The sequence below is a fragment of the Qipengyuania sphaerica genome (assembly GCF_019711595.1).
Lineage (GTDB): Bacteria > Pseudomonadota > Alphaproteobacteria > Sphingomonadales > Sphingomonadaceae > Qipengyuania > Qipengyuania sphaerica.
The window spans coordinates 553,612-668,072 of sequence record NZ_JAIGNR010000001.1 but is presented as its reverse complement, the minus strand read 5'-3'; the positions used below and the strand labels follow the sequence as shown (position 1 = coordinate 668,072).

General features: G+C 64.0%; 102 protein-coding genes (2 of these 102 only partly in view). 44 read left to right on the top strand and 58 right to left on the bottom strand.

Annotated features, from left to right (window positions below):
* The 3 genes in view from K3178_RS03355 to K3178_RS03345 are tightly spaced (each overlapping or abutting the next) and all read left to right on the top strand, a layout consistent with a single transcriptional unit that may run on beyond the window.
* Window positions 1-829: the 3' end of a glycoside hydrolase family 97 protein gene (locus K3178_RS03355; RefSeq protein WP_221569958.1), read on the top strand. 1,205 nt of this gene lie to the left of the window's left edge; the window shows 829 of its 2,034 coding nt (coding positions 1,206-2,034); the start codon falls outside the window, past its left edge; its stop codon occupies window positions 827-829.
* On the top strand, window positions 826-1,743 hold the full coding sequence (locus K3178_RS03350) for an alpha/beta hydrolase (protein WP_221569957.1): 918 nt from the start codon (window positions 826-828) through the stop codon (window positions 1,741-1,743). Before K3178_RS03355 ends, K3178_RS03350 begins: the two co-directional genes overlap by 4 nt.
* Window positions 1,740-3,236, top strand: a complete 1,497-nt coding sequence (locus K3178_RS03345; RefSeq protein ID WP_221569956.1) for a tryptophan halogenase family protein — start codon at window positions 1,740-1,742, stop codon at window positions 3,234-3,236. The genes K3178_RS03350 and K3178_RS03345 overlap by 4 nt, the downstream gene beginning before the upstream one ends.
* 9 nt (window positions 3,237-3,245) lie before the next feature.
* Here K3178_RS03345 and K3178_RS03340 read toward each other — a convergent pair whose 3' ends face one another.
* From K3178_RS03340 to K3178_RS03225, 24 genes are all read right to left on the bottom strand, one after another.
* Window positions 3,246-4,232 carry a hypothetical protein gene (locus K3178_RS03340; RefSeq protein WP_221569955.1) on the bottom strand — a complete coding sequence of 329 codons (987 nt, stop codon included), beginning with the start codon at window positions 4,230-4,232 and terminating at the stop codon, window positions 3,246-3,248.
* A 172-nt stretch (window positions 4,233-4,404) separates the two neighbouring features.
* Entirely contained in the window at window positions 4,405-5,187 is a 783-nt protein-coding gene (locus tag K3178_RS03335; protein WP_221569954.1) for a Bax inhibitor-1/YccA family protein, read from the bottom strand.
* A 128-nt stretch (window positions 5,188-5,315) separates the two neighbouring features.
* The gene (locus K3178_RS03330) at window positions 5,316-5,819 is read right to left on the bottom strand and encodes a type III secretion system chaperone family protein (protein WP_221570767.1); all 504 of its coding nucleotides are present in this window, start codon (window positions 5,817-5,819) and stop codon (window positions 5,316-5,318) included.
* A gap of 150 nt (window positions 5,820-5,969) precedes the next feature.
* Window positions 5,970-7,814 carry an SPOR domain-containing protein gene (locus tag K3178_RS03325; RefSeq protein ID WP_221569953.1) on the bottom strand — a complete coding sequence of 615 codons (1,845 nt, stop codon included), beginning with the start codon at window positions 7,812-7,814 and terminating at the stop codon, window positions 5,970-5,972.
* Window positions 7,815-7,859: 45 nt separating this feature from the next.
* Window positions 7,860-9,692, bottom strand: coding sequence for a cell division protein FtsZ (gene ftsZ, locus K3178_RS03320; RefSeq protein ID WP_221569952.1), 1,833 nt, complete (start codon window positions 9,690-9,692; stop codon window positions 7,860-7,862).
* 139 nt (window positions 9,693-9,831) lie between these two features.
* Complete coding sequence (gene ftsA, locus K3178_RS03315) at window positions 9,832-11,130, bottom strand: cell division protein FtsA (RefSeq protein ID WP_221569951.1); 1,299 nt, start codon at window positions 11,128-11,130, stop codon at window positions 9,832-9,834.
* On the bottom strand, window positions 11,130-12,035 hold the full coding sequence (locus K3178_RS03310; protein WP_221569950.1) for a cell division protein FtsQ/DivIB: 906 nt from the start codon (window positions 12,033-12,035) through the stop codon (window positions 11,130-11,132). The genes ftsA and K3178_RS03310 overlap by 1 nt, the downstream gene beginning before the upstream one ends.
* The gene (locus tag K3178_RS03305) at window positions 12,028-13,008 is read right to left on the bottom strand and encodes a D-alanine--D-alanine ligase (RefSeq protein WP_221569949.1); all 981 of its coding nucleotides are present in this window, start codon (window positions 13,006-13,008) and stop codon (window positions 12,028-12,030) included. Before K3178_RS03305 ends, K3178_RS03310 begins: the two co-directional genes overlap by 8 nt.
* Window positions 13,009-13,017: 9 nt before the next feature.
* The gene (murB, locus tag K3178_RS03300; RefSeq protein WP_221570766.1) at window positions 13,018-13,947 is read right to left on the bottom strand and encodes a UDP-N-acetylmuramate dehydrogenase; all 930 of its coding nucleotides are present in this window, start codon (window positions 13,945-13,947) and stop codon (window positions 13,018-13,020) included.
* A 38-nt stretch (window positions 13,948-13,985) separates the two neighbouring features.
* Complete coding sequence (gene murC, locus K3178_RS03295; protein ID WP_221569948.1) at window positions 13,986-15,395, bottom strand: UDP-N-acetylmuramate--L-alanine ligase; 1,410 nt, start codon at window positions 15,393-15,395, stop codon at window positions 13,986-13,988.
* Entirely contained in the window at window positions 15,392-16,588 is a 1,197-nt protein-coding gene (murG, locus tag K3178_RS03290; protein WP_221569947.1) for an undecaprenyldiphospho-muramoylpentapeptide beta-N-acetylglucosaminyltransferase, read from the bottom strand. Before murG ends, murC begins: the two co-directional genes overlap by 4 nt.
* Window positions 16,585-17,844 carry an FtsW/RodA/SpoVE family cell cycle protein gene (locus K3178_RS03285; RefSeq protein WP_221570765.1) on the bottom strand — a complete coding sequence of 420 codons (1,260 nt, stop codon included), beginning with the start codon at window positions 17,842-17,844 and terminating at the stop codon, window positions 16,585-16,587. Before K3178_RS03285 ends, murG begins: the two co-directional genes overlap by 4 nt.
* Before the next feature lie 5 nt (window positions 17,845-17,849).
* The gene (gene murD, locus K3178_RS03280; RefSeq protein WP_221569946.1) at window positions 17,850-19,139 is read right to left on the bottom strand and encodes a UDP-N-acetylmuramoyl-L-alanine--D-glutamate ligase; all 1,290 of its coding nucleotides are present in this window, start codon (window positions 19,137-19,139) and stop codon (window positions 17,850-17,852) included.
* Window positions 19,136-20,206 (bottom strand): phospho-N-acetylmuramoyl-pentapeptide-transferase, encoded by a 1,071-nt coding sequence (gene mraY / locus K3178_RS03275; RefSeq protein WP_221569945.1) that lies wholly within the window; start codon window positions 20,204-20,206, stop codon window positions 19,136-19,138. Before mraY ends, murD begins: the two co-directional genes overlap by 4 nt.
* A gap of 16 nt (window positions 20,207-20,222) precedes the next feature.
* Window positions 20,223-21,695 carry a UDP-N-acetylmuramoyl-tripeptide--D-alanyl-D-alanine ligase gene (locus K3178_RS03270; protein WP_221569944.1) on the bottom strand — a complete coding sequence of 491 codons (1,473 nt, stop codon included), beginning with the start codon at window positions 21,693-21,695 and terminating at the stop codon, window positions 20,223-20,225.
* Entirely contained in the window at window positions 21,692-23,170 is a 1,479-nt protein-coding gene (locus tag K3178_RS03265) for a UDP-N-acetylmuramoyl-L-alanyl-D-glutamate--2,6-diaminopimelate ligase (protein ID WP_221569943.1), read from the bottom strand. Before K3178_RS03265 ends, K3178_RS03270 begins: the two co-directional genes overlap by 4 nt.
* Window positions 23,157-24,869, bottom strand: coding sequence for a peptidoglycan D,D-transpeptidase FtsI family protein (locus K3178_RS03260; protein ID WP_221570764.1), 1,713 nt, complete (start codon window positions 24,867-24,869; stop codon window positions 23,157-23,159). Before K3178_RS03260 ends, K3178_RS03265 begins: the two co-directional genes overlap by 14 nt.
* Window positions 24,870-24,910: 41 nt before the next feature.
* Complete coding sequence (locus K3178_RS03255; RefSeq protein WP_221569942.1) at window positions 24,911-25,429, bottom strand: hypothetical protein; 519 nt, start codon at window positions 25,427-25,429, stop codon at window positions 24,911-24,913.
* Complete coding sequence (gene rsmH / locus K3178_RS03250; RefSeq protein ID WP_221569941.1) at window positions 25,429-26,367, bottom strand: 16S rRNA (cytosine(1402)-N(4))-methyltransferase RsmH; 939 nt, start codon at window positions 26,365-26,367, stop codon at window positions 25,429-25,431. The genes K3178_RS03255 and rsmH overlap by 1 nt, the downstream gene beginning before the upstream one ends.
* A complete protein-coding gene (locus K3178_RS03245; protein WP_345719841.1) occupies window positions 26,364-26,789 on the bottom strand; it encodes a division/cell wall cluster transcriptional repressor MraZ in 426 nt (141 codons plus the stop codon). Before K3178_RS03245 ends, rsmH begins: the two co-directional genes overlap by 4 nt.
* A 432-nt stretch (window positions 26,790-27,221) precedes the next feature.
* Entirely contained in the window at window positions 27,222-27,998 is a 777-nt protein-coding gene (locus K3178_RS03240) for a GldG family protein (RefSeq protein ID WP_221569939.1), read from the bottom strand.
* Window positions 27,976-28,359: a hypothetical protein gene (locus K3178_RS03235; RefSeq protein WP_221569938.1), complete on the bottom strand. Its 384-nt coding sequence runs from the start codon at window positions 28,357-28,359 to the stop codon at window positions 27,976-27,978. Before K3178_RS03235 ends, K3178_RS03240 begins: the two co-directional genes overlap by 23 nt.
* Window positions 28,360-28,373: 14 nt before the next feature.
* A complete protein-coding gene (locus K3178_RS03230; RefSeq protein WP_221569937.1) occupies window positions 28,374-29,390 on the bottom strand; it encodes a cysteine synthase A in 1,017 nt (338 codons plus the stop codon).
* Window positions 29,391-29,432: 42 nt separating this feature from the next.
* Complete coding sequence (locus K3178_RS03225; protein WP_221569936.1) at window positions 29,433-29,750, bottom strand: 2Fe-2S iron-sulfur cluster-binding protein; 318 nt, start codon at window positions 29,748-29,750, stop codon at window positions 29,433-29,435.
* Window positions 29,751-29,837: 87 nt separating this feature from the next.
* Between K3178_RS03225 and K3178_RS03220 the strand changes: the two genes are divergently transcribed.
* Both K3178_RS03220 and K3178_RS03215 read left to right on the top strand, forming a co-directional pair.
* On the top strand, window positions 29,838-30,455 hold the full coding sequence (locus K3178_RS03220) for a DNA-3-methyladenine glycosylase family protein (RefSeq protein ID WP_221569935.1): 618 nt from the start codon (window positions 29,838-29,840) through the stop codon (window positions 30,453-30,455).
* A gap of 15 nt (window positions 30,456-30,470) precedes the next feature.
* Entirely contained in the window at window positions 30,471-31,274 is an 804-nt protein-coding gene (locus K3178_RS03215; RefSeq protein ID WP_221569934.1) for an SDR family oxidoreductase, read from the top strand.
* Window positions 31,275-31,276: 2 nt separating this feature from the next.
* Here K3178_RS03215 and K3178_RS03210 read toward each other — a convergent pair whose 3' ends face one another.
* A complete protein-coding gene (locus K3178_RS03210; RefSeq protein ID WP_221569933.1) occupies window positions 31,277-31,567 on the bottom strand; it encodes a 4a-hydroxytetrahydrobiopterin dehydratase in 291 nt (96 codons plus the stop codon).
* 56 nt (window positions 31,568-31,623) lie between these two features.
* On the opposite strand from K3178_RS03210, the gene ccmA reads away from it, so the two are divergent.
* From ccmA to K3178_RS03195, 3 genes are all read left to right on the top strand, one after another.
* Complete coding sequence (ccmA, locus tag K3178_RS03205; RefSeq protein ID WP_221569932.1) at window positions 31,624-32,205, top strand: heme ABC exporter ATP-binding protein CcmA; 582 nt, start codon at window positions 31,624-31,626, stop codon at window positions 32,203-32,205.
* On the top strand, window positions 32,202-32,858 hold the full coding sequence (locus K3178_RS03200) for a heme exporter protein CcmB (RefSeq protein ID WP_221569931.1): 657 nt from the start codon (window positions 32,202-32,204) through the stop codon (window positions 32,856-32,858). The genes ccmA and K3178_RS03200 overlap by 4 nt, the downstream gene beginning before the upstream one ends.
* 102 nt (window positions 32,859-32,960) lie before the next feature.
* A complete protein-coding gene (locus K3178_RS03195) occupies window positions 32,961-33,536 on the top strand; it encodes a J domain-containing protein (RefSeq protein WP_221569930.1) in 576 nt (191 codons plus the stop codon).
* Between the two features lie 4 nt (window positions 33,537-33,540).
* Here K3178_RS03195 and map read toward each other — a convergent pair whose 3' ends face one another.
* Together map and K3178_RS03185 are read right to left on the bottom strand one after the other, a co-directional pair.
* Window positions 33,541-34,368, bottom strand: coding sequence for a type I methionyl aminopeptidase (map, locus tag K3178_RS03190; RefSeq protein ID WP_221569929.1), 828 nt, complete (start codon window positions 34,366-34,368; stop codon window positions 33,541-33,543).
* Between the two features lie 41 nt (window positions 34,369-34,409).
* Window positions 34,410-35,243, bottom strand: a complete 834-nt coding sequence (locus K3178_RS03185; RefSeq protein ID WP_221569928.1) for a PdaC/SigV domain-containing protein — start codon at window positions 35,241-35,243, stop codon at window positions 34,410-34,412.
* A gap of 43 nt (window positions 35,244-35,286) precedes the next feature.
* Here K3178_RS03185 and K3178_RS03180 point away from each other — a divergent pair, with 43 nt between their 5' ends.
* The 9 genes from K3178_RS03180 (at window position 35,287) to K3178_RS03140 (ending at window position 43,582) form a co-directional block, all read left to right on the top strand.
* The gene (locus tag K3178_RS03180; protein WP_221569927.1) at window positions 35,287-36,675 is read left to right on the top strand and encodes a leucyl aminopeptidase family protein; all 1,389 of its coding nucleotides are present in this window, start codon (window positions 35,287-35,289) and stop codon (window positions 36,673-36,675) included.
* Between the two features lie 73 nt (window positions 36,676-36,748).
* Window positions 36,749-37,102, top strand: a complete 354-nt coding sequence (locus K3178_RS03175; protein WP_221569926.1) for an SH3 domain-containing protein — start codon at window positions 36,749-36,751, stop codon at window positions 37,100-37,102.
* Window positions 37,092-38,033, top strand: coding sequence for an N-acetyl-gamma-glutamyl-phosphate reductase (gene argC, locus K3178_RS03170; RefSeq protein WP_221569925.1), 942 nt, complete (start codon window positions 37,092-37,094; stop codon window positions 38,031-38,033). The genes K3178_RS03175 and argC overlap by 11 nt, the downstream gene beginning before the upstream one ends.
* 175 nt (window positions 38,034-38,208) lie before the next feature.
* Entirely contained in the window at window positions 38,209-38,547 is a 339-nt protein-coding gene (locus tag K3178_RS03165) for a P-II family nitrogen regulator (RefSeq protein ID WP_221569924.1), read from the top strand.
* Between the two features lie 61 nt (window positions 38,548-38,608).
* Window positions 38,609-40,018 carry a type I glutamate--ammonia ligase gene (gene glnA / locus K3178_RS03160; protein ID WP_221569923.1) on the top strand — a complete coding sequence of 470 codons (1,410 nt, stop codon included), beginning with the start codon at window positions 38,609-38,611 and terminating at the stop codon, window positions 40,016-40,018.
* A 166-nt stretch (window positions 40,019-40,184) separates the two neighbouring features.
* The gene (locus tag K3178_RS03155; RefSeq protein WP_221569922.1) at window positions 40,185-41,192 is read left to right on the top strand and encodes a PilZ domain-containing protein; all 1,008 of its coding nucleotides are present in this window, start codon (window positions 40,185-40,187) and stop codon (window positions 41,190-41,192) included.
* A gap of 68 nt (window positions 41,193-41,260) precedes the next feature.
* Window positions 41,261-41,872, top strand: coding sequence for a lysozyme (locus K3178_RS03150; protein WP_221569921.1), 612 nt, complete (start codon window positions 41,261-41,263; stop codon window positions 41,870-41,872).
* A gap of 70 nt (window positions 41,873-41,942) precedes the next feature.
* Window positions 41,943-42,983, top strand: a complete 1,041-nt coding sequence (locus K3178_RS03145; RefSeq protein WP_221569920.1) for a hypothetical protein — start codon at window positions 41,943-41,945, stop codon at window positions 42,981-42,983.
* A gap of 14 nt (window positions 42,984-42,997) precedes the next feature.
* Window positions 42,998-43,582 carry a fasciclin domain-containing protein gene (locus tag K3178_RS03140; RefSeq protein WP_221569919.1) on the top strand — a complete coding sequence of 195 codons (585 nt, stop codon included), beginning with the start codon at window positions 42,998-43,000 and terminating at the stop codon, window positions 43,580-43,582.
* A gap of 9 nt (window positions 43,583-43,591) precedes the next feature.
* On the opposite strand, the gene K3178_RS03135 is transcribed toward K3178_RS03140, so the two are convergent.
* The 4 genes from K3178_RS03135 to K3178_RS03120 form a co-directional block, all read right to left on the bottom strand.
* Window positions 43,592-47,791, bottom strand: coding sequence for a translocation/assembly module TamB domain-containing protein (locus K3178_RS03135; RefSeq protein WP_221569918.1), 4,200 nt, complete (start codon window positions 47,789-47,791; stop codon window positions 43,592-43,594).
* Window positions 47,791-49,869 carry an autotransporter assembly complex protein TamA gene (locus tag K3178_RS03130; protein ID WP_345719868.1) on the bottom strand — a complete coding sequence of 693 codons (2,079 nt, stop codon included), beginning with the start codon at window positions 49,867-49,869 and terminating at the stop codon, window positions 47,791-47,793. The genes K3178_RS03135 and K3178_RS03130 overlap by 1 nt, the downstream gene beginning before the upstream one ends.
* Window positions 49,870-49,921: 52 nt before the next feature.
* Complete coding sequence (locus tag K3178_RS03125) at window positions 49,922-50,764, bottom strand: arginyltransferase (protein ID WP_221569916.1); 843 nt, start codon at window positions 50,762-50,764, stop codon at window positions 49,922-49,924.
* 181 nt (window positions 50,765-50,945) lie between these two features.
* Complete coding sequence (locus K3178_RS03120) at window positions 50,946-52,199, bottom strand: threonine ammonia-lyase (protein ID WP_221569915.1); 1,254 nt, start codon at window positions 52,197-52,199, stop codon at window positions 50,946-50,948.
* 108 nt (window positions 52,200-52,307) lie between these two features.
* Between K3178_RS03120 and K3178_RS03115 the strand changes: the two genes are divergently transcribed.
* A complete protein-coding gene (locus K3178_RS03115; protein ID WP_221569914.1) occupies window positions 52,308-53,957 on the top strand; it encodes an amidohydrolase in 1,650 nt (549 codons plus the stop codon).
* Here K3178_RS03115 and tatC read toward each other — a convergent pair.
* The 9 genes from tatC to K3178_RS03075 form a co-directional block, all read right to left on the bottom strand.
* Window positions 53,942-54,751 (bottom strand): twin-arginine translocase subunit TatC, encoded by an 810-nt coding sequence (tatC, locus tag K3178_RS03110; RefSeq protein WP_221569913.1) that lies wholly within the window; start codon window positions 54,749-54,751, stop codon window positions 53,942-53,944. The genes K3178_RS03115 and tatC overlap by 16 nt on opposite strands.
* Before the next feature lies 1 nt (window position 54,752).
* Window positions 54,753-55,214 (bottom strand): Sec-independent protein translocase protein TatB, encoded by a 462-nt coding sequence (gene tatB / locus K3178_RS03105; protein ID WP_221569912.1) that lies wholly within the window; start codon window positions 55,212-55,214, stop codon window positions 54,753-54,755.
* A 23-nt stretch (window positions 55,215-55,237) separates the two neighbouring features.
* Window positions 55,238-55,468 (bottom strand): twin-arginine translocase TatA/TatE family subunit, encoded by a 231-nt coding sequence (gene tatA, locus K3178_RS03100; protein WP_221569911.1) that lies wholly within the window; start codon window positions 55,466-55,468, stop codon window positions 55,238-55,240.
* Window positions 55,469-55,531: 63 nt separating this feature from the next.
* Window positions 55,532-56,134 carry an SMC-Scp complex subunit ScpB gene (gene scpB / locus K3178_RS03095; RefSeq protein WP_345719840.1) on the bottom strand — a complete coding sequence of 201 codons (603 nt, stop codon included), beginning with the start codon at window positions 56,132-56,134 and terminating at the stop codon, window positions 55,532-55,534.
* A complete protein-coding gene (locus tag K3178_RS14135; RefSeq protein WP_247713494.1) occupies window positions 56,131-56,934 on the bottom strand; it encodes a segregation and condensation protein A in 804 nt (267 codons plus the stop codon). Before K3178_RS14135 ends, scpB begins: the two co-directional genes overlap by 4 nt.
* Complete coding sequence (gene nagZ, locus K3178_RS03090) at window positions 56,931-57,950, bottom strand: beta-N-acetylhexosaminidase (RefSeq protein ID WP_221569909.1); 1,020 nt, start codon at window positions 57,948-57,950, stop codon at window positions 56,931-56,933. The genes K3178_RS14135 and nagZ overlap by 4 nt, the downstream gene beginning before the upstream one ends.
* Window positions 57,951-58,041: 91 nt before the next feature.
* Window positions 58,042-58,743, bottom strand: a complete 702-nt coding sequence (locus K3178_RS03085) for an SPOR domain-containing protein (protein WP_221569908.1) — start codon at window positions 58,741-58,743, stop codon at window positions 58,042-58,044.
* A 4-nt stretch (window positions 58,744-58,747) separates the two neighbouring features.
* Window positions 58,748-60,487: an arginine--tRNA ligase gene (gene argS / locus K3178_RS03080; protein WP_221569907.1), complete on the bottom strand. Its 1,740-nt coding sequence runs from the start codon at window positions 60,485-60,487 to the stop codon at window positions 58,748-58,750.
* A gap of 171 nt (window positions 60,488-60,658) precedes the next feature.
* Entirely contained in the window at window positions 60,659-61,312 is a 654-nt protein-coding gene (locus K3178_RS03075; protein ID WP_221570763.1) for a hypothetical protein, read from the bottom strand.
* A gap of 93 nt (window positions 61,313-61,405) precedes the next feature.
* Between K3178_RS03075 and ispH the strand changes: the two genes are divergently transcribed.
* The 3 genes from ispH to rnhA are packed head-to-tail and all read left to right on the top strand — an operon-like array spanning window position 61,406 to window position 63,827.
* A complete protein-coding gene (gene ispH / locus K3178_RS03070) occupies window positions 61,406-62,392 on the top strand; it encodes a 4-hydroxy-3-methylbut-2-enyl diphosphate reductase (RefSeq protein WP_221569906.1) in 987 nt (328 codons plus the stop codon).
* A complete protein-coding gene (thrB, locus tag K3178_RS03065) occupies window positions 62,393-63,349 on the top strand; it encodes a homoserine kinase (RefSeq protein WP_221569905.1) in 957 nt (318 codons plus the stop codon).
* Between the two features lie 28 nt (window positions 63,350-63,377).
* The gene (gene rnhA / locus K3178_RS03060; protein WP_221570762.1) at window positions 63,378-63,827 is read left to right on the top strand and encodes a ribonuclease HI; all 450 of its coding nucleotides are present in this window, start codon (window positions 63,378-63,380) and stop codon (window positions 63,825-63,827) included.
* Between the two features lie 3 nt (window positions 63,828-63,830).
* Here rnhA and K3178_RS03055 read toward each other — a convergent pair whose 3' ends face one another.
* From K3178_RS03055 to K3178_RS03045, 3 genes are read right to left on the bottom strand one after another with little or no spacing between them, the layout of a single operon-like run.
* Window positions 63,831-64,007, bottom strand: a complete 177-nt coding sequence (locus tag K3178_RS03055) for a YegP family protein (protein ID WP_221569904.1) — start codon at window positions 64,005-64,007, stop codon at window positions 63,831-63,833.
* A 60-nt stretch (window positions 64,008-64,067) separates the two neighbouring features.
* On the bottom strand, window positions 64,068-65,165 hold the full coding sequence (locus tag K3178_RS03050) for an NAD(P)/FAD-dependent oxidoreductase (protein ID WP_221569903.1): 1,098 nt from the start codon (window positions 65,163-65,165) through the stop codon (window positions 64,068-64,070).
* Complete coding sequence (locus K3178_RS03045; protein WP_221569902.1) at window positions 65,162-66,163, bottom strand: alpha/beta fold hydrolase; 1,002 nt, start codon at window positions 66,161-66,163, stop codon at window positions 65,162-65,164. The genes K3178_RS03050 and K3178_RS03045 overlap by 4 nt, the downstream gene beginning before the upstream one ends.
* 68 nt (window positions 66,164-66,231) lie before the next feature.
* Here K3178_RS03045 and K3178_RS03040 point away from each other — a divergent pair, with 68 nt between their 5' ends.
* The 7 genes from K3178_RS03040 to K3178_RS03010 all read left to right on the top strand — a co-directional run bounded on the left by K3178_RS03040 (window position 66,232) and on the right by K3178_RS03010 (window position 73,716).
* A complete protein-coding gene (locus tag K3178_RS03040) occupies window positions 66,232-66,945 on the top strand; it encodes an A24 family peptidase (protein ID WP_221569901.1) in 714 nt (237 codons plus the stop codon).
* 90 nt (window positions 66,946-67,035) lie between these two features.
* On the top strand, window positions 67,036-68,106 hold the full coding sequence (gene cpaB, locus K3178_RS03035) for a Flp pilus assembly protein CpaB (RefSeq protein ID WP_221569900.1): 1,071 nt from the start codon (window positions 67,036-67,038) through the stop codon (window positions 68,104-68,106).
* A 38-nt stretch (window positions 68,107-68,144) separates the two neighbouring features.
* Window positions 68,145-69,722: a type II and III secretion system protein family protein gene (locus K3178_RS03030; RefSeq protein WP_221569899.1), complete on the top strand. Its 1,578-nt coding sequence runs from the start codon at window positions 68,145-68,147 to the stop codon at window positions 69,720-69,722.
* Between the two features lie 14 nt (window positions 69,723-69,736).
* Complete coding sequence (locus K3178_RS03025) at window positions 69,737-70,390, top strand: CpaD family pilus assembly protein (RefSeq protein WP_221569898.1); 654 nt, start codon at window positions 69,737-69,739, stop codon at window positions 70,388-70,390.
* Between the two features lie 9 nt (window positions 70,391-70,399).
* Entirely contained in the window at window positions 70,400-71,644 is a 1,245-nt protein-coding gene (locus tag K3178_RS03020) for a pilus assembly protein CpaE (protein ID WP_221570761.1), read from the top strand.
* A gap of 88 nt (window positions 71,645-71,732) precedes the next feature.
* The gene (locus K3178_RS03015; RefSeq protein WP_221569897.1) at window positions 71,733-72,704 is read left to right on the top strand and encodes a type II secretion system F family protein; all 972 of its coding nucleotides are present in this window, start codon (window positions 71,733-71,735) and stop codon (window positions 72,702-72,704) included.
* A gap of 19 nt (window positions 72,705-72,723) precedes the next feature.
* A complete protein-coding gene (locus tag K3178_RS03010) occupies window positions 72,724-73,716 on the top strand; it encodes a type II secretion system F family protein (RefSeq protein ID WP_221569896.1) in 993 nt (330 codons plus the stop codon).
* A 51-nt stretch (window positions 73,717-73,767) separates the two neighbouring features.
* Here K3178_RS03010 and K3178_RS03005 read toward each other — a convergent pair whose 3' ends face one another.
* The 3 genes from K3178_RS03005 to ftrA form a co-directional block, all read right to left on the bottom strand.
* Complete coding sequence (locus K3178_RS03005) at window positions 73,768-74,238, bottom strand: MarR family winged helix-turn-helix transcriptional regulator (RefSeq protein ID WP_221569895.1); 471 nt, start codon at window positions 74,236-74,238, stop codon at window positions 73,768-73,770.
* A gap of 64 nt (window positions 74,239-74,302) precedes the next feature.
* A complete protein-coding gene (locus K3178_RS03000; protein ID WP_221569894.1) occupies window positions 74,303-75,175 on the bottom strand; it encodes a crotonase/enoyl-CoA hydratase family protein in 873 nt (290 codons plus the stop codon).
* Between the two features lie 139 nt (window positions 75,176-75,314).
* The gene (gene ftrA, locus K3178_RS02995) at window positions 75,315-76,280 is read right to left on the bottom strand and encodes a transcriptional regulator FtrA (protein ID WP_221569893.1); all 966 of its coding nucleotides are present in this window, start codon (window positions 76,278-76,280) and stop codon (window positions 75,315-75,317) included.
* A 90-nt stretch (window positions 76,281-76,370) separates the two neighbouring features.
* Between ftrA and K3178_RS02990 the strand changes: the two genes are divergently transcribed.
* The 6 genes from K3178_RS02990 (at window position 76,371) to K3178_RS02965 (ending at window position 81,980) form a co-directional block, all read left to right on the top strand.
* A complete protein-coding gene (locus K3178_RS02990; protein ID WP_221569892.1) occupies window positions 76,371-76,784 on the top strand; it encodes a rhodanese-like domain-containing protein in 414 nt (137 codons plus the stop codon).
* Window positions 76,781-77,428, top strand: coding sequence for a hypothetical protein (locus K3178_RS14130; protein WP_247713493.1), 648 nt, complete (start codon window positions 76,781-76,783; stop codon window positions 77,426-77,428). Before K3178_RS02990 ends, K3178_RS14130 begins: the two co-directional genes overlap by 4 nt.
* A gap of 1 nt (window position 77,429) precedes the next feature.
* Complete coding sequence (locus tag K3178_RS02980) at window positions 77,430-77,882, top strand: GNAT family N-acetyltransferase (protein ID WP_221569891.1); 453 nt, start codon at window positions 77,430-77,432, stop codon at window positions 77,880-77,882.
* 63 nt (window positions 77,883-77,945) lie between these two features.
* Complete coding sequence (locus K3178_RS02975; protein ID WP_221569890.1) at window positions 77,946-79,145, top strand: pyrophosphate--fructose-6-phosphate 1-phosphotransferase; 1,200 nt, start codon at window positions 77,946-77,948, stop codon at window positions 79,143-79,145.
* Window positions 79,146-79,218: 73 nt separating this feature from the next.
* Window positions 79,219-81,012, top strand: coding sequence for a copper resistance system multicopper oxidase (locus tag K3178_RS02970; protein ID WP_221569889.1), 1,794 nt, complete (start codon window positions 79,219-79,221; stop codon window positions 81,010-81,012).
* Entirely contained in the window at window positions 81,009-81,980 is a 972-nt protein-coding gene (locus K3178_RS02965) for a copper resistance protein B (RefSeq protein WP_221569888.1), read from the top strand. Before K3178_RS02970 ends, K3178_RS02965 begins: the two co-directional genes overlap by 4 nt.
* Window positions 81,981-82,008: 28 nt before the next feature.
* On the opposite strand, the gene K3178_RS02960 is transcribed toward K3178_RS02965, so the two are convergent.
* Both K3178_RS02960 and K3178_RS02955 read right to left on the bottom strand, forming a co-directional pair.
* The gene (locus tag K3178_RS02960) at window positions 82,009-82,794 is read right to left on the bottom strand and encodes an SDR family NAD(P)-dependent oxidoreductase (RefSeq protein WP_221569887.1); all 786 of its coding nucleotides are present in this window, start codon (window positions 82,792-82,794) and stop codon (window positions 82,009-82,011) included.
* Between the two features lie 62 nt (window positions 82,795-82,856).
* Window positions 82,857-84,029: an acetyl-CoA C-acetyltransferase gene (locus K3178_RS02955; RefSeq protein ID WP_221569886.1), complete on the bottom strand. Its 1,173-nt coding sequence runs from the start codon at window positions 84,027-84,029 to the stop codon at window positions 82,857-82,859.
* A gap of 412 nt (window positions 84,030-84,441) precedes the next feature.
* Between K3178_RS02955 and K3178_RS02950 the strand changes: the two genes are divergently transcribed.
* From K3178_RS02950 to K3178_RS02940, 3 genes are all read left to right on the top strand, one after another.
* Window positions 84,442-87,570: a TonB-dependent receptor domain-containing protein gene (locus K3178_RS02950; RefSeq protein ID WP_221569885.1), complete on the top strand. Its 3,129-nt coding sequence runs from the start codon at window positions 84,442-84,444 to the stop codon at window positions 87,568-87,570.
* A 90-nt stretch (window positions 87,571-87,660) separates the two neighbouring features.
* Window positions 87,661-89,190 (top strand): 2OG-Fe(II) oxygenase family protein, encoded by a 1,530-nt coding sequence (locus tag K3178_RS02945; RefSeq protein WP_221569884.1) that lies wholly within the window; start codon window positions 87,661-87,663, stop codon window positions 89,188-89,190.
* 2 nt (window positions 89,191-89,192) lie between these two features.
* A complete protein-coding gene (locus tag K3178_RS02940) occupies window positions 89,193-91,070 on the top strand; it encodes a tetratricopeptide repeat-containing sulfotransferase family protein (RefSeq protein ID WP_221569883.1) in 1,878 nt (625 codons plus the stop codon).
* Between the two features lie 51 nt (window positions 91,071-91,121).
* Here the strand turns inward: K3178_RS02940 and K3178_RS02935 are convergent, their stop codons facing one another.
* On the bottom strand, window positions 91,122-91,427 hold the full coding sequence (locus K3178_RS02935) for a hypothetical protein (RefSeq protein WP_221569882.1): 306 nt from the start codon (window positions 91,425-91,427) through the stop codon (window positions 91,122-91,124).
* A 159-nt stretch (window positions 91,428-91,586) separates the two neighbouring features.
* On the opposite strand from K3178_RS02935, the gene K3178_RS02930 reads away from it, so the two are divergent.
* Together K3178_RS02930 and K3178_RS02925 are read left to right on the top strand one after the other, a co-directional pair.
* Window positions 91,587-92,162: a hypothetical protein gene (locus K3178_RS02930; RefSeq protein ID WP_221569881.1), complete on the top strand. Its 576-nt coding sequence runs from the start codon at window positions 91,587-91,589 to the stop codon at window positions 92,160-92,162.
* Window positions 92,163-92,419: 257 nt separating this feature from the next.
* Window positions 92,420-95,515, top strand: a complete 3,096-nt coding sequence (locus K3178_RS02925) for a TonB-dependent receptor domain-containing protein (RefSeq protein ID WP_247713492.1) — start codon at window positions 92,420-92,422, stop codon at window positions 95,513-95,515.
* Window positions 95,516-95,626: 111 nt separating this feature from the next.
* On the opposite strand, the gene clpB is transcribed toward K3178_RS02925, so the two are convergent.
* The 3 genes from clpB to K3178_RS02910 all read right to left on the bottom strand — a co-directional run bounded on the left by clpB (window position 95,627) and on the right by K3178_RS02910 (window position 101,510).
* On the bottom strand, window positions 95,627-98,203 hold the full coding sequence (gene clpB / locus K3178_RS02920; RefSeq protein ID WP_221569880.1) for an ATP-dependent chaperone ClpB: 2,577 nt from the start codon (window positions 98,201-98,203) through the stop codon (window positions 95,627-95,629).
* Window positions 98,204-98,380: 177 nt separating this feature from the next.
* Window positions 98,381-99,943 carry a leucyl aminopeptidase family protein gene (locus K3178_RS02915; RefSeq protein WP_221569879.1) on the bottom strand — a complete coding sequence of 521 codons (1,563 nt, stop codon included), beginning with the start codon at window positions 99,941-99,943 and terminating at the stop codon, window positions 98,381-98,383.
* A gap of 118 nt (window positions 99,944-100,061) precedes the next feature.
* Window positions 100,062-101,510, bottom strand: a complete 1,449-nt coding sequence (locus tag K3178_RS02910) for an ATP-binding protein (protein ID WP_221570759.1) — start codon at window positions 101,508-101,510, stop codon at window positions 100,062-100,064.
* A 119-nt stretch (window positions 101,511-101,629) separates the two neighbouring features.
* Between K3178_RS02910 and K3178_RS02905 the strand changes: the two genes are divergently transcribed.
* The 5 genes from K3178_RS02905 (at window position 101,630) to K3178_RS02885 (ending at window position 108,836) form a co-directional block, all read left to right on the top strand.
* Window positions 101,630-103,849: an acylase gene (locus tag K3178_RS02905; RefSeq protein ID WP_221569878.1), complete on the top strand. Its 2,220-nt coding sequence runs from the start codon at window positions 101,630-101,632 to the stop codon at window positions 103,847-103,849.
* A gap of 57 nt (window positions 103,850-103,906) precedes the next feature.
* The gene (locus K3178_RS02900; RefSeq protein WP_221569877.1) at window positions 103,907-106,759 is read left to right on the top strand and encodes a M16 family metallopeptidase; all 2,853 of its coding nucleotides are present in this window, start codon (window positions 103,907-103,909) and stop codon (window positions 106,757-106,759) included.
* Window positions 106,760-106,823: 64 nt separating this feature from the next.
* On the top strand, window positions 106,824-107,126 hold the full coding sequence (locus tag K3178_RS02895) for a hypothetical protein (protein ID WP_221569876.1): 303 nt from the start codon (window positions 106,824-106,826) through the stop codon (window positions 107,124-107,126).
* A 151-nt stretch (window positions 107,127-107,277) separates the two neighbouring features.
* Complete coding sequence (locus K3178_RS02890) at window positions 107,278-108,045, top strand: hypothetical protein (protein ID WP_221569875.1); 768 nt, start codon at window positions 107,278-107,280, stop codon at window positions 108,043-108,045.
* 80 nt (window positions 108,046-108,125) lie between these two features.
* Entirely contained in the window at window positions 108,126-108,836 is a 711-nt protein-coding gene (locus K3178_RS02885; protein ID WP_247713491.1) for a hypothetical protein, read from the top strand.
* A gap of 6 nt (window positions 108,837-108,842) precedes the next feature.
* On the opposite strand, the gene K3178_RS02880 is transcribed toward K3178_RS02885, so the two are convergent.
* From K3178_RS02880 to gatA, 6 genes are all read right to left on the bottom strand, one after another.
* Window positions 108,843-109,442 (bottom strand): hypothetical protein, encoded by a 600-nt coding sequence (locus tag K3178_RS02880; RefSeq protein WP_221569874.1) that lies wholly within the window; start codon window positions 109,440-109,442, stop codon window positions 108,843-108,845.
* The gene (locus K3178_RS02875; RefSeq protein ID WP_221569873.1) at window positions 109,439-110,671 is read right to left on the bottom strand and encodes a M48 family metallopeptidase; all 1,233 of its coding nucleotides are present in this window, start codon (window positions 110,669-110,671) and stop codon (window positions 109,439-109,441) included. Before K3178_RS02875 ends, K3178_RS02880 begins: the two co-directional genes overlap by 4 nt.
* Window positions 110,668-111,519 carry a hypothetical protein gene (locus K3178_RS02870; protein ID WP_221569872.1) on the bottom strand — a complete coding sequence of 284 codons (852 nt, stop codon included), beginning with the start codon at window positions 111,517-111,519 and terminating at the stop codon, window positions 110,668-110,670. The genes K3178_RS02875 and K3178_RS02870 overlap by 4 nt, the downstream gene beginning before the upstream one ends.
* A 118-nt stretch (window positions 111,520-111,637) precedes the next feature.
* Window positions 111,638-113,137: an Asp-tRNA(Asn)/Glu-tRNA(Gln) amidotransferase subunit GatB gene (gatB, locus tag K3178_RS02865; protein ID WP_221569871.1), complete on the bottom strand. Its 1,500-nt coding sequence runs from the start codon at window positions 113,135-113,137 to the stop codon at window positions 111,638-111,640.
* On the bottom strand, window positions 113,134-113,907 hold the full coding sequence (locus tag K3178_RS02860; protein ID WP_221569870.1) for an FkbM family methyltransferase: 774 nt from the start codon (window positions 113,905-113,907) through the stop codon (window positions 113,134-113,136). The genes gatB and K3178_RS02860 overlap by 4 nt, the downstream gene beginning before the upstream one ends.
* Window positions 113,907-114,461 carry the 3' portion of an Asp-tRNA(Asn)/Glu-tRNA(Gln) amidotransferase subunit GatA gene (gene gatA / locus K3178_RS02855; protein WP_221569869.1) on the bottom strand. Its footprint extends 927 nt past the window's final position, so only the last 555 of its 1,482 coding nucleotides appear in the window; the start codon falls outside the window, past its right edge; it ends in the stop codon at window positions 113,907-113,909. The genes K3178_RS02860 and gatA overlap by 1 nt, the downstream gene beginning before the upstream one ends.

The following is a 114,461-nucleotide window of genomic DNA, read 5'->3' as shown; positions in this document are numbered from 1 at the left end:
TGCAGTCAAGAGCGGCTATGTCGCCGATGCGGGCGGCATCATTGCGCCCGCTGGCGAAGGCGGCATGGGCGAGACCTTCGTGTGGCACGACGGGCAGGAGATGGTCCGCCACCACCTCAAGGTGGTCAAGGAAGCGGCCGAGCACGGTATCGCAGTGAACCCTCACGAACCCATCAAGGACACCGGCCTTCGCCGCACCTATCCCAACTGGGTCAGCCGCGAAGGTGCACGCGGGGCGGAATATGATGCATGGGCCGTGCCGAAGAACGATCCCGGCCATGTACCTGAACTGATCTTCACTCGCATGCTGTCTGGCCCGATGGACTACACTCCGGGCGTGTTCTCGCTCGAGGGTCGCGGCGCGACCGCGCCCGACCTTCCCAGCACGCTCGCGCGGCAGCTGGCGTTCTACGTGACCATCTATTCGCCCATCCAGATGGTCGCCGACCTGCCCGAAAACCTCGTCAAATATCCGCGCGCGCTCGATTTCGTGAAACGCGTTCCGGCAGACTGGGCCGAAAGCATGCTCATCGACGGCAAGGTCGGTGAATATGCCGTGATCGCCCGCCGTGACCGGAACTCGCTCAATTTCTACGTCGGCGCAGTGACCGACGAGCAGGAGCGCAATGTCAGCGTGCCGCTGTATTTCCTCGACCCGGGCAAGACCTATTCGGCCACGATCTGGCGCGACGGGGCGAGCGCCAATGGCCTTGGCGCAGACCGCCATGCGATGGAAGTCGAGAAAAAGACGGTTACTGCCGACCAGACGCTGGACCTGCGCATTGCGCCTGCCGGCGGCTTCGCGATCGAATTCGTACCGCAAGGGTGATCCGCTCCCTCGCCTCTGCCGCACTCCTGCTGGGGGTGATCGGTTGCACCCTGCCCACGCCTGCGGAAAGCGGGCGGACGGTGGAAATCGAGGCGATCGAGGTGGACGGCCTGCCTACGCAGCGCGTGACGATCTGGCTGCCGCCCGAATATGATGCGCAATCCGATCGCCGTTTCCCCGTGCTCTACATGTGGGACGGGCAGAACCTGCTCGACCCCTCGCAAACGCAGTACAACAAGGCGTGGATGGTGCAGGACGTGCTCAAGGGCATGGTCGCACGCGGAGAGGCCGAGCCGCATATCGTGGTCGGCATCTGGTCTCCTTCGGGCAAGGATCGCTACCGCAGCTACGTCCCGCAATTTGCCGAGAATGCGAAGGGCATGGTGGCCAGGAGCGTGTCCGACATGGCGGGCGGCCCCATCGCATCCGAGCGCCAGCTGGGCTGGGTTGCTGACACGCTGATCCCGCAGATGGAGCGCGATTACCGCGCCCGAACGGGTGCGGAGAACCGCACCATCGTCGGCGCGAGCATGGGCGGGGTGATGTCCTGCTATTCGATCATCGAGCGACCCGAGGTATTCGGCCGCGCCGGATGCGTCAGCGCGCATCTCGCCATGGCAGACCCGCAGATGGCACCGCAGCACGACGAACAGATCGCCTGGCTGTGGGACACCTATCTTGATGGGCATCTCGGCAATCCGAACGGCAGGCGGATCTGGATGGACCACGGGGCCGAGCTGCTCGACAGCTATTACGGCCCCTGGCAGATCATGCTGGCCGAAGACTTCGCGCAGCGCGGCTGGCGCGAGGGCGAGGACTTCACCGCCCGCGTCTATGACGGTGCGGAGCATGACGAGAATTTCTGGCGTGAGCGCATGCCCGAAATGCTCACGTGGCTCTGGCGCGAGAAATGAGCGAGGCTGCCCCGCCCCATGTAGTCGTCCTGGGCGGCGGCAGCGCCGGCTGGATGACCGCCTGCCTTTTCCACCAGCGGTGGGGTGATCTCGGCGGCAAGGTGACGGTGGTGGAGAGCCCCGCCATCGGCATCATCGGCGTGGGCGAAGGCTCCACCCCGCAGCTGAAAGCCTTCTTCGACCAGCTCGGCATCGACGAGGCCGAATGGATGGCGGCCTGCGATGCCACCTACAAGCTCGGCATCCGCTTTACCGGATGGAGCAAGGTTGCTGGCTTCGAAAGCTATTTCCACCCCTTCCCCGGTCCCGTCGACCTACATACCGAGCCCGGATTCGCGCATAATTGTGCGCTGCGGCGGCGCGGGGGCGATGTTCCGGCACACCCCGACGACTGGTTCCTGGCGGCGACCCTCGCCCGGGCCGGCAAATCGCCCCATGCGGGCGAGAATTTCCCGTTCGCTCCCAGCTACGGCTATCATTTCGACGCGCACAAGCTGGGCGGCTTCCTGCGCGAGTGGGCGGTTGCGCGCGGCGTCGAACATTTGCCGCTCAAGATCCTCCATGCGGAGCTGACCGACGAGGGCGATATCGCCGCCTTGCTGGGCGAAGACGGGGTGCGGATCGAGGGCGACCTGTTTGTCGACTGTTCGGGCTTCGCTTCCATCCTTGCGCAACAGAAAATGGGTGCCAAGTTCCTCCCCTTCGGCGACAATCTGTTCAACGACCGGGCGGTCGTGATGCCGACGCCCCACAGACAAACGCCGCGCCCGCAGACCGATGCAATCGCCATGCGTGCCGGCTGGCGCTGGTCGATCCCGCTCACGACGCGGGTTGGCAATGGCTATGTCTATTCCTCGCGCCACATCTCCGACGAGGAGGCCGAGCGGGAACTACGCTCGGCCATCGGCATGGAGGGCGAGGAGACACAGGCCCGGTTTCTGTCGATGAAAGTCGGCCGGATCGAAAACAGCTGGAACCGAAATTGCCTGGCGACGGGCCTGTCGCAGGGTTTCATCGAGCCGCTCGAGGCGACCGCGCTCCATATCGTCATTCATACGGCGACGGATTTCGCGGAAGCCTTCGAGGCGGGCGGGTTCACCGGGCAGCACCGCGATACCTTCAACCGCCGGATTGCCGAGCGGTATGACGGGATCCGCGATTACATCGTGGGCCATTACCGGCTCAACCAGCGCGGCGACACCGACTACTGGCGCGAGAATGCAGCCAACCAGTCACTTCCTGCTGGCTTGAAGGACATGATGACCGCCTGGTTCACCCACCGCGACCTGGCGGAAGCGAACCGCGCGATCAACGGCACGCACCCCGCCTATCCGGCCATGAGTTGGCATTGCCTTTTCGCAGGCTATGGCAGCTTTCCGGGGCCGGAAAAGCTCCAGCCGCTGCCGCAAGGCATCAGGGCTGCGGACCGCGATGCGACGCGCGCAATGCTCGATGCCTGCGCGCTCAACTTTCCCGATTACAAGCCGGCCTGAGGCAGGGCCTCAGGGGACCGGTGTGTCGTCTTCCGGTTCGGTGGTAATGTCCCCGCCGACCGGCGTTTCGCCCTGTACGACCTCGCCCGACTGGAAAATCGGGCCTTCGGTAGGCAGAGTTACCACCGGTTCGCCATTGGCGTCGGTCTGGTCGGTAGCGATCACCACAGGGGTCTGTCCGGTGGCCGGCGGTATGTCGACGGGTGCCGAGACTTCACCCGCTACGGTGACCGGAGCCGTGGCGGGCATGGAATTCACCAGCGTCTCGCCGGGCGCGACATCGACCGAAGGATCGAGCGGATTGGTATAACCCTGCACCGTGGTGGTGACGGTGGGCGGGCCATATTGCGAGTCCCAGGCTCGCAAATCGACGCGATATTGCTCGTAGGCGCGGAAGAAGTCTTCGAAAACGCTCTCGATGCGCGGCAATGCGACGGCAGCGAAAGTGTCGAGATCGCTCGGCGCGATCTGGTTTACTTCCTGGCTGATCGCGAAGGACACATCGCAGAATTCGGTCTTCGCGGGCGGGAGCGCGAAGTAGTTGTAGACCTGAGTCATGTAGCTGTCCTGCACGTCGCGAAAGGTCGCGCCGTAACGCTGGCGAAACTCGCTCTGCAGCGCGCGGTTGGTGGCCGAAAGCTCCTTGGCGTTGCGCTTCAGGAAGGCGCCGTAATTATCGACCAGCCCGGTGTACTTCATGTCGAGGCAGTTGAGCGCGGCGACGTTCAGTGCAGAACGCAGGTTCCAGGTCGTCTGCGCAGGCGTGAGATTGGCGTTGACCGTCTGGCGCACGCCGGTTGCAGCGACCATCGGGATGGTCATGCTGGTCGTCGCGCCCATCGGCGGCGTGGGCCGGGGCGGGATTACGACCGGCGGCGGAGGGGGCGGCGGTGGAGGTGGAGGCGGAGGCGGCGGAGCGGTAGTGCAGGCGGCAGCGGCCACGAGACCGGCAGTGACTGCGAAAATGCGAATGGCTTGTTTCGTTGTGCGGCTCACGATGCGCCGACCCTCCTCAATTCTTGGCTCTCATTGTCGCGCGCCGTTCATTGACGGGACATGAAGCGGAGCCAGTCCTAGCGCGTTGACCGGACAAAGAAAATGCCCGGGGCGAGAGTTTCGCCCCGGGCACGTTTAACTGACCTGCAAATGCGGTCGGCAGGGGCGAGGCTTACTCGCGGTTGCCGAGGAACTGCAGGAGGAACATGAAGAGGTTGATGAAGTCGAGATAGAGGCTGAATGCGCCCATCACGACTGCTTTGCCCGCATATTCCGTACCGCGCACGAACGAGTATTCGTTCTTGAGGCGCTGCGTGTCGTAAGCCGTGAAACCTGCGAAGATCAGCACGCCGAGGATGTTGATCACGAGGCCCATGGCGCCCGACTGGAAGAAGAATGCGTTGAGCAGCATCGCAACGATGATCCCCACGAGGCCCATGACGAGGAAGCTTCCCCAGCCCGAAAGGTTCTTCTTGGTCGTGTAGCCGAAGAGGCTCAGCCCTGCGAAGGCCGCGGCCGATGCGAAGAAGGCCGAGGCAATGGATTCGCCGGTGTAGGTCATGAAGATGGTCGACATCGACAGGCCGAACAGCACCGCGAAGGACCAGAACATCACCTGCAGCGTCGTTTTCGAGAAGCGCTGCACGCCCCCGAAGCTCAGCACGAGGATAAAGGCCAGCGGCGAAAGCGAGATGATCCAGCCCAGCATGCTCGGCTGCACGGCGTTGCCATACGGCGTCTGGACGACGTTATAGGCGGCTTCGAACAGCGGCGTACCGACGAACAGCAGCGCAACGATGCCGGTGAGCAGCACGCCCGATGCCATCATGTTGTAGATCGACAGCATGTGCTTGCGCAGGCCTGCGTCGAACGTGGTCCCGCGGGTAGCCGCGTCACCAGCGCGCGGCACAGACGTCATGTCCACACGGCGGTCGGTTTCGTTGAAATCGGCCATGGTAGTCAATTCTCCATTGTGCGAGGGCGAACCCGGGCCTTCGCTTCTGTGGTCAATATCGGGTGATTAGCGGCTTATTTCAAGCGAAACCGGAAGGGTTATGGCTAACGCGAAATCAAGGATTTGCGTCAGGCTTCCCCGGCGGCATCGACCATCGCGGCCTTAAGCGCATCGCGCGGGGCCTTGTCGCCCCACAGCACGAACTGGAAGGCAGGATAAAAGCGGTCGCATTCCTCGACCGCGATCTCGACCAGCGATTGCGCCTGGTCGAGGCTGATGAGCCCCTCGCTGCCGAGCAGGGTGCCGTTGCGATAAAGCAGCACGCCGCCGTTCGACCAGATGTCGAAATGGCCGAGCCACATCTGCTCGTTGGCCAGCGCGACGAGTTCGTACGCTGCGCCCATCTTCTCGCTCCCGATACGGACGTCCGGCAGGCAAAGGATCTGCAGGACGCGGTCCTCGGGGCGCCAGATCCCGCGCAGCTGGTATTTCGCCCAACTGCCCTGGATTTCGCCGCATATCTCGTCGGCAGAGGTTTCGCACGGCCAGCCGCGAGCTTCGAAGAGGGCCAGCAGCATGTCGAGCGGCGCTGCGTCCTCCTCGACCTCGTATCGCTGTTCTCCGGCGCGCATCATGGGTTTCCCGTCCAAGCCATGCGTCCCATGTGCAGAAGGCCCACGGCACTTGGCAATCGGGCCGGGCGACGGTGCTGGGGAGAAACGAAAGCGCTTGTGCAAACCCTGTGAACAAGCTGCCCGATACGGATAGCGGGGGCGGCGCGCTCAATCGAGCTTGTCGATCGCTTCGCCGTCTTCGCTGGTGAAGGTGAAGCTGTCGATCCCCATAGCTTTCAGCCTGTTGACCGCCTCGCGCGCAGCCTGCGCCGAATCATAGGGACCGGCGAGGAGGCGGTTGGCCGCCCCCCATTTCACCACGAAGGGACCCTTGCCGGTGAGTTCGCCCTCGGCACCGCGCGATATGCGCCGCCAGTCGAAACCGAGCGCCTTGCGGTCCTGTCCGGTCGCGACCTGCACCCAGTGGCGCGAGGGATGCGCGGGTGGCGGTGGCGGACCTTTGGGCGCAGTCGGCGCGCCTGCCAGGGCGAAGATCTCCTCGCCCGCTGCGCTCGAGAAGGGAAAGCTGTCGACGCCGATCGCCTTGAGACGGTTCACGACCTCGCGCGCGTCACCCGCGCTCTCGTAAGGCCCTGCAAGAAGGCGGTTTGCTTCGCCCCAGGGAGCGGTGAAGGCGTCCTTGCCAGCAAGCTCTCCGCCCGCGCCGCGCGTTATGCGGCGCCAGTCGAAGCCGAGGGCGGAGATATCCTTGCCGGTGGCCAGCTGGACCCAGTGGCGCGGCGGATGGACCGGAGCGGCCGGCTCCTCGCGTTCGCGCGGGACATTGATGGCAGTGATGTCGACCGCTCCTGCTCGTGGTGCTGTCGAGCCGGAATTGGCGAGATTGAAACCGGCAAAGGCCTCTTCGAGGTCGGGCCGCGGAGGTGGTGGTGGTGGCGGGGGCGGAGGCGGTGGCGGTGAGGTCACCGCGACGGGCCGCGATGGTTGCGCGCCCATGTCGACGGGTTGCGTGGCCGGCTCCCGGCTGACGGGCGGAAGCTCGGCACTGCGACTGACAGCTGGCAGTTCGGCAGAAGCCTGACGGGTCGGCGCAGGCGCATTCCGGGTCGCCTGCTGCGCTTCCTGGCGCCGCTCGCGGCGGGCCTGGCGATTGTCCCGGCTCCGCGTATCCGCGCGGCTTTCCCGCTGCGAGCCAAGCTGGGGACCGGTCGGCGTCAGTGAGGCGTCTACCGAAGCAGCCCTGCCGCTGTTCGAAGGCGAATAGGCGGCAATCTGCGCATCGTCCTGCCCGATGGCAGCGGTACGCGGGAAAACGCCGAGCGCGCCAGCCGCAGCCTGTTGGGCCGGGGTCAGCTGCGTCATGTAGCGTAGATAGGGCTCGATCTGCGCGGCGGCAGGGCCGGGCATCATGTCGCGCGCGATCTTTACCGCGGCCTCGGTCTCGCCAAGGATCGCCAGTCCGAATGCGCGGGTGCGGAAGGCGGCGTTATCGCCCTGCTGCAGCAGCGGCAGGAGCGCGGCTTCGAACCCTGACTTGTCGCCCGAAATCGCGTGGCTCAACGCCAGATTGCGGCGGACGGTCGGATTATCTCCAGCCGAAAGCGCGAGGCGGTAAAGCTCCTGTGCGCTCTTGGAATCGCCGACGAGATCGAAGGCGAGCGCCCGTTCGGCAGCCATGGTCCGCAGCGGAATACCGCCTCGTTCCGCCTCCGCGAAAAGCCTAAGCGCCTCTACCGGACGGCGCGAGAGCGTATAGGCGCGCCCCAGCCCCAGCGAAATACGCGGATTGCTGGGAGTAATCGCCTGCGCCCGGCCGAAAAAGCCGATGGCAGCCGGGACGTCGCCCAGCTTCAGCGCCGCGTCGCCTGCATCGAGCAAAGCCGAGACATTATTGCCATCATAGGCGAGCCGCTGGAGCGCTGCGCTCAGCTCAGCAGAACCGGGGGGCGGCAGGGCCTGGACGACTTCCTGTGCGCGCAGGCCGCCCGCTCCAACCGCCAATGCGGCTAGTGCGGCCGAGGTTGCCCAGCGTCTGGCGTTTCGTATTGCCATCTCACCCGACCAACGCGCGGGAAGGCGCGATGGTCCTGCCTTGGTTTACTGGTTGTTCTGGCGGCCGAGGAAACGCGGGATGTTGAGGCCGCCGCTGCCGCCTTCATCATCATCCTCGTCTTCGTCCTCATCGTCGACTGCGCTGCTCGAGCCGCGCGACAAGTTCGCCATGCGCTCGAACAGGGTGCTGCCCTGAGGCGATCCGCCACCGGCCGGGGCACCGCCCCCACCGCCGGCACTACCGCCGCCTGCTCCGGCTCCGCCAGCACTCGCGCCGCCGGCACCCGCACCATCGGTGCCGGCGCCACCCATGGCGGGCCCGCGCTGCGGCTTTTGCGACAGCGGATTGTAATTCGGGTCGACCGGCTCGTCGAATTCCTCGGAGAGGTCGAGCGGTGCGGCGCCGCCATCCGCATCGTCGACGAAGCCGTCGCCTTCTGCAGCACCTACTTCGAAACCGCTGTCGTCCGCAGGCGGAGGAACCGCACCGTGATCGTCGGCGAAATCGGCATCATCCGCTTCGGCGCGGCGCAGGCCGGCGAGCGGATCGACGATGCCGTCGACGTCGTCGTAATCTTCCTCTTCCTCGTCACCGTAGTCGTTGCCGCCGGTGGACGGCGAGAGGCCTGCCGGGTTCATCAGCGGGCCTTCTTCATCCTCGCTGTCGTCATAGGCAGGCTCGGCGACCTCGGGCTCGTAAACCGGCTCGGGCTCGGGCTCCGGCTCGTAGGCGGGCTGTTCTTCGTAGACCGGCTCGGGCTCGGGTTGCGGTTCCGGCTCGGCCGAGAGGCCTTCGCTGAGTTCGAACGGTTCTTCCTCGGGCTCGCTTTCCTGCAGGTCGAGCACGGGGCGCTGCGGGGCGCGCTGCGGGGCCATGGAGAAATTGCGCGGCTGCGCGGGCATGGCACTGCCGTCATGCTCGATACCGGTGGCGACCACCGACACGCGGATCTTGCCGTCGAGATCGGGATTGAAGGCGCTGCCCCAGATGATGTTCGCATCTTCGTCGACCAGCTCGCGGATGTGGTTCGCAGCCTCGTCGACTTCGAGCAGCTTCATGTCCTCGCCGCCGATGATCGAGATGATCACGCCCTTCGCGCCCGCCATGCTGACACCGTCGAGCAGCGGGTTTGCGATTGCGCGTTCGGCAGCTTCGAGAGCGCGGTTGTCGCCTTCTGCCGTACCCGTACCCATCATCGCCTTGCCCATTTCGCTCATCACGCTGCGCACGTCGGCGAAGTCGAGGTTGATGAGGCCCGGCATGACCATCAGGTCGGTAATCGAGCGCACGCCCTGCTGGAGCACTTCGTCGGCGAGCTCGAAAGCTTCCTTGAAGGTAGTGTCCGCCTTGGCGACCAGGAACAGGTTCTGGTTGGGAATGACGATCAGCGTGTCGACATGCTTCTGCAATTCCTCGATGCCCGCTTCGGCGCTGCGCATGCGGCGCGTGCCTTCGAACAGGAACGGCTTGGTTACCACGCCTACGGTGAGCACGCCCTTCTTGCGCGCGGCCTCGGCGATAACCGGCGCAGCGCCCGTACCCGTGCCGCCGCCCATGCCGGCAGCGATGAAGCACATGTTCACGCCGTCGAGCGCGTCCTCGATATCCTCGACCGTCTCCTCGGCCGCTGCCTTGCCTACTTCGGGCCGTGCACCTGCACCAAGGCCGCCGGTGATATCGGGCCCGAGCTGGATGCGCTTTTCGGCCGGGGAACTCGCCAGCGCCTGCGCATCGGTATTGGCGACGATGAAATCGACGCCCTCGATCTCGGCGTCCATCATGTTGGCAATCGCGTTGCCGCCCGCCCCGCCGACGCCGACCACCATGATCTTGGGGCGCATGTCGTCGCTGGAGGCGGGTCCGATATTGATGCTCATTGGGCGTTCCCTTGGGACTGAAATTTGGCCGCGGCCGTGTTGCACACGCTTTTGGCACAAGACGATTCGCGCATGCAAAGGTTAAATGGCGTTATCCACCGCGCTTTACAGTGATTTCGCGCTAGTTTCGGGCGGTGTATCAGAAATACTCGCGCACCGCCTGTACAACGCGATTGACGAGGCCGAGCCCCGAATAGCGCTTGGTCGGCTGGTAGGAGGGGCCGATGGTGCGGATATCGACCGGGTCTTCGCTGGCATACAGGCACAGGCCTGCAAGCGTCGCAAAGCCCGGCGTGGCGTGCGCTTCGGGCAGGCCGCGCAGCGCGGGCGGCTTGCCCCGGCGGACCGGGAGGCCGAGCGCGCCCTGCATGAATTCGGCGATACCGTGCAATTCCGCCCCGCCTCCGGTGAGGACGACCTGCCCGCCGTTTCCACCGGAAAAGCCCATGGCTTTCAGGCCCTTGCTGATCTCGGTCGTCATCGTGCCAAGCCGGTCGGTGACCACCGATACGAGCTCCGCACGAGGAATGCGGTTCTGCTCGTCCGCCCCTCGCGCAAGGCGTCCGCTGGCTTCCTCGCCCGGTGCATTGACGGGGATCATCTCGCGGTGATCGCTGGGCGTTGCGATGGCCGACCCGGCGACGCATTTGAGCCGCTCCGCCTGCCCGCGCCTGATGCCGAGCGAGCTGGCGATGGCGTCGGTAATATCGTTCGAGCCTACCGGGATCGAGCGCAGGCCCAGCAGCATTCCGCCAGCGTGGACCGAAACATTGGTCACCTGCGCGCCGATTTCGACCAACGCCACACCCAGATCGCGCTCTTCGTGCGAGAGGCAGGCGTAGGCAGCGGCCAGCGGGCTTGCGACTACGCCCTCGACATCGAGATGCGCGCTCTGCACCGCTTCGATGAGGTTGCGCACCGGCGCACCCTCGGCGAGCGTCACATGGATATCGACTCCCAGCGCCTCGGCATGGAGGCCGATGGGGTTCGCCACGCCATGCGCCCCATCGAGTGTGTAGTGGGCGGGCTGTGCGTGCAGGACCATGCGCCCGTCAGGCTGGATATGATCGCGCGCGGCGAAGAGCAGGTGTTCGACGTCGTCCTCGTCGATACGCCGCCCGCCGATGGCGATTTCGACGCTGGCAATCTTGCTGGAGAGGCCCGCGCCCGCACAGCCGATCCAGACGCTGGAGACGCTGGTGTTCGCCGAGGCCTCGGCTTTCTCGACCACCGTGCGAATGGCATGGGTGGCTGCGGCCATATCGGTGACATAGCCGCGCTTGATGCCCTCTGCCTTGCGGTGCGAGGAGCCGAGCACGATCATCTCGCCGTCTTCGCTCTGGCCCATGATCATGGCCGAAACGCGGAAACTCCCGATGTTCACCGCCGCATGGACGCGGGCGATTCGGGGCATGGGCGTGTGGGGCGAACTGGCCATTATTCCGCGCTCCCCGCCTGCATGCTTCGCGGGCAAGGCCCGTCCTTGCAGCGGAGATAGGCGCGGTCGGGCACGCGCATGTCGATGGCGATTGCCTTGCCGCCGATCAGCCGGTTGCGACCGTCCATCTCGGCGAATTTCACCAGCGCGGCAGGCCCCTGGTCACCTTCGGGCAGCGCGAGCATCTGGCCGGTCTTGAAAGTGAGGTTCCAGCGGCGGTTGCCGATCCATTCGGCAGCGGCGATCTGCGGCTTCAAGGCAGGTGCGGCATCGAGCAGGCGGCCGAGTTCACCCACCTGTTTCTGCGCGCCGGGGCCGGTAATCAGCAGCATGTCCTTGGCCGCAGTGGCCGAGATCGGCTCGAGCTCGTGCCCCTCGGCATCGACGAGGATCAGCCGGTCGGCCTTTTGCACCACGGCATGCGGTTCGCGCTCGACGATATCGATGCGCAGCAAATCGGGCAGTTGGCGCGAGACACGCGCATCCTTCACCCACGAGAGTTCGAGCAGCCGCTCGCGGATTTCGCCGACCTCGACCAGCGGCATCGGGCGGTCCTGCTCGCCGAGCACGCGCTCGTAGACAACCTGTTCGTTCATCCGCTCGACACCGGTAACGCGCACGCGCTCGACCTCGAAACCGGCGCGACCGGCCGACTTCGCCAATTCGGCCTGCGCCAGTTCGGGAACGCCGGCATATTTTGCCACGCTCCACACGATGACCATGCCGATCGCCAGGATGCTGACGAGGAAGAACTTGTGCCACTGGTCCTCGGTAAAGGGCAGCGCCGCCATTGCGCGGTCGAGCAGGCCCGAAGTGTGCTTCTTCGCCGCGCGCGCCTTCTGGCTGCGGCTGCGCGCCGCGGCAGACCGGCGCACGCCGGTGGGCTTGCGGGTGACCTTAGCCATCGCGCCTCTTGTCCTCATGGTAACGCAGCGCGGCAGCGATCACGGTTTCGACCAGCTCGCCATATTCGATGCCTGCGTGCTTCGCCTGCTCTGGCACGAGGCTGAGCGGCGTCATGCCCGGCTGGGTGTTGGTTTCGAGCACGAAAAGGCCGTCCTCGCCCTGCTCCTCGTCCCAGCGGAAGTCGGTCCGGCTGGTGCCGCGACAGCCGAGCACCTTGTGCGCCTTGAGCGCAATCTCGAGACACATGTCGCGGATATGCTCGGGAATGTCGGCGGGGCAGACGTGGTCGGTCATGCCGTCGGTATATTTGGCGTCGAAATCGTAGAAACCGCTCTTGGGCTTCAGTTCGGTTACCGCCAGCGCGCGCGAACCTTCGGGGAAGTCGACCACGGCAGACGTCATCTCGCGGCCCTTGATATAGGGTTCGGCGAGCAATTCCTTGAAATCCTGCCACGGGCCCTTGGCATCGCGGCTGATCGGATTGCCGTAATTCCCCTCGTCAGTGACGATGGCGACGCCCACCGAGCTGCCTTCGTTGACGGGTTTGAGCACATAGGGGCGCGGCAGCGGGTCGCGCTCGAAAATATCGACGCTTTTCACGATCCGGCCGCCGGGCATCGGAATGCCGTGCGGGACGAGCGCCTGCTTGGTCAGCTGCTTGTCGATCGCGATGACTGAAGTAGCGAGGCCCGAATGCGTATAGGGCACGCCCATCAGGTCGAGCATGCCCTGTACGCTGCCATCCTCGCCGGGAACGCCGTGGAGCGCGTTGAACACGACATCAGGCTTCGCCTCGGCGATGCGCGCGGCGACGTTGCGGTCCATGTCGATGCGCGTGACCTTGTGGCCGCGCTCTTCCAGCGCCTTGGCGACGCCTTCGCCCGACATCAGGCTGACGGGGCGTTCGTTGGCCCAGCCGCCCATCAGGACGGCGATGTGGATGTCATCGGGGAGTTTGGGGAGATCGGTCATTATCGGTCCTTAAGGTCGCCCCACACGTTGTATTTCCCATTCGAGCTCGACGCCCGAATTCTCGTAGACGCGGCGTTTCACTTCCTCTCCCAGCCCTTCGATATCGGCGCTGGTGGCATCGCCCGTATTGAGGAGGAAGTTGGTGTGCTTCTCGCTCACCTGTGCGCCGCCCATTTTCAGGCCGCGACACCCGGCGGCATCGACCAGTTCCCACGCCTTCTTCCCCGGAGGGTTCTTGAAGGTCGAACCACCCGTCTTGGTGCGCAAAGGCTGCGAGTTCTCGCGCGCCTCGGCGATTTGATCCATCTTCGCGCCGATGGCTTCAGGATCGCCCGGCTCTCCCTGGAAACGGGCGGAGACGACCACTGCACCTTCCGGGAGGGCAGAGTGGCGATAGCTGTATTGCAGGTCCGATGCGGGCAGCATGATCAGCTGGCCGCCGGGCATGACGACCTCGCAATCGATCAGCACGTCGCTCACCTCGCGCCCATAGGCACCGCCGTTCATGCGTACGAAGCCGCCGACGGTGCCGGGGATGCCGCGCATGAATTCGAGGCCGGCCACGCCGCAATCGCGCGCCGCGCTTGCAACGAGGATACCATGCGCACCGCCCCCGCATTCGACCACGCAGCTTTCGTCGTCGATAGAGACATCGGCAAAGGTCTTGCCCAGCTTGATCACCACGCCGGGCACGCCGCCATCGCGCACGATCATGTTCGATCCGAGGCCCAGCGCCATCACCGGCAAATCGCCGTCGAGGCGGCGCAGGAATTCCTTGAGGTCTTCCATGTCGGCAGGCTCGAACAGCCAGTCGGCATTGCCGCCACTCTTGAACCAGACCAGCTTGGCGAGCGGCGCATCGGGCGTAAGCTTGCCCTTGAGGCCATGGGTATCGATCGGCGCTTCGATGCTGCCTTCGACCGAACAATCGGGAGCCATTCCGCTATCCCAGTTCCAGACGTCGTTTTCCTGCGGACTCACGCGGCGCGCTCCTGCTCGATGGCATCGGCAAGGCCAGCGGCCCACTTGGTGATGTCACCTGCGCCGAGGCAGACGATGAGGTCGCCTTCCTCGATGTCTCCGGCGAGGGACTTCGCGAGATCGTCCCGATCATTCACGGTCGCCGCATTGCGGTGGCCGCGCGATTTGAGGCCCTCGACCAGAGTGTCAGAGTTCACGCCCTCGATCGGGTCCTCGCCTGCTGCGTAAACGGGCGTGACATAGACCTGGTCTGCCTCGTTGAAGCTGCTCTGGAAATCCTCGAACAGATCGCGCAGGCGGGTATAGCGGTGCGGCTGCATGACGGCGATGACGCGGTTGCGCGCCGCCTCGCGCGCCGCGGAGAGCACGGCGCGGATTTCGACCGGGTGGTGGCCATAATCGTCGATCACGGTGGCGCCTGCCACACTGCCGACATTGGTGAAGCGACGGCGCACGCCGCCGAAGCTGGAGAAGCCGTTGCAGATCACCTCGTCGGGGCAACCCATTTCGATGGCGACGGCGATCGCGGCAAGCGCGTTCTGGACGTTGTGGCGGCCCGGCATGGGCAGGCAGACGTTCTCGATCCGCCGGTCTTCCTCGCCGCGCTGGCGCACGATCACGTCGAAGCGGTTGCCGCCTTCGTGCGGCTGGACGTTCACGCCGCAGATATCGGCCTGGAGGTTGAAGCCATAGGTCACCACGCGGCGGTCGCGGACCTTGCCGATCACCGCCTGCACTTCGGGATGGTCGATGCAAAGCACTGCCGCGCCGTAAAAGGGCACGTTGTGGATGAACTCGACGAAGGCGTCCTTCACACCGTCGAAATCGCCGTAATGGTCGAGATGTTCGGGATCGATATTGGTGACGACCGCAATCGTGCCGTCCAGCCGCAGGAAGCTGCCGTCGCTCTCGTCGGCCTCGACGACCATCCAGTCGCTATCGCCCAGCCGCGCGTTCGAGCCGTATTGCTCGATGATGCCGCCGTTGATGACGGTGGGGTCGACATCGCCGCAGTCGAGCAGGCTGGCGATCATGCTGGTGGTGGTCGTCTTGCCGTGCGTGCCGGCCACCGCGATGGTGGATTTGAGGCGCATGAGCTCGGCGAGCATTTCGGCGCGGCGCACCACGGGAATGCGGTTTTCAAGTGCGTGGGCGACTTCGGGATTGGTGCGCTTGACTGCGGTCGACGTCACGACGACCGCGGCACCTTCGACGTTTTCCTTCTCGTGCCCGATATGGACCGAGATGCCCTGCTTGCGCAGGCGCTCCACGGTGGGGCTTTCGTTGATGTCCGAACCCTGCACCGTGTAGCCAAGGTTGTTCATCACCTCGGCAATGCCCGACATGCCGATACCGCCGATGCCGACGAAGTGGATCACACCGATATCGGTGGGTACGCCCTTCATTCTGCGCTCTCCCGTTTCGCGCCCTGGCCCGCTGGTACGCCCTGAGTGGCGCCGCGAGCATTATTTCCGCCCACGCGGATAACATCCATCATGTCCGCCCCGCCGAAGCTTTCGACGAGGTCGGCAAGGTCCTCTACGGCCTTGGGGCGGCCGCAGTTCCATGCGGCATGGGCAGCATTGGCGAGCGCCTGCGGATCGTCGGCGAGCACGCGGATCTGCTTGGCGAGTTCCTTGGACTCAAACTTTTCCTGCCGGATCATCCGCGCCCCGCCCGCCTTGGCCATTTCGCGTGCATTGAAGGCCTGGTGATCGTCGGTCGCGATGGGCAGCGGGATGAGGATTGCAGGCCGGCCCACCGCGGTCAGTTCGGCAATCGTCGAGGCGCCGGCGCGGCCGATGAAGAGGTGCGCATCGGCAAGGCGGCTCTGCATGTCCTCGAAATAGGTCGCCAGTTCTGCCGGAATGCCATGCGTGCGGTAGCGCTCGCGCACCGCGTCGAGGTCTTCGGGGCGGCACTGCTGGGTGACCTGCAGGCGCTGGCGAATGGCGGGCGGGAGCATGGCAAGGCCATCGGGCACGACCTCGGACAGGACCCGCGCGCCCTGGCTGCCACCCGTCACCAGCACGCGCAGGAGCCCGTCCTCGCCATAAGGCGGGAAAGGCTCGTCGCGCAGCGCCAGCACATTCGCGCGCACCGGATTGCCGACAAGATAGGTCTTGCCCTTATGCGCAGGCTTGAGGCGCTGCACGTCGGGATAGGCCGTCGCGATCGCGTTCACACGCCCCGCAAACAACCGGTTCACGCGGCCCAGCACGGCGTTCTGCTCGTGCACGATGGTCGGGATGTTTGCCGATGTGCTCGCGAGGATAGAAGGCAGCGAGGGATAGCCGCCGAAGCCGACAACCGCGCTCGGCTGGAAACTGTCGAACAGGCGCCTGGCCATGCTGCGTCCTTCCCACACGGCCTTGGCGCCCTTCAGCCATTGCAGCGGGTTCTTGCCGAAGCGGCCTGCGGGCAGGATATGCGCGGGCATGAAGTCGGGCTTGCCCGGTATCTGCGCGCCGCGTTCGTCGGTGATCAGCGCGACATGGTGACCGCGCCTCTCGAGCTCGGCAGCCAGCGCGAAGGCGGGCAGGATGTGGCCACCGGTCCCTCCGGCAGCCAGCACGTAGTGGCGGCTCGACCCGGTCACTGGTGAATCTCGCGCGTCACGCGCGCCTCAGGCGTCTTCATCGCGCCCCCCTGCCCGATGCCCAGCAGGTCGCCAAGTCCCCTCGTGGTGGTTTTGAGATAGGGATTGCGCCGTGTGATGGCGATCAGCAGCCCCACGGTCAGCGCGATGGCCATGGTCGACGAACCACCATAGCTTATCAGCGGCAGCGTCATCCCCTTCGAGGGGAATAGCTGGAGGTTGACGAGGATGTTGATGAAGGCCTGTCCACCCAGGAGCGCGACCAGCCCGGTGCCCGCCAGCAGCGCGAACAGATCCTCCTCGTCCACCAGCCGCATCAGCACGCGCAATATGATGGTGAGGTAGAGCAGGACCACGAAACCGCAGACGATCAGGCCGAATTCCTCGCCGATGACGCTGAAGATATAGTCGGTATGCGCTTCGGGCAGGCTCATCTTGCGAAGGCCGAGGCCATAACCCGCGCCCGTCCAGCCCCCGGCGAGCAGCGTGCGGCTGGCAAGGTCGACCTGGTCGTAAGCCGTGCCGCCGCCAAGGAAGCCGTCGATACGGTGGCGGGCATTGTCATATAGGAAGTATGTGGCTGTCAGCAGAAACAGCCCGCCGCCCATAACGATGCCGAGCCGCTTCAAGGGTATTCCTGCCAGCAGGATCATTACGCCCCACACGCCCGCGAACAGCATCGCTTCACCGAAATTCGGCTGCATCATCAGCAGCGCGCCGATGAGGCCGGTGAGCCCGGTCACGATCCACAGGACCGGCAAGTTGGGATCGCGCATGCGCCAGGACAGGACCCAGGCGACCACGATCACGAAGGCGGGCTTCAAAAACTCGGACGGCTGGAACTGCATGCCGATCACGATCCAGCGCCGCGCGCCGTTGATCTCCACCCCGATAAAGGGGACGAGGAACAGGAGACCGAGCATCGCGGCGGCGATCACGACGCCAAGCCGCCGCGCATTCTCGCGGCTGAGTATCGAGACACTGAACAGGATGCACAGCGCCACTGCCTGCCAGCCGAGGTGGCGGTAGAAAAAGTAGAGCGGGTCGAGCGTTTCGGACGAGGTCGAGAGCCGGTCCGCACTGGCCGGGCTCGCGGCCGCAACCGCGATTGCGCCGCCCGCCATTAGGAACAGCACGAGTCCAAGGAGCGCGCGATCGATCTCGCGCCACCAGATTTTCAGCTGGCTCCAGCGCGATAGCTTGCCGCCCGGGATGTGCGCAGGCTTACGCTTGGCGCCGGGGACGAAGGGCTGCATGGCAGTCACTGCGCTTTTTCCCTTTGGGCCTCCACGAGTTCACGGAAATGCTCGCCGCGCTTTTCGAAGTCGATGTACTGGTCGAAGCTGGCGCAGGCGGGCGAGAGGAGGACGGTGTCGCCTGCCTCAGCCTTTGCGGCTGCGGAGGTCACTGCGCGGTCGAGCGTTTCGCATTGCTCCACTGGCACGCGGCCCTCCAGCAGAGCGGCGAAGTCCGGCCCGGCCTTGCCGATGGTGTAGGCGGCTTTGACGTGGCCGAGTTCGGCCTCGCATTCACCCAGCCCCGGCTCTTTGGCGAGCCCCCCGAGTATCCAGTGGATGTTGTCGAACGCCGCCAGCGCGGGGGCAGAGGCGGCGGTGTTCGTGCCCTTGCTGTCGTTGACGTAAGCGACGCCGAAAATTTCGGAGACACGCTCCATACGATGCGGGAGGCCCGTATACGAGGATAGCCCGTGCTCAATGTCCGCATCTGAAACGCCCAACGCTTCGCAAGCATGCGCCGCCGCGCTGGCGTTTTGTGCATTATGGGGTCCAGACAGGGCTGGCGATCCCGTTGCGCGCGGGTAGGCGAAGATTGGCTCCTCCGCTTCATCGCGGAGCGTGTCGGCGATCGCATCGCTGTAGATGTCATTGCCGGCGAATATCTTGGTGTGTTCTTCGGATTGCAGGTCGAACAGCCGCGCCTTGGCCTCGGCGTAAGCGTTCATGTCACCATCATACCGATCCAGATGGTCCGGCGTGATGTTCAGCAGCACCGCCACATCGCAATCGAGCGAAAAGGTCAGGTCGATCTGGTAGCTCGAGAGCTCCAGCACATATACCCCGCCTTCGGGCAGCGGCTCCTGCTCTAGGATCGGCAGGCCGATATTGCCGCCCATGGTGGTCGGCACGGCTGCGGTCTTGAGGATGTGGTGGACCAGCGCGGTGGTGGTCGACTTGCCATTGGTGCCGGTGATGCCGACGACCTTGTGCGGAGGCAGGTTCTCGCGCGCCTGTGCGAACAGCTCGATGTCGCCGATCACAGGCACGCCGAAGCTGTCGGCATGCGGCTTGATCGGGTGGGTGTTGAGCGGGACGCCGGGGCTGACGACCACGCCTGCAAAGCCCGCCAAGTCCGCCTCCAGCGGATCGCCGATGGCGCAGCGACCGTTGTATGGCTCGCGCGCTTCCTCGCGGTCGTCCCACACCAGCACGTCCGCGCCCGCGGCAAGAAGCGCCTCGACCGTCGCCCGGCCGGACCGCGCGAGGCCGAGCACCGCGTATTTCTTGTCCTTCCAGGCGGGCGAGGTGATCATCTGAGCTTGAGCGTTGCCAGCCCCAGGAGTGCGAGCACGATGGCGACGATCCAGAAGCGGATCACGACCTTGCTCTCGGACCAGCCGAGCTGCTCGAAATGGTGGTGGATGGGCGCCATGCGGAAGACCCGCCGGCCCGTGCGCTTGAACCAAAAGACCTGGATGATGACCGAAAGCGCCTCGAACACGAACAGCCCGCCGACGATCGCCAGCACGATCTCGTGATGCGTCGCCACGGCAATCGCGCCCAGAGCGCCACCCAGTGCCAGCGAGCCGGTATCGCCCATGAAGACGGCGGCAGGCGGCGCGTTGAACCACAGGAAGGCGAGCCCCGCGCCCATGATAGCCGCGCAGAAAATCGCCAGCTCGCCCGCGCCTTCGACATAGGGAATGCCGAGATATTCCGAATAGTCCACGCGGCCCACGAGATAGGCGATCACCGCGAAGGTACCCGCAGCGATAATCACCGGCATTGTCGCAAGTCCGTCGAGCCCGTCGGTGAGGTTCACCGCATTGCCCGATCCCACGATCACGGTCGCGGCGAAGACGTAGTAGAGCGGCCCCAGTTCGATGCCGAAATTGTTGACGAAGGGGACGTAGACGAAGGTGTTGATCTGGCTGACGATCAGCCAGCTCGCCACGCCGGCAACGGCGAATTCCAGCAGCAGGCGGACCCTGCCCGACACACCCTTGTGGCTGGCCTTGGAGACCTTGTCGTAATCGTCGAGGAAACCGATCAGACCGAAGCCGCCGGTCACTGCAAGACAGGCCCAGATGAAGGGATTGCGCAAGTCCATCCACAGCATCAGCGAAAGGAAGAGGCTGATGAGGATCATCAACCCGCCCATCGTCGGCGTACCGACCTTGGCAAGGTGGGTCTGCGGCCCGTCTTCGCGGATCGGCTGGCCCTTGCCCTGGCGCACACGCAGCATGTCGATGAAGCGCGGACCGATGAACAGGCCGATGATCAGCGCCGTCAGCAGCGTCGCCCCCGCGCGCGCCGTCTGGTAGCGCACGAGGTTGAACAGCCCTTCGAAATTGAAATACTCGGCGAGGAGATAGAGCATTGGGCCGCTGTGGCTCCTAGGTAAAGTGTTCGACGAGCTTGCCGAGCCCGACCGAGTTCGATCCCTTCACCAGCACGGCGTCTCCGGCGATCAGCCCGAATTCCTCGAGCCTGGCGATGGCTTCCTCGGCATTCGAGCAATGCTCCCACTCTAGCGGCTTGCCAAGCGAGTTGAAGGCGGGTTTCCCCAGTTCGCGGGCAAGAGCGCGCATCTCGTCGCCAACCAGCAACGCATAGTCGACATCGGCGTTGATCAGCGGCTGCGAGAGCTGGCCGTGGAACTTGTCGGCAAAGTCGCCCAGTTCCTTCATCGAACCCAGCACGGCTATGCGGCGGCTCGACGGCGTCTGGCCCAGCTGCGCCAGCGTGGCGCGCATGCTGGCGGGATTGGCGTTGTAGCTCTCATCGATCAGCAGCGCCTTGCCGCCCGGCGCATCGATACCGTGGCGCGCACCGCGACCCTTCAAACCGCCCATCTCGGCCAGCGCGAGACCGGCCGCGGCCATATCACCACCGGCTGCACGGACTGCCGCCATCACGGCAAGCGAATTGATGACCCAGTGATCGCCCGGCTCGGCAACGGTGTAGCACAGGCGCCCCCCGTCGACGCCCGGCACGCCGAATTCGCAGGTCACGAGGCTGCCGCCATTGGCGCTCGGGATCGCATCGAGCAGGCGCACATCGGAATGCGGCGCGCGGCCGAAGCTGACGATTTTCGCGCCGAGTTTGTCTGCGGCGTCCTTGAGCCTGTCGAAATATTCGCTGTCGGCGGGGATGACCGCGATCCCGCCCGGCCCCAGCCCGGAGAAGATTTCCGCCTTGGCGTCGGCAATGGCCTCCATCGAGCCGAGATTCTCGATATGCGCGGGCGCGATCGTGGTGATGACGGCGACATGCGGGCGTACCTGGGTGGTCAGCCCCTCGATTTCGCCGGCATTGTTCATGCCCATCTCGAAGATGCCGAAGCGGCTGCGCGCGGGCATGCGCGCAAGGCTCAGCGGCACGCCGACGTGATTGTTGTAGCTGCGCGTAGAACGGTGCGCAGCGCCGCGGCTGGCGCGTTCGAGACTGGCGAAGATGGCTTCCTTCACCCCTGTCTTGCCGACCGAACCGGTGACGCCGATGATCCTTGCCTCGGTCCGGCTGCGGGCAGCCTTGGCCAGCGCCTTCAGGGCCTCGGTGGTGTCGGCAACCAGGATATGCGGATAGTCGACCGGACGATCCACGATCGCCGCCGCCGCGCCGTTTTCGAAGGCCTTGTCGAGGAAGCGGTGGCCGTCCATCGCCTCGCCCTTCAGCGCAATGAAGAGGTCGCCATTGACGACATCGCGGCTGTCCATCTCGACGCCTGCCACCTGGAAGTCGCAGCTCGCTTCCCCGCCGACCGCCTCGGCAATGCTCTGTGCGTCCCAAAGGGTTAGAGGCAGGCGGTCGCGCGGGTCGGCGGGCCATTCGAGATAGGCCGGATGGCGCAGGATGGCGGCGCTCATGCGTCACCTCTGGAGATGGCCGCCGCGCATTCGCGTGCGACCTCGACGTCGTTGAAGGGATGGACCCGCATGTTTTCTCCCGATCCGATGATCTGACCCGTTTCGTGGCCCTTGCCCGCGACGAGGACGATGTCGTCCCGTCCCGCTTCGGCAATGGCCGCATGGATGGCTTCGCGACGACCCGCCACTTCGCGTGCTTGCGGCGCGCCTTCAAGCACCGCGCGGCGGATTTCCGCAGGATCTTCGCCGCGCGGATTGTCGTCGGTGACGATGACGAGGTCGCTCGCCTTGGCGGCCGCTTCACCCATGGGCGCGCGCTTGCCATGATCGCGGTCGCCGCCCGCGCCGAAGACGGTGATGAGCCGGCCCGTCACATGCGGACGCAGCGCAGCGATGGCGGCCTCGATCGCGTCGGGCGTGTGGGCATAGTCGATATAAACCGGGGCACCCGAAGGCGCGATGACTGCGCGTTCGAGGCGACCGCGAACCGGCTGGAGGCGCGCGACGGCATCCCACACGCGGCTGGCATCGATCCCAGTGGCAAGCGCAAGGCCTGCCGAGACCAGTGCGTTCGAAACCTGGTAGGCACCGATAAGCGGCAGGTTGATGGTGCGCTCGGTCCCTTCGTGCTCAACGGTTAGCGACTGGCCGAGCTGCGTCGGTTCGCGGCGGGTCAGGCGGATATGCTCGCCCTGTTCGCCAACGGTCATGACATTGAGACCACGCTTGCTCGCGTGCTCGACAACGCGCTTGTTCCAGCCGCTGTCGCCCGTTCCCATCCAGATAACCGCCGTCGCCCCGTCCGACACGACCTCGTCGAAGAGGCGCATCTTGGCGGCGAAATAGTCTTCCATGTCCGCGTGGTAATCGAGGTGATCGCGGCTGAAGTTTGTGAAGCCTGCCGCCATTACCGGCAGCCCCTCGTTGCGATATTGCGAAAGGCCGTGGCTCGATGCCTCATAGGCGACATGCGTGACGCCCTCGCGCGCCAGCCCGCTCATGTTGGAGAGGAAGGTGACGATATCGGGCGTGGTGAGGCCGGTCGACACGCTCTCATCGGGTGTGGTGACCCCCAGCGTGCCGATGCTCGCCGCGCGTTCGCCCGACATGCGCCAGATCTGGCGGGTCATCTCGACGCAGCTGGTTTTGCCGTTGGTACCGGTCACCGCGACGATGTGCTCGGGCACGGGAGTGAAGAACTGCGCGGCCATCTCAGCGAAGCATTTGCGCGGAGTGTCGGTGGCGATGTGGGTCGCGCCGTCGACCTTGACTTCCTTGCGCGCCACTACAGCGATTGCGCCAGCCTCGATCGCGGCGGGAATGAAATCTTCGCCGTTGACCTGCGTGCCCTGGAATGCGCCGAACACGGTGCCGGGCGCGACCTTGCGGTTGTCGATGGCGAAACCGGTGACATTGGTGTCGCCGCCCTCGGGGCAATCGACGCCCGCGCCTGCGCAAATCTTACTCAGCTTCATTTTGCGCCTCGGGAATGAGCGGGGTAATGGCGGAAATGTCGATGTCGCGCTTGTCGTCGGGGCGCACGCCGATCAGCGGGCCGATGCGCGGGACGAGGCGGCCCACGATGGGCGCAGCGTTCCAGGCGGCGGTGCGCTGGTAGGAACTGGCAAGCGTACCCTTGGGCTCGTCGAGCATGGCAATCACGACATAGCGCGGGCGGTCCATCGGGAAGGCCGCAGCAAAAGTGGAAACCAGCGCGGTGCGGCGATAGCCGCCCTTGCCGCCCGGCTTTTCGGCAGAGCCCGTCTTGCCGCCGACGCGGTAGCCAGGAGCGTTGGCATTACGGCCGGTGCCGTAGATCGAAATCGCGCGCATCATCTGGCGCATGCGGCTCGAGGTCGAGGCCTTGAACACGCGGCGGCCCTTGGGCGCCGCGCCGGGGCCCAGTTTCTTGAGCGTTGCCGGGCGATAGACCCCGCCGTTGACCATCGCCGCATAGGCACTGGCGAGATGCAGCGGCGTGACCGCGATACCGTGGCCGAAACCGACCGTCATATTGGTGAGCCGCGCCCATTTCTCGCCCGGCCAGAGCGGGAAACCCTTGGCGGGAAGCTCTATTTCCGGGCGACCGTTCATGCCGAGATCCATCATGTACTGGCGCATCCGCTCCGGTCCCACTTCGTCGGCGATACGAGCGGTGGTGGTGTTCGATGAATGGATCAGCGTCTCCACCGCGTTCAGCGTCGCACCCATTTCGTGACTGTCACGAATGGTGAAACGCCCAACCTTGACCGGGGTTGCATCGAACTGGCGGCCAAGATCGCGGATCGTACCGCTGTCGATGGCAGCGGCGACGGTGAGCGGCTTGAAGGTCGAACCCAGTTCGTAGACCTGGTTGGTCACGCGGTTGAACATCAGCTTCTGGCCCTCGGCGTCGATCTTGTTCGGATCGAATTCGGGCAAGGACGCAAGCGCGAGCACTTCGCCGGTATCGACATCGAGCACTATCCCCGCCGCGCCCTGCGCCTGGGTGAGTTTCATGCCGCGGCGCAGTTCGTCTTCGAGTGCGCCCTGCACGCGCACGTCGATGCTGAGCGCCACCGGCGTGCCGCGCGTCAGCGGGCTGGTAAGATGCTCGTCGAAGACCTGCTCCATGCCCACGCGGCCCGAACCGTCAGCGGCGACATAGCCGAGCACATGCGCGGCCATCTGGCCTTGCGGATAATGCCGGTCGTTCTCCATCGGCATTTCAAGCGCGAGTTCGCCAATGTCCTGCACGCGATTGGCTTCCTCGGGCAGCAGACGGCGGCGGATATAGGCGCCCTTGCCGCTCGCCAACTGGGCGGCGACTTTCTTTTCGTCCATTTCGGGGAAGATCGCCTTGAGCTTGGCCGCGACCTCCACCGGCTTGGCGATCAGCGGCTGCTCCCCCTCACCCAAGGCATCGGGATTGAACCACAGGGCATAGGCAGGGAATGCGCGCGCGAGGGGCACGCCGTTACGGTCGACGATCTCGCCCCGATCGGGCAGCAGCGCAGCTTCGAGCGAGGTCGCGCGCGCACCCTCGCCGCCGGCACCGAGATAAGCGATGCGCATCAGGGCGGCGGCCGCGACCAGCGCGAAGATCAGGGCAATCCACAAGACGCGCCAGCGCGCCAGGTCGAGCGATTTCTGGCGAATGCTGACGAGTTGCACCCGCCCGCTCGCCATCGCCATGCTAACCGCTCCCGGTCCACCGTGGAGAGCGGAGAATGCGTTCACCGGCCGACCTCTGCCATTGCGACGGAGGTGTTGGCGGGCCGGGCGAGCCGCTGCGCGAGGCTGGTCGCGAGCTGGCGCGTGGGCTGCTCGACCCTGGCCACGGCAACCGTGGCGCGCTCGGGCGTATCCTCCTCGAGCCAGTCGCCGAAGAGACCATCCTCCTCGACCGGGCCGGTGTCGGCCTTGGCCACGCGGATCATTTCAGGCGCATCCATGCCGCGGGGAGTGCCGAGTACGGCCAGCTGGCGTTCGTGCTCGACATACTGGTCGGCGCGCGGCGCGTCATAGCCGAACTCGACCTGGTTCCACGCAGCCAGCTGGGCCTGGCTGGCGCGGGTCTGGAATTCGGTTTCGAGCATCTGCTTCGACTTTTTCGCCGCGATGATCTGGCGCTCGAGCAGGCGCACCTCGCTCTTCACCGCGTTCACGCGGAAAGTGAGCGCGAGGAACATGGCCACGCAGATACCGAGCAACATGAGCCAGCCCACCTGACGGATGCGTGAGACCTTGGCCATTATGCTGCCTCCCTTGCCGGCGTGCTGGTGCGGATCGCGTGACGCAGGACGGAAGAACGCGCGCGCGGGTTGCGATCGATTTCGGCTGCGCCGGGCTTGATCGCCTTCGAAACTCTGGAGAAGACCGGATCGACCTGCGCCGCCATGGGGACGTGACGCGAGCCGCTCGGGGTTGAGGATGCCTCGCGCAGGAAGCGCTTGACGATCCGGTCTTCGAGGCTGTGGAAGGAAACCACGGCAAGGCGGCCCCCTTCGCGCAGCAGGTGCTCGGCGGCTCGCAACCCTTGGGACAGTTCGTCGAGTTCGCCGTTCACGTGAATCCTGATGGCCTGGAATGTGCGGGTGGCCGGGTCTTTCTTGTCATGCGGCTTGTGGCCCAGCGCCTTGCGCACGACATTCGCGAGTTCGCCGGTCGTCTCCAGCGGGCGCGCAGCGACGATCGCCCGCGCGACGCGGCGCGACTGGCGCTCCTCGCCATACTGGTAGATCACGTCCGCGATGGTGCTTTCCTCGGCAGTGTTGAGGAAATCGGCCGCGCTTTCGCCGTCCTGGCTCATGCGCATGTCGAGCGGGCCGTCGCTGGAGAAGGCAAAGCCGCGCTCGGCCTGGTCGAGCTGCATCGAGGACACGCCGATATCCATGACGACCCCGTCGACGCGTTCGACACCGGCGGCGCGCATCACGTCGAGCATTTCGGAAAAGCGATGCGGGTGAAGGATGAGGCGGGGCGGAGTACTCTCCGTCTCCCGCCAGGTGCGACCCGAAGCAATGGCGTCGGGGTCCCTGTCGAATGCATGCACGGTGGCGCCGCGCTCCAGCAGCGCGCGCGTATAACCGCCCGCGCCGAAAGTCGCGTCGATCAGCACGTCGCCCGGCTGCGGGTCGAGAGCTTCGATCACCTCGTCGAGGAGGACGGGGATGTGCGGTGCGGCGCTCATTTGCCCTTCGCCTTCGCTTCGGCGACCAGGCTGTCGCAGGCGGCCTTGGCGCTGGCCCATTCATCGCCCATTTCGGCGAGCTGTTCGGGGTTCCACAAGGTGAAGAAGCGTCCGCCGCCCTGGAAATAAAGGCCGTCCTCGATCTTGCCGAGGCTGCGCAGGTGTTCGGGCATGACGAAACGCCCGCTGTCGTCGAAGGGCATTTCGACGAAGCCGAAGAGCTGGCTGGCGCGGGTATCGCGGTCGAAATCGCGGTTTAGGGCGGTTGCGCGGTCTTCCTCGCGGTCGAGCTGGGCTTCGAGCTCTTCCTTGCGCGACAGGCCGAAGCCGACGAGGCAATTCCATGTGGGATGCTTCATGAGGCACAGCACGCGGCCGTCGGAGCTTTCCTTCACGGCCTTGCGGAACAGGGGCGGAAGCACAAAGCGGCCCTTATCGCCTGCAGGCGAATAGGCTTGTCCGCTGTACCCTCCGAATTGCACTCCCCAGTCCCCGCAGCTTGGCCCAGTTGGCGTTTTCACCTCTTCCGCCGAACACACCTCCCCCGTCCGCAAAAGCATGCGCTTTCACGGCTCGCATCGCTTTCGGCGACGCGCGCAAAGACACTGGCATGTCCGATGTCTGAGTTAATTATCGCGGGAGGCGCGGGGATGGAAGGGAAAATTGCGGGATTTTACGGGATTAATCTGTAATACATTGATTTGATTGCATTCTTATCCGCAAAAGCCTGTGCATATCGTTAACAGATCCTTAACTTAGCCTACGGAAAAACCAAGGGAATCGGCGGCTGTCCCGCATGACCTCCAGCCGAGTCCCGCAAATTCCCGCGCCGAGTCCCGCAATTTCCCGTGAGGCTAGTTTTGAGGTTCAGGGAGCAGCGGATCGAGCAGCCGCCAGAGTGCCTGCTTGCGCTTCGCCGGGACCGGATCACCCCATTCCCAGTCGAGGAGAGCGGCGTCTGCGAACAGATAGGCCTCGCCTTCGCCATTTACGCATTGGGCGATCAGGCCGTCCTCGAGCGCGTGGCATCGACGCGATGGTTCCCCGGTGTCCTTGGCCACGAACTGGCCGGCCAGGTTTACCGGGAAGTCGACATTCGACTGCCGAAGTACCCGCTCGCCTTCCTCTTGGTCCTCGTCGAACCTCAATTCGATACCCAGCCGATCGAATATGGGCGAGAGCAGCACCACATCCTGCGGCCTGCGCTTGTCACCTATGCGGTAACCCGAATGACGGGTCAGCATGGGGTCCGCCATGATTACCGCCCTGCCTCCTCCGGCAAGGAATGCATCGAAAGCCACATTCTCTGACGGGGCAAGTGGCCTTGGCTGGGCAAGCAGAACCCGGTCGAGACCCTCCAGCGCATCGGCTTCGAGTGTATCGAGCGGAACGAGTTCAAACCTGCTCTCCAGCTCTGTTCGCACCCAGTCCGGCTTGCTCGTGCCATCGAGAATGGCGCCGAAATCCCCCTCCCCCCAATAGATCGGGAGAGTGGTGAAAAGGCCCAGCTTCGGCTTGGTCTCGCTCACCTCGCTCCGGGCGGCCTGGTCTTCGGCAGCACTGCCCCCGCAAGCGGAAAGCAGGACCAGCGCTATGGCCGCAAGGATATTACGGCTCGCGCTGAAGATCATCGGGCACGCCCTGTTCCGGAACGACCGCGGGCGATTGCGCCGTGGTCGGAGTTGGCTGTGCGGGCAGGTCGGGCACCACACCGGCATCGACCAGCGGATCCTGCTGCGTGGGTGCTGCGGTCGGCTCGGTCGTTGCTGCCGCCGCCGGAACCGACGCGGCATCGACCTCGCGTGTGCGGTCCTGGATCAAGCTGGCAAGCCCGACCAGCAGCACCATCAGCACCACGCCGCCGATACCGATCTGCAGGCGCTGCATCGATTGCGCGCGCGACCCGGCGAGTGGAACATCGGTAAGCTCAGGTGCGCCCGGCGCGCTGCGGGTCAGGTCGAAAGTTCGCGGCATGCCGGGAATCTTGGGCATTCAGGCCGCCCGCGTCAATCGCTTGTGGCGAGCCAGTCGAAGACCGGCAGGTCTTTAGAGCGCAGCCAGTCGGCATCGTAAAGCGTCGAGAGGTAGCGAAATCCGGTATCGCACAGGATCGTCGCCACACGCGGGTTTTCGCGCCCTTCAGCGACCAGCTTCTTGCCCAGTTCGATCGCGCCAGCGACATTGATGCCGCTGGACAGGCCAAGACACAGGCCTTCCTCGCGCAGCAGGCGGGAAACCCATTTGAGGCCTTCCTCGTCCGATATGCGGAACTGGGTGTCGATCGGCGCGCCTTCGAGATTGCCGGTGATGCGGCCCTGGCCGATGCCCTCGGCGACCGAGGAGCCTTCGCCCTTCAATTCGCCATTAGCGAAGTAGTTATAGAGCGCTGCGCCGTGCGGGTCGGTCAGCGCAATCACGACATTCTCGTCGAATTCCTTGAGGCCCATGCCCACGCCGGCAATCGTGCCGCCCGTGCCAGCCGCGCAGGTGAATCCGTCGATCCTGCCATCGAGTTGTTCCCACAGTTCCTTCGCCGTGCCTTCGATATGCGCCTTGCGGTTGGCGGTATTGTCGAACTGCCCCGCCCAGATGGCGTTTTCGGTTTCCTCCGCCATGCGCCGCGAGACGTGCTGGAAGTGGTTGCAGTCGGCATATTTGGTCGGAGGGACGGTGACCAGCTCCGCGCCCAAAGCACGGATGGTCTGCATCTTTTCCTTCGACTGGTTGTCGGGCATCACGATGATCGTCTTGTAGCCAAGCGCATTGGCCACCAGCGCGATGCCGATACCGGTGTTGCCGGCGGTGCCCTCGACCACGGTACCACCCGGTTTCAGCACCCCGCGTTTTTCCGCATCGCGGATGATGTAGAGCGCGGCGCGGTCCTTCACCGAAGCGCCGGGATTGGCGAATTCGCATTTGCCATAAATATCGCAGCCGGCTTCCTCGCTCGGCCCTTCGAGGCGGACAAGCGGGGTGTTGCCGATGAGGTCGAGCGTCTGCTCGCGTACGGGAATTTGTGTCATGATGGCCGAGTTAGGCGCGCACGCCTTAACCCGCAAACAACATCAATCTTCAGGCGCGATAGTAACCTTGAGGCCGTCGAGATCCGCGCTGAATGGGATCTGGCACGAAAGGCGCGAGGTCTCGACGCGGTGGTCGCTGCTCTCGAGCAGGTCGTCCTCGTCCTCGCTCATCGCGGGCAGCTTGCCGGTAAATTCGGGGTCGACATGCACATGGCAGGTCGCGCACGAACAGCAGCCGCCGCACAGCGCCAGCAGCTCGTCGAAGCCATTGTCGCGGATGGCCTCCATCACGGTCAGGCCGTCTTCGACCTCGATTTCGGAAGTATCGCCTTCGCGGGTGGTGACGATCAGCTTGGGCATCGATGGATTCCTGTGTTGCATCGCCCGCCGCGCGGGCCGTATGCGTGGGGCTGCTATTCAAACCGGCGCGGGAAGGCAAGCCACACAATGGGTCTCACAAGGGCGCAGATACGCGATCACCTCGATGCGGTGGCGGCAGAAGACAAGACTGTGGCAGGCGCGATAGAGCGCGTCGGGTATCCCGAAGAGCGTATACGCGAGACCGGATACCGCACGCTGCTGCGCACCATCGTCGGCCAGCAAGTAAGCGTCGCGGCCGCGTCTTCGGTTTGGAACAAGCTGGAAGCCGAGCTGGGCGAGGAGATGCACGCGCACGAATTGCTCGCCCGCGATTTCGACACTTTGCGCGGCTGCGGTTTGTCGCGCCAGAAACAGGGCTATGCGCGATCCCTGTGCGAACTGGTGGCGAGTGGCGAGCTCGATCTGGAGAACCTGCCGGAGGATGACGAGGAGGCCATTGTAGAACTCACGCGCATCAAGGGCATCGGGCGCTGGTCGGCGGAAATCTACCTGCTGTTTGCCGAGGGAAGGCAGGACATCTGGCCCGCAGGCGACCTCGCGGTGCAGGCGGCACTCGGCAAGATGCTCGACTTGCCCGAACGCCCAAGCGAGAAGCAGACGCGCGAGCTGGCCGAAAAGTGGAAGCCCTATCGCGGTGCCATGGCCATCTTCACCTGGCATGCCTATGCCGACCCTGCATTGTAATTCACGAGAGGTTTCATGAGCACGCGCAAGGCTATCTTCGTCACCGGAGGCGCATCGGGCATCGGCCGCGCCATCGCCCTCTATTTCGCCGAGCGTGACTGGTTCGTCGGCGTGGGCGATGTCGACGAGGCGGGCATGCGCGAGACCCTCGGAATGATGAAGCACGGCTTCAGCTACCGGCACACTTTCGATGTGCGCAAACTCGATCAGTGGGAGGAAGCGCTCGACGCTTTCGCCACGGCTGCGGGCGGGCGAATTGACGTCGTGGTCAACAACGCAGGCATCGCACCCGGCGGACCGATCGATACGCTGAGCGCAGAAGAAATCTCGGCGTGTATCGACATCAACGTAACAGGGGTGATCTTCGGCGCCAAGGCCGCTCACCCGCATCTCGCCAGAACTGCTCCCGGGTCGTGCCTGCTCAACACTGCAAGCATTGCCGGGCTTTACGGCTTGGCCGATATCAGCGTCTATTGCGCCAGCAAGGCAGCAGTTCGGAGCCTGACTGAGGCCTTCGATGCGGAATGGTCGGAAGAAGGCATTAAGGTGGCCTCGCTCTGCCCGATATTCGTCGATACCCCGTTGCTCGACAAGACGCCCAACCGATCGTCGAACGACATCATCCGCGACAATGTGACCGAACAGAAGGGCGAAGTCCTTCCGGTCGCCGACGTGGCCGCTGCGGCATGGCGCGCGGTCCATTCCGACGAATTACATCACCTCCTGGGAAAGACTACGAAGAAGCTCGCCTTCGCCCGGCGGTGGATGCCCGGAAGGTTGCGGCGCATGGTTCGCCGCGGCGAAAGCGCCTGGAAATAAGCCTAGACCAGCTTGTCGATCTTCTTGGCCATGTTGACGTCGCGCAGCGAAAGTCCGCCCGCATCATGCGTGGTCAGGGTGATCTCGACCCTGTTGTAGACGTTGAACCATTCGGGATGGTGGTCGGCCTTGTCGGCCTTGATCGCGATGCGGGTCATGAAAGCGAAGGCTTCGGCGAAGTCTCCGAATTCGAACTTGCGCTCGATCGCCTTGCCTTCCCGGGTGAGCGACCATTCGGGCAATGCGCGCAGCCAGGTCTCGCGTTCTTCGGGGGTCAGCTCTTCGACGGGCATCTTCGCGAATCTCCTGTGCTTGTCGCGAGGGAGCCTTTTGCCTATCGCTGCGCCCCATGCAAGCGCAGCTGATCGCGACCGACATCGCCTGCCGCAGGGGCGATAGGCTGCTCTTCAAGGGGCTGTCGCTGGCGTGCGCGCCCGGCGATGCGGTGCAGGTGACCGGTTCCAACGGCGTTGGAAAATCCAGCCTTATCCGCATCCTTGCAGGCCTTTTGCGTCCCTTTGCCGGCGAGGTTTCTTCGGTTGGCGGGATAGGACTGGTCGACGAGCGCCTCTCCCTCGATCCCAACTTGCCGCTGGGCCGTGCCCTCGAATTCTGGGAGCGTCTGGACGGCTGCCGCGACCCGGGCCGCGCGCTTGAAGTCCTGCAGCTCGAACCGCTGCTCGACGTTCCGGTGCGCTACCTCTCGACCGGCCAGAAGAAGCGCGCTGCGCTGGCGCGATTGCTCAACCGCAATTGCCCGATCTGGCTGCTCGACGAACCGCTGAACGGCCTCGACACGCAGGCACGCAAGAGCGTGGAGGCGCTGGTTGCCCTCCACTGCAACGGCGGCGGGATCACCGTCGTCGCCTCGCACCAGCCCTTCGCCCTGCCCCAAGGCAAGACCCTCGCAATCGAGGATTACGCCGCATGAGCGCGGCGCTGACCCTGCTGCGCCGCGACCTCGCCCGCCTGATGCCGGGCGGCAGCGGAGGCGGTGTGCTGCCGCTGTTGTTCTTCCTTGCGGTGGCGATGCTTTATCCTTTTGCTGTCGGTCCCGATGCGCAACTGCTGGCGCGGACCGGTGGCGGGGTAATCTGGGTAGCGGCGCTCCTTGCCGCGATCCTGCCGCTCGAAAAGCTCGTCACCGACGATCTCGATGCGGGGGTGTTCGACCAGCTCTATCTGAGAGATGTATCGGAGGAACTGGCAATGGCGGTGCGCCTTCTCGCCCACTGGCTCGCCTTTGCCCCGCTGCTGCTGCTCGCCACCCTTCCCGCTGCCGCTTTGCTGGGCCTGGACGGCGAGACAACGCGTACGGTCCTTCTCGGCCTCCTTGCCGGGACGCCCGGCCTTGCCGCCGTGGGCCTTGCAGTCGCCGCACTCACCGCCAGCATGCGTGGAGGCGCCGCGCTGGCCGGACTGATGGTCATTCCGCTCGCCGTGCCGATCCTGATCTTCGGCGCAGGCGCCCTCGCCCGCCCCGACCCCTCGGCACTGTTGTTCACCGCCGCAATCAGTCTCGTCCTCGTCGCGCTCGCTCCGTTCGCATCGGCTGCGGCGATCCGCGCGAGCCGGGAAAGTTGACCTTTTCCTTCACTTAAAAGACAACGGTACAAGACCGGATGACAGCCCTGCCGTCCGGCGCTAATCGGGAGCGGTCGCATCGAGACGGACGGAAAGCCGGAAATGGAAGACGACGAGGATTTCGTGGACCTCTATGCGCTGTTCGAGATCGAACACGCTGCCACGCGCTCGGAAATCGACAAGGCCTACAGGCGGCTCGCGCAGCTCTACCATCCCGATCACGCGGACACCGCGGATGTCGAGAAATTCCAGGACATCACCCGCGCCTACAAGATCCTGAAAAGTGCGAGCAAGCGCGACAAATACGATCGCCTCTATGCCGAGGTGAATGGCGTGGATGCCCAGCCCGCGCAGCCGCGAGACGATATCGTGATCGACGGTGCCACTGCCGTTCAGGATGCGGAATTGCACGAGGAGCTCTTGCTCGCGCTTTACAAGAAACGCCGCGAAAATGCGCGCGAGCCCGGCGTCATGCCTTATTACCTCCAGAGGGAGCTAGGCTGTTCGGACGAAAGCTTCGAATTCCACACCTGGTACCTGAAATCGAAGGGCCTGATCGAGATTTCGCAGTCCAGCGAATATATGATCACCATCGAGGGGGTCGATCACGTCATCACGCAGAGCCGCGCCGCGAAGGAGCGGCTGCTGCTCGAGCAGACCAGGCACAGCGGTAGTTAGTGCCTCAGTAAGGCGGTTTGTGAAGGCCCTTGGGGCTTTCGGTGAAGATCTCCACCCCGTTCTCGGTAATTCCGATCGAGTGCTCGAATTGCGCCGAGAGCGACTTGTCGCGGGTCACGGCGGTCCAACCGTCGCTAAGCATCTTGGCGTGCGGGCGGCCGAGGTTGATCATCGGTTCGATGGTGAAGAACATGCCGGGCTTGAGCAGCGGGCCGGTGCCCATGCGGCCGGTGTGGATTACTTCGGGCGCATCGTGGAACAGGCGACCGAGGCCGTGACCGCAGAATTCCTGCACGACGCCATAGCGATGCTGGCGCGCATGCGCCTCGATCACTGCACCGATATCGCCCAGCCGCGCGCCGGGCCGGCTCGCCGCCTCGATACCGAGCATGAGGCATTCATAGGTCACCTCGACCAGCTTCTTGGCCTTGAGCGGCGGTTCGCCGGCGAAGAACATGCGGCTGGTATCGCCGTGCCAGCCGTCAAGAAGCGGCGTTACGTCGATGTTGACGATGTCGCCTTCCTTCAGCGCCTTGTCCGAAGGGATGCCGTGACAGATCACATGGTTGATCGAGGTGCAGCAACTATGGGAATAGCCGCGATAGCCCATGGTCGCGGGCACAGCACCGGCATCGAGCGTCATTTCGCGCACCTTGTCGTCGATCTGGCCGGTGGTCACCCCGGGTTCGACCATGCCGGTCAGCTCGTCGAGGATTTCGGCGGCAAGGCGCCCGGCCTTGCGCATGCCTTCGAAGCCTTCGGGGCCGTGCAGCTTGATGGTGCCGTCGCGGTAGACGGTCTGTTCGCTATCGATCACCTGATATTCGGTCATGCGCGTCCATGTAGCGACCCTGCGGCCGAATTGCGAGCGCCCTAGCGTTTCACGCTGAAAGCATTGGCATATTGCGGCTTTACCGCATCGATGATCGAGGCGGTGACGGGGAAATTGAGTTCGTAGGCACCTTCCGCATAGGAGCCCGCAACATAGGGCCCGAAGTAGATACCGATGCGGTCGAAAGTCTCGCCGTTCGAAGAGCCGACAAGCACAGCACTTTCATCGATACCCGGGCAGTCATCGAACATGTCGCCGCTTGTCGGGTCGATTTTCATCCCCCTGCGCTTCTCTCGCGCAACATTGAGCGCGTCGCACAGGCGGACCCCCAGCGCCGTTTCCAGAGCAACGGGCGATTTGAACAGCTCGACGCCCTTCACGCCGACTTCTCCGCGGCGATCCCACACCAGCGATGTCTTGCCACTCATGCCGTGCGCGCCGCCGGTATAAAGGTATAGGTCTGCCGACAGGCTGAGCCATTGCGGCAGGTCGGCTACAACCTTCCACTCCTTGTCGAACCCGCGCCCGATGCAGGACACGCAGCCATCCGGAAAATCCACGAGCGATTTTTCCCAATCGGCCTTTTGCGCTTCAAGCTCGCGCACGCGCTCTGCATCGAGCTGCGCCGCCAGTTTCGGTTCGCGCGCCGCGGCTGCGGGCCAGCTGTAAGCGAATTCGCGGGTCCCTCCATTCCGGCTGGCATCGTCCTCGAATTCGAAAGCCTTCGCTTCCACACCTGCATCGGATTTCGTAACCGCTGTCGCGCTGGCAGCGGGCGACAGCGCGCTTTCTTCAGATGCGGGCGCTTCATCCGCCGATTGCGAGCAGGCTGCGCTCGACAGGGCGAGGGAAATCAGGAACAGGGACTTTCGCATCGAATTACCTTGGCACGCAGCAGATTAATCCGAGGGGAATATCATGGCCGACAAAGCCGACCTAATCCAGGCAGACCGGGGACAGGAGGCTATCCCCATCCATCTGGTGAACAAGGACGGATTTGCCGATTGGGCGAAGTCATTGTCGGCAGGCCAGCGCGCCGCACTCGAGGCACAGAAATTCGAGGGCGGTGGCTACCAGGTCGGGATTGTTCCCGATGGCGATGGCTGGTTCGCAGTGGGCGGCGTTGCCGATCCCGACAAGCTGTCGAGCTGGTGCATGGCGAAGCTGGCCGAAGCGCTGCCGGAAGGCACCTATCGCCGCGCCAAGGGCGAGCCGGGACCTGCACTGCATGGGTGGCAGACTGCGCAATATCACTTCGAGCGGTACAAGAAGCCCGACAAGCCGGTGGGTCCACGTATCCTTTTGACCAAGGAAGCCAAAAAGATCGATGCTGCGGTGGCAGAGGCAAAGGCGGTGTGTCTCGTGCGCGACCTCGTCAATACGCCCGCAGAGGACATGGGCCCTGCTGCGCTGGAAGATCAGTGCGAGAAGCTGGCCAAGGCGCACGGCGGGAAACTCTCGGTCACGCGCGGCGACCAGCTCGAGCAGGAATACCCGATGGTCCACGCCGTGGGCCGCGCGGCGACGCGCCACCATGCCCCGCGCATCATGCACCTGACTTGGGGCAAGGATAGCGATCCGGTAATCGCCGTGGTCGGCAAGGGCGTCTGCTTCGACAGCGGCGGTCTCGACGTGAAGAGCTCTTCGGGCATGCTGTTGATGAAGAAGGACATGGGCGGCGCGGCGCACGCGATCGCGCTGGCCGGTCTGATCATGGGCGCGAAACTTCCCGTGAGGCTGCACCTGCTGGTCCCGGCGGTCGAGAACGCGATTTCCGGCAACAGTTTCCGCCCCGGCGACGTACTCAAATCGCGAAAAGGACTGACGGTCGAAATCGGCAATACCGATGCCGAAGGGCGGCTGATCCTCGGCGATGCCCTGACCCGCGCGAGCGAGGAGAAGCCCGAGCTGATCCTCGATTTCGCCACCCTCACCGGCGCGGCGCGCGTGGCCCTCGGACCCGACTTCCCCGCCCTGATGGCCCGCAAAGACGAGACCGCCGACGCTCTGATCGAAGCGGGCAAGGCGCATGACGATCATCCCTGGCGCCTGCCGCTGCCCGAAGCCTATGCCGAATGGCTCTCCTCCGACATTGCCGACACCAACAACGCCCACGGCAACGCCTTTGCGGGCGCCAGCGTGGCGGGGCTTTTCCTCGACAAGTTCGTCGGCGACGGCATCGACTGGGCGCATTTCGACACCTTTGCATGGCGCCCTTCCGCCAAGCCCGGGCGTCCCAAGGGCGGCGATGCCTACGGCCTGCGCGCCGCCTGGCACATGCTGCAAAAGCGTTTCAAATCGGCATAGTTTGCCCGCCGCGCTTGCCCTGCAGGGGGAGCGCGGTTAAGCGCCACGCGATTGCAACAGGGAAATGACCTTAGTGAGTGCTGCGGCCGATTATAGCCTGCCCGAAGGAATCGTCGGACTGAAGGGTCCCGTCAAGAAGCCTGCTCCGGGCACGATGCCCGTGCGCGGCGACCTCGCCCATATTGCGCTCGCCGGCCGTTTCCTCGCCGCGCATTACGTGATCCCGCACGATCGCAAGATCGGGTCCGAGGATGTCACCCTGAAGCTGGCCTCGCGCGACGACGCGGCTGACGGAGCGACGCTCGCTGCAGGCTCGGCCGTCGAACTGCTCGACTGCGAAGGCGACTGGGTGTGGATTACCGCAGGGCCGGAAGGGCCGAGCGGATATGCGCACAGGTCCGCGCTCGCGCCCGACAGTGACGCATAAGGTCTTCATCGACGGCGCGGCCGGCACGACCGGCCTCGAAATCGCAGAGCGGCTGGCGGGCCGCGACGAGTTTTCGCTCATCACACTGGACGATGCGCAGCGCAAGGACAGGGCCGCAAGGCGCGAGGCGCTGAACGAAGCGGATGTCGCCATCCTCTGCCTGCCCGACGAGGCTGCGCGCGAGGCTGTGAGCCTGATCGACCCGACAAGCGGAACGCGGGTCATCGATGCCTCATCCGCTCACCGTACGGCCGAAGGCTGGTGCTACGGCTTTCCCGAACTGGTCGGGCGCGAGCGTGTCGCCGATGCCCGCAGGGTAAGCAATCCGGGCTGCTATCCGACCGGATTCCTCGCCCTCGTCGCCCCGCTGGTCCGCGAAGGGCTGTTGCCAGCCGACTGGCCCTATACGGTCAATGCGGTGAGCGGCTATTCGGGCGGCGGCAAGGCGCTGATCGAGCGCTATGAAATCCTCACTCCGCCCCCTGCCTTCCGCGGCTATGGCTACGATCTGGCGCACAAGCACCTGCCCGAAATGCAGGCGCATGCAGGGCTGGAGCATCCGGTCATCTTCGCCCCCGCCGTGGTCCCGGCATTCCGGGGGATGCTGGTCGAAGTGCCGCTACATCTCGGCGCCATGGAAGGCGAGCCGCATGCAGACGCCCTGCGCGAGGGATTGGCTCGGCATTACGCGGATTCGAAAGTGGTTTCCGTATACACGGGCGACACTCCCGCCGAGCTCCTGCTCGATGCCGACGCGGCTCCGGGCGACGGGATGGAGCTGTTCGTATTCGGCAATGAAGGCGGCTGGCACGCCCGCCTCGTCGCGCGGCTCGACAACCTCGGCAAGGGTGCCAGCGGGGCGGCCGTACAGAACCTCAACCTCTTGTGCGGCCTCGATGAAACCTCCGGCCTCAAACTTCCATCTGCCTAATTTTTAGGCAGACATCGTCCAGCCTTTGGGCAACTGCCCACCACTCCCTCAGCCGCACCCGCGCATTTCCGCCAATTGCCTGTTTGGCACGCTTCTTGGAACGACGCGCGCAAGAACACATTAGGTCTGTGTGCGGACACTCCCTGCACGGGCCAGAGACGGGACCGGTGGACACGTGAAAAAGATCGAAGCGATCATCAAGCCCTTCAAGCTCGACGAGGTGAAGGAGGCGCTGCACGAAATCGGCGTCTCGGGCATCACCGTTACCGAGGCCAAGGGCTTCGGCCGCCAGAAGGGCCATACCGAACTCTATCGCGGCGCCGAATACGTCGTCGATTTCTTGCCCAAGGTGAAGCTCGAGGTGATCGTCCCGACCGACATCGCCGAGCGCACCGTCGAAGCCATTGCCGCAGCCGCTCAGACCGGCCGCATAGGCGACGGCAAGATCTTCGTCAGCTCCATCGAAAGCGCCCTGCGCATCCGCACGGGCGAAAAGGACGAAGACGCTATCTGATTATCCCTGCCCGCACCGATCGCGGGCGCAATACGAACTACCCCAACGGAGGCAAATTACCATGGCAAGTGCAAGCGACGTCCTGAAGCGCATCAAGGACGAGGAGATCGAATGGGTCGACCTCCGTTTCACCGACCCCAAGGGCAAGTGGCAGCACCTGACCATGGTCGCGGCAACGCTCGATGAGGACCAGCTCGAAGACGGCCTGATGTTCGACGGTTCGTCGATCGCCGGCTGGAAGGTCATCAACGAGAGCGACATGATCCTGAAGCCCGACCTCGAGCGTGTCTATGTCGACCCGTTCAGCGCCGAACCGATGCTGATCATGTTCTGCGACATCGTCGAGCCTTCGACCGGCGAATGGTATGCCCGCGACCCGCGGACCACCGCAAAGCGCGCCGAAGCATTCCTCAAGTCGACCGGTCTGGGCGACACGATCTATGTCGGCCCCGAAGCCGAATTCTTCATGTTCGACGATGTCCGCTTCGAAGACGGTTATGCCGGTTCGGGCTATGCCATCGACGATATCGAACTGCCGACCAACAGCGGCAAGGAATACGAGAGCGGCAACCTTGCCCACCGTCCGCGCGCCAAGGGCGGCTATTTCCCCGTCGCACCGGTCGACAGCGCTGTCGACATCCGCGGCGAAATGGTCTCGACCATGATCGAAATGGGTCTCAACTGCGACAAGCACCACCACGAAGTGGCCGCCGCGCAGCACGAACTGGGCCTGACCTTCGGCACGCTGGTCGAAACCGCCGACAACATGCAGATCTACAAATACGTCGTGCACCAGGTCGCGCATATTTACGGCAAGACTGCGACCTTCATGCCCAAGCCGATCAAGGACGATAACGGTTCGGGCATGCACACTCACATGTCGATCTGGGACGATGGCAAGCCGACCTTCGCGGGCAACCAGTATGGCGGCCTCAGCGAAAACTGCCTCTACTACATCGGCGGCGTCATCAAGCATGCGAAGGCTCTCAATGCCTTCACCAACCCGACCACCAACAGCTACAAGCGCCTGGTGCCGGGCTTCGAGGCGCCCGTGCTGCTCGCCTATTCGGCACGCAACCGTTCGGCATCCTGCCGCATCCCCTATGGTGCAGGCGACAAGGCGAAGCGCGTGGAATTCCGCTTCCCCGACGCGATGGCCAACCCCTACCTCGCCTACGCCGCGCTGCTGATGGCCGGCCTCGACGGGATCCAGAACAAGATCCATCCGGGCGAAGCAATGGACAAGAACCTCTACGACCTGCCCCCGGCAGAGCTCGCCGACGTTCCGACCGTCTGCGGCAGCTTGCGCGAGGCGCTCGAGGCGCTGGAAGCGGATCACGAGTTCCTTTTGAAGGGCGACGTCTTCACCAAGGACCAGCTCGACGCCTATGCCGAGTTGAAGTGGGAAGAAGTCATGCGCGTCGAAACCACGCCCTGCCCCGCCGAATTCGACATGTACTACAGCGCGTAATTTCGGAGCTATACCGCCCTCAAGCCGCGCCAGGCGCGACAGGGCTACAAGAACGGGCGTCCGGATTGATCCGGGCGCCCTTTTTTCGTTCCAGAACGCCTATACGCTTTCTTAGGGCATGATCCTTACCATACCCGTCGCAAGCCTCCGGAGGGACGGGACGGATATGAATTTCTGGCGCAAGGACATCACGGCAGACGTCGCGGAATCGCGCGCGGGCGTGATCATCCAGAAGAAGAAACGCAAGCAGGATCCGAAGGCCTCGGGTCTCGGAGCGGTCGCCATTCCGCGCAATGGACCGCGCGCCGTCCACCAGCGCAACGAGGATCGCCATGTCCTTCGCGGCAAGACCGCGCGCGCAGATGTCGGAGGGAATATCCACGATGTCCAGCTGCTCAACCTTTCGTCCAACGGGGTCATGATCGGCTGCGACCTGAATCTGGCGATCGGCGAGGAAGTCTATCTCTCGATCGAGGAATGCGCCCCGATCACCACCGCGGTGCGCTGGGTGCGCAACGGCCGTATCGGCCTCGAATTCATTGCCGAGACGGTGATTATCGCCGAAGCGGGCGTGCAGGATTTCATCGTGAAGACAATCCGGCGCGAAGTCGAAGCGTCGGGCTATTCGAACGGTTTGACGGTCGGCACGGAACGCCGCGATGCTTCGAAGCGCCATCCTCTCGTATTCGTCGGCAAGATGCGCTGGAACGAGCGGCAGGCCACCGCGCGTCTGCGCAATATTTCGCGGACCGGCGCGATGATAGCGGTTGCAGACGCGACCACCCTGCGCGACGGGGACGAAGTGACCCTTTCGCTGACCGGCGCAGGTGACATCAAAGCGTGGATACGCTGGTCGGCGGACCGCCAGTATGGACTTCAATTCACGGAAGAATTCGACGTGTCGATGCTGGTCAATGAATCCTGCGCCGAACTTGCCCCGCCGGATGATGCCGGAGGTCTGGCATCGCCCTCCTCCAATTCGGGTGAGGAGGACTTCGACAGCCTCCGGGTCCGCCTCGGCAGGGTCGATAATCCGCACCGGGCGCCAGACATGGAGTATGGCCGCCTGACTCTGGATGAGATCTACGCCACGCTGTATCCAGAAGGCCGGCCGGCGAAGATGCCGCAGCAGGAGCAGGAGCAGGCAGAAGATACTCCTCCAGCGGCCGAATAGGGTTTTCCTACTAAGCATTCTTCTGCCTAATCCTTGCGCCTCTCAAAATGACGAAAGGCGCACTTCCCATGACCCGCAGATCTATTTTCGATACCGTCAGGCGCATGCTCGGGCGGGGATTTTCGCAAAGCGAGGTCGATGTGCTCGACCGCGCGCTCGACGAGGCTGGCCAGGATTTCGCCCAGGACCGCGTTCAATCCGTTCCATCCTGCGGTGTTTCCCCTGCGGGTATCCAACTCATCAAGAGCTTCGAGGGATGCGCCCGCCTGCGCTCCGACGGCCTCTACGAAGCCTACCCCGATCCCGGCACCGGCGGCACTCCGTGGACCATAGGCTGGGGCGCGACCGGCCCCGATATCGGCCCCGGTACGCTCTGGCCTAAGGCGAAATGCGACGAACGGCTGGAAACGGATATCGCACGCCATGCACGGGACGTCGCGCGCGAAATAGGCGGTGCGCCCACTTCGCAAGCCCAGTTCGATGCGCTTGTCAGCTTCCATTACAACACCGGGGCGATCCACCGCGCTTCGCTCACCCGCTTTCACAAGCAAGGCGAATATGCCCTCGCTGCCGAGGAGTTCGGACGCTGGAAGTATGCCGGGGGACAGGTGCTCAAGGGCCTCGTCCGCAGACGCCGCGAAGAGGCGAAACTCTACCGTTCCTGCGGGTTAGACGGCTGAAACCTTACTCGAGCGTTAACCGGAACCGACTCGATATCCGCTCCGTTGGGGCACCAAAGGAGTTATAATTATGCGTATTCTCATGGCAGGAGTGGCCGCCCTCGCGCTGGCCTCCAGCGGTGCCTACGCCCAAGGAAACGGCAACGGCAACGGTAAAGGCGACAAACAATCCTCGGCCCAGAACAAGGGTAACAAGGGCGGCGGCAAGCATGCCGACCGCGGACCGCAGCGCACGGCGCAAGCCGACCGTCGCGGAAACCAGGGCAACCAGGGCAATAACGGCAATGGCAAGGCAAAGGCTGATCGCGGCCCCGATCGCAGCTATGCCCAGAACAACCAGGGCAATCGCGGCAATGACAAGCGCCAGGCGACGCGTTACGACGACCGTAGATACGACCGCGACGATCGCCGCTATGATCGCGACGACCGCCGCGAAGTCCGTGTTCGTTATGATGACCGAGATGACCGCCGTTTCCGCAGCGGAGACCGCGATTACCGTTGGCTCGCCAGCGACCGGAATCGCGGTCTAATCGACGGGTGTCCCCCGGGCCTCGCCAAAAAGCGCAACGGCTGTAATCCTCCGGGCCAGCTGAAGGATCGCGGCGAGCGCAGCATCTATGGCTACAACTATCGCCCGAGCTTGTTCGGCCTGAGCAATTACGATCGTCGCGGCGATTATTATTACCGCGACGGCTATCTGGTCCGCTACGGTGACCGTGGCGGCATTTCGAGCTGGCTCCCGCTGCTCGGCGGTGCGCTCGGGATCGGCAACGTCTGGCCGAGCTCGTACCAGAGCTACCGCGTGCCGGACTACTATGTCGATTACTACGATCTCGGCGGATACGACCGCTATCGCTACGCCGATAACGTGATTTATCGCGTCAATCCGGAAGATGCCGCTATCACCTCGATCGCTGCGCTGATCACCGGAGACGAGTTCCAGATCGGACAGCCGATGCCGCGTGGCTACGATGTCTACAACGTGCCCTACGCCTATCGTGACCGGTACTATGACACCCCGCAGTACATGTATCGCTATTCGGATGGCTACGTTTACCAAGTGGACCCCGAGACCCGCCTCGTCGCGGCTGCGATCGACCTTCTGATCTAATCGGAGAAAACGAGATGAAGACCAACTTCACGAAACCCTTTGTGCTGGCCGGTGCAATTGCCGGCCTGGCACTCCTCCCCGCCTGTTCGAGCGACGCCGATGTCGACGAGAGCGATCCGAGTGTTACCAACGAGGAAGCTACAAGGACGCTTGCTGCCTCGCTCGGCGACCTGCCCGAGTTGGCCAGCCTCAATGGTGCGATTTCGGAGGCCGAGCTCGGCTCGATCTTCGATGGTCCGGGCAGCTATACGCTGCTCGCGCCGAACGACGCCGCGTTCGAGGCGCTGGGTGAAGAAGGCAAGGCGCTCATGACGGAGGAACAGCGCCCTGTGCTGGTCGGCCTCCTTCGCGAGCATATACTGCCCGGCCACCTGACGCCCGAGAACATTGCCAAGGCAATCGACGACAAGGGCGGCGATGTCACCATGACCACCTTGGGCGGCGGCGATGTGACGTTCTCCAAGGATGGCGACACGATCAGCGTTTCGAACGGCATAGGGTCGACCGCCAAGATCGCCAGCAGCGCGACCGCCGCCACCAACGGCGTGATCATCCCGCTCGACACCGTCCTGGTGCCCGAACAACCGCCCGAAGGCTGATCGCAAATATCAATAGTCGCGGCTGATTTCCGCGACCACACTTTCGCGACCGATGGTCGATATGCTCGCCAGCAGCGATAGCCAGCTGGTGATGCGGAATTCGACCTCGGTCGCACTGTATCCGCGCCCATCGGTAATGATTTCGACGTAGAACTTGCGGCCGAGGTTCTTGCCCAGCGCCACGCCCGTCTCGCGGCCGAGAGCCGGATCGGCCGACACGATCCGCAGGCGGTCGAGACCGATGGCGGTGCGCAGTTGGTTGATCGGGTCGAGCCCGCCCCCGCCGCGCAGGCTGGCAACCGCAGCGCCGAGCTGGAGCGCGTCGGTTGCCGACAACTCGGTGATCGAACCTCCGAAGAGCAGGCGGGCGAGAAGCTCTTCCTCGGGCAGGGCGGGATCGGAGGTGAAGGCAATCTCTGTCTGGTCGACTGTCCCGGTGACGGTCACGATAACGTCCACACCGTCACGCTCGGTCTCTGCGCGAATGTCGAGCGACGGATTGATGGGGACATTCTCGTCGAAATCGATCTCGCCGCGGGTCAGTTCGAAGCGGGTCCCGGCGAAGGTGTAATCGCCGCGCACCACGGTTGCATTGCCGCCGATGCGTGGATCGTCGGTCGTGCCGCGCAGGATGATGTCGGCGCCCCACTCGCTGTCGAGGCCCATGCCGTCGACATCGATCCGGCTGCTGCCGCGCGCATCGATGAGGTAGCGCCATGGACGACCCGCCGAGACCTGCGGTGCGCGGTCGGCAGGCGCGTTGATTTCGCGGGTGGCGATACGCGGCAAACGCAGGTCCTCGGCCGCATTGGCAAGCCGCCAGCTCGCCCGGTTGATACGAACCCGTCCGGCGATCGTGCCGCCGAGACCGTTGGACACGATGCGCAAGGGACCGCTGATCGTCGCGCTCAGGCCGTTGGCCTCCAGCAGCTGGGCGTTTTTGGCGGATGCACGCAGGTCGAGCGTCGGTCCGCGAACCTCGGTGAACCGGCCTTCCACTCGCTCGCCCAGCCCCTCGAGATCGACGATGCCGCTACCGGTCACTGTCCCGCCGTTCTCGGTCGAGCCTGCGAAGCTGGTCAGGTTGAGCCGCGATCCTGCAAAAGTCCCTCGTACGCTTACGTTCCGTATATCGGTTCCTGAAAGAGAACTGCGGACGCGCACATCGTCGCTCGACACGCGTCCCCGCACGCGCGGGTTGGCCAGCGTACCTGTGGCATCGGCAGAAATCGCGACGGGACCCGTCAGGTCGAACGCATCTATCGCTGCGAGACGCCAGAGACTCTCCGCTGCTCCCTCGTACCGCAATTGCGCATCGAGACGACCGGCGCGCAGCCGCTGGGTCAGGTCCCCGGTCGCAGGAAGCTGCGTGATGAGAGCCTGCACCCGGCCACGCTTGATGTCCTCGTTTGCGAGCACTGCCCGTGCCTCGAGGCTATTCTCCTGTAATCGGAGAAGAAGCGAAAGATCGACCGGCTTGGAAGAAAGCACGAGGCCCGAGCGGGTAAGATCGTCAACCTTCACGCGCGCCGTGCCGGTCGGCAGGCCGCCCTTGGGCGCGCGGAAATCGACCACGCCCGAAATCGTCCCGCCCATGCCGAGATCAGCCACCGCCACGTCGACCAGAGAGAGCGGCATGCGTGCAAGCTTGAGCTCCAGCGCCGTCTCGTCTGTGCCGAAAATGCCCGAAGCGATAGCCCCGCCGTCGGCATAGTTGACCTGCGTCGGAGCGAGCCTCCAGCCTCCGCCCTCGAGCGCGGTCAGCGCAGCCCGGCGTGGCATTGAAATATCGCGTCCGGCGAATTGCCCATCGGCAGCGACTGCAATCCGGTCGGGCCCGAAACGTGCATTTACATCGAGCGCGAAACGGTTGCCGCGCCGACCGGAGATTGCCGCATCGAGTTCGCCGACACCATTGACGACTTCGCCCCTCGCGGCCATCCGGCCGACAAACAGCGTGCCATATTGCAAGCCCTGGGCATCGGCCGTACCCGAAAACGAGTAAGAGCCGCCTCCAATGACCCCGCTCGCGTCGATCTGGGCACGGGCGATCGTCAGCTGTGGCTCTCCGCCGAAGCGCGCATTGCGGGCGGCGAGATCGAGATCGACACCCTGTCCGCCATCGCGCGGGGCGAGTGCGACCGTACCGTCCAGTCCGCCCCCGGAGAGCGCGAGATCTCCGCGGGCGCCTCCCTCGACCAAGGTAAGCGCGCCGGTGACCCGCGTCTCCGAAACCGTCATCTGGTCGATCGCTATGCGGGTCGGTCCGCCTTCGGGTGCGTATAGTCCGAGCACGCCGGCAAACGGCCCGAGTACGGAACCACCCTCGGTGTCGATCGAGAACCCTTCCTCGGTCGGTGCGATGGCAAGGCGTACGTCGGTGAGGCCGGTTACCGGCCTCGCGAACACTAGCTCCGCAGTGGGCGCGCCGTCTTCGATACGCCCTTCCACGGTGAAAGGGCCATAATCGGCGTGTTCGCCTGTACCCGCGAGGCTCGTCGTCGAACCGTCGATCGAGCCATCCATCGCCAAGGTAAGTTTGTCGGAATTGACCCGCAGCCGGCGAAAATCGATGGCCGCTCCGCTGCTGGTTGCGATGCCGCCCCGAACGCGGATTGCATCCCCTGCGAGATTGGCGAGCGTGTCGTTGCTGACCGGCGCTATACGCGCATCGAGATCGGCTCCGAGCCGCCAACCGGACGGGACGAGGTCGAAATCGATTACCGCGGTCCCGCCCGCCAGTCCCACATTGTCGAGCGCCAGTTTGTCGGCGCGTACCGGTCCGCGAATTTGGTAGCGGCCCGCATCGAGGTCACCGCGCAGGGCGAGATTGGCGGCCAGTCCGCGGAAGGCGATGCGAAGATCGTCACCGCTGAGCTCGTTTTCCCTCAGCACCAATTGCCCGCGCGCCGAGCCATTCACCAAGCGCGGATCGACGAGTGCATTGCCGGTCTCGACCCGCCCGACCGAAAGAGCGATAGGCATCGTCCAGCGGGTTCCGTCGAAACGTGCGGTGCCCTGCTGTCTCAGCTGGGAAAGCCGCGTCGTGCCCGAAACGAGCCGTCCGACACTGAGATCATGGACCACCGTAAGATCGGTGAACGCCCCGTCGAGCGTCGCGCTGGCTTTCGTGTCCTCGAGCCGCAAGTCACTGCCCAGTGCCAGCCGGTCGCGCCAAACGGCATCGAGCTCGAAATTGCCGAAGCGGTTTTCGGCGAGGTCGACCAGCCCTTCACCCTCCAGCCGCATGGCGCGTCCGATGAGGACGTGCCGCCCGTCGAAGGCGCGGTTGTCGATGGTGACGCGCGAGGCAAGGGCGACATCCTCGCCCAGAGCATCGGCAACGGCGCCGGTGACGAAATCGCTCGGGTCGACCTTGCCGATCAATCCGAACGTGCCGGCATTGTTCGTGATCCTCAGCGCGGCGACTCGGTCGCCCGCAGAGCGGACCAGAAGCCCGCCCTTCCACTGGTTCCACGTCCCGTCGCCGCGCAATTTTGCGCTATAGGCGTTGGGCAATGCGAACATGCCTGCAATCGGCCCGCCCTCTGCTGCTTCGAGATCGGCAAACAGGTCGAAATCGTCGCCGTCGGGCTCGGCATGGACGCGCAGGGCGAGACTGTCTTGTTCGCCCAGCCTGGCGGTCCCCTCGACGAACAGGAGGCGGTCCTCCACTTGGACTTCTGCGGTCAGATCGACCCGCTGCGCATACTCACCTGCGATACCGGGGGCGAGCATGAGGTTGTCGATTTCGAGTGCGTCGATGGAAATATCAAAGCCGGGAAGGATCGGACCATCATCTTCGCTCGGCAGAAATTCGGGCAGGCGCGCCAACGAGGCGCGGCGCGCTGCGAAACTGTCGATATCGAGACGGTTGGCAAGCCATGCCCGCGGGTTCCAGTCGACCTCGGCGCGCGGGATGGTCATGAAGACGCCCTGCGGATCGGACAGGGTCACATCGTGGAGTATCGCCTCGCCGTAGATATTCCCTTCGATCCGGCCGATACGGATGACGAGGCCGTTGGGAAAAGTCTGCTTGGCAATCTGGCTCGCAAGGAAACGCTCGCCCAGCGGCGTATTCAGGACAACCAGGGCGGCAACGAGAAGCAGAATCGGCGCACCGACCAACAGCAATGTCCATTTGCCCACCCGGCGCGCGCGGCTGCGCTTGCGAGGAGGCGGCGTATCCTGGACGTCCACCTCCGCCATCAGAATGCCTGCCCCAGCGAAACATAGACCGCGACGGGCGCATCGTCCTCGTCCGGCGTCAGGGGAACGCCGACATCGATACGGATCGGGCCAAAGCCGGTGTGGTACCGCAGGCCTACGCCTGCGCCGAGCTTGATCTCTTCGAAATTCGGAGTGGGGTCAGGCCCGACCGAGCCGGCATCGACGAATGGTACGACCGATACGGCACCGTCGAAAAAGCCGGTCCGGATGCGGGCCTCGACAGCCAGTTCGACGAGGCTGCGCCCACCAGTTGGCTCGCCCAGCTCGTCGGCAGGCCCGATCTTGCGATAGCCATAACCACGCACCGATCCGCCGCCACCGGCGTAGAACCGGCGTGATGGCGCGATGTCGAGCAGTCCGGCACCGGGGATCGAGCCGAAAGTTGCACGTCCTGCCAGGACCAGCTTGTCGCTCACCGACTGGTAGTAACTGCCGTCGATCTGACTGCGCAGATAGAAGCTCTCTACCCCGTTGGTGGTCGAAGCCTCCGGCGAAAGTCGGCCACCAAGGCGAAAGCCCCGCGTCGGATCGAGCAAGTCATCGGTCTCGTCGAGCAATATGGTGCCCGGAAGCGCGGCGACGAAATAGGTCTGGCGCGGCTGGGCGACGCCGTCGATGTCGGGCGGGCGCTCCTGCGTCGCGACCAGTTCGAGACCGCCCGACCAGCTGATGAGCTTCTGGAAGAGCAGCGTCGATTTGCGCTCGTAAATCCCGGTCAGCGCGACTGTGCGCGCCTCGAAGGCGGGGCTGTCGATCGTGTTCGCGTAGGCATCGACCGTCAGCACGCGATCGCGCCCGCCGAAATTGTTCTTCCGGAAGGTGATCCCGGCGAGCTGTTCCTGCGTACCCGCGATGCCGCGCAGGCGCAGCGATCCTTCGGGCGGGAAGAGGTTGCGATGCTCCCAGCTGGCCTGAACGCGGAAGCCTTCTTCCGATCCGTAACCGATGGCGCCTGCAATGGTGCGCAGCTTGGCGCGCTGGATATCGACATCCATCGCCACGACGCCCGGCTGGTCTCCGCTCGGGGGGGATATCTCGCGCGGAGTGACCGACACGGATGACACCAGGCCCGTCGCCGTGACCGCACGCCGCAGATCGAGCGAGAGGCTGCGCTTGTACGTCTCGCCCGGCTCGAAGCGCGCAATGGTGCCGAGGTGGCGTCCCGAGAGGAAGGCAGGGTCGCTGCTGGTGACCTCGCCGAAAACGTATTTTCCGTTCGGTTCGATCGCCAGCGTAAGGTCGCCTTCGACCCGCTCGTGATCGATCAGCAGCTGCGGCTCGTCGATGGCGGCGAAGGGGTAGCCGTTCTCGCCCAGCGCGCGGTCGAGATCGAACTGCTCCTGCACGATGGAGTCGCTTTGCAGGTAGTCGCCCGGATTGATTTCGAATGTACTGCGCAAGAGCTCGGCGTCAGGCGCAGCAGAGAGATTGCCCAGATCGACGCTGCCTACCCGGTAGCGTTCCCCGGGAATGATGTCGAAGCGCACCGAGGGCGACTGCTCGGCCGCATCCTCGCCTGCTTGCACCGCCCCGATCGAGCGTATCACCTGCCCGTCGTAATAGCCGTAGACGCGCAGGAGGTTTCCGAGCAGCTCTTCATCCTCGCGGGCACGGGCGGCGAGCTGCGCGACATTGGCGTCCTCGTCTTCCAGTTCCTCGATTGTGGAAAGAGCCTCGAACCGCTCAACGAAATCTCCGCGCTCGGAGAACGGAGGTTCGGTCTGAGGGAAACCGAGCACGAGATTGCTGGCAAGCCGTTCGGTTTCTGCCTCTTCGAAAGCGACTTCGGCCTGACCAAGGTCCAGCTCGGCGAATTCAATCTCTTCTTCGGGTTCGAGCGGCTCGAATGTCTCGATTGCAATGTCGTCCGGCCACGGCAGGTCGAGGCCGGGCGTAGTATCGATCGGCGTTTCGGGCTCAGGAGCGGAGAGGTCGGGATCCTCTGCGGCACCCTCGGAGCCCTGCGCGGCCCATGCATCTGGGTTGTCGACCGCTGAATCCGGGATGAGGTCTTCGAGATTGGCCGGTGCGTCGCGATCTTGCGCGGCCAACGGCACTCCCGCCAGCGCGAGGACCGCGACGCAAACCTTCAAGCTGTGGCGAAAATGCTCAGTCGGCGAGCTTGTATTCGAGCTGGCTGCCGTCCTTGGAAGGCAGCGGTTCCCCGCCCCGCTCTGCGCGAGGGGCAGTGGCAGCGGCAATGAGGCGCTTCTGCTCGGCATCTGGCATGCGTTCCCAGCCGTTGCGGCTGAGCCGTTCGAGCGGGCGGTAGCGGACCTTGTATTGCATCCGGTCCGATCCCTCGACCCAGTAGCCGAGGTAGACATAGGGCAGTCCGCTGTTCGCAGCCCGCCTGATATGGTCGAGAATGATGTAGTTCCCAAGCCCGGCCCGATCCTCAATCTCAGGGTCGTAGAAGCTGTAGATCATCGACAGCCCGTCGCCCTGCACGTCCGTTAGGCAGGCACCAACCAGACGGCCCGGTTCGTTGCCCACTCCCGGCTCTCTATATTCAACGACATAGCTGGATACGGGCGTGTGTTCCACCATATCCGCAAAATCGCTCTCGTCCATCTCCGCCATGCCGCCACCGGGGTGGCGCGCGGCGAGATATTTGCGCAGCAATTCGTATTGCTCGTCGGTCGCCCAGGGGCGGCATTCGGTGGCGATCAGGTCGTCATTGGCCCTGAGCGTGCGCTTCTGGCTGGAGGAGGCCTTGAATTCGCCTGCAACGACGCGAACCGATACGCAGGCCTGGCAATCGAGGCAGGAGGGACGATACGCTACGGTCTGGCTGCGACGGAAGCCGATGCGGCCAAGCGCTTCGTTCAACTCGTCAGCCGATTCGCCGCGCAATTCGGTGAAGACCTTCCGCTCGCTGCGGCCCGGCAGGTACGGACACGGCGCAGGGCTGGTCACGAAAAACCGGGGGAAGCGAATGGGTGCCGTCACGGCTTGCGGGTCCTCTCTGAATGCGACGTTCTATTCGTTAACAACTCCTTTATGCATCACGAGCGCCCTCGTTAAAAGACTCTTAACCATGAAAAATCGCTCCATCCCGCGAGTCGCTCATCGCGGATGGTTAATTTGCGCCGAGCCGAGGCCTGTGCGCGGTGGCGATTTGTCGCGTTAACTAAGCGAGTTCTGCCAGCTCGACGCTGTAGCCCTTGGCTTCCAGCGCCTTCACCAGCCGGTCGATCTGCGCGCCGTCGCGTGCTTCGCACTCGATCTCGGTAATCAGCCCTTTGGCGGGCAGCGTCGTGAAGATGCGCTGGTGGTAGATCTCGATGATGTTGACGTTATGCTCGTTGAATTCGCGCATAACCTTGTACAGCGCGCCGGGGCGGTCCTGCAGGGTGATACGCAGGCGCGCGAGACGGCCCGACCGTGCAAGGTCGCGCACGAGCACATTGGCGAGCAGGCGGGTATCGATATTGCCGCCGCACAATACGAGGCCGACGGTCTTGCCGGCGAATTTCTCGGGATAGGAAAGGACGGCCGCAAGCCCGGCCGCACCTGCGCCCTCGACTACGGTCTTTTCAATCTGCAGCAGCAGCGAGACCGCGCGTTCGAGCCGCGGTTCGGCCACCAGCAGGATTTCGTCGACCAACTGCGAGATGATCTGGCGGGTAAAGGCGCCCGGCTCCTTGACTGCGATGCCCTCGGCCAGCGTATCGCCGCCGCAGGGCCGTTCCTCGCCGGTCACTGCCGAGAACATCGACGGATAAAGCTCGGCCTGCACGCCGACCATCTGGATATCGGGCTTCAGCGCCTTGGCGACGGTCGCCATACCGCTCATCAACCCGCCACCACCGATGGGGACCACGAGGCAGTCGAAATCGTCCTTCTGCTCGAGCATCTCGAGCGCCACCGTACCCTGCCCCGCTGCGACCTGCGGATCGTCGAAGGGGTGGACGAAGGTCAGGCCTCGCTCGACTTCCAGTTCACGGGCGTGGGCGTAGGCTTCGTCGAAGGTCTCTCCAAAAAGGACCACGTTGCCGCCGACGCTCTCGGTCTGCATCACCTTCACGCTGGGCGTGGTGGACGGCATGACGATGGTTACAGGCACGCCGAGCCGGCGACCGTGATAGGAGAGCCCCTGCGAGTGGTTGCCGGCCGAGGCGGCGATCACACCCTTGGCCTTCTGCTCGTCCGTCAGCTGGAGCAGCGCATTCAGCGCTCCGCGTTCCTTGTAAGCGGCTGTAAACTGGAGGTTTTCGAACTTGAGCCAAACATCCGCGCCGGTGATTTCGGACAGCGTGATCGAGTGCATCATCGGGGTCCGGACAACCGAACCTTCGATGCGCTGCGCTGCGGCGCGCACATCGTCGAGGGTCAGGAGATCGGTCGCGCTGGTGTCGGCGCGAAGAGATGATGCTTCGTTCATGATGTCTCGCCCTAGGACGCGCGGCCATCACGCGCAATCTTCGAAAGGGTTTGCGCGCGCCAAGCTATGCCTTATCGCCTCCACAATTGATTCAACCGGGGTTGCCTGATGAAATTGAAGTTTCTTGCCGCACTGCTCTCCACTGCCATTGCTGTTCCGGCCCATGCCGATGTGCTGATCGACAATGTGAATGGCATCACGCTGGACGAGGATGGCAAGGTCAAGCGCTTCGAGGCTCTGGTTATCGATGATGACGGGCGCATCGCGCAGGTCATCGGTCGGGGCGAGGAACGTCCGCGGACCGATTATCGCGAGGACGGGCGTGACCGGGTCATGATTCCCGGCATCATCGATGCGCATGGGCATGTGATGGGCGTCGGGTTTGGTGCGCTGACGCTTGATTTGTCGGACACCAATTCGCTCGAGGAAGCGCTCCAGAAGATCCGCACCTTTGCTGCGGAGAACGAGGCGCGGCCGTGGATTCTCGGGCGCGGGTGGAACCAGGAGAAATGGGGCCTTGGAAGATTCCCGACCGCTGCCGAACTCGACAGTGCGGTGAGCGACCGTCCGGTCTATCTCGCGCGGGTCGACGGGCACGCCGGCTGGGCCAACAGCCTCGCGATGCAGGCGGCCGGTATTACCGCCTCGACCAAGTCGCCAAGCGGCGGGCGGATCGAGAAGCTGGCAGACGGCAAGACCCCTTCGGGCGTGTTCGTGGATGCGGCGGAAGAGCTGATGAACGCCGCCATCCCCGCCCCGCGGCCCAACGAGCGCGACCTTGCCCTTGCCGAGGCGCAGAAGGTGCTGCACCGCTATGGCATCACCGCGATTGCCGACATGGGCACCACGATCGAGGACTGGCAGGCTTTCCGCCGCGCGGGCGACAATGGATCGCTGACCCTGCGCATCATGTCCTATGGTGCGGGCATCGAGCAGACGATCCTGATCGGCGGCAGCAACCCTTCGCCCTGGCTCTATGACGACAAGCTGCGCCTCAACGGGGTGAAAATCTATCTCGACGGCGCTCTGGGCAGCAGGGGCGCATGGCTCAAGGCACCCTATGCCGACGACGCGGGCAATCGCGGCCTCCCGCTGATGGCTCCGGCGCAATTCCGCAACACGCTGGTGCGCGCGGCGCAGGGCGGCTTCCAGCCCGCGGTCCACGCCATCGGCGATGCCGCCAATGCCGAGGCACTCAACGCCATCACCGAGATCGCCGAAAGCTTCCCGCAAGACCTGCGCTGGCGCGTCGAGCATGCGCAGATCGTCGATCCGGCAGACCTGCCCAAGTTCGCGCAGAACGGCATCATCGCCAGCATGCAGCCGGTCCACCAGACCAGCGACATGTTCATGGCCGAAGCGCGCATGGGGCCTGACCGGTTGGGCGGCGCCTATGCGTGGAGCAGTATCCTTGGCCTTGGCGGACGGCTGGCGTTCGGATCGGATGCGCCGGTCGAATCGCCCGATCCCTTTGCGGGCCTCGCAGTCGCCATCACGCGCAGCAATGCGGCGGGCGAGCCGTTCGGCGGCTGGCGCGCGAGCGAGCGCGTGAACCGCGAACAGGCACTGGCGGGCTTTACCTCCGAAGCAGCCTATGCGGGCTTTGCCGAAGGCCGGTTCGGTCGCCTGCTACCGGGCGAGCGTGCGGACTTCGTGCTGGTCGACACCGACCCGCTGATGGCCACGCCTGAGGAAATCCGCGCGACCCATGTGTTCGAAACCTGGGTCGGCGGGCGCAAGGTCTACGACGCGGACTGATCCGCTTCGGGCCTATCGTCCGGCTCCGCCTTCGCCTTGGCATCGCGCTTGTCGAAGATCCGCATCAGGATCAGCGAGCCCTCGAACAGCAACAGCAGCGGCACGGCCAGCAGCAATTGCGAGCCGGGGTCGGGCGGCGTGATGATCGCCGCCAACGCTACCACCAGCACGATGACGTAGCGCCGAGCGCCGACCAGTTGCTGGCGCGTGACGATACCTGCGCGGTGCAGCAGCAGGAGCAGGACCGGCAGCAGGAAGCTCATCCCGAAAGCGAGGATGAACTGCATGACCAGCCCGAGATATTCATTCGCGGTCGGCAGCGCCTGGATTTCCAGCCCGCCCGCGCTGCCCTCGAAGCCGAGGAACCACTCGAAGGCGGTCGGCATCACCACGTAATAGGCGAGCGATGCCCCTGCGAGGAACAGGAAGGGCGTGGCCACGAGGAAGGGCAGGAATGCCTTCTTTTCCTTCGCGTAGAGCCCCGGCGCGACGAAGGCCCAGAGCTGGTTGGCGATATAGGGAAAGGAAATGCAGAAGCCCGCAAACAGCGCTACCTTCAGCTCGACGAAGAAGACCTCGTAGAGCTTGGTGAAAATGAGCTGCCCCTGCCCGTCGGGAAAGGCCTTCTTCAGCGGCTGGATCAGGAAACCGAGGATCTGGTCGGCGAAATAAAGGCACACGCCGAAGGCCACCACCAGCGCCGCCACACAGCGCACCAGCCGCGTGCGCAGCTCGATAAGGTGGTCGAGCAGCGGGGCTTGCGTATCGTCGATGTCCTTGACCTCGAACGCCATGTCAGCGGCCCTTCCCGGTATTTTGGCCGGCATCGCCAAACGGCAGGCCGGGCTCGTCGGTCGAAGCCTTGCCGCCATGCTCGGGCGCCTTCTTCGGGGCGGCGCGCTTTATCGCGGCCTCGGCGGCGGCGTCCGCATCGGGCACTTCATCTGCCGCAGCGAGCGGCTCCATGCCCTCGCCCGGCGGCAAGATGTTTTCAGGCGCCCCGCCCGCCGGCTCGTCGCCGGTCGGATATTTCGCCATGATTTCCTTGTTACGCTGCGACCACTTTTCTTCCATCTCCTCGATTTCGGCCTGACGGACCATCTCGTCGATGCCGGAACGGAAATGGGCGGACATGCGGCGCAGCTTGCCGATCCAGCGGCCCGCGTGGCGCATCGCCTTGGGCATGTCCTTGGGGCCGATGACGAGGATCGCCACGATGACGACCACAAGCAGTTCGGCCGCGCCGATATCGAACATGGCTTACCCGCGCCTTCGCGAGGTTACTTGGGGTCGGAGGTCGTCTTGACCTGCTCTTCCTTGAGGCCCTGGTCGGCGGGCTTGGCCTCGTGCGAAATCTGCTTCGCCGGCTGTTCGTCTTCCTCGTTCATGCCCTTCTTGAAGCTTTTGATGCCCTTGCCGAAATCGCCCATCATTTCCGAGATGCGGCCGCGCCCAAACAGGACGAGGATGACGATGGCGATGATGATGAGCTGCCAGGGGCCGAGCGACATTATGAGTACCTTCTAAACGCAAGTGTTGGAGGCAATATAGGCGCGCGCGCACGGTAAAGCCAGTCAGGCTGCGTCGCTCGCCTCTTCATCGGTTTCGCTCGCTTCCTCGCCCTCGCCCATCAGATCGTCGAAGGCATCGTCGACGGGGTCGAGCAGGCCGGTCGCCTTGAGTTCGGCGATACCCGGCAAATCGCGGCGGCTGGAAAGGCCGAAATGGTCGAGGAATTCGGGCGTGGTGGCGTAGATCGTCGGGCGACCGGGCACCTCGCGTCGGCCCGCGATCTTCACCCAGCCCGCCTCCATCAGCACGTCGAGCGTACCGCCACTGGTCTGCACACCGCGGATCGATTCGATTTCGGCGCGACTGACGGGTTCGTGATAGGCGATGATGGCGAGCACTTCGGTGGCCGCGCGGCTGAGGCGGCGGACCTGTTCGCGTTCCTTGCGAAGGAGATGGGCGAGGTCGGGCGCGGTCTCGAAATGCCAGCGCTTGCCGCGTTCGACGAGGTGGACGCCTCGCTTCTCGTAGGTTTCGGTAAGAGCTTTCAGTGCCTCGCGGACCTCGCCCTTCTCCGCATCGCCGAGGAAACGGGCCAGCGCATCGACGCTCATCGGTTCTTCGGCTGCAAACAGCGCAGCTTCGATGGCGCGTTCGAGCTGGTTCACGCGACGCGCCTCAGTTTCATCGGGCCGAAGACCTCTTCCTGCGCAATCTCCGCCTTGCCGAGGCGGGCGAGTTCGAGCGCCGCGACGAAGCTGGAGGCGAGCGCCGAGCGGCGCAGGCGCGGTTCGGCATGAGGGGGCAGGAAGTCTCGCAGTTCGACCCATTCGAGCGTCACGCCGAGCATGTTCGACACGCGCTCCAGCGCCGAATCGAGCGTCATCACCGGACGGTCGCGCACGATGTGGACGGCAGGGGCAGTGCGCGCCTTCACGCGGCCATAGGCCTCGATCAGCGCATACTGGTCGCATTGCCAGTTGGTCTTGCGCACGATGTCGAGCCCTTCGGGGCTTCCGCGCAGGAAAACGTCGCGCCCGATCCGGTCGCCGCCCATCAGGCGGCCAGCCGCCTCGCGCATTGCGCCGAGGCGCTGGAGGCGCAGCTGCAGCTTGAGCGCCAGTTCTTCCGGCGACGGGTCTTCCTGCTCTTCCTTGGGCAGGAGCATGGCCGATTTTAGATAGGCGAGCCACGCCGCCATCACGAGGTAATCGGCGGCCAGTTCGAGCTTCAGCGCCTCGGCCTGCTCGATATAGACGAGGTATTGTTCGACCAGCGCGAGGATCGAGATTTCGCGCAAGTCCACCTTCTGCCGCCGCGCAAGGTCGAGCAGGAGGTCGAGCGGGCCTTCCCAGCCGTCGAGTTCCAGATAGAGCGCGTCGTTATCGGCCGTGGCTTCGGCGGCGATGCCGTCCCAGTCCTCGGCCTCTTCCTGCGCGGGATCGGTGAAGAGCAACCCGTCGCTCATGCTGCCGCCTCCGCGATGGCGAGCAGCGCGTCGCGCTTGGCGAGAAGTTCGGCCGTGTCGACGCCTTGGGGCGCGTCGCCCATAGCAGCGTGGACCCGGTCGAGCCGTGCTCTGGTGGCTTCGGGCAGATCGGGGAAGCGGTTTGCGATCGCCTGCTGGTCGTCCATCTTCGCCCAGCAGTTGAGGATGATGTCGCAGCCCGCCGCCAGCGCCGCCGCGCCGCGCTCGGGGATCGTGCCTTCGAGCGCCTGCATGTCGATGTCGTCCGACAGCAGCAGCCCGTCGAAGCCGATCTTGCCGCGAATGACCTCGTCGATCACCTTTTTCGATAGCGTGGCAGGGTGATCCGCGTCCCACGCCTCGAACACGATATGCGCGCTCATGCCGAGCGGGTGCGAGGACAGCGTGCGGAAGGGCTCGATGTCGGTTTCCAGCTCCTCGTCGCTGGCGGTGACGACGGGCAGTTCCTTGTGGCTGTCGGCGGTGGCGCGGCCATGGCCGGGCATGTGCTTGAGGCAGCCGACCACGCCTGCGCGCTCCATCCCGTCGAGCACGGCGCGGCCCAAGGCTGCCACCTGCATCGGTTCGCTGCCCAGCGCGCGGTCGCCGATCACATCGTCGGTTTCGGGGCGGCGCACGTCGAAGGGGGCGTGATAGTCGACGCTGACCCCGACCAGCGCCAGTTCGCGCGCCATGGCCTCGGCATTGACCCGCGCGGCCTCGATGGCCGAGGCGGGGGCGATCTCGTAAAGCTTCGCGAAGGCTTCGCCCGCCGGGTATTTCGGCCACTCGGGCGGCTTCATCCGCGCCACGCGGCCGCCTTCCTGGTCGATCGAGACGATCAAGCGATCCCGCCCGTGCAGGCTACGCAAATCATCGGTGAGCGCGCGCATCTGCTCGCGGGTTTCGCAATTGCGCGCGAACAATATGTAGCCCGCCGGATCGGCCTCCTTGAAGAAGGCGCGTTCATCGGCCGTGAGTTCGAGGCCGGAAATGCCGAAAATGGCGGGTGTCATAGGTAGGAAACTGCGGCGAAACCCGTCCAAAGCCAAGCTGGGCGGAGTCGGCAGGTGTGGAAATTAAGCCAAAGCGAGCCGGAATCGGCGCTTATTTGACGAAACAGGCCAGTCCGTCGCCCTTGAGGCGGTCGCACAGCGAGCGTGCGGCGGAGGTCCCACCGGTTACGGCCTGCAGGCGATAGACCGTGCCAATATCGACTTTCGCCTCGACCACGCGGTGGCTGACACCGTTGAGCGCTTCGGTCTGGCGCATCAGGCGGGCCCAGGCCTCCTGCGCGTCGGTGCGCGTGGGATAGGCGCCGACCTGCACCAGCGTGCCCTTGGGCGGTTCGGGCGAGCGCGGGCCTTCGTTGAGCGTGGTCGCCAGCGAGGGGCCGGCAATTTCCGGCTCGGGCGTCGGAGTGGGCGTGGCGGGCTTGTCCGCCAGCTTGCCTTCGCGGGTCTGGCCTTCGCCGACCGCGAAGCTGGTATCGCCCGTGCCTGGGTGGACCTTGCCGCCGGGGTTTTCGGGCTTGGTCTTGTAGGGACCTTCGGGTGCGGCAATCAGGCTGCCGTCGGGCTCGGGCTCGTCGCTCACTGCACCCATGGCGAACCATGCGATCGCCACCAGCAGGCCGACGATAACCAGCGACAAGACGCCCATGAGGACGAGCTTGCCGGTGTCGATCGGGCGTGCGCCCTGCTCGAATTCCTCATCGGCATCGAGCCAGGGCAGGCGCTCGTCGCCCTCGATCAGTTCGAGGTCGGCAGCTTCCCAGTCTTCGTCATGCTCGAACGGGCTACGCGCCATCGGCTCACATCTCCTCCACTGCCTCGACACCCAATATGCCGAGGCCGTTGCGGATCACCTGCCCGACCTGCGCCGCCACGAACAGCCGGGCGGCGGTCAGCTCGGCGTCATCTTCCTGGATGATCCGCTTTGCCGGGTCATCGTTACCCGCATTCCAGAAGCTGTGGAAGGCCGCGGCGAGGTCGCCTAGGAAGAAGGCGATGCGGTGCGGCTCGCGCGCCTTGGCGGCGGCTTCGACCACGCGCGGGAATTGCGCCGCTTCGCGCACCAGAGCGAGTTCGTCCGCGCCGAGACGGTCGAGGTTCGCCGCCGAGGGTTCGACACCTGCCTTGCGCAAGGTCGAGCGGATGCGCGCATGGGCATACTGGAGATAGAAGACCGGGTTGTCCTTGCTCGCTTCCACCACCTTGGCGAAGTCGAATTCCATCTGCGCTTCGGGCTTGCGGGTGAGCATGGTGAACCGCACCACGTCCTTGCCCACTTCCTTCACCACGTCTGCCAGCGTGACGAAGGTGCCCGACCGCTTGGACATTTTCACCGGCTCGCCATTGCGGACGAGGTTGACCATCTGCACCAGCTTGACGTCGAAGGGCACGTCGCGTCCCGCACCCTTGGTCAGCGCGGCGACGGCGGCCTTGATGCGCTTGACCGTACCGGCATGGTCAGCACCCCAGATGTCGATCAGCGCATCGGCGCTTTCCGCTTTCTGGAAGTGATAGGCGAGATCGGCACCGAAATAGGTCCATGCGCCGTTCGACTTCTTGATCGGGCGGTCCTGGTCGTCGCCGAATTCGGTCGAGCGGAACAGCGGAAGTTCGACCGGCTCCCAGTCCTCGGGCGGGGCCTTGCCCTTGGGCGCTTCGAGGACGCCGTCATAGACGAAACCGTGTTCGCGCAGCCACGCCTCGGCCTCTTCGGGCTTTCCCGCAGCCTGCAGCCTCGCCTCGGAGGAGAAGAGGTCGTGATGGATGCCGAGCAGCGACAAATCCTCGCGGATCATGTCCATCATCGCGGCGACCGCGCGCTCGCGGAACAGCCCGAGCCATTCGCTCTCCGGCGCTTGCCTGTAGGCATCGCCGAACTCCTGCGCGAGCCGCTCGCCGACGGGGATCAGGTAATCGCCCGGGTAAAGGCCTTCGGGGATCGCGCCCACATCCTCGCCCAGCGCCTCGCGGTAGCGCAGGTGCGCCGAGCGGGCGAGCACATCGACCTGCCCGCCTGCATCGTTGACGTAATATTCGCGCGTGACCTTGTGGCCCGAGAATTCGAGCAGTCCGGCCAGCGCATCACCCACCACCGCGCCGCGGCAATGGCCCATGTGCATCGGACCGGTCGGGTTGGCCGAGACATATTCGACATTGACCACCTGCCCGCCACCGACCTGCGAACGGCCATAGTTCTCGCCCAGCGAGGCAATCGCTTCGAGCTCGCGCAGCCATGCAGCGTCCGACAGGCGCAAATTGATGAAGCCGGGGCCGGCAATGCTCGCCTCGGTGATGTCGGGCTCGCGCCCCAGATGTTCGACGATCAGTTCGGCGAGCGCGCGCGGATTGGTCTTCGCCTGCTTGGCGAGCACCATGGCGGCATTGGTCGCAAGATCGCCATGCGAGGGATCGCGCGGCGGCTCGACCGTTACGCCCGAACGATTGGCCTCGGGCGGAAGGTGGCCTTCCATCTCGAGCGCATTGAGAACGGCGTCGATCTTCGCCGCAAAACCGGCGTGCAGGGTCTGGATGTCGGACATGTTCGCGCGCCTAGACGAATGGCGCAAAATGGCAAGATGCCATCCAGCGCTGGAGGGCTGCAAATCGTGCCGCCGAACGCTTCCGGTGCTCACGGGCTTGATGCCCGCTGCGCTCCGGGTCATTCAGCAGCCCGACTTTCGCACCTCCATCATCTGGATGTCGAACACCGGTTAACGCGTGGCGTTGTAGCGCAGCTGGTCCTGCGTCAGCTGGAAGCCGACGAGCAGTTCGAAGGTTGCGCGCTGGACAGCGGCGCGCACTTCGGGATCGGCCAGCGGATCGAGCGCGGCATCGGGATCGCCCGGACGGCGCTTGCGCGTGATCTTCTCGCGGATATCTTCCGGCAGGGTAGCCTCGGCACGGTTGACGAAGGCGCCTGCCTTGCCGGTCGCCTCGGCGCGATCCTGGCCATCCGCGAAGTTCAGCGTAACCGTTCCCACGCGCTTGGTGATGACGGCGCTGCCGCCGCGAAGCACGGTGGTGAAATAGGGCAGCTGGACGCTGCGCGCACCGCGCACATCGGCGCGGCGGGCCACGACATTGAAGCTCGCTTCGGAATAGACCCGCTCGCCCGTTTCGTCGCAGGTCGAGGTAAGGTCGGTCATCGCCGCAGTAACGTCGAGATCGGCCAGCGTCTTGGAGGTTTCGCTGCGGAACAGCGTGATATCGCCCGTATAGTCGGGGATGCCCACTGCCGGGCAGGCGGACCGCACGGCAGTGATACCTGCACCGCCAGCATCGATGACCAGATCACCCGAAGTCTTGCACCCTGCGAGCGCGAGGCCCAGTCCGAGGGCGGTCAGGAGGCGAAATCGGTTGGTCATGTCGGCGGCATTCCTCATGTGTTCGTATGCGTGCCCCTCGCCAGGGCTCGCGTCCCCTAGCTTGGCGCGATGCAAAGCGCTAGAGGGGCTCTCATGAACGCTCCCTTTCAATCCACGGGTGAAAAATCGGCACCCAACGATCCGCGCCTGCCCCTCAAGCTCCTGATCGCGGCACCGCGCGGTTTCTGCGCCGGTGTCGACCGCGCCATCGAGATCGTCGAACGGGCGATCGAGAAATATGGCGCGCCGGTCTATGTGCGCCACGAGATCGTCCACAACCGCTACGTGGTGGATAGCCTGAAAGCCAAGGGCGCGGTGTTCGTCGAGGAACTGGATGAAGTGCCCGACGATGTGCCGGTCGTCTTTTCCGCGCATGGCGTGCCGAAATCTGTTCCGGCCGAAGCGGAAAAGCGCAAACTGCTCTACGTCGATGCGACTTGCCCGCTGGTCAGCAAGGTCCACCGACAGGCCGAGCGCCAGATCGAGAAGGGGCAGCATATCCTCTTCATCGGGCACAAGGGCCATCCCGAAGTGATCGGGACGATGGGTCAGGTGCCCGAGGGCCAGATTACGCTGGTCGAAACGATAGAGGACGTGGCAACGCTCCCCTTCACGCAAGAGGATAACCTTTCCTACCTCAGCCAGACGACGCTTTCGGTCGACGACACGCGTGAGATCATCGCGGCACTCGAAGCCCGCTATCCGCAGATCGTCGCCCCGAAGGCGGAAGACATCTGCTACGCCACCAGCAACCGGCAGGCCGCGGTCAAGATCATCGCCCCGTCGAGCGATCTCGTACTGGTGATCGGTGCGCCCAATTCCTCCAACTCGCTGCGTCTGGTCGAAGTTGCCGAGCGCCTTGGCACCGATGCAAAGCTGATCCAGCGGGCCGACGAGATCGAGCCCGAATGGCTGGAGGGTGTCGGCACTCTGGGGCTGACGGCAGGCGCTTCGGCACCGGAAAAGCTTGTGCGCGAAGTCGTCGACCGCCTGTCGGATTGGCGACTTGTCGAAGAACACCCCGTGGCCGCTGCGGAAGAAAACATGGTCTTCAAGCTTCCGCGCCAGCTTACCGAATAGGTGGCGGTCTATACCCATCTCGGTGCGGAAGAGCTTGCCCGGCTGATCGCGCATTACGATGTCGGCGAGCTGGTTTCGGCCAAGGGTATTGCCGAGGGGGTGTCCAATTCGAACTGGCTGGTCGAAACGACATTCGGGCGTTTCATCCTGACCATGTACGAGCGCCGCATCGACGTGGCGCAGCTGCCCTTCTTCCTCGGCCTGCTCGACCATCTCGCCGAAGGTGGCTGCGCGGTCCCCGCGACGATCCACGACCGCGATGGCGCGGCTTTCCGCGAGGTGGATGGGAAAGCCGTCGCGCTGATCGAGTTCCTCCCCGGCGTTTCGCCCAACGAGCCGACACCGGACCAGGCACGCGCGGTGGGGGCCGCCCTCGCGAAGGTGCATCTGGCGGCGCAGGATTATGACGGATCGCGGCGAAACGATCTCGCCCCTGCCGATACCGCAGACATTTTGCAGCGATGCGGCGCGGACGCGCTTGCGACGATCGACCCGCACCTTTCCGAAGTGATCGATCGTGCAGCTGACCTCGTCAAAAACTGGCCGGCCGACCTGCCGACATCGGTGATCCACTCCGATCTCTTTCCCGACAACGTCCTGATGCTGGGCCACGAGGTTTCGGGCTTCATCGACTTCTATTTCGCGGCCAACGACATGATGGCCTACGATCTCGCCGTGACCCATGCCGCATGGAGTTTCGGCCGGACGGGCGCGGATTTCGACGCCGATGTATCGCGTGCGCTGGTCGAGGGTTACGAATCGGTTCGCCCGCTCGATGATGCGGAACGCGATGCTCTGCCGCTGCTTGCGCAGGGTGCATGCCTGCGCTTCGTTGCCAGCCGCGCAGAGGACTGGCTCGACACGCCTGCCGATGCGCAGGTCTTGCGCAAGGACCCGATGGATTTCGTGCGACGGTGGGATTTCTACGCCGACAAGGGCACGGCCGCCTTTGACTGACGCCGATCAGCCGCTAGGGGGCGGCGCGATGAAGAAGGTCGAGATTTTCACCGACGGCGCCTGCAAGGGCAATCCGGGTCCCGGAGGCTGGGGCGCGCTGCTGCGCATGGGCGAGCACGAAAAGGAAATGTCGGGCGCCGAGGCGCAGACGACCAACAACCGCATGGAGATGACCGCTGCCATCCGCGCATTGGCGGCGCTGCGAGAGCCGTGCGAGATCATGCTCCACACCGACAGCAAATATCTGATCGACGGGATCACCAAGTGGATCCACGGGTGGAAGAAAAAGGGCTGGAAGAACGCCGCCAAGAAGCCGGTGGTGAACGAGGACCTGTGGCGCGAACTCGACATGCTGCGCGGCAAGCACCAGGTCACCTGGCACTGGGTCAAGGGCCATTCGGGCCACCCGGAAAACGAACGGGTCGACCAGCTCGCCAGCGACGCGGCCGAAGCCATCGCCGCTGGCGGGGATTGCTAGGCGTCAGCTTTCGTCGACGGTTTCCGCGCCGGGGCCGTTATTCTGCACCGATTCAATCGCGTTCTTGGCGCTGGCCTTGGAGCTGTAGCCCTCGGTCCAGAAAATCGGCTCCGAATTGTACATGAAGTAAGCGACGTATTCGCCGGCCTTGTTCTTCTTGATCTTGAAATGGTGCGCCATCGTGCGGCCTCCTGTCCGTGTCTTCGGGGACGCCCACCCTAACAAATGATACGCGCTTGGCTAGGCGAAGCGGCCCGGGTCATAAAGCGAGGCGTCGAGGCTGCGCGTCATGTCGTCGCGTTCGAGGCCGAGGAGGAGCTGTGCGGCAAGGCGCGCGGCGGCAGGCGAGGTCTGGATGCCGTAGCCGCCCTGCCCGGCAAACCAGGCGAAGCCATCGCATTGCGGGTCCCAGCCATAGACCGGCAGCCGGTCGGGCGCGAAGCTGCGCAGGCCCGCCCAGCGCCGCTCGACCGCCTCGATCTTCCAGTCGACGACCTTTTCGAGCCTGTCGATGGCCTCTGCCACCGAGAGTTCGTCGGGCGCCGCATCGCAGGGTTCGCTCGGCACTTCGTCATGCGGGCTGAGCCACAGGCGCCCGGCTTCGGGCTTGAAATAGAAGCGCCCGTCGATATCGAGCACCAGCGGTTGGTCAGGGTCGGGCGCGGGCGAGGTCCGCAGCTGCGCGACGGTGCGCAGCAAGGGCCGGATGCCGAGCGGCTGTGCGCCGGCCATCCGCGCCAGTTCGTCCGCCCAGGCCCCGGCAGCATCGACGAGGTTGGCCGCAGCAAATTCCCGGTCGTCCTCGCAGCCGATCGTCCAGCGATCCCCCATGCGCTCGGCATGCGAGACCCGCGCGCGGCATTCGAGCTGCACGCCTGCCTTCTTCGCGCGCGAGAGATAATGCGCGTGCAGTCCGGCGACATCGATATCGGCGCAGGCCGGCTCCCAGACCGCACCGGTCCAATCCTCGCGCAGGCCCGGAAGCATCGCATGAAGGCGCGCTTCATCCAGCCGCTCGATATTGGCACCGGTCGGGCCGAAGCGCTCCATGAAATCGTCGAGCGCCGGCTCGTTCTCCTCGCGCCCGATATAAAGCGCGCCCCTCTGCGTCAGGAAGCCGTGTTCGCGCAGGTAATCGCCCGAAGCGAGCGTGAGGGGTACCAGCTCGGGCCCGCCGTAGCACTCCTCCCAGAACGCCGCCGACCGGCCGGTGGCGTGGTAGCCCGGCCTGTCTTCCGCTTCGAGCAGCAGCACGCCCGCGCCATGTTCGGCGAGCTCGGCCGCAAGGCTGGCCCCGGCGATCCCTGCGCCGACGATGGCGAAATCGAATGTCGTCACTGTTCGGCGGGGGCCACCCGGTCGAGGAAGGAGGCAATGCCGTCCATCACGCGGTCGCGCACGGCATCGACTTCGCGCAGTACCTCGTGATGGGCCTCCTCGCCAAGCTCGAGCAATTCGCCCCTGGGAAAGCGTTTGGAGGCGCGCACCGCCGCCTCGTGCTTCACAAGCTTGTCGTTCGAGGTCGAGACCACCAGCACCGGAACCTGCACCTTCTCCATCGCACCGGGCTTTTCCAGTTCGCGGGTCGAGGCATAGGCGCGCTCCACCCAGCCCCAGCTACCCGGACCCATCACCAGTTCGGGCCGGTGTTCGCGCCACCAGAGTTCGTCTTCGTAGCGGGTGTCGTCATGCGTCAGCAGTTCGCGGCGACGGGCGGGCATCTCGCCCGGCTTCTCGCTCCACTTCCATGCGGGCCGCTTGGGAGAGCCGATCCGCGCCATCACCCGCGCCACCGAATGCAGCACGGCCAGCGGCAGCGGCGGTCCGGCCATGCCGAGCATCGGCGCAGACAGTACCACGGCATCGGGATCGATCACGCGATCAATCAGCGCGCGGGCGATGATGTGGCCGCCCATTGAATGCGCGATCAGCACATGCGGGCCGGGCGTGTCAGATTTCCAGCTCTTCCAGAAATGCGCAAGGTCCCTGACCCAGACATCGAAATCCTCGACATGGCCGGTCAGCGGATCGTCGCCAAGCCGGCCCGAACCTGCCTGTCCGCGCCAGTCGGCGGCAGTGACCTTCCAGCCCGCGCGATGCCATTCTTCGAGGCTCTCGAGATACTTCTCGAAGAAGTCGCCGCGTCCGGGGAGAAAGAGAACCGAGCCACGCGAGCCCTCGCCCGCACCGGGCCAGTCGATCCGGCGCAATTCGTGATCATCGCCCGCCTGCCAGCGGCTTTCGATTGCATGCGCGGGGATGGCGCGGCGGTCGATGGGATCGCCGCCAAGCTTCGTCAGCGTATCGGGAATGGCAAACCTCCGTTTTCCAGCCATGCGATGGTTACCATTTGGTAAGCATGTTTCTGTAGCTGTTCCGTCCTGAAGTTATTCCGGGACGGGTCATGGACCAACAGACTTTCACCTATGTGCTGCTCGGCGCCTTGGCAATGGCGCTGCTGGTTGCAGCCTTCACTGATCTAAAAAGCCGCACCATCGGCAACAAGCTGAACCTCGCCATCGCAGGCGGCGCGCCGCTGTTCTGGTGGGCGACCGGGCTCGACCTGTGGCCGGGCGTCGGCATCCAGATCGGCATCGCGGCTGCCACGTTCGCGGTCTGTGCGCTGTTCTTTGCAATCCGCCAGATGGGCGGCGGCGACGTGAAGCTGCTGACCGCACTGGCTCTGTGGTTCCCGCCGACCAATTTCCTCGGCCTGGTATTAATCATGGCAATGCTCGGCTGGGTGCTGACGCTGGTCATGGGTATCTGGGGCGTCGCCCGATCCAATGTCGTGGGCGCGAAGCCCGTGCGCGATACCGCCCTGCTGGTTGCCTGCACGCTGATCGCGGCGAACTTCGCCAGCGCGGTCCTGGGCGGTCCCAAGCTCGCCATTCCGCAGCCGCTGGTCGATTCGCTCGGCACGAGCGGCGACTATGCCGTGCTGATCGCATTGATCCCGATCGCGATCCTCGCGGTGGTCACCCTGGCATCGATTCGCATCATCCGCCGCCACAACCATTCGCCGCGCATTCCTTACGGCCTCGCCATCTCGATGGCCGGCCTGTGGATCGTGGGCGGCAGTCTCTTTTCGGGATTTGGTCCCGCATTGGCAGGCTGAAACCCGATTTTAACCAATCGGGTCCTAGGAACGGAAACCATAGCTGCCCGCAATCGAATCTGACGGGCCATACGAGGGGGCTTAAAAGCCATGGATAGGAAGAAGCTGGTTCTGCTGGTAGGTGCTCTGATCGTTGCGATCGGTACCGCACTTGTTGCCCGCAGCATGTTCGCCGGAGCTGCCGCTCCGCAGGCCGAAGCCGCAGCAGTCGTCGAAGCACAGGGCCCCAAGGTCCTCGTCGCCCAGCGCGCACTGCCGACCGGTACCATCATCACCGCCGATGCCATCGGGTATCAGCTGTGGCCGGAAGAGCTGGTCCAGGATGCCTATTTCCTCGACGGCGAGGCCGACGTCACCAAGCTGATCGGCACCGTCGTGCGCCACAATATCACGGCGGGCGAGCCGGTGACGCAGGGCTCGCTGGTGAGCCCGGGCGACCGCGGCTTCCTTGCTGCAGCCCTTACGCCGGGCATGCGCGCCATCACCGTTCCGGTTGACGCGAAGAGCGGCGTTGCAGGCTTCGTTTTCCCGGGCGACCGCGTGGACATGGTCCTTACCCAGGCGGTGAGCGGCGATGGCCGTGCGCTGAAAGCCTCGGAAACCATCCTTCGTAACCTTCGCGTCCTCGCAACCGACCAGTCGACCACGCAGAAGACCGTTGACGGCCGCACGCAGGTTCGCGCTTTCCGTACGGTTACGCTCGAAGTCACCCCGACGATCGCCGAAAAGGTCGCCGTTGCGCAGACGCTCGGTACGCTCAGCCTCGCGCTGCGTCCGCTGGCCGACAGCCAGGGCGAACTCGAACGCGCCATCGCGGCTGGCGAACTCGTCATCCCCGAAGACGCGACGCCCGAAGAAGAAGAACGCCTGCTCGCCGAAGTCGCCGGTCGTCCGGACGATGGCAAGAGCACCTATGTCACCGGCGGCGACGTCTCGCGCTTCCAGCGCAGCTCGATGCCGGCCGAACAGCGCTCGGGTGGCGGTGGTGGCGGTAACGCCGGCAAGGAGCAGGTTCGCTCAGGCCCGGCGGTCATCGTGACCCGCGGCAAGAACGCCGAGAAGGTTTACGTCGGCCGCGCCGGAGGGATTTCCTCCTCGGTAGCCACCGGCACGCGCAACGTAGCGAATACCGTTCCGAGCGCGCTGAGCACTCTCCGTTGAGAACAGAACAGACAGGAAGCCATTCAGGGGGCAATTCCATGAAACGTCGTCTTACCACCAAACTGCTGCTTGCAAGTATTGCGCTTGCACCGATCGCAGCCGCTCCGACGAGCGTCGCCACCGCCCAGACGGTCGTGACCCCGAGCCAGGAGATCGTCCTTTCGATCGGCCGCGGCGAACTGGTCAACGTTCCGGGCACCATGGCCGATGTCTTCATCGTCAACGATGGCGTTGCCGATGTGCAGATCAAGTCGCAGCGTCAGCTCTACCTGTTCGGCAAGTCCGGCGGTGAAACCACCGTCTATGCCAGCAATGCGGCAGGCGATATCATCTGGGCCGCCCAGGTCCGCGTCGGTTCGAACATCTCCAGCATCGACCAGATGCTCAACCTCGCGATGCCGAATGCCAAGGTGAACGTCGCTACGATGGGCACCAACACCATCCTGCTGACCGGCACGGTCGCGGCTCCCGAAGATGCAGCCGATGCCCAGGCACTGGTCCAGGCCTATGTGGGTGACGGCGCCAACGTCATCAGCCGCCTTCGCATGGCCACGCCGCTGCAGGTCAACCTGCAGGTCCGCATCGCCGAAGTCAGCCGTTCGGTCGTCCGTGCGCTGGGTGTGAACCTTGCCACCGCCGACTTTACCAGCGGCTTCCAGTTCGGTGTCGGCAAGGGCCAGTTCCTGGCGAACGAAGGCAAGTTCACTTACGGCGGCCCGCTCGGCGTGGGCGTCACTGCCACCGGTGTCGGCGTTGATGCTACTGGCGCTGTTACCGAAGTGACCGGCCCGTCGGTCGCTGCCTCGGACATCGGCAACACGCTCGGCTTCGCCGGACGCCTGCTGGGTCTCGACATCATCGGCGCGCTCGATCTTGCGGAAACGCAGGGCCTCGTAACCACGTTGTCGCAGCCGAACCTGACCGCACTGTCGGGCGAAACTGCCGAGTTCCTCGCCGGTGGCGAATTCCCGATCCCGCTTAGCCAGGGTCTGGGCACGACCACCATCGAGTACAAGAACTACGGTGTAAGCCTGGCCTACACCCCGACGGTACTCGCCAACGGCCGAATCTCGATGCGCGTTCGCCCCGAGGTTTCGGAACTGTCGAGCCAGGGGTCGATCAACCTCAACGGCTTCCAGGTCCCTGCCCTCGTCACCCGCCGCGCGGAAACGACGATCGAGCTGGGTTCGGGCCAGAGCTTCATGATCGCCGGCCTGTTGTCCAACAGCTCGCAGAACACGATCGAGAAGGCGCCGGGCCTCGGCGATATTCCGATCCTGGGCAATCTGTTCCGCTCGACCAACTATCGTCGTGGCGAAACCGAGCTTGTGATCGTGGTCACTCCGTACCTCGTGAAGCCGGTGAATGCCAACGACATCCGCCTGCCTACCGACGGCTACCTCAAGCCCACCGAAATGCAGCGCCTGCTGCAGTATCGCGAAGGCGAGGCAGCTCCGGGTGCGGCCCGTCCGGTTCCGACCGCACGTGGCGACGAAACCGCTGCGCCGCAGGTGTCGCGCGCTCCTGGTCCGCAGGACGAGCAGCTCGCCGCCACGGGTGAAGCCCGCCGCACCGAGAAGACCGCGGCTGCCAAGCCCGGCTTCAGCTTCGAATAAGGGAGACGAGAACAATGCGTATCATCAACACTCGCAAGCTCGCCGCTCCGCTGGCAGTCACGTTCGCCCTGACGCTTAGCGCGTGTGGCGGTGTCAGTATGGACAACCGCACGCTCTACAGCGCCAAGCAGCCGGTGGTCGAACGCTCGAACTACGTGCTCGACCTGAACACTACCGCTTCGGGCCTGCCGGTTTCCGAACAGCAGCGTCTCGACGGCTGGTTCCAGACCATGGACCTGCGTTACGGCGACCGCGTCTCGATCGATGACGGCAGCTACAACCTGGCCGTGCGCGACGATATCGCCACCATTGCCGGACGCTATGGCATCCTCGTCGCCGAAGGCACGCCGGTCACGGCCGGCCAGGTCGGCCCGGGCCAGGCCCGCGTGGTCATCACCCGCACCACCGCATCGGTGCCCGATTGCCCCGACTGGTCGCACACGGCCGAAGGCAACGACAAGAACGCAACCAATCCGAACTACGGCTGCGCGGTCTACGGCAACCTTGCCGCAATGGTCGCCAATCCGGAGGACCTCGTCCAGGGCCAGCAGGGCACGGGCGAAACCATCGTCACCACGTCCACCAAGGCGATCGAAAGCTATCGCGAACAAGCCCCGACGGGCGAAGGTGGCCTAGCAGAAACCAGTACGGCTGGAGGAGGCAAGTAAGCCATGAGCATGCCCGGAAACCGCGATCCATTCGCAGCCTATATTTGCGACGAAACCGCGCTGGACGTCCTGCGTCCGGTGGTGATCGAGCTCGGCTGGCAGCCGGAAAAGTGCAACAAGGGCGGCCTGCGTAACGCCGTCCAGTCGCTCTCGGTTTCGGCCAGCCCGAACATCCTCATGGTCGATCTGTCGGAAAGCGGTGATCCGCTCAACGACATCAACGCACTGGCAGAGGTCTGCGAGCCGGGCACGGTGGTTATCGCCATCGGCCAGGTCAACGACGTGCGCCTTTATCGCGACCTGCTCGGGAGCGGCATCAACGATTACCTCCTCAAGCCGCTTTCGGCTTCGGTATTGCGCGATTCGCTCAATGCCGCGCAGCAGGTCTTCGCCGCTCCGCGCGGTGTCGAGTCCGATGCCGTCAAGCGTCACATCTCGACTGCCATCATCGGAACGCGCGGCGGCGTCGGGGCCTCCACCCTCGCCACCTCGCTCGCATGGCACTACAGCGCCGACAAGAAGATGCCGACCGCCCTCCTGGACCTCGACGTCCACTTCGGCACCGGCGCCCTCACGCTCGACCTCGAGCCGGGCCGCGGCCTGACCGATGCGATCGACAACCCCAGCCGCATCGACGGGCTGTTCATCGAACGCGCCATGATCCGCGCCAACGATAACCTGGCCATCCTTTCGGCCGAGGCACCGATCAATTCGCCGCTGATGACCGACGGCGCGGCCTTCCTGCAGCTGCAGGAAGAATTCCGCCACGCCTTCGAGATGACGCTGGTCGACCTGCCGCGCAACATGCTGATCAACTTCCCGCATGTCCTCAACGATGTGAACATCGCTGTAGTCGTGTGCGAAATGACGCTCGCCTCGGCGCGCGACACGATCCGCGTGCTGAGCTGGCTGAAGGCCAATGCCGGCCACGTGACCCCCATGGTGGTCGCCAACAAGGTGCAGGCCGGCACCGCAGAGATCAGCAAGGCGGACTTCGAAGCTTCGATCGAACGCAAGATCGATGTCTCGATCCCGCTCGACCAGAAGGCAGCGAGCATTGCCGCGAAGCTGGGCAAGACCTTCGTCGACGCCAATGGCTCGAGCAAGGTTTCGGGCGGTATCAAGCAGGTCGCCTCGAAGATCATCGGTCTCGGCGATACCGAGGGCGAAGACGGAGCCGAAGCTGGCGGCGGCAAGAAGTCGCTCTTCGACCTCAAGGGCCTGATGGCCAAGAAGGACAAGGCTGACGCCTAAATCGAACACCCGGCAGGGCGCGCGCTGGCAAGTAACCTCGCGCGCCCGGGCCGGAACGGAAATGAACGGACGGGACGGAGTAGGTTAGATGAACACGATCCAGCTGGTATTGATTGCTGGCGGCATTCTGGTCCTGCTCGTCTTGGGCTATGTCGCATTTGCCGGCCCCAACGCGGGCAAGAACAGCCAGCGCCGCCTCCAGCAGCTCCGCTACAGGCACTCGGAGAGTACCGATGCCAAGGTGGAATCGCAGCTGAAGAAGGCCATCGCCGCGCGCAAGCCCAAGCAGTTCCGCAGGGCGGGCTCGGGCTCTCGCCTCGAAGCACTGGCCATGCGGCTCGACCGTACCGGCAAGGGCTGGACGCTTAGCCAGTATGCCTATGCATCGCTCGGCGTCGGGCTGGTCATCGCCGTCATCATGTTCCTGCGCAGCGGCTCGATCGCCCTGTCGCTGGCAGTCGGCGTATTTGCCGGCGCAGGCATCCCGCACTTCGTGGTCTCCCGCGCCATCAAGAAACGCACCAACGAATTCAACGTGAAGTTCCCCGACGCCATCGAACTGCTGGTTCGCGGCCTTCGTTCGGGCCTTCCCGTCACCGAAACTCTCGCGGTCGTGGCGCAGGAAGTGCCGGGTCCGGTGGGCCAGGAATTCAAAGGCATCGTCGAGCGCATCAAGATCGGCCGGACGATGGAGGAATCGCTCCAGGAAACGGCAGACCGGCTCCAGATCCCGGAATTCAATTTCTTCTGCATCACGCTCGCCATCCAGCGCGAAACCGGCGGTAACCTCGCCGAGACGCTGTCGAACCTGTCGGACGTGCTGCGCAAGCGTGCCCAGATGAAGCTCAAGATCCGCGCCATGAGCTCGGAATCCAAAGCCTCGGCCTACATCGTCGGCGCGCTGCCCTTCATCGTCTTCGGCATGATCTGGTGGATCAATCCCTTCTATGTCGGCGGCTTCTTCAGCGACGATCGACTGATCGTGACGGGCCTTGGCGGCCTCGTATGGATGAGCATCGGCGCAGGCATCATGGCCAAGATGGTCAGCTTCGAAATCTGAGCGAGCAGGGAAAAGTATCATGCAAACCGGAACCGGCCCCACTCTCCTCGGCTTCGACGTCATTCTCGTCGGCTCGATTCTCGCCGGCATTGCCGCGCTGGCCGTGCTCTTCGCGATCTATACCGCGGTCACGATCAAGGATCCGATGGCCAAGCGCGTCAAGGCGCTCGAGGGACGTCGCGAAGAACTGAAACTCGGCCTCGTCACCGCCAGCGCCAAGAAACGCACGAGCCTGGTGCGCAAGACCAATACCACCGACAAGGTGCGCGACACGCTGGGCAGCATGAAGGTGCTGCAGGACAGCCAGGTCAAGGAAATGCAGCAGAAGCTGGCTTGGGCAGGTTTCCGCAACAAGGAAGTCGCGGTTATCCTGATCGGCCTGCGCATGATCCTGCCGCTGGTTTTCGGCACGATCGCCGCCATTCTCCTGTACGGCATCGAACTCTTCCCCGATTGGGAATTCAAACGCGTGGCCGCGTTCGGCCTTACGGTCTTCCTTGGCTACAAGGGCCCGGAAATCTACCTGTCGAACCTCGCTTCCAAGCGTACCGACGCGATCCGCAAGGGCCTTCCCGACGCGCTCGACCTGCTGGTCATCTGCGCCGAGGCCGGCCTTACCGTGGACGCCGCATTCAACCGCGTCGCAAAGGAACTGGGCCGCGCCTATCCCGAACTGGGCGACGAATTCGCGCTCACCGCGATTGAACTTTCGTTCCTCAACGAACGCAAGAAAGCCTTCGACAATCTCGCCTATCGCGTGAACCTCGAAGCGGTGAAGGGCGTGGTCACCACCATGGTCCAGACCGAACGCTACGGTACCCCGCTCGCCAGCGCGCTGCGTGTGTTGTCGGCAGAATTCCGCAACGAGCGCATGATGCGCGCCGAGGAAAAGGCCGCGCGTCTTCCGGCCATCATGACCGTGCCGCTGATCCTGTTCATCCTGCCGGTGCTGTTCATCGTCATTCTCGGCCCGGCGGCCTGCGACATCTCCGACAGCTTCATGACGCAGTAGCTGTCGCCAGACCCAAATTCGGAACCCGAAGCGAAAGCCTCGTCGACTTAACTAGTCGGCGAGGCTTTCTGCATCGAACTCGCCCGCATTTTCGCGCAGCCGGGCGAGCATGTCGCGCATCTGGACGCGCTCTTCATCGCTCAGCACCGAAAACAGCTCGGCTTCGATCTTGCGCGCGAGCGGCATGATGCCGGCGTGCACCGCCCGACCCTCAGCCGTCAGTTCGAGCAGGTGCGAGCGGCCGTCCTTGGCATTGGGCTTGCGCTGCGCAAGCCCGCGACTTTCCAGCGTCTTGCAAGCACGGTTGACCGGGACCTTGTCCATCAGCGTCGCTTGGCTGAGTTCGCGCTGCGTGGTGGGGCCGCTGTCTCCCAGCACCGCCATGATCCGCCACTCGGTGGTCTTCAATGCAAAACGCTTGCGATACTGCTCGGCGATCCGCGTCGAGACAGCGTTCGAGGCGACCGAAAGCTGGTACGGCAGGAAGTCGGCGAGGCGCTGGGCAGGCTTGCGTGCAGTCATGCCGCCAGTCCTAGCCAAAGCGGCGCGCTTGGCAAGGTTGCGGGTGTGACTATCTCACTTGCAACTACTCGTAGCCGGGTTCTTCCCACCAGGGATAGAAGTCGGGCATGTTTTCGCCCACCGTATCGGGATAGGCAGGTGGGCGTTTCTCGAGGAAGCTGGCGATGCCTTCCTTGGCATCGTTACTGCGGCTGAGGCGATAGATCGCGCGGCTGTCGATCCTGTGCGCATCCATCGGGTGGCCGCCCGCGCCAAGACGCCAGAGCATGGCCCGCGTCATCGCCACCGAGACGGCAGAAGTATTGTCCGCAATCTCGCGCGCGATGCCGATTGCCGCGTCCATCAGTTCGCCCTGCGTGTGGACGGAACGCACCAGCCCCCGCTCCTTCGCCTCGGCAGCATCGAAAATCCGCCCCGTCATGCACCACTCGAGCGCGGTCTGCATGCCGACGAGGCGCGGCAGGAACCAGCTCGACGCCGCCTCCGGCGTGATTCCGCGCCGCGCAAAGACGAAGCCGAAACGCGCATTGTCGGAACAAAGGCGGATATCGAAGGGCAATTGCATCGTCGCTCCCACGCCGACGGCCACCCCGTTGCACGCGCCGATCAGAGGCTTCTTGGAGTTGAACAGCCGCAGGGTAAGCCGCCCGCCGCCATCGCGCACCCGGGGGTCGGACAGGTCTTCCACCGGATTGGGATCGGAGAACACATGGCCCCCGCCCTCCGGCGTGAGGTCGGCGCCGGCGCAGAACGCCCTGTCGCCATGACCGGTGACGATCACCGCACGCACGCTGTCGTCGGCATCCGTGACGTCCACCGCGTCGATCAGTTCCTGCATCATCACCCGCGTGAAGGCGTTCATCTTTTCGGGACGATGCAGCGTGATGGTGGCAATGCCATCGGCGATGTCGAGCTTGATCTGGGTGAAGTCGGTCATTTGGGTTTCCTCTCCGGCGCATCCGTCAGCCTGGAACACATGGAACACGGTCCGGGCGGAAAAACAATCGGGTGACTGAAAGCAGGGCCGCACCTGCCATCGGTATCCGGGAGCCACAGGGTAGGAAAGCGCGGCGCGCTCAGCCGGTAAAGCTGCGCCTGTAGGAACTCGGGCTGCAACCCACCCGGCTGCGGAAATGGTGCTGCATCGTCGCGAGCGATCCGAAACCGGCTTCTTCCGCGATATCGTCGAGGCGCGCGGTGCCCTGTTCGAGCAGGGTCCTCGCCTTCTCGACCCTCAAGCGGCCGAGATAGGCTGCCGGCGTTTCCCCGGTGGCATCGCGGAACCGGCGGATGAAGGTCCGCCTGCTCATCGCCGCCTCGCTCGCCATGCGGTCGATCGTCCATCCGACCCCGTGATCGTCGCGCAGCCGCTCGAGGAAATCGTGAAGGCGGTCCCCTTCCGCGCTCGCCACCGGCGCGGCGATGAACTGCCGCTGGTCGCCATCGCGGTGCGGAGCCATCACCAGCCGCCGGGCGACGATATTCGCCTTTTGCGATCCCCAGTCCTCGCGAACGATATGCATGCACAGGTCGATCCCCGCGGACGAACCGGCAGAGGTATAGACAGATCCGTCTCCCACGAAGAGCCGGTCCTCCTCGACCTCAACCTGCGGGAAGCGCGCCGCGAGCTTGTCGGCATAGAGCCAGTGCGTGGTCGCCCTCGTGCCATCGAGCAGGCCGAGTTCGGCGAGCAGGAAGGTGCCCGAGCAGATCGCGATGATGCGGGCGCCGCCGCGATGGGCATCGAGGAGCGCCTCGCGAAGCGCAGGAGACGGACGTTCATCGCGCGTATGCCAGCCCGGAATGACGATGGTCCCCGCTTCGGGCAGGATCGACAGGTCGCTTTGCGCTTCCACCGTGAGTCCTCCGTTTGCGCGCAAGGCTCCGCGCTTTTCCGAGGCAGTGCGAAAGCGATACCACTCGCCTGCGAATTCGGGACGCGGCAGGCCGAAAATCTCCGCGGCAATCGAGAATTCGAAGGTGCACAGATCGTCATACACGAGAGCGACGACGTCATGCGGATTGCGGGATGCTTTTGGCATTATCTTCACGTTACTTGTCATTAGTGCCACTTGGCTGCCCGATCCCCTCCTGTAAGTCCAGCGCAGACTTACTCACGGGAGATCGTCCACATGCCGAATGCCGTAACCGCCGTGCCCGCCCTCCCCAGCGAGCAGGCAGCCGACTATTTCGCGTCGCTTTTCGCCAAGGAAACCGATTGCTGGGATGTCCACGAAGCCCTGCGTGCGGGCGATCCAGGCTTCGTCCTGCTCGATGTGCGCGGCCCCGAAGCCTTTGCGAAGGGCCATGTGCCAGGTGCCGTCCACTTGCCCCATGGCAAGATCATCGCCTCCAAGATGCGCCAGTTCGCCGATGCAGGACTTTTCGTCACCTATTGCGCGGGCCCGCATTGCAACGGCGCGGCGCGCGCAGCGCTGCGGCTGGCACAGCTGGGCCTGCCGGTGAAGACGATGCCCGGCGGCATCACCGGCTGGATCGATGAAGGTTTCGCCCTCGAGAGCGAAACACCCGCCGAGGCAGCATGATGCCGTCAGCCATCAACGCGTCATGCCCCTGGTCGGGCGATCCTGTCTCGCCCGATTCCCTCACCCGATATCGCGGGCAAACGGTCGGCTTTTGCAACCCGGGCTGCCGCGACAAGTTCGCCCGGGCAGTCGAGGTTTTCGATGAGGCGATCGAGGCGCCGCGCCCGGCCAGAGATCCCCTCGCCTTTCGTGACGGGCGCGAATTCTACGCGCCGCGCAGCTATCGCGATTACGGAATTCTAGAAATCGGGACATCGCGGTTCAAGTTCTACCTCGTCGATGCATCCGATGACCTGCTCGACGGCGCGGAGGCGGAGAGCGCGGTGCGTGGCTTTGCCCGCGCCTGCCCTCACGTCTGGACGATCGACGACAGCGCCTACGGCCATATCATCGTCCACCGCGGCACCGAGGGCCTGTGGCTGCTCGCCCAGTGGTGGACCGGCGGCGGGATATTGCGGGGGCTGATGGCGCGTTCCCCCGTGGGCGAATGGAACTTCGAGCCCGCCGATACGAGCCTGGTCGGCTGCGTCTGGGAATTGAAGATCGTCGAGCATGAACGTGCCGCATGGATTCGGCACATGATGGGCGAACAGCCGGACATCGACGCATTTCTCGCCGATCGCCTGCCCTCCGGACGATACTGAAATGATCGAAGTCCGTCCAATGACGCGCGGCGACGAGCCGCGCGCGCTCGAACTGATGCGGGCTCTGGCCAGGTTCGAAGGTTATCTCGAAGATTTCGCCGTGACCGAGGGGGACCTTGCCGCGGCGCTTGCATCGGCCAATCCCCCGTTCCGCTGCCGCCTTGCATGGTCCGATGGCGTCGCGGTCGGGATCGCGGTCACCTACCGCATCGACTGGACCTTCGATCTTCGGCCCACGCTGGTGCTCAAGGAGTTGTTCGTCGAGCACGAGGCTCGCGGCTCGGGGGCGGGCGCGGCTCTTTTCGCAGCCGTTGAAGCGGAGGCGAGGCGGATCGGGGCGAGCCGCATCCGCTGGCTCGTCCTGGCCGGCAACGACAAGGCGAAATCCTTCTATCGCAGCATGGGTGGCCGCGTTCTGGGCGAATGGGAGCAGTGGGAATTGCCGCTCGGCTGATCGCCCCGTGCATTCGTAGTCATGGCTCTGGCCTTGCGCCCGCGCGCTTGGCACAACGCGGGGATGGGAGAGAAAACCGTAGCCATGCTCACCGCAGGCGGCCTTGCGCCCTGCCTGTCCTCTGCCGTCGGCGGGCTGATCGAACGCTATAGCGAGATCGCTCCCGATGTGCGCATCGTCGCCTATCGCAACGGCTATGCGGGGCTGCTCACGGGCAACTGGATCGAGGCGACCGACGATGTGCGTGCCAATGCGGGCCGCTTGCACGCCTTTGGCGGCAGCCCGATCGGCAACAGCCGTGTTAAGCTGACCAATGTCGCCGATTGCGTGAAGCGCGGGCTGGTCGAGGAGGGGCAGGACCCGCTCGCCGTTGCCGCCGAGCAGCTGAAGCGCGAAGGGATCGACATCCTCCATACGATCGGCGGGGACGATACCAACACCGCCGCCGCCGATTTGAAGGCGCATCTGGCGGCCATCGGATCGGACCTCACCGTGGTCGGCCTGCCCAAGACGATCGATAATGACGTCGTTCCCATCCGCCAGTCACTGGGCGCATGGACTGCTGCCGAGCAGGGCGCGCTCTATGCCCGCAACATCATCGCCGAATTCTCGGCCAATCCGAACATGCTGATCGTCCACGAGGTCATGGGCAGGCATTGCGGCTGGCTCACTGCAGCGACGGCCCGCGCGCATCACGAATGGGTCGGCACTGCGCCCTTCGCCGAATGGGTCGACAATGCCTCCGCGCGCTGGGACGTGCACGGGGTCTATATCCCCGAGCGCCCCTTCGACCTGGCAACCGAAGTCGCGCGCCTGCGCACCATCATGGCGGAACATGGCGGGGTGAACCTGTTCATCTCCGAAGGCGCCGGCGTCGGCGAGATCGTTGCCGAGATGGAGGCTGCCGGCGAGGACATTCCGCGCGATGCCTTCGGCCATGTGAAGCTCGACAAGATCAACCCCGGCCAATGGTTCGCCGACCGCTTCGCGAAGGAATTGGGCGCGGAGAAGGTGCTGGTGCAGAAAAGCGGCTATTTCTCGCGCTCGGCGCCCGCCAATGCCTCCGACCGCGAGTTGATCGAGCAATGCACCCGTCTCGCCGTGGATGCCGCCCTCGCCGGCACCAGCGGCGTCGTCGGCCACGACGAGGAGCGCGGCGACGAATTGCGCGTGATCGAATTCGAGCGGATCAAGGGCGGCAAGGCCTTCGACGTAACGCAAAGCTGGTTCCGAGAATTGCTGGGCGAACTAGGGCAGGCCTGACGTCTCCTACACAATTGGCTTTGCATTACGTCGCCCCTATATGCGGCGAACCGTCGCCGAAATCCGAGTGTTCATGGACTTTCCGATCAATCGCCGAAGAGTGCTGACCAGCATCGTCGGGCTGGGCGCTGCTACGTCGCTTCCCCTTCCCGCCTGGGCGCGTGGCGAGAGCCTGTCCCATGCCAGGCAGGGCTTTGGCGAGGTGTCGGGCGAACGGATCGCGCTGACGGTCGACCAGCATCATTTCGGTGTCGGCGGGCGCAAGGGGCATGCGGTGGCCGTCAATGGCACTGTCCCCGGCCCGCTGGTCCGGCTGCGCGAGGGACAGAAGGTCCGCATCGATGTGACCAACCGGCTCGCCGAGGACACCTCGATCCACTGGCACGGGCTGCTGTTGCCCTTCCAGTTCGACGGGGTGCCGGGCGTCAGTTTCCCGGGCATCAAGCCGGGCGAGACCTTCACCTACGACTTCCCCATCCGGCAGAGCGGCACCTACTGGTGGCATTCGCATTCGGGCCTGCAGGAGCAGGCGGGGCATTACGGTCCGATCGTGATCGAAAGCGCGAAACCCGATCCGCGCTACGACCGCGATTATGTCGTGCTGCTGAGCGAATTCACCCCTCGCCACCCGCATGAGATCGCACGGCTGCTGAAGGTCGGCGAGCATTACTTCAACCGCCAGATGCAGACCGCAACCGAAGGCGACATGCCGCTAAAGGAGCGGCTGATGTGGGGCGGGATGCGGATGAACCCGCGCGATATCTCGGACGTGACGGGCGATACCTATACCTTCCTCGTCAACGGCCACGGGCCGATGGACGGGCTGGAATACCTTTTCACTCCGGGCGAGCGCATCCGGCTGCGCGTAATCAACGGCTCGGCCATGACCTTCTTCAACGTCCGCATTCCGGGCGTGCCGATGACGGTGATCGCGGCCGACGGAATGGACGTGTCGCCGGTCGAGGTGGACGAATTCCAGATCGCCACGGCAGAAACCTACGATGTTATCGTCACCCCTCCGGAAGGCAGCCACGCGCTGGTGGCAGAGGCGATGGACCGCAGCGGAATGGGGCTCGCCTCGCTGACCTCGCATGCGGGCCACCGCGCGACGCCGCCCAAGCTGCGCGAGCCGGTCACACTGACCATGGCGGACATGGGCATGGGTTCGATGGACGGCGCACACGGCGGCGCAATGAACCACGATGCGCATGGCGGCGGTCATGGCGGGATGGACCATTCCGGCATGAACCACGGCGGGGGCGCAGCGATGCCTGCGATGGACCATGGCTCGATGGATCATTCGATGCGCGATACGTCCAAGCTTCCGCCGGACGTGAAGGTCGGCCCCGGCCTCGACATGGTTGCGCCCATGCCGATGGACCGGATGGATTACCCTGGCCTCGGCCTCGACAAGGTCAAGCACCGCGTGCTGCGTTACACCGACCTCAAGGCTGCGCGGATGAACCCCCACCGCATGCCGACGCGCAGTCTCGAAATCCACCTGACGGGCAATATGGAACGCTACATGTGGAGCTTCGACGGCAAGAAGTTCTCTGCCGTAACCGACGATCCGATCCGCTTCGCCTATGACGAGCGCGTGCGCGTGAAGCTGGTCAACGACACGATGATGGCGCACCCGATCCACCTCCACGGCCATTTCTTCGAGCTGGTCAACGGCGCGGCCATGATGAACCAGCCGCTCAAGCACACGGTGATCGTCCAGCCGGGCAGCACCGCAACCTTCGACCTCACCGCCGACGAGCCGGGCGACTGGGCTTTCCACTGCCACCTGCTCTACCACATGCATGCCGGGATGATGCAGACCGTTACCGTGCGGCCCTTCCCCGCGCCGGAGGAAGGCGCATGACCGTGCGGCTTATTCCGCTGGCGCCGTTGATGCTGGCCGCCGCCCCGCTCGCCGCGCAGGATCATTCGGCGCATGGCGACCATTCCGCGCACCAGCAGCAGCCGGAAGAGGAGCCGCAGGCCGAAGACCACTCGCAGCACCAGCAGGCGCCCAAGCCGTTCGTGCTGCCCGACATGACGCAGCCGCAGGCGATGGACCATTCGGCGCATACCGTGGGCGATGTGCCTGCAGGCCCACCTCCTGCCGAAGCCTTCGAAGGTCCGCAGCACGCCGCCGATCGCATCTTCGGCGAGGAGACGATGGCAGAGGCACGCGCGGAAAATCACGCCACGCATGGCGACATGAAAACCGGCATGCTGATGGTCGAGCGGCTAGAAGCTCGGCTCGGCGAGGGCGAAGACGGCTACATCTGGGACATGCAGGGCTGGTATGGCGGCGATATCGACAAGTTCGTCCTGAAATCGGAGGGCGAGGGCGAATTCGGCGGCGGGATCGAGGATGCCGAAGTGCAGGCGCTCTGGGGCCATGCCATCGGCCCGTTTTTCGATTTGCAGGCAGGCGTGCGGCTCGATCTGGAACCCGAAACGCGGAGCCACCTCGTTCTCGGCGTGCAGGGCCTCGCGCCCTACATGTGGCATGTCGACGGCGCCCTCTTCCTCTCCGATCGCGGCGACGTCACCGCGCGGATCGAGGGCGAATACGACCAGAAAATCACGCAATCCCTGATCGTCCAGCCGCGCATCGAGCTCGAACTGGCCGCGCAGGATATACCCGAACGCGGGATCGGGGCCGGCATCACAAAGATCGAGCCGGGCCTGCGCCTGTGTTACGAAATCGCCCGCGAGTTCGCGCCCTATATCGGCGTCGAATACGAGGCCAAGCTGGGCGACACGGCCGACATAGCAAAGGCCGCCGGGGAAGACCCCGACGGCCTCAAATTCTTGCTCGGCCTTAGGGCCTGGTTTTAGCGCGGAGCCATGCGGCCAACCCTGAGCGTCAGCGAGGGGCCATGCGAATAGCGCCGTCGAGGCGGACGTCTTCGCCGTTGAAATAGCCGCATTCGATCATGGTCATGGCGAGCTTGGCATATTCTTCCGGATTGCCGAGGCGCTTGGGGAACGGGACGCTGGCTGCCAGCGCTTCCTTCACCTGCGGCGGGGCGGCGTTCATCAGCGGGGTGTTGAAGATGCCCGGCAGGATGGTGTTCACGCGGATACCTTCACCCATCAGGTCGCGCGCGATGGGGAGCGTCATGCCGATCACGCCGCCCTTCGATGCCGAATAGGCTGCCTGGCCGATCTGGCCGTCTTCGCCCGCAACAGATGCGGTGTTGACGATGGCGCCGCGGTCGCCGTCGTCGCTCAGCGGGTCGAGCGTCATCATGCCCGCTGCCGACTTGGCGATGCAGCGAAAGGTGCCTATCAGGTTCACCTGGATGACGAATTCGAAGGCCTGCAACGGGAAGTGGCTGATCTCGCCCGTCTGCTTGTCGCGCTTGGCGGTCTTGATGGCGTTGCCGATACCGGCGCAGTTGACGAGGATACGTTCCTGGCCGTGCGCCTCACGCGCCTTGGCGAAACCGGCGTCGACGTCCTCGTCGCTCATCACATTGACCTTGCAGAACACGCCGCCGATGTCCTTGGCGACGGCCTCGCCCTTTTCCTCGTTCATGTCGAAGATGGCGACCTTGGCGCCCTTGGCTGCGAGCGCGCGGGCGGTGGCTTCACCGAGGCCCGATGCGCCGCCGGTGACGACTGCGGGGGTATTGCTGCTGACTTCCATTTCAAACTTCCTCTCGAATGGGGGTATTTAAAGTGCCTCGAAGCTGTTGAGCGTGAATACGCTTACAGCGATTCAACGATGGTCACGTTGGCGACGCCGCCGCCTTCGCACATCGTCTGGAGGCCGTATTTCTTGCCGCGCGCCTTGAGCGCGTGGACCAGCGTGGCCATGAGCTTGGTCCCGCTCGCGCCGAGCGGGTGGCCCAGCGCGATCGCGCCGCCGTTGACGTTGAGCTTTTCCGGGTTCGCACCAGTGTGCTTGAGCCACGCCAGTGGCACGGGGGCAAATGCCTCGTTGACCTCGTAAAGGTCGATATCGTCGATCTTCATGCCGGCCCGCTCCAATGCACGGTCGGTGGCGAACAGCGGTTCTTCGAGCATGATCACCGGATCGCCTGCGGTCACGGTGAGGTTATGGATGCGCGCGAGCGGCGTAAGGCCGTATTCCTTGAGCGCCTTTTCGCTCACCACCAGTACCGCGCTCGACCCGTCGCAGATCTGGCTACTCGAAGCAGCCGTGATCGTGCCTTCGGGGCTGAGGAGCTTGACGCCGGCGATGCCATCGAGCGTCGCATCGAAACGGATACCCTCGTCGACCGTGTGCAATTCGGTGCCTTCGGGCGTTTCCACCTCGACCGGCACGATCTCGGCCTCGAATGCGCCGGACCTGGTCGCTTCGATGGCTTTCTCGTGGCTCGACAGCGCGAAGCGGTCGAGATCGTCCTTGGAGAAGCCGTGCTTCTTCACGATCATCTCGGCGCCCATGAACTGGCTCCACTGGATGCCGGGATACTTCTCTTCGAGGCCGGGCGACTTGTAGTTCCCCAGCCCCTCTTTCATGTGGAACATGGCGGTCGAGCCCATCGGCACGCGGGTCATGCTTTCGACACCGCTGGCGATGACCACGTCCTGCGTCCCGCTCATCACGGCCTGCGCGGCGAACTGGATCGCCTGCTGGCTGGAGCCGCACTGGCGGTCGATCGTGACGGCCGGCACGCCTTCGCCGAGATGCTTGGAGGCAAGCACGGCATTGCGCCCGACCTGCATCGCCTGTTCGCCGCCCTGACTGACACAGCCCATCACCACATCGTCGATAGCCTTGGCCTCGAGTCCGCTCCGCTCCATCACGGCATCGAGCGACTTCGCAGCAAGATCGACCGGATGAATACCTGCAAGCCGCCCTCCCCTGCGCCCGCCAGCGGTGCGGACGGCTTCGACGATATAGGCTTCGGGCATGCGGGAATCCTCTTCGGTTGCAATTTGCGACCGGACTATGGCTGGTTTCCGTTTACGTCAAGTGCAGGGCGATTACCCGAGCCTTGGCGCAGGCCGGATCGCTTTTCCCCGGCATCGGCGCAGCTTGTCTTTCAATTGGTTAACGCTCGCAGCGATCAGGCCATCTCCGACTCGCAGGCCGTCCGCGCCTACAAGTCCCGGAGCCAGCTTTTCCGCCGATTTCCGTTTGTTGCAAACAAGCCACAACAAATGTGTCAATTTGTTGAAACGATCAGTTTCCCGTTTACGCAGGCACCCTAGCTGCCGCACTCAGTCACTAGCTGCGTAACCATGCGCCCTGCGCGTATGTTCGAAGCTTTTTTAAGAGAGAAGGATCCGGATTTCCGGATTTTTTATAGGGGATTGATATCTCATGAAGAAATCTACCATTCTGAAGGTCAGTGCTGCACCGACCGTCATCGGCCTTGCGCTGATGGCTGCTCCGGCGTTCGCACAGATCGACGAGGAGGCTGATCCTGGTATTCAGCCGGCCGAGGGGGTCGATGGTGACGAACTGGGCACTTCCGCCCAGCCGATCATTGTTACCGGCTCGCGCATCAAGCAGCCGAACCTGGATTCGGCCAGCCCGGTTACCGTGGTCAGCAACGAAGAATTCGCCATCACGGGTACGACCCGCGTCGAAGACCTCGTCAACTCGCTGCCGCAGGTCTTCGCTTCGGAGTCGGGCCAGCTCGCGAACGGCGCGACCGGTGCTGCAACCATCAACCTCCGCGGTATCGGAACCGAGCGTACGCTGGTCCTGATCAACGGCCGTCGCCTGATGCCGGGTGACCCGACCACGGCTGCTCCCGACATCAACGTGATCCCGGCCGTCATGGTCGAGCGCGTCGACGTCCTTACCGGCGGTGCTTCGTCGGTGTACGGTGCAGACGCCGTTGCCGGTGTTGTCAACTTCGTGATGGATACGGACTTCGAAGGCTTCAAGCTCGACGCCCAGTATTCGGTCTACAACCACAACCAGCGTAATCGCGATGCTTACATCGCAGCTCTCGAAGGCCGCGGCTTCGCTTATCCGAGCGGCACCTCGACCAACGGCGGCACTTTCGATGCCACGCTGGCTTTCGGCACGAGCTTCGATGACGGTCGTGGCCGCGCCACTGCCTACATTGGTTACCGTAACATCAAGGCGGTCACTCAGGCTTCGCGCGACTATTCGGCCTGTGCACTTTCGGCAAACACCGCAGGTAGCGCAACGCCTTACTCGTGCGGTGGCTCGCTCACCTCGCCGACCGGTACCGCGATCTATTACGACACGGTTCCTGATTTCACCGGCCCGGACGGCGAACCCGACGGTATCGATGATTTCACCTCCACTCTGGCAGGTTTCGGCCCGGGTCGTTCGCTGGCCGCGTTCCAGCGCTTCAACTTCGGTCCGTTCAACTACTACCAGCGTCCTGACGAACGTTACACCGCTGGCGTGTTCACGGATTACGAAATCAGCCCTGCGCTGCACCCGTATGCCGAGTTCATGTTCATGGACGACCGCACCGTTGCCCAGATCGCCCCGTCGGGTGACTTCGGTAACACGCTGTCGATCAACTGCGACAACCCGCTTCTGGGCGCAGATCAGTTCGCAGCGCTTTGCGATACCGAAAACCTGCTCGTCAGCGCGGATCCGAACGACGCATTCTCGGTGGTGGGCAACACCCCGGGCGCAACGCCGTTCAACTTCATCGATCCGACCACTGGCGCGACCTACAACCGTGGCTTCCTCCAGCTGCTGCGTCGTAACGTCGAAGGTGGCCCGCGTCGTGACGACCTCCAGCACGTTTCCTACCGTGCGGTGTTCGGCCTGCGTGGCGATCTCAGCCCGGCATGGTCGTATGATGCGTACTACCAGTACGGTCGTACGAACTTCTCGCAGACCTACACGAACGACCTGTCGATCGTGAAGCTGACCCGCGCTCTCGACGTCGTCACCGGCCCCGACGGAACCCCCGTCTGCCGCTCGACGCTCGACGGTACGGATCCGAGCTGCGTTCCTTGGGACATCTTCTCGCCGGGCGACAACCCGCCGAGCGCAGAATCGACCGCTTACCTGGTCACTGCGGGTCTCTCGCGCGGTATCGTCTCGACCCAGGTTGCTTCGGCTTACCTGTCGGGCGCACTGGGTGAATACGGCGTTCGCACGCCGTGGGCATCGGAAGGCGTTGGCCTCGTGATCGGTGCGGAATGGCGCGAAGAATCGCTCGAGTTCTACTCGGACGCTTCGTTCCAGGCTGGCGACCTTTCCGGTCAGGGTGCGGCTACGCTCCCCGTCTCGGGCAAGTTCGACGTGAAGGAAATCTTCACCGAAGTCCGTCTCCCGCTCGTCCAGGATAGCTGGCTCGACGATTTCACCATCACGGCTGGTTATCGTTACTCCGACTATTCGACCGGTGCGACGACCGACACCTACAAGATCGAAGGCGAACTGTCGCCGACCCCGGATTTCACCATCCGCGGCGGTTACAACCGTGCAGTCCGCGCACCCACGGTGCAGGACCTCTTCGCTCCGATCCGTGTCGCTCTGAACGGCTCGACCGATCCGTGCGCAGACTTCGTGATCACGGCAGCCGACACCGGCTGTCTTGCACAGGGTCTCAGCGTCGGCCAGATCGTCGGCTCGAACCCCGCAGAGCAGTATAACGGCCTGATCGGTGGCAACCCGGATCTTACTCCGGAAATCGCCGACACCTATACTGCCGGTGTGGTTCTGACCCCGACGTTCCTGCCGGGCTTCAGCGCCAGCGTCGACTGGTTCAAGATCGACCTCGAGGACGCAATCCAGGGCTACGGTCAGGACACTATCCTTGGCACCTGCACCAGAACCGCTGATCCGTTCTTCTGCGGTCTCATCAACCGTGACGGTTCGGGTTCGATCTGGCGTTCGAACCTCGGTTATGTCGAAGACATCCAGTACAACGTGGGTGGCATCGGCACCGAAGGTGTCGACGTCCAGGCCGGTTACTCGAGCCAGATTGGCGACGCAGGTCGTCTGAGCCTGAGCTTCGTCGGCACCTACCTGATGTCGCTGACGCTCGATCCGGGCTTCGACGCCGCACCTGAGTATGACTGTGCCGGCCTGTTCGGTAACACCTGCTCGGCCGGTATCCTGAGCTGGGGTCCGAATCCCGAATGGCGTCACCAGGCTCGTGTGGGCTTCGACTTCGCCAACGGCTTCGGCACTTCGGTTCGCTGGCGTTACTACGGTGCCGTCGATAACGAGGATGGTGTCGCTGGCGGCCCGTTCCCTGGCAATCCTCCGGCTCGCCCGGGCAATGCCGGTTTCGACGCCGTCAACTACTTCGATCTCGCACTCACCTACGAGATCGGCGACAACTACGCTTTCCGTCTGGGTGCCAACAACATCTTCGACAAGGAGCCGCCGCTGGTTGGTTCGCAGTCCTGCCCGTCGGGTCCGTGTAACGGTAACACGTACGCGGCAACCTACGACGCGCTTGGTCGTTACATCTACGCAGGCGTGACGCTTGAATTCTAAGCTTCATTCCTACTAGTAAGGAGATGGCGGGCCCTCGGGTCCGCCATTTTCTTTTGTGCCTCATTCTTGCGGGCCTTACGACGAGACACGATGAAACGCGCACAAGCCCGCAGCACGGTTAAATCGCTGGTCAAAAGCGATGCGCAGACCGCCTTCGTTGCCGGGCTGTCGGTCCTCAAGGCGGGCCACGCCGACATATTGCTCCCCGCCGCGCAAAGGCTGGCCACGAAACACCCCGGCGATGTCCGGTTCCAGCAAATGCTGGGCCTGGCTGCGCGCAGCCTGGGCGAGAGCGACCTCGCCTATCGATCTTTCACGCGCGCAAGCCAATTGGCACCCAACGACCCGCTGATCGCCCATTCCAACGCACGCACGGCTCTCGAAGCGGGCAAACCCGCGCTCGAGTTGTTTGAGGCCGCTGGCCGCCTTGCGCCATCGAACGGCGATGTCATCCGCGGAATTGCCGCTGCCCGCCTGCACGAACGATCGCCGCAGGATGCGCTGCAATTCCTCGAGCAGGTTCTCGCCGCCAACCCCCTGTGGACCGACGGCCACCGCGATGCGGCGCATCTGCGCGGCCAGCTCGGCCTGGACCCGCTTGCGACGATCGAAGGCGCCATCGCCAGCCATCCCGCGGTTGAGGAGCTGCACCTCCTGGCAATCAATACGGCGCTTGAGACATTGGACCCGCAAGCCGCGCAAAGACTCGGCGAGAATGCCGGGAAGCGCGGATTTGCGAACCCTGCTTTCCGGATTTTTTCCGCCCATATCGCATCCGAGCTCGGCGAGCTTGAGACTGCGGGCGAGATATTTGCCCGCTGCGATACGACCTCGCGCATTGCGGACGCTTCCTATCACGCCCGCTACCTTCTTCGCGCCGGCCGCCCCGAGGATACGGCGCGGTTTCTCGAACCGCTGATTTCGCGCGACCGCGAGCATCATCTCTGGCCCTACCTCTCGCTTGCGTGGAGGCTAACCGGCGACGAGCGCTGGTCATGGCTCGAAGGCGACGAGGAACTTGTCGGGGTCTACGATCTCTCTTCCGACTTCGCGAAGATACCCGGCCTTGCAGATCACCTGCGCGCGATGCATTTCGCCAAGAGCCAGCCACTGGGCCAGTCCGTACGGGGAGGAACCCAGACCGACGGCCATCTCCTGCTCCGCCTCGACGAACCGATCATACAACTGCGCAAGTTGCTCCAGCGTACGGTCCGCAAGCATATCGCGAACCTGCCTGACCATCGTGAAGGGCATCCTACGCTGCTCAAGGATCGCTCGCCTGCCCTGTTCTCGGGCTCGTGGTCGGTGCGATTGACGGATGGCGGATTCCACTCGGACCATGTCCATTCGAAGGGCTGGTTCAGCTCGGCACTATACGTTTCGCTGCCCGACAGCCTTGGCGATGGTACCGGGGAAGATCATCCCGGTTGGCTGTCGCTCGGCGAATGCCGTGACGTCGTGCCGGACCTCGCTCCCGTGCGTCTGATAGAGCCGCGGACAGCGCGCCTCGTACTCTTTCCATCGACCATGTGGCATGGTACCCGCCGCTTCCCGTCCGGCGAGCGCCTCACGGTCGCATTCGACATCGCCCGCCCCCTCCAGGATAACGAGCTTACTTGACCATGTCCGCCTCTGCGCCTCCTCCTCCTCCCCAGCTCATGGCCGCCATGCAGGCAATGCGTTCGGGCAATCTGCCCGCCGCGCTGGCCGCTGCCGAAACGGCGCTCGAAGGTGATGGCGATCGCGCGCCTTTCCTTGCTCTCGGCAGCCTCGCCGCCCTGCGCATGGGACAGCCGGACAAGGCTATCCCGATGCTGCGCGAACTGATCGTGCTCAATCCCGAAGACCGTCCGAGCCGCAACAATCTCGCAGCGGCGCTGGTGGAAATAGGCGACTTCGACGGCGCGCTTGAGATTTCGGCAGGACAGGCCGATCCCGCGCTGGCGCGTATCGAGGGATATGTGCACCAGCAGCGGGGCGACGAGGCAAAGGCCGCTCTTGCCTACCAGCGCGCAATCGATGGTGATGCTGCCGACCTCGCCAGCCTCAACAACCTTGCCAATATCCGCACCGGCCAAGAACGCTTCGACGAGGCGATCGCCCTGTTCGAACGCGCCATCACGCTCGCCCCGGCAGACGTGAACATCTATCTCAATCTTGGCGACTGCCTCCGGATCGCCGATCGCGCGACCCCGCGCGTCAAGGTGCTGCAGGATGCGCGCTCCATTGCACCGGACGACGGCCGCGTGCTGACCGAACTGGGCATGGCGCTGACCCATGCAGACGATCTCGAAGGTGCGCTGCCGATATTGCGCCGAGCAATCGAATTGTCGGATGATTTCGGCGAGGCACATGTCGAATACGGCATGATCCTGGAAAAGCTGAACCGGTTGGACGAGCTGGCCGAATTCGTCGCGCGCTACGACAACGACCAGGCCCCGCCCGAAGCGACTTATCTCTTCGCCTGGGAAGCGCGCCGAGCAGGCGACTTCGAGAAGGCAGCAGAACTGGCCGACATGATCCCGGACTACGTGCTGCCGAACCACCGCTGGCACCTTGTCGGCGGGATTGCCGACCGGCTTGGTAACACCGACAAGGCTTTTGCGGCATTCGAGAAAATGAATGCCGCCGCGCAGAATGTCGCGCGCCCGCTGTCCGGCCCCAGCTACCGCGAGCAGGTGAAAGCCGATCTGGAGCTTTGGACCAAGCAATGGCGCGAAAGCTGGTCCGAGCCTGACGTACCATCCGACGCCATGCGCGATCCGATCTTCCTGGTCGGTTTCCCGCGCTCTGGCACCACGCTGCTAGATACCATGCTGATGGGGCTGGACGAGCTCAGCGTGCTCGAGGAACGTCCGATGGTCGCGCGGATACGATCGCTCACCCGGGGCGAGGATTTGGCCAAGATGGACGCAGACCGCATCGCGGAACTGCGCTCGACCTATTTCGAGCTCGCCCGTGCAGAGGGCTATGACGACAGCCGCTGGCTGGTCGACAAGCACCCGCTCAACATGCAGCGTGTGCCGCTGATCAAGCGGCTTTTTCCGCAAGCACGCTTCATCCTCGCCGAGCGCCATCCCTATGACGTGGTGCTCAGCTGTTTCATGGCGAATTTCCGCGGCAATATTGCCATGCGCAGTTTCACCGATCTTGAAGAGGCTGCAAAGACCTACGACGCAGTCTGGCAGGCGTGGCATCGCGCGCTCGATCTGTTCGATGTCGACTGGCGTGCAGTTCGTTACGAGCGGCTGGTCCAGGACCCGCGGGCAGAACTGGAGCCGCTGGTCGAGTGGCTCGACCTCGAGTGGAACGACAGGATGGTCGACCACACCGAAACCGCAAAAAACCGCGGTCGTGTCCGCACCGCCAGCTACGCGCAGATCGGGGAAGGCCTTTACACCCACGCCAGCGAGCGCTGGCGCCGGTATGAGGGCCACCTCGAACCGGTCCTGCCGATCCTGAAGCCCTGGGCCGAACGGATGGACTACGCGCCTAACTAGGCGACATTGTCAGCGGCGACATTACGGGTCGCGCACCGGGAGAAGGCGAGGTCAGTTGCCCGAGTGTGGCTTCGACTGCGTTTTCTGGTTGATGTCCCGCGCGATTTCCGCCCGATCGCGTTTGACCTGGCTTTCGCGACGGCAGACTCGCTTTTCGCCCAGGCGCGATCCCGTCAAGCGGATCGTCTTGCAGATGACCGGATCGGGTTCGTCGCTGATGGTGTCCCCCTTGCCCTCGCCTTCGACGACGATCTCCCGACCTTTTTCTTCTTCTTCCTGGCCAAGCGCCGGAGCAGCCAACGGCAATATCGCTGCCGCCATTACTGTACCCAGAACGCGGATTTTGGTCGTCATCATTCGGAATCTCCCGTTATTGATGCGAGCCTAACTTGAAAGACCACGAAAATACAATATTCATCCGGAAATCTCTTTCATTAGAATTCCCTCATGGAAAAATGGCATTGGCGCGCGGGAACGGTGGACCTATGCTCCGCATCGACGAGAGGAGCGTTTGAAATGGATCAGAGAAGACTTCGCACAACCCGCGCACGGGCCGGACTGCTGGCTTGTTCCGCATTCATGGCGAGTGCCTGGGCTGCGCCGGTTCATGCCCAGGACGGGGCCGAGCCTTCGCCGACCCATATCGACACGCTCAGGGCGTGCCAGGCGATCGCCGATCCAACCGCGCGCCTTGCGTGTTTCGACGAAGCTGCCGCCACACTGATCACCTCGGCCGATGCAGGAGATCTGCGGATTGTCGATCGGCAGGAAGTGCGCGAGACGCGGCGCAAGCTGTTCGGGTTCTCGCTTCCCGACCTTGGCATTTTCGGCAAGCGCAAGGGCAGCGAAGATGCGGCCGACGAGGAAGAGATCGACGAAATCGAAACCACGATTGCAGCGGTCTCGGGCTCGCATTCGGGCGGCTATCTGATCGAAACGCAGGAAGGCGCGGTCTGGCGGATTTCCGACGTGCCGAACCGTTTGCTCAAGCCCAAGGTAGGCGACACGCTATTGATCAAGAGCGGCGCACTGTCGTCCTATTTCCTGAGGATCGGAAAGCAGGGAGGGGTCAAGGCGAATCGCATCCGGTGACAGATGGTCGCGAAGGAACGATGCGCAAACTGCCTCTTAACCGCCCGCCGGTTTGCGGGCCGGAGTTAACCTTCGCCAATTCTGCCACATACATTTCCGGAGGAGAGTCGTCACCGAAATGTCCCCGTGTGATATTTTTGTGACTGCCTCGCAGCTAATTCAGCGTTAGCAGTGGGGCAGGTTGCGTAAACCGCTTTTGGTTGCTTTGAATACGGCTTCGACCGGATTGGGCCGGTCAGCTTAGGGGACTGTTCCAAATGAACATGAGAAATACGCTAGTTTCCGTCGGTGGACGGACAGCGCTTTACGCCAGTGCCGGCCTTGCCGCCCTGGCATTTTCGACCGCAGCTTATTCGCAGGATTCCGATGACGATGTCGATTCGCCGGCAGTCGAGGAAATCGAAGAGCAGGTTGCAGAAGAAGGCCTGGTAAACGCAGAAGGCGGCGATAACGCGATTGTCGTCACCGGTTCGCGCATCCGTCGCGACGAATTTTCTGCGATCGAGCCGATCACCGTCATCACTGCAGAAGAAGTGACGCAGGCAGGCTTCGCCAATGCCACCGACGCGCTGCAGAGCCAGGCAGTTGCTGCCGGTTCGTCGATCGACGGCAACTTCCGCGCAGGCTTCATCACCGATGGTGGTACGGGCATCAACACGATCGGCCTTCGCAATCTCGGGCCGGGCCGTACACTCGTGCTTCTGAACGGCCACCGCCTTTCCCCCGCCGGTGTCGGCGGCTCGGTCGGCTCGGTCGACTTGAACACGATCCCGACCGCTATCCTCCAGCGCATCGAAGTGCTGAAGGCCGGCGCATCGTCGATTTACGGTTCGGACGCGATCGGCGGCGTTATCAACGCCATCACCAACACCAACCTCGACGGACTGGTCGTCGATGCGTCGGTCAACGTGCCCGAAATCGGTGCCGGGATCTCGACGCGCGCGGCTATTTCGTTCGGCAAGCAGATGGATCGTTTCCGCTTCCTGGGCTCGGTTGAATATTTCAATCGCGAAGAAATCCAGGAAGGCGACGTTTCCTACACCAGCTGCCCGATCAACGGCCAGCTGACCGGCGAAGGCTCTGCTTTCGGTTCGGCCGACCCGGTCGATGCCTTTGGTCGCAACGGCCCCGAAGGAGTCCAGTGCTACACGATCCGCAACGGCGGTACGACGATCAACACCGTCGGCCTTCCCAGGCAATCGGGCATCGATAGGGTCACTGGGGAAGTCGTCCCCTTCATTGGCGGCAACACCGGATTCAACCGCTTCGTGCCCGCTCCCGGAACGCCCAGCTTGCCAGATGGTGAAGGTGGCTTCACGCCAGCCGGCTTCCTTGGTGTGGGCCTTGACAATCGCGATCTTTACGATCCTCGTTACCTGCAGACCACCTTGCTCACCCCAGCCGAGACCATCACCGGCTATCTCGAGCTCGGTTACGAACTTGACATTCTCGGCAACGCCGAAATCTATTCGGAAACGCTGCTTACCCAGCGTAAGTCGAGCAACACCTTCACGCGTCAGTTGCTCATCGACTATCTCGTCGGCAGCGAGCTGCTTCCCGCAGAACTGCGCGATGGGGTCTTCCTTGCCGCTGGCGACACCACGACCGGCTTCCAGCCGATCGCCGTACGTACCTTCATCGGTGCAGGCCTCTTCACGAACACGCAGGAAGTCGACTTCTCGCGCTTCGCAGGCGGCCTTCGCGGTGACTTCTTCTTCGACGGATGGCGTTACGACCTCTACGCGAGCAAGTCGTTCAGCGACGGTGAAGTCAACCAGCTGGTCGAAGTCGAACCCAACCTCGCCCGTTCGGTCAATGTCGTATCGGATGGCTTCGGCGGTTTCGTTTGTGCCGAGACGGCTGACCCGAACTGCGTCCCGGCTCCGGCCTTCTCGCCCGAAGTCGTGGCAGGCAACCTTCCGCAGGACTTCCTGAACTACGTCTACCAGCCCGACACGAGCGTTACGAAGTATCGCGAAACGATCCTTTCGGCGTTCGTCGACGGTCCGCTGTTCGAACTTCCGGGCGGCGACATTCAGCTCGGCCTTGGTGCAGAATACCGTACGAACTCGATCAACGACCAGCCTGGTCCGCTTCGCGTCAATTCCGGTTCTGCTTCGCCGACCGTGGGCTCGGACAGCGTCTGGGAAGCTTTCGGCGAAATCTTCCTGCCGCTCCTTTCGGACGTACCGTTTGCCTATGCGCTGAACGTCAACGCATCGGCTCGTTACACCGACTATGAATCCTATGGTGGCGACTGGACCTACAAGGTTGCGGGCGAATACCAGCCGGCCGAATTCATCGGCTTCCGTGCCAGCTACGGTACCTCGTACCGTGCACCGGCGCTGTACGAGCAGTTCCTCGGCGCTAGCTCGGGCTTCCTCGCTCAGAGCACCGACCCGTGCGACTTCCTGACCAGCCCTCCGACTGGTGCGGCGTTGACGAACTGCACCACCGAAGGCCTCAATGGGTTTATTCAGAACTCGCCTGTTCGGGTGAACCGTTTGGGCGGGGCCGCTTCGGGCCTTGCTGCTGAAACCTCGGACAACCTGAGCGTCGGCGTGGTTCTCCAGCCGCCGCTACCGTCCTCGCTTGGCGATCTTTCGATTGCAGTCGATTACTTCGACACGAACATCGAAAACGGTGTGAACCTCGTGACCGCCGGCACCGTGCTCAGCCTGTGCTACGACCAGGTCGGCGGCTTCCAGCCGGGCCAGGGCCTGTGCCGTAACGTTTCGCGCGATGCTGCCAATGCCCTTACAGTTGTCACCGGCTACCAGAACCTCTCGCGGTTCGGTGTCGAGGGCATCGAAGGCAACCTGCGCTATTCGGTCGATCTTGGTGACGTGAACCTTCGCCTCAACGCGAATGTCACCAAGTATCTCGAGCAGACCACGGCAAGCCTTCCGACCGACTTCGAAGTCGACTTCAACGACTCGATCGGCGCGCCCGAGTGGGTCGGTGTCTTCGATGCGACCCTGGGTTGGAGCAATGTCGAACTTCGCTATGGCCTGACCTGGGTCGGCGACGTGGACAGCTCGGACGAGTTCGTCTGCACCGACAGCGAGACCGGCCAGCCTTTCTTCGAAGGCTGTGACCAGATCGTCCGTGATAACTACCTGTTGGACATCGACGATTACTTTACGCACGACGCGTCGGTGCGGTTCAAGTTCGACGACTTCATCCTGAACATGGGTGTCCGCAACCTGACCGACAAGCAGCCTCCGCGTATTACCTCGTTCGGTAACTTCGGTGTTCTGTACAGCACGGTCGGCCGCAGCAACGTTCCGGTGGATTCGAACTACGACTTCATCGGTCGCCAGTGGTTCGTGAACACCACCTTCCAGTTCTAAGCTTCGGCTTCGGACAAAAAGAAGGGGCCCCGGGAAACCGGGGCCCCTTTTTCGTGGACCGCTGATTTTTATGCGCCCGATCTACCTTGTGCGCGGACTCTGGTGTCGTTCTCAGACGACCGTCATCTCCAGCGCGCCGTCCCCCTCGTCGATCTTGACGGTCGAACCGTCCGGCACCTTGCCCGACAGGATCATGTCGGCGAGCGGGTCCTGCACATAGCGCTGCACCGCACGCTTCAGCGGACGCGCACCGTAGACCGGATCGTACCCAACCCGGCCGAGCCACTTCTTGGCCGCCTCGGTCAGGTCGAGTTCGATCTTGCGATCCTTGAGCAGCTTCTGCACACGCGCGACCTGGATATCGACGATCGGCGCCATGTGCTCCTGCGCGAGGCGGTGGAACAGGATGATTTCGTCCAGCCGGTTGAGGAATTCGGGGCGGAAATGCCCGCGCACCACGTCCATCACCTGCGGTTCGACATCCTCGACCTTCTGACCGTCGTCCATGTTGGCGAGATATTGGCTGCCGAGATTCGAGGTCAGGATGATCAGCGTGTTCGAGAAATCGACCACCCTGCCCTGCCCGTCGGTCAGGCGTCCGTCGTCGAGCACCTGCAGCAGCACGTTGAAGACATCGCTGTGCGCCTTCTCGACCTCGTCGAACAGCACGACCTGATAGGGCCTGCGCCGCACGGCTTCGGTCAGCACGCCGCCCTCTTCGTAACCGACATAGCCCGGAGGCGCGCCGATTAGGCGGGCGACCGCGTGCTTTTCCATGAACTCGCTCATGTCGATGCGGACCATCGCCTGGTCGTCGTCGAACAGGAATCCGGCGAGCGCCTTGGTCAGCTCGGTCTTGCCGACGCCGGTGGGGCCGAGGAACAGGAAGCTGCCGAGCGGACGCCCCGGATCCTGGAGGCCGGCACGCGCGCGGCGCACGGCCTTGGAGACGGCATCGATCGCCTGGCTCTGCCCGATCACCCGCTTCGACAGGATATTCTCCATATCGAGCAGTTTCTCGCGCTCGCCTTCCATCATCTTGTCGACCGGAATGCCGGTCCAGCGTGACACCACGCCAGCGATATCGTCCTCGGTGACTTCCTCGCGCAGCAGCGCGTTATCGGTCTGGCCGCTGGCTTCCTCGAGCTTCTTTTCCAGCTCGGGAATCTTGCCGTATTGCAGCTCGCCCGCCTTGGCGAGATCGCCTGCACGCTGCGCCTGTTCAAGTTCGAGGCGTGCGGCATCGAGCTCTTCCTTGATCCGCGCCTCGGCATGGATCTTGTCGCGCTCGTTCTGCCAGCGGGTGGTGAGCTCGCTGGATTGCTGTTCGAGGTCCGCCAGTTCCTTGCGCAGGTTCTCGAGGCGCTCTTTCGACGCGCTGTCGGTTTCCTTTTGGAGCGCCTGCTCTTCGATCCGCAGCTGGATGATGCGTCGGTCGAGGCCTTCGATCTCTTCGGGCTTGCTCTCCACTTCCATGCGGATGCGCGAGGCTGCCTCGTCCATCAGGTCGATCGCCTTGTCGGGCAGGAAGCGGTTCTGGATGTAGCGGTTGCTGAGCTGCGCGGCGGCCACGATCGCACCGTCGGTGATGCGCACGCCGTGGTGAAGCTCGTACTTGTCCTTGATCCCGCGAAGGATCGAAATCGTGTCTTCGACGCTGGGCTCGTCGATATAGACCGACTGGAAACGCCGCTGGAGCGCGGGGTCCTTTTCGACATATTTCTGGTATTCGTCGAGCGTGGTCGCGCCGATGCAGTGCAGCTCGCCGCGTGAAAGGGCCGGCTTCAGGAGGTTGGACGCATCCATGCTACCCTCGCTCGCGCCCGCACCGATCAGCGTGTGCATTTCATCGATGAAGAGGATGATCTGGCCTTCGGCGCCTTTCACCTCGTCGAGCACGGCCTTGAGCCGCTCCTCGAACTCGCCGCGATATTTCGCGCCCGCGATCAGTGCGCCCATGTCGAGCGCCATGAGCGTGCGGCCCTTGAGGCTGTCGGGTACGTCGCCATTGGCGATACGCAGTGCGAGGCCCTCGGCAATGGCGGTCTTGCCGGTGCCGGGCTCACCGATCAGGGCGGGGTTGTTCTTCGTGCGACGGGCGAGGATCTGCACCGTACGGCGGATTTCCTCGTCGCGGCCGATCACGGGATCGAGCTTGCCGTCGCGTGCCGCCTGCGTGAGGTCGCGCGCGTATTTCTTCATCGCGTCGTAGGCGTCTTCCGCGCCTGCGCTATCGGCGGTGCGGCCGCCTGTCGCCTCCTGAATGGCACCCTCAAGCGATTTTGCATCGACTCCGGCCGCCTTCAGTGCGCGGCCCGCATCATTTTCCGCTAGCGCAAGTGCCTGCAGGATGCGCTGGACCGGCACGAAACTGTCGCCCGCCTTCTCGGCCAGTTGCTCGGCCTGGTCGAGCGCCCGAACGGCGTCATTGTCGAGCCCCGGCGTCGCTTGCGCTCCGCCACCGGACACGGCAGGGACCTTGCCCAATGCCGTATCTACCTCGGTGATCGCCACGCCCGCATTCCCGCCTGCACGCTGGATGAGCTGCGCGGCCATGCCCTGCTCGTCGTCGAGCAGCGCCTTGAGCAAATGCGCAGGTGAAATGCGCTGGTGGTTCATGCGGATCGCGACCGTCTGCGCGGCCTGCAGGAAGCCCTTGGCGCGGTCGGTGAATTTTTCGAGATTCATCGGTGGAATTGCCCCCTCGGGATTGGTGATACCGCATCGATATAGTGTTGCACTTTGGCCACACAAGTCCTCCCCACCTGCAAATAATCAGGTGTGTTACTCGCATAGGTAGGCTCTGCGGCGCGCACCGCAAGGGGCACGCTCCAGTTCAATCCACGAAGGGGCAAGAATTTCCCGCTATTCGGGCCGCCAGCTGCGCGCCAGTTCGTCTAGCAGCATCACACCGAAACCGCTCGAACCCTTGGGCACCAGCGGAGTGGTCACCTTGGGATCGTCGACTCCGGCCATGTCGATATGCAACCACGGCAGGTCCTCGGGCACGAAATATTCGATGAAATGCGCGCCCGAGCTCGCGCCGGGCGACACGCCCGAATTGACGACATCGGCCATCTCCGAATCGCGCACGGCCTTGCGGTAGGTTTCGTGCATAGGGAGCTGCCACAGCTCCTCGGTGCTTCGCTCGCCCGCGGCAATCGCGGCCTCCGCATAGGCATCCTCTCGTGCGAATACACCCGCATATTCGGGGCCAAGCGCGCGTCCGACCGAGCCGGTCAGCGTGGCGATATCGACCAGCGCGTAGGGCTTCGCTTCGCTCACCACATACTCGATGGCATCGGACAAGACCAGGCGACCTTCGGCGTCGGTACTGACGATTTCGATGGTCTTGCCCGACATGGTCCTCACCACATCGCCCGGGCGCTGGGCATTATCGCCCGGCATGTTCTCCGCCAGAGCGGCCACTGCCACTACGTGCACCGGAGCGCGGGACTTGGCGAGGCTGTAGATGGCACCGGTCACGGCTGCCGCGCCCGACATGTCGCGCTTCATCGCACCCATGCCGCTGCTCGGTTTGATCGAGATGCCGCCGGTATCGAAAGTGATGCCCTTGCCCGCGAGCGCGATCGGTGCGCCCGATGCGCCGCGATAGGTAATCATCATCAGGCGCGGCGGACGCTTGCTGCCCTGCCCGACCCCGGCGATCGCGCCCATGTTGAGACGCCGCATGTCAGCCTGGTCGAGCACGCGGATGGACACGTCCGGCACGTCCCTGAAAAGCTCTCGCGCGCGGGCGACGAAGCTTTCGGGATAGATGACGCTGGCTGGCTCGTTGACGAGGTCCCGGGCGAAGCGAACGCCGGTCGCGAGAGCGGACTGGCGAGTTTCCCACGCCATCCTTGCAGCCTTCTCTTCAGCTCCGACGAAGGTGATCGCCTGCGAGGGCGCATCCTCGCGATCGGTCTTGTAACGGTCGAAGCGATACTGTCCGAGGGTTGCGCCCAGCGCAGCAAGCGCCAGCGCGTCGCTGCCCGGAAGGCCCACAACGGCAACAGCCGCATCTTCGTTGGCCAGTTCCTGCGCAATCCGGCCGCCGACCACGCGCCAGTCGGGTGACCCGCCATCTTCCTTGGCTACGCCGAACAACACGATGCGGGGAGCGCCCGGAGCAGCGGGAAGTTCGAGCATCGTATCATCGCTGCCAGTAAATTCCGCCGCCGCGACCCGTGCGGCCGCGTCGGCAGGCAAGCCTTCGATTGCGGGCAGGTTCGCATCGGTCATCACCACGGCCAGTGCGGCACCGCCAGGCACCTGCGTGGCAAACTTCATCGGACGCTCCGCGCTGTTTGCGATGGTAGCCGGGACGATGCCCGAGCCGGAGACATCCTGTGCGTGGATCACGGACGGAATGAGTGCCACGGGAGCGACAGCGAGGGAAATGGCGGCAAGCGAAGTGCGCTTCATGATGCAGACCCTTTGATCAATGTGTATTGCAAACAGGCTGCTGCACGGGCTGGTCATGCCAGGCAAGTCTGGCAAGGCGATGGTTCGGCAACCCGTCGATGTCACTCGACGAAGGGAGTCAGTTTACACCCGCATCTTCGAGGCCGGGGACCATGACCGTACGTGCGCCGCCGAAATCCTCGCGCACTACGATCAGGCCCTGCTTCTCGAGGTGGTCGAGCAGGCGGCGGATGCGCCCCGGTGAACTGGTGCCATAGGCGCGGGCCAGCTCATGCTCGTCGACCTCGGTCTCGCCCGCATGGGCGGCCTTGGCAATCACGAGGAAGGGCCCGAGAAGGTCTTCCTCGACCGTGCCTGCAAGCTGCATGATCCGCGCCTGCATGTCCTCACCCAGCGCATCCAGCCCCGCGCCTGCAGTCGCGAAGCGGCGGCGGAAGGCATGCATGTCGGGCATGGGGCCGATCAGCCTCTCGCGGCGGCAGCGGGTGAGGAAAGTCTGGTACTGCGCGCTGGCAGACTGGAAGGCGATGCCCTCCTCGCTCGCCAGTTCGCCGATGATCTCCTCGATGCGTCTGGCGACATGCGATGTGTCGAGGCCCTGGCCGGGCGCTTCGGCCTGCCGCTCCTCGGCATGGGCAATGCTGTCCTCAAGCTCGTCAACGCGCGGCGCGGGCGGCGGAGCAGGTGGCGGGGGTGCCTTGGCGACGTCGGCGGCGAGGTCGCGGGTAAGGAGATCGGCCATGTCCGCAGGCGCGGTATCAGGCAGCGCCATAAGCCCCTCGCTGCGCGCCTGGTTGCCGGTCTTCACCGGACCGATTTTGCAGGCGACCGGCAGACGCGTGATCGCCGGGCCCAGCGCGAGGAAATGCCCGCGCTCCAGCTCGCGGATGCGCTCCGCCTGCCGCCGCTCCATGCCGAGAAGGTCCGCCGCGCGCACCATGTCGATATCGAGGAAGGTGCGGCCCATCAGGAAGTTCGAGGCCTCTGCCGCGACGTTTTTGGCAAGTTTCGCCAGCCGCTGCGTGGCGACGATGCCTGCAAGGCCGCGCTTGCGGCCGCGGCACATGAGGTTTGTCATCGCCGACAATGTCATGCGGCGCGTATCCTCGGCCATCTCTCCCGCTGCGGCAGGCGCGAACATCTGCGCCTCGTCGACCACCACCAGCGCCGGATACCAGTGCTCGCGTGGGGCATCGAACAGCGCGGTGAGGAACTGCGCGGCGCAGCGGATCTGCTGTTCGACCTCCAGCCCGTCGAGGTCGAGCACTACGCTGGCGCGGTGTTCGCGGATACGGCGGGCCAGCGCCTCGATCTCGCCCGGCGAATAGGCCGATCCATCGATCACCACATGGCCAAACTCTTCGGCGAGCGAGGGAAAATCGCCTTCTGGATCGATTACCACCTGCTGGACCATCCCGGCGCTCTCTTCGAGCAGGCGGCGCAGCAGGTGCGACTTGCCGCTGCCCGAATTGCCCTGGACGAGCAGGCGGGTCGCGAGGAGTTCCTCGATATCGAACTCGACCGGTTTGCCCGAGCGTTCGTGGCCTATGGTGATCTGCGCTGTCACTTCGCTCTGGCTAGCCACGCGAATCCTTTGCGCGATAGTGCGCTAACCATGGTTTTGCCCAACCCGTTGCCTCGGCTCGTCGCTCTCGCTAGGCAGGTTTCAAGAGAGGACTGAAATCTATGCGGAAATGGTTGGGGCGCATCGGAGCCGCGCTCGTCGTCTTGCTGCTGGTGGCTTTCGTTGTGCTGGCGACATGGGAGCCGATCTGGGCACAGCGCGACGATGTGCAGCCCTCTCGTGCCAGCTACACTGCTGAGATCATCCGCGATCATTACGGCGTTCCGCATATTTACGGCAAGCGCGATGCCGACGTCGCCTTCGGTGTCGCCATCGCTCACGCAGAGGACGACTTCACCACACTGCAGGACGTTATCGCCATGAGCCGCGGCCGCTATGGCGCGATCGCGGGCGAAGACGGCGCGCTGTTCGACTATGCCTACCACCTCCTCGACGCGCGCGGCACGGCGGAAAGCGAATATCCAAAACTGCCAGAGGATACGCGCGCGCTGTTCGAGGCCTATGCTGCGGGCCTCAACCAGTTTGCCCGCGAGAACCCTGGCGAGGTCAAGCTGGGCAATCTGTTCCCAGTGGACGGGATTGATGTGGCCGCCGGCTTCGCGCTGCGCCAGCCGTTCTTCTTCGGCCTCAACGGGGTGATCGGGCCTCTCGTCCAGGGCGAGGAACTCCGCAGCGAATTCGGACCCGACATCGAGGGCTTCGAACGTCCGCCAGCAGGCGATGTCGGCGCGCGGCCCGGTGAAAGCAGCGAAGAGGATGTCGCCTACTCGCCGCTCCACGCCGAGGGCGCCTTGCCCGGTTCCAACGCCTTTGCCGTCAGCCCTGAGAAATCAGGCGGGCCGACCACGCTCATTTCGAACAGCCACCAGCCCCTGCGCGGCGGTGTCGCCTGGTACGAGCTGGTCGTCGAGAGCGGTGAGGGCTGGCACTATGCAGGCGCGAACTTTCCCGGATCGCCCTTCCCCTTCCTCGGCCACAACGAAAACCTGGGCTGGACCAATACAGTCAACCGCCCCGACATGACCGAAGTCTACAAGCTGGAAATGGATCAAGACGGCACGCACTACCGCTTCGGCGGCGAATGGCGCGAGCTGGAAAGCAGGGAGGAGATACTGCCCGTCCGCTTCGGACCCATCGTCCTCCCGATCACGCAGACCTTCTATCGCAGCGTCCACGGCCCGGTGATCAAGAACGACAAGGGCTTCTTCGCCATCCGCTATGGCGGGATGGGCAATCTGGGCCAGCTCGATGCCTATTACCGGCTCAACAAGGCGAAGACCTACGAGGAATGGGAAAGCATCATCGCCCGGCTCGATATTCCGAGCACCAATTTCCTTTACGCCGACAAGACGGGCAACATCGCCTATGTCTATAATGCCGCGATCCCCGATCGCCCGGCCGAAGTGAATGGCAAGCGCGTCAACTGGCGCGGTGTCCTCGATGGCAGCGATCCGGCTTTGCTGACTCGTGGGACGATCGATTTCGAGGAGCTTCCGCGCTATCTCAACCCTTCGAGCGGCTGGCTCTACAATTCCAACAACGAACCTTACACCGCAGCTGGCGCCGCGGACGACCTGTCGCCCGATGCCTTCCCGGCAGAACTGGGGGTCGAACTGAAACAGACCAACCGGTCGCGCCGTGCTTGGACCCTGCTGAGCGAAGCGGAAGTGCTCGACCGGGCCAATCTGGAACGCATCAAATACGACACAGCCTATTCGCGCAGCGGCTATATCGCGAAGCTGTGGGACGAACTCGCCGCGCTCGACCTTACCGACGACGGCGAACTGGCGGCGGCGCGCGACCTGCTGCAGGATTGGGATTTCAAGGCGGACAATATCGGTGAAGCTGACGCCCTCGCCCTGCTGATGATCAAGGACTTCATGTCCGCCGAATATCAGAACAAGGCCGAACCAGTCGTTCGCGAGATACTGTCGGAATCGGTCGCCCATCTGAACGAGCATTTCGGGCGCATCGATCCGCCCATGTCGGACCTCCTGCGCCTGCGTCTGGGCGATGTCGACCTGCCGCTGGACGGCGGCTCCGACACACTGCGCGCCTCGACCACCTGGCGGGTCGACGAGGATGGGAGGCTCGCGCTCGTTCATGGAGACAGCTTCATCCAGTGGGTCGAGTGGACCGAGGGCAAGCGCGTCTTCTCGCGCTCGATCCAGCCCTTCGGTGCTGCCAATGGCCGCGCCGACAGCCCGCACTACACCGATCAGATGCAGCTATTCGTCGATCACAAGCTGAAACCGGTGCACTTCTGGCGTGATGATGTCCTTGCCAATGCTGTTTCGCGAAAGACCGTGACGCACCGCTGACCACGCTCTAGCGTCCGAATCACACTGACTTTCCGAGTCGCTCAAAGGGGAGAGATTATGCGTTTCAAGACCTTGCTGGCGGTAACCGCCGCGCCCGTACTACTTGCCGCCTGCGCCACAGTTCCGGGCGATGCACCTGCTGCACCTGTGGCAGTTGCCGATGTCGATCGGCCGGCGGACCTTGCCTCGCTGATCGATGAGGTCAGCATTCCTTACGAGCAGTTCACGCTCGAAAACGGCCTCGATGTCATCGTTCACACGGACCGCAAGGCGCCCGTCGTCGGCGTGGCCGTGTGGTACAATGTCGGTTCGAAGGATGAACCGCAGGGCAAAAGCGGATTCGCCCATCTGTTCGAACACCTGATGTTCAACGGTAGCGAAAACGCCCCCGAAGACTACTTCCAGTACCTGCAGGAAATGGGCGCGACCGATTACAACGGCACCACCAATTTCGACCGGACGAACTATTTCCAGACCGTGCCGACCGCAGCGCTCGAACGCGCGCTTTGGCTCGAAAGCGACCGGATGGGGTATCTGCTCGGAGCGGTGACGCAGGGCAAGCTCGATAACCAGCGCGGCGTGGTCCAGAACGAAAAGCGCCAGGGCGACAACCAGCCCGGCGGGCTCGTCTTCTACGAGATCGTAAAGACCCTATTTCCGCCGCCCCATCCCTATGATCACACGCCGATCGGTTCCATGGCCGACCTCGACAGCGCGAGCATGGAAGACGTGCGAAGCTGGTTCCGCGACAAGTACGGACCCAACAATGCCACGCTTGTGCTTGCCGGTGACGTCTCGGCCGCCGAAGGTCGTCGCCTCGCAGAGAAGTACTTCGGTCCCATCGCCCGCGGCCCGGTCAATAACCCGGCACAGGCGGATATCCCGGAATTGGCAGAGGACGTCCGTACGATCATGCGCGACCAGGTCGCCGCGACCACCATCTCCAAATACTGGACCGCACCGGGCATCACCAGCCGCGAACTGACCGCACTCACGGTGGGCGCGGACATTCTCGGTGGTCTCTCCTCGAGCCGCCTCGACCAGACGCTTGTCCGCGATGAACAGCTTGCCGTCTACGCCTTCGGCGGCAACTATTCCTTCCAGCGCGTAGGCGTGCTGTCCCTTGGCGCGACCGCCAAGCCGGGCGTCGCGACCGAAACGGTAGAAGCGCGTCTCGACGAACTGATCGCGCAGTTCATCGCCGAAGGACCTACGGAAGACGAGGTGCGCCGCGCAGCTACGAACACCGTGGCACAAACGATCCGCGGCCTCGAACAGGTCGGTGGTTTCGGCGGCAAGGCAGTGACTCTGGCCCAGGGCGAAGTGCTGGCAGGCGATCCGGATTTCTACGCCAACCAGCTCGAAGTCCTTGCCACGCTGACCCCGGCGGAAGTCCAGGCCGCGATGCAGCGCTGGCTGACCCGCCCGGCAATGACCCTGGTGCTCGAACCCGGCGAACGCGGCGACGATTACGAGGAGGCAGCTTCGGTCGAAGGCGCTGCCGATGCCGACAGCAATGCCGCAAATGAGGAGATCACCGTCACCAAGGTGCGTCCCGCTCCGCCGATTGCTGCGAGCGCAAATCTCGACTTCCCCGACGTCCAGCACACCACGCTCGCGAACGGGATGACGGTGCATTATGCACAGCGTACCGCCGTGCCGGCAACCTATGTCACCATGTCGTTCAACGCCGGCAGCACTGCCGATCCGCTCGACAAGCGCGGGCTGGAGACGCTGGCCCTCACGCTGTTCGACGAAGGCACTACCACGATGACCTCGCAGCAGCTTGCCGAAGCACGCGAGCGGCTTGGGGCCAACATCTCGCTCGGCGGCGGCTCGGACCGGTCGGACTTCACGCTGTCGGCCTTGTCGGCCAACCTCGTACCCTCGCTTGAACTCCTGTCGGACATTATTCGCAATCCCGCCTTCGATCCGGCCGAAATCGAGCGTGTCCGCACGCAGCAGGTGACGAACATCGAGCAGGAGCTCAAGACGCCCGCCTCGATTGCCGCGCGCACGATTGCTCCGCTCATCTATGGCGATGAAAATCCCTACGGCGGGGCCGGGAACGGCACCGTTGCTTCGGTCAAGGGCATCACAAGAGCCGACATCCTGGCGTTCAAGGATCGCTGGATCCGGCCCGACAATGGCGAAGTCTTCGTCGTTTCGGATCGTCCGCTTGCCGAGATCGTCGGTGCTCTCAACACCGTGTTCGGCGACTGGGATGCCCCCGATGCAGCAAAGGGCGTGAAGCGCTTTGCCGACCTGCCGGCCCGGCCCGATGTTGGGCGGGTGGTGCTGGTGAACCGGCCGAATTCGCCGCAGAGCTATATCTACGGCGGTCAGGTGGTCGACGTCGATCCGCGCGATGACAGCTATGTCGACTTCCTCAATGCCAATAACGCGCTAGGCGGAAACTTCCTCGCGCGCCTCAACATGAACCTGCGCGAGACCAAGGGCTGGAGCTACGGCGTGCGTGGCGGACCGCAGACCTACGAGAATGCGACTGCCTATACCGTGCGTGCCCCCGTCCAGGCCGACCGTACCGGAGATGCCGTGGCGGAGCTTATCCGCGAGACCGGCGAGTTCCTCGATACGCGCGGCGTGACCGATGCGGAACTGAAGCGCATCGTGGCTGCCGAAATCGGCGAGCTTCCCGGCCGCTTCGAGACCTCCAGCGCAGTCCTGTCCGCCATGCAGAGCAATGCGCTCTACGGGCGCCCGGACAATTACTACGAACTGCTGGCGGACCGCTATCGCGCGCAGACCGGCGCAAGCCTCGACGCTGCGGCCCGTGCTGCGATCGATGCCGACAAGTTCGTCTGGGTTATCGTCGGCGATGCCGAGCAGGTCGAGCCGCAGCTCGAACAGCTCGGTCTCGACGTCGAAGTGGTCGAAATGGGAGAGTGAGCCTTATTGACATTGTTGTCAGCAAGCTCGAATACGCGTTTAACGCAATCAAAGGAGAATACGCATGTCCGTAGCCGGAACTTATGACACCGTCGTCAAGAGCCCGATGGGCGACCAGAAGGGTACTTTCACCGTCGTTCCGGGTGATGGCGACAGCTTCACCGGCTCGATGCAGGGCGGCATGGGCGGCATGGACGTTGTCGATGGCAAAATCGACGGCGACAAGCTGACCTGGAAGATGAACATGACCGTCCCGATGCCGATGGAACTCAACTGCGAAGCCACCGTCGCTGGCGACCAGCTGACCGGCAAGGTCAACGCCGGCGCATTCGGCGACATGCCGCTGACGGGCGAACGCCAGGGCTGATTCCAGCATCATCCGATAAAGGGGCCGCCGGTAGCGATACCGGCGGCCTTTTTCGTGTCGCAGCACTATGTGCTAGAGCGCAGTCAAGAACCGAGAACACGAGTCGCAATCCGCCAACTGCCCGTCACAGTAATCGTAAGGGAAAACGACCATGTCCGGACTGAAAAAGAGTACCATCGCAGCAGGCGCGCTGTGCGCCATGATTGCCGCGCCGCTCGCTGCCGAAAAGGCGGACCAGTTGCTATTCCTGAACGGGCGCGATGCAGCATACGCCGAAGGCCAGCTCGAGGCGCGCGGCTTCCGTCACGAAAGCAGCCACGACAGCTATTCGCGCGGCTACATGTACAGCTACTGGTGGCACGGCCAGAACAACAACTGCATCCGTGTCGAAGCATATGGAAACGAAGTGGCTTCGGTTGCCGATGCGAGGCCGAGGGATTGCGGCCATTCGGGTTCCAGCGGCGGCGACGCGGCAGCGGCAATTGGCGCCCTTGCAGGCGCAGCGATCCTTGGCGCCCTTCTGAGCCACAAGTCGCATCACCATGACGACAGCAAACACCACGAGAACGTGGAGGACGAAGCGCATTTCGAGCGAGGGTACAAGGACGGCCTGTACAACGCGCCATATCATAATGCCGACCGGTCGAACGCCTACTCCCGCGGCTACCAGTCGGGTGTTGACGAGCGCCTTGCGAACCTGCGCCACCATTCCGGTCAGGGCGGCTATGCCCCTGCAAGCAAAGCTCCGAAGCCCGGATCGAACGAGAGGGCATATTTCGATGATGGGTGCAGGGCCGGGAAGAGCGATGCGCGGGCGAGCATGAGCATGTATCATGGCCGGCATTCCGGCGCATACGACAGCCGTTTCGAACCCTACTTCAAAAGCGGGTACGAGGAATGCTGGGCCAGGTTCAGATAAACTGTCCGGACTGGTCCTGCAGCAATAGAGGTCGCATCGACATACGCCGCGACCGGCGCTGAAGACAGGAGAGAGCAAGCATGCGGGTTCCAACATGTCTGGCGAGCGCTGCCGCCCTCGTCCTATCCGCCTGTAACGGAGCTGGCGACGCGCCCGCACAAGAGGACGCAACAGCAGGAGAGGTTGCAGTCATCCCGGAAAGCCTCGCGCCTTTCGGTGAAGGCTATCCCAATGCTGGGGATCCCTGCTTCAATCTGGGAGAAAGTCCGGCCACCTCGCAATATCTTGATGACAGCGCCGTGCTCGTAGGATGTCCGAGCCCAGCCAGCGCAGCGGCAATCGGCGGCGCGATTGTCGACGTCGTCGACGGAGTTAGTATCGTCACCATCCCGACGGGCGATGCGAATGCAGGCATGGTCGAGGCACAGGCAAGAACCTCCGTAAGCCAGCCCGCCTATGGCGAGGGCGACGCCATGGACGCGGCAACCGGATACCATGCGACGACCACCCTGCCCTGCGGCTTCGACAACAAGGCGCCGACGCAGAACTGCGATGCGGGCGTGAAGCGCAACTGGGGCGATGACGGGACCAACCTCGTCGAGGTCACCAAGCCGGATGGCCGCAAGCGCGCGATCTTCTTCAACGGAACCGAGCCTTACGGCGCGGACAGCGCGCAGGCCGATGGCTCTGCCGGATGGGACTTCAGCTCCACCCGCGACGGCGACCGGATCACAATTCGCTTTGGACCCGAGACCTATGTCATGGTCGATGCCCTGATCGAGGGGGGCTGACCCGGATTATTCGAAGCGGGCGCTGTCCATCATGGCGCGCACGCCCGCGATATAGCGGTCGAAATAGTGAATCCGCGGTGCCTCGAAGCTGATCAGATAGAGTTTCTCGTCGATGATCGCAGCGCGCGCTTCGCCCAGCCGCGCGACATTGTCGCCGCCGGTGTAGCTGTAGCTGAAGTGCACGCCTTCGTATCCCGCAAGCGTCGCCGGCTTGACCTCGACGATCTCGAACAGCGATCCGCCGAGCGCCACATTGGCCGTGTCCTCGTACCATTCGACGAGATCGGTCAGCAGCATGTCCTTGCTGAATTCGGGCAAAGGATTGCGCTTTCGCTGATGCTTCTTGAACAGCGTCTCGCCGTCCTTGATCTTGGCATAGAACATCAGTTCGGACAGCGCGACGCCGTCCTGCGTCCAGATCTCGCTGCGGCTGGTGGGACGCTCGGTGGCGCGGTTCCAGTCGACGGGAGCTGTTACGCGCATGCTGGATCGGGCGACCTTGCGCGTTTCGCCCTCCTCCACCAGTCGCCAGCCGGCTTCTGCCGGAGCAGCGGCCAGCATTGAGGCAAGCGCCAGCGGCCCTGCCAGTTTCATCCAGGTCTTCACGATTGCACCTCCCCTGCCATCGAGGCGAGCAGCGCCGCATCGGGCGCGTCGGGTTCGAGTTCGAGATAGCTGCGCAGTGCAGCCTGCCCTTCGGGCTTGAAACCGTCACGCATCAGAGCCAGGCCGAGTCCGCGCCAGCTTTCTGCCGGAGCCTCGCCCGTGGCGATGGCCTGTCGGTAAAACTCGGCAGCCTGCGCGAAATCGCCCTCTTCGGCGCGCGCACGGTAAAGTTCGGCGCGCGCATAGAGCAGGTCGCCGGTCCAGCCCATCGGATCGTCTCCGGCCAGCGTCGCCAGCAAATATTCGGTGCCGCCGAAATCCTTGAGGGCAATCTGGTCCTCGATCAGTTCGGGCCACCAGCTGGCCAGCGCCGCGCGATATTCGGCCGCGCCGCGATAGCGTTCCTCAGCCTGTTCCCCCATCGCCTCGCGCGCCATCTGGGCGAGCCTGCCCATGCGGTCGGTTGAGCGCGGGTGCGTGGCGAAAAGTCCGCCGTTACGGTTCTTGTCACTGCGATGGCCGCGCTCCTCGGCAGTTGCGTCCATCTCGGCGCCCAGCTGCGACCAGATGGCCGATGCGGCACGCGGATCGTAGCCCGCTTCGACCAGTTCCTCGATCGAGCCCGCATCCGCCTCGCGCTCCATCTCGCGGTTGAAGGAGAACATGTTGCCTAGCACAGCGACCTGCGTCGCCATGCCGACCGCATAGGGCACGCGCACGGGAATGACGGAGAGCCAGCTCAGGAGGTCGGTCTTGCTGCGCCAGTTGCGGAACAGGCGCAGCGAGTGCTGCTTTTCGAAGTGGGTAAACTCATGTGCCAGCACCGCCGCCAGCTGCGCCTCGTCACGCATGCGCAGCAGCAGCCCTGAATAGACCAGCATCACTCCGTTGGGAGCCATGCTTGCATTGAAGACCGGAGTGCGCACGAGGTAGATGCGCGTTGCCTGGCAGCGCGCTTCGCCCACTGTCTTGCAGGTGACCGAGCGGACGTATTCGTTGAGCTCCGGATCCTCGATAAGGAAACGCGATTCCTTCAGGCGGCGCTCGGCCTCGTCCATCTGGTACCACAGACCCTTCTCGAGATCGTCCTGCGGCTCGTAGCCGTAGGCGCTCGGGAGTTGCTTCTCCGTAGCTGCCTGCGCTTCGGCGCCCTCGGTTTCGGTGTCCTGCGCAGCGAGGGGCTGCGCGACCAGACCGGCGAAGGCTACACTGGCTAAGAGACGCTTCATTCTCCGTCCTCCTCGTTCGTAGCGGGCTGGTCGGCCCCATCCTCGGCCGGCAATACCTCGCCCTCGTCATTCGTGACCGGCGGGAGGACGATCACCGAGCCCGCAGGCTCTTCGCCATCGACGTCGGGTGCCTTGGTCGGGAACTCCTCCATCAATTGCGCCACGCGCTTCTGCGCGCCTTCCACCGTGCGCGGATCGCCGCCCATCGATGTGTCGATGTTGAGCCAGACGAGATCGCCATTTTCGAGATCGACCAGTCCGGCATAGCCGACATGCACGCCCGAAGGCACGAAGCCTCCGCCGAGCACAAGCGCAAGACCCTGGAGGACCTTGCGGCCGGTCGAGCCGTAGCTGTCGAAAGTGTAGAAGAAGAGGCCGTAATCCCCGCCCAGTTCCTTCAGCCGTGCGGCGTCCTCTCCCAGCGTCCAGTCGAAGCTGTCCTTCTTGGTCGGCAGGCGGTTGCCATAGGTCATCTTGTGCTGGAGCACTGCGCCCGCAACCGTGCCGAAGAGAGCGGTATATTCTTCCACCGTCTCGCCCATCTCGCCTTCCTGGTCGGGGACCATGACGAGTTCGATGCCGTTGGCGCCGTGCATCTGCGAAAGCGCGCCGATGAGGTTGGCCTTGGCCGTTTCGGACCATTCGGCGTTCGGTTCGTTCATCCCGCCGGTGGTCTGCTCGCCCACGCTGACACTGGGGCGGAAAACAAGGATGTTCTGCTGCCCGGGACGAATCTGGTAGCCTTCCTTGACCTCCGTGCGCTCGAGCCCGCCGAATTGTGCGACGGCAGGCTGGGCAGCGGCCAGCGAAAGTGACACGACGGCAAATGCCGCAAGAATTTTGCGCATGACAGGCGACCCTTGCATGATTGGGAGCGAAAACAGTCGCATAATAGGGATGAACCGTCGCTGACATACGACGGTTCCCCCTGTTCAGCTACCGCATCGTCCGATGCCAGGGGGGAGGTCAGCCGTCGAGCTTGGCCTTGAGCAGCTGGTTGACCACGGCCGGATTGGCCTTGCCCTGCATAGCCTTCATCGTCTGGCCGACGAAGAAGCCGAACAGCTTGTCCTTGCCGCCGCGATATTCGGCGACCTTGTCCTCGTTCGCGGCGATGATCTCGTCGATTTTGGCCTCGATCGCGCCCGTGTCGCTGACCTGCTTGAGGCCGCGCTCGTCGGCGATGGCTTCGGGCTCGCCGCCCTCCTTGAGGACGATCTCGTAGATCTCCTTGGCCTGGCCGCCGGAGATTTCGCCCTTGTCCTGCATCGCGAGGATAGCCGCCTGTGCCTCGGCGGTGGCATTCGCCATGTTCGCTTCGTCACCGAGCGATTTGACCACGCCGGGAGCTACCGACAGCGCCCAGTTGGCAACCTGCGTGGCGACCTTGGCCTCGGGCTGGCCGATTTTTGCCGATGCCGCCGCAAGCAGGGTTTCGAAGCGGCCGAAGGTCTCGACCTCGGCGGTCAGCTCGCGCGCATTGTAAGGCGTGAGGCCCAGTTCGTTTTCGTAGCGCGCACGCTTGGCGTCGGGTAGTTCGGGCAGCGAGGCGCGGCATTCCTCGAGGAAGCTGTCTTCGAGTTCGAGCGGAAGCAGGTCCGGATCGGGGAAGTAGCGATAGTCATGCGCATCTTCCTTGCTGCGCATGGTGCGCGTGGTGCCGGTGCCGGGATCGAACAGGCGCGTTTCCTGGTCCACCGTGCCGCCGTTTTCCAGCACATCGACCTGGCGGTTGGCCTCGTATTCGATGACCTGCATGACGAAACGCACCGAGTTCACGTTCTTGGTTTCGGTCCGCGTGCCAAATTCCTCGCCCGGCTTGCGGACGCTGACGTTAACGTCGGCGCGCATCGAGCCTTCTTCCATGTTCCCGTCGCACGAGCCGACATAGCGAAGGATCGAGCGCAGCTTGCGGACATAGGCCCCGGCTTCGGCGGGGCTGCGCATATCGGGCTTGGAGACGATCTCCATCAGCGCGATACCGACGCGATTGAGGTCGACATAGGACATGGTCGGATGCTGGTCGTGCATCAGCTTGCCCGCATCCTGTTCGACATGGATGCGCTCGATGCCGATGACCTTGTCTTCCGGAATGCCTGCCTTTTCGTCGGCTTCGATGGTCAGCTGTCCCTCGCCCACGATCGGATGGTAAAGCTGGCTGATCTGGTAGCCCTGCGGCAGGTCGGCATAGAAGTAGTTCTTGCGGTCGAACCGGCTCCAGGCGTTGATCTGTGCCTCGATCGCCATGCCGGTGCGCACGGCCTGCCGGATGCATTCGCGGTTCGGTACGGGCAGCATGCCGGGCATCGCCGCGTCGACAAGGCTGACCTGCGTATTTGGTTCGGCACCGAAAGCGGTCGACGCGCCAGAGAAGAGCTTGGCATTGGAAGTCACCTGCGCGTGCACTTCGAGGCCGATCACGACCTCCCATTCGCCCGTGGCGCCCTGGATACGATAGGTACTCATTTCTTCTGCTCCTCGCGGCGGACATAGATCAGGTTCTCGCCCTTGATCAGCAGGTCGAAATCGCGCCTGCCCATTTCCGCCTGGAAATTCCTGCTGGTTGCCCTTTCGGGGAAGATGTGGTCGTGCGGCTCGATATAGACGAGCTTCGCGCAGTCGAGCCAATCGGTGTTGGCGGCAAAAAGGTCGTCCTCGAAACCCTCGATATCGATCTTCACCGCAAACAACTCGCCATTCTCGACCATGCCGACACACTCGTCGACGGTCACGATGCGGCAGCCGCTTTCGGCGCGTTCGGTCGTCACGGCATAGGCTGCGACATCGCTTTCGACCGAAACGAAACCCGGCTCCCCGCCGATGGCCGCCTCGACGATTTCGATGCGATCGTTGCCCGCGCAATTCGCGCGCGCCATGGCCGCGTTCGAACTATCAGGCTCTACCCCGACGATCCGGGCTTGCGGATATTCGCGCGCAAACCAGAGCGCCGCCGCGCCGATATTCGCGCCTGCATCGACAATCACCGGAACCTTGCCCGATGAGCGGATCGCCGTTTCGAAGCGCTTGGCGCGCCGGGTCTGGACATCCTGCGGGAGAACATATTGCTCGTCGCGGTAGATCTGGCGGACGACCTCGAGATCGCTGGTGCCGCGCCGCACGCGGATGGATTCGCCCCCTCCCAGCGGAAGCACCGACCCCAGCTTGGCGCGCGCAGTGAAGGCCGGCCCGCCGCGAAGCAGGTCCTTGGCCGTTTCGAGTGCGACGCCTTTCAGCATTACCACCACTTCTCCGGCTGCGCTTCGAACCCTGCACGCTGCTGGATCGCAAGGCCCGCGTCGAGCACACCCTGCTCGTCGAAGGGCTTGCCGACGAGCTGCAGGCCGAGCGGCAGGCCATCGGGATTGAGCATGGCGGGCACGCTCATCGCGGGCAGGCCGGCGAGCGATGCGGGAACGGCGAAGACGTCGTTCAGATACATCGTCAGCGGGTCGGCATCGAGGCTGCCGAGCGGGAAGCTGGCGGTCGGCGTCGTCGGTGCGAGGATGACATCGCATTCGGCGAAAGCCTTTTCGAAGTCCTGCGCAACCAGCGTGCGGATCTTCTGCGCCTGAGTGTAATAGGCGTCGTAGAAACCTGCGGAGAGCACATACGTACCGATCAGCACGCGGCGCTTCACCTCGTCGCCGAACCCGGCGGCGCGGGTGGCGGCATACATGTCCTGCAGGCCCGCCCCGTCGGGCAGATCGCGCAGGCCATACCGCACGCCGTCATAGCGCGCGAGGTTGGACGAGGCTTCGGCAGGAGCGATGATGTAATAGGCGGGCAGCGC

Excerpts from the sequence above, each read along its gene's own strand:
- K3178_RS03345 (WP_221569956.1), top strand. The coding sequence starts at position 1,740 with ATGAGCGAGGCTGCCCCGCCCCATGTAGTCGTCCTGGGCGGCGGCAGC.
- K3178_RS03335 (WP_221569954.1), bottom strand. The coding sequence starts at position 5,187 with ATGGCCGATTTCAACGAAACCGACCGCCGTGTGGACATGACGTCTGTG.
- K3178_RS03330 (WP_221570767.1), bottom strand. The coding sequence starts at position 5,819 with ATGCGCGCCGGAGAACAGCGATACGAGGTCGAGGAGGACGCAGCGCCG.
- K3178_RS03325 (WP_221569953.1), bottom strand. The coding sequence starts at position 7,814 with ATGGCAATACGAAACGCCAGACGCTGGGCAACCTCGGCCGCACTAGCC.
- ftsZ (WP_221569952.1), bottom strand. The coding sequence starts at position 9,692 with ATGAGCATCAATATCGGACCCGCCTCCAGCGACGACATGCGCCCCAAG.
- ftsA (WP_221569951.1), bottom strand. The coding sequence starts at position 11,130 with ATGGCCAGTTCGCCCCACACGCCCATGCCCCGAATCGCCCGCGTCCAT.
- K3178_RS03310 (WP_221569950.1), bottom strand. The coding sequence starts at position 12,035 with ATGGCTAAGGTCACCCGCAAGCCCACCGGCGTGCGCCGGTCTGCCGCG.
- K3178_RS03305 (WP_221569949.1), bottom strand. The coding sequence starts at position 13,008 with ATGACCGATCTCCCCAAACTCCCCGATGACATCCACATCGCCGTCCTG.
- murB (WP_221570766.1), bottom strand. The coding sequence starts at position 13,947 with ATGGCTCCCGATTGTTCGGTCGAAGGCAGCATCGAAGCGCCGATCGAT.
- murC (WP_221569948.1), bottom strand. The coding sequence starts at position 15,395 with ATGAAGGGCGTACCCACCGATATCGGTGTGATCCACTTCGTCGGCATC.
- K3178_RS03285 (WP_221570765.1), bottom strand. The coding sequence starts at position 17,844 with ATGCAGCCCTTCGTCCCCGGCGCCAAGCGTAAGCCTGCGCACATCCCG.
- murD (WP_221569946.1), bottom strand. The coding sequence starts at position 19,139 with ATGATCACCTCGCCCGCCTGGAAGGACAAGAAATACGCGGTGCTCGGC.
- mraY (WP_221569945.1), bottom strand. The coding sequence starts at position 20,206 with ATGCTCTATCTCCTCGCCGAGTATTTCAATTTCGAAGGGCTGTTCAAC.
- K3178_RS03270 (WP_221569944.1), bottom strand. The coding sequence starts at position 21,695 with ATGAGCGCCGCCATCCTGCGCCATCCGGCCTATCTCGAATGGCCCGCC.
- K3178_RS03265 (WP_221569943.1), bottom strand. The coding sequence starts at position 23,170 with ATGAAGCTGAGTAAGATTTGCGCAGGCGCGGGCGTCGATTGCCCCGAG.
- K3178_RS03260 (WP_221570764.1), bottom strand. The coding sequence starts at position 24,869 with ATGGCGATGGCGAGCGGGCGGGTGCAACTCGTCAGCATTCGCCAGAAA.
- K3178_RS03255 (WP_221569942.1), bottom strand. The coding sequence starts at position 25,429 with ATGGCCAAGGTCTCACGCATCCGTCAGGTGGGCTGGCTCATGTTGCTC.
- rsmH (WP_221569941.1), bottom strand. The coding sequence starts at position 26,367 with ATGAGCGCCGCACCGCACATCCCCGTCCTCCTCGACGAGGTGATCGAA.
- K3178_RS03240 (WP_221569939.1), bottom strand. The coding sequence starts at position 27,998 with ATGATCTTCAGCGCGAGCCGTAATATCCTTGCGGCCATAGCGCTGGTC.
- K3178_RS03235 (WP_221569938.1), bottom strand. The coding sequence starts at position 28,359 with ATGCCCAAGATTCCCGGCATGCCGCGAACTTTCGACCTGACCCGCAGC.
- K3178_RS03230 (WP_221569937.1), bottom strand. The coding sequence starts at position 29,390 with ATGACACAAATTCCCGTACGCGAGCAGACGCTCGACCTCATCGGCAAC.
- K3178_RS03225 (WP_221569936.1), bottom strand. The coding sequence starts at position 29,750 with ATGCCCAAGCTGATCGTCACCACCCGCGAAGGCGATACTTCCGAAATC.
- K3178_RS03220 (WP_221569935.1), top strand. The coding sequence starts at position 29,838 with ATGGGTCTCACAAGGGCGCAGATACGCGATCACCTCGATGCGGTGGCG.
- K3178_RS03215 (WP_221569934.1), top strand. The coding sequence starts at position 30,471 with ATGAGCACGCGCAAGGCTATCTTCGTCACCGGAGGCGCATCGGGCATC.
- K3178_RS03210 (WP_221569933.1), bottom strand. The coding sequence starts at position 31,567 with ATGCCCGTCGAAGAGCTGACCCCCGAAGAACGCGAGACCTGGCTGCGC.
- ccmA (WP_221569932.1), top strand. The coding sequence starts at position 31,624 with ATGCAAGCGCAGCTGATCGCGACCGACATCGCCTGCCGCAGGGGCGAT.
- K3178_RS03200 (WP_221569931.1), top strand. The coding sequence starts at position 32,202 with ATGAGCGCGGCGCTGACCCTGCTGCGCCGCGACCTCGCCCGCCTGATG.
- K3178_RS03195 (WP_221569930.1), top strand. The coding sequence starts at position 32,961 with ATGGAAGACGACGAGGATTTCGTGGACCTCTATGCGCTGTTCGAGATC.
- map (WP_221569929.1), bottom strand. The coding sequence starts at position 34,368 with ATGACCGAATATCAGGTGATCGATAGCGAACAGACCGTCTACCGCGAC.
- K3178_RS03185 (WP_221569928.1), bottom strand. The coding sequence starts at position 35,243 with ATGCGAAAGTCCCTGTTCCTGATTTCCCTCGCCCTGTCGAGCGCAGCC.
- K3178_RS03180 (WP_221569927.1), top strand. The coding sequence starts at position 35,287 with ATGGCCGACAAAGCCGACCTAATCCAGGCAGACCGGGGACAGGAGGCT.
- glnA (WP_221569923.1), top strand. The coding sequence starts at position 38,609 with ATGGCAAGTGCAAGCGACGTCCTGAAGCGCATCAAGGACGAGGAGATC.
- K3178_RS03155 (WP_221569922.1), top strand. The coding sequence starts at position 40,185 with ATGAATTTCTGGCGCAAGGACATCACGGCAGACGTCGCGGAATCGCGC.
- K3178_RS03150 (WP_221569921.1), top strand. The coding sequence starts at position 41,261 with ATGACCCGCAGATCTATTTTCGATACCGTCAGGCGCATGCTCGGGCGG.
- K3178_RS03145 (WP_221569920.1), top strand. The coding sequence starts at position 41,943 with ATGCGTATTCTCATGGCAGGAGTGGCCGCCCTCGCGCTGGCCTCCAGC.
- K3178_RS03140 (WP_221569919.1), top strand. The coding sequence starts at position 42,998 with ATGAAGACCAACTTCACGAAACCCTTTGTGCTGGCCGGTGCAATTGCC.
- K3178_RS03135 (WP_221569918.1), bottom strand. The coding sequence starts at position 47,791 with ATGGCGGAGGTGGACGTCCAGGATACGCCGCCTCCTCGCAAGCGCAGC.
- K3178_RS03120 (WP_221569915.1), bottom strand. The coding sequence starts at position 52,199 with ATGAACGAAGCATCATCTCTTCGCGCCGACACCAGCGCGACCGATCTC.
- K3178_RS03115 (WP_221569914.1), top strand. The coding sequence starts at position 52,308 with ATGAAATTGAAGTTTCTTGCCGCACTGCTCTCCACTGCCATTGCTGTT.
- tatC (WP_221569913.1), bottom strand. The coding sequence starts at position 54,751 with ATGGCGTTCGAGGTCAAGGACATCGACGATACGCAAGCCCCGCTGCTC.
- tatB (WP_221569912.1), bottom strand. The coding sequence starts at position 55,214 with ATGTTCGATATCGGCGCGGCCGAACTGCTTGTGGTCGTCATCGTGGCG.
- tatA (WP_221569911.1), bottom strand. The coding sequence starts at position 55,468 with ATGTCGCTCGGCCCCTGGCAGCTCATCATCATCGCCATCGTCATCCTC.
- K3178_RS14135 (WP_247713494.1), bottom strand. The coding sequence starts at position 56,934 with ATGAGCGACGGGTTGCTCTTCACCGATCCCGCGCAGGAAGAGGCCGAG.
- nagZ (WP_221569909.1), bottom strand. The coding sequence starts at position 57,950 with ATGACACCCGCCATTTTCGGCATTTCCGGCCTCGAACTCACGGCCGAT.
- K3178_RS03085 (WP_221569908.1), bottom strand. The coding sequence starts at position 58,743 with ATGGCGCGTAGCCCGTTCGAGCATGACGAAGACTGGGAAGCTGCCGAC.
- argS (WP_221569907.1), bottom strand. The coding sequence starts at position 60,487 with ATGTCCGACATCCAGACCCTGCACGCCGGTTTTGCGGCGAAGATCGAC.
- K3178_RS03075 (WP_221570763.1), bottom strand. The coding sequence starts at position 61,312 with ATGACCAACCGATTTCGCCTCCTGACCGCCCTCGGACTGGGCCTCGCG.
- ispH (WP_221569906.1), top strand. The coding sequence starts at position 61,406 with ATGAACGCTCCCTTTCAATCCACGGGTGAAAAATCGGCACCCAACGAT.
- rnhA (WP_221570762.1), top strand. The coding sequence starts at position 63,378 with ATGAAGAAGGTCGAGATTTTCACCGACGGCGCCTGCAAGGGCAATCCG.
- K3178_RS03055 (WP_221569904.1), bottom strand. The coding sequence starts at position 64,007 with ATGGCGCACCATTTCAAGATCAAGAAGAACAAGGCCGGCGAATACGTC.
- K3178_RS03045 (WP_221569902.1), bottom strand. The coding sequence starts at position 66,163 with ATGGCTGGAAAACGGAGGTTTGCCATTCCCGATACGCTGACGAAGCTT.
- K3178_RS03040 (WP_221569901.1), top strand. The coding sequence starts at position 66,232 with ATGGACCAACAGACTTTCACCTATGTGCTGCTCGGCGCCTTGGCAATG.
- cpaB (WP_221569900.1), top strand. The coding sequence starts at position 67,036 with ATGGATAGGAAGAAGCTGGTTCTGCTGGTAGGTGCTCTGATCGTTGCG.
- K3178_RS03030 (WP_221569899.1), top strand. The coding sequence starts at position 68,145 with ATGAAACGTCGTCTTACCACCAAACTGCTGCTTGCAAGTATTGCGCTT.
- K3178_RS03025 (WP_221569898.1), top strand. The coding sequence starts at position 69,737 with ATGCGTATCATCAACACTCGCAAGCTCGCCGCTCCGCTGGCAGTCACG.
- K3178_RS03020 (WP_221570761.1), top strand. The coding sequence starts at position 70,400 with ATGCCCGGAAACCGCGATCCATTCGCAGCCTATATTTGCGACGAAACC.
- K3178_RS03015 (WP_221569897.1), top strand. The coding sequence starts at position 71,733 with ATGAACACGATCCAGCTGGTATTGATTGCTGGCGGCATTCTGGTCCTG.
- K3178_RS03010 (WP_221569896.1), top strand. The coding sequence starts at position 72,724 with ATGCAAACCGGAACCGGCCCCACTCTCCTCGGCTTCGACGTCATTCTC.
- K3178_RS03005 (WP_221569895.1), bottom strand. The coding sequence starts at position 74,238 with ATGACTGCACGCAAGCCTGCCCAGCGCCTCGCCGACTTCCTGCCGTAC.
- K3178_RS03000 (WP_221569894.1), bottom strand. The coding sequence starts at position 75,175 with ATGACCGACTTCACCCAGATCAAGCTCGACATCGCCGATGGCATTGCC.
- ftrA (WP_221569893.1), bottom strand. The coding sequence starts at position 76,280 with ATGCCAAAAGCATCCCGCAATCCGCATGACGTCGTCGCTCTCGTGTAT.
- K3178_RS02990 (WP_221569892.1), top strand. The coding sequence starts at position 76,371 with ATGCCGAATGCCGTAACCGCCGTGCCCGCCCTCCCCAGCGAGCAGGCA.
- K3178_RS14130 (WP_247713493.1), top strand. The coding sequence starts at position 76,781 with ATGATGCCGTCAGCCATCAACGCGTCATGCCCCTGGTCGGGCGATCCT.
- K3178_RS02980 (WP_221569891.1), top strand. The coding sequence starts at position 77,430 with ATGATCGAAGTCCGTCCAATGACGCGCGGCGACGAGCCGCGCGCGCTC.
- K3178_RS02975 (WP_221569890.1), top strand. The coding sequence starts at position 77,946 with ATGGGAGAGAAAACCGTAGCCATGCTCACCGCAGGCGGCCTTGCGCCC.
- K3178_RS02970 (WP_221569889.1), top strand. The coding sequence starts at position 79,219 with ATGGACTTTCCGATCAATCGCCGAAGAGTGCTGACCAGCATCGTCGGG.
- K3178_RS02965 (WP_221569888.1), top strand. The coding sequence starts at position 81,009 with ATGACCGTGCGGCTTATTCCGCTGGCGCCGTTGATGCTGGCCGCCGCC.
- K3178_RS02960 (WP_221569887.1), bottom strand. The coding sequence starts at position 82,794 with ATGGAAGTCAGCAGCAATACCCCCGCAGTCGTCACCGGCGGCGCATCG.
- K3178_RS02955 (WP_221569886.1), bottom strand. The coding sequence starts at position 84,029 with ATGCCCGAAGCCTATATCGTCGAAGCCGTCCGCACCGCTGGCGGGCGC.
- K3178_RS02950 (WP_221569885.1), top strand. The coding sequence starts at position 84,442 with ATGAAGAAATCTACCATTCTGAAGGTCAGTGCTGCACCGACCGTCATC.
- K3178_RS02945 (WP_221569884.1), top strand. The coding sequence starts at position 87,661 with ATGAAACGCGCACAAGCCCGCAGCACGGTTAAATCGCTGGTCAAAAGC.
- K3178_RS02940 (WP_221569883.1), top strand. The coding sequence starts at position 89,193 with ATGTCCGCCTCTGCGCCTCCTCCTCCTCCCCAGCTCATGGCCGCCATG.
- K3178_RS02935 (WP_221569882.1), bottom strand. The coding sequence starts at position 91,427 with ATGATGACGACCAAAATCCGCGTTCTGGGTACAGTAATGGCGGCAGCG.
- K3178_RS02930 (WP_221569881.1), top strand. The coding sequence starts at position 91,587 with ATGGATCAGAGAAGACTTCGCACAACCCGCGCACGGGCCGGACTGCTG.
- K3178_RS02925 (WP_247713492.1), top strand. The coding sequence starts at position 92,420 with ATGAACATGAGAAATACGCTAGTTTCCGTCGGTGGACGGACAGCGCTT.
- clpB (WP_221569880.1), bottom strand. The coding sequence starts at position 98,203 with ATGAATCTCGAAAAATTCACCGACCGCGCCAAGGGCTTCCTGCAGGCC.
- K3178_RS02915 (WP_221569879.1), bottom strand. The coding sequence starts at position 99,943 with ATGAAGCGCACTTCGCTTGCCGCCATTTCCCTCGCTGTCGCTCCCGTG.
- K3178_RS02905 (WP_221569878.1), top strand. The coding sequence starts at position 101,630 with ATGCGGAAATGGTTGGGGCGCATCGGAGCCGCGCTCGTCGTCTTGCTG.
- K3178_RS02900 (WP_221569877.1), top strand. The coding sequence starts at position 103,907 with ATGCGTTTCAAGACCTTGCTGGCGGTAACCGCCGCGCCCGTACTACTT.
- K3178_RS02895 (WP_221569876.1), top strand. The coding sequence starts at position 106,824 with ATGTCCGTAGCCGGAACTTATGACACCGTCGTCAAGAGCCCGATGGGC.
- K3178_RS02890 (WP_221569875.1), top strand. The coding sequence starts at position 107,278 with ATGTCCGGACTGAAAAAGAGTACCATCGCAGCAGGCGCGCTGTGCGCC.
- K3178_RS02885 (WP_247713491.1), top strand. The coding sequence starts at position 108,126 with ATGCGGGTTCCAACATGTCTGGCGAGCGCTGCCGCCCTCGTCCTATCC.
- K3178_RS02875 (WP_221569873.1), bottom strand. The coding sequence starts at position 110,671 with ATGAAGCGTCTCTTAGCCAGTGTAGCCTTCGCCGGTCTGGTCGCGCAG.
- K3178_RS02870 (WP_221569872.1), bottom strand. The coding sequence starts at position 111,519 with ATGCGCAAAATTCTTGCGGCATTTGCCGTCGTGTCACTTTCGCTGGCC.
- gatB (WP_221569871.1), bottom strand. The coding sequence starts at position 113,137 with ATGAGTACCTATCGTATCCAGGGCGCCACGGGCGAATGGGAGGTCGTG.
- K3178_RS02860 (WP_221569870.1), bottom strand. The coding sequence starts at position 113,907 with ATGCTGAAAGGCGTCGCACTCGAAACGGCCAAGGACCTGCTTCGCGGC.